This is a genomic window from Castellaniella sp. (assembly GCF_047971665.1).
Lineage (GTDB): Bacteria > Pseudomonadota > Gammaproteobacteria > Burkholderiales > Burkholderiaceae_B > Castellaniella.
Genome location: NZ_JBKEAA010000015.1, coordinates 1 through 104,774, shown reverse-complemented (window position 1 = coordinate 104,774; position 104,774 = coordinate 1). Strand labels below are relative to the sequence as shown.

At 66.6% G+C, this 104,774-nt stretch carries 105 protein-coding genes and 2 pseudogenes; 46 read left to right on the top strand and 61 right to left on the bottom strand.

The window, feature by feature from the left end:
- Positions 1-8 precede the first annotated feature (8 nt).
- The 6 genes from ACK5JE_RS05860 to ACK5JE_RS05835 form a co-directional block, all read right to left on the bottom strand.
- The gene (locus ACK5JE_RS05860; RefSeq protein WP_416800759.1) at positions 9-2,117 is read right to left on the bottom strand and encodes an autotransporter outer membrane beta-barrel domain-containing protein; all 2,109 of its coding nucleotides are present in this window, start codon (positions 2,115-2,117) and stop codon (positions 9-11) included.
- Between the two features lie 143 nt (positions 2,118-2,260).
- Positions 2,261-3,265 carry a UDP-glucose 4-epimerase GalE gene (galE, locus tag ACK5JE_RS05855; RefSeq protein ID WP_416800758.1) on the bottom strand — a complete coding sequence of 335 codons (1,005 nt, stop codon included), beginning with the start codon at positions 3,263-3,265 and terminating at the stop codon, positions 2,261-2,263.
- Positions 3,266-3,356: 91 nt separating this feature from the next.
- On the bottom strand, positions 3,357-4,841 hold the full coding sequence (locus tag ACK5JE_RS05850; RefSeq protein ID WP_416800757.1) for a nucleobase:cation symporter-2 family protein: 1,485 nt from the start codon (positions 4,839-4,841) through the stop codon (positions 3,357-3,359).
- A gap of 318 nt (positions 4,842-5,159) precedes the next feature.
- Complete coding sequence (gene pgi, locus ACK5JE_RS05845; RefSeq protein WP_416800756.1) at positions 5,160-6,737, bottom strand: glucose-6-phosphate isomerase; 1,578 nt, start codon at positions 6,735-6,737, stop codon at positions 5,160-5,162.
- 128 nt (positions 6,738-6,865) lie between these two features.
- On the bottom strand, positions 6,866-8,062 hold the full coding sequence (locus ACK5JE_RS05840) for an acetyl-CoA C-acyltransferase (protein WP_416800755.1): 1,197 nt from the start codon (positions 8,060-8,062) through the stop codon (positions 6,866-6,868).
- 10 nt (positions 8,063-8,072) lie between these two features.
- On the bottom strand, positions 8,073-10,496 hold the full coding sequence (locus ACK5JE_RS05835; protein ID WP_416800754.1) for a 3-hydroxyacyl-CoA dehydrogenase/enoyl-CoA hydratase family protein: 2,424 nt from the start codon (positions 10,494-10,496) through the stop codon (positions 8,073-8,075).
- Between the two features lie 184 nt (positions 10,497-10,680).
- Between ACK5JE_RS05835 and ACK5JE_RS05830 the strand changes: the two genes are divergently transcribed.
- Positions 10,681-11,406: a hypothetical protein gene (locus tag ACK5JE_RS05830; RefSeq protein ID WP_416800753.1), complete on the top strand. Its 726-nt coding sequence runs from the start codon at positions 10,681-10,683 to the stop codon at positions 11,404-11,406.
- Between the two features lie 308 nt (positions 11,407-11,714).
- On the opposite strand, the gene ACK5JE_RS05825 is transcribed toward ACK5JE_RS05830, so the two are convergent.
- The 13 genes and pseudogenes from ACK5JE_RS05825 to ACK5JE_RS05765 all read right to left on the bottom strand — a co-directional run bounded on the left by ACK5JE_RS05825 (position 11,715) and on the right by ACK5JE_RS05765 (position 27,879).
- Entirely contained in the window at positions 11,715-12,059 is a 345-nt protein-coding gene (locus ACK5JE_RS05825) for a type II toxin-antitoxin system PemK/MazF family toxin (protein ID WP_416800752.1), read from the bottom strand.
- Positions 12,056-12,280, bottom strand: coding sequence for an antitoxin MazE family protein (locus ACK5JE_RS05820; RefSeq protein ID WP_343834941.1), 225 nt, complete (start codon positions 12,278-12,280; stop codon positions 12,056-12,058). Before ACK5JE_RS05820 ends, ACK5JE_RS05825 begins: the two co-directional genes overlap by 4 nt.
- Before the next feature lie 169 nt (positions 12,281-12,449).
- Positions 12,450-14,723: a TonB-dependent siderophore receptor gene (locus ACK5JE_RS05815; protein WP_416800751.1), complete on the bottom strand. Its 2,274-nt coding sequence runs from the start codon at positions 14,721-14,723 to the stop codon at positions 12,450-12,452.
- Positions 14,724-14,857: 134 nt separating this feature from the next.
- Positions 14,858-16,546 carry an enterochelin esterase domain-containing protein gene (locus tag ACK5JE_RS05810; protein ID WP_416800750.1) on the bottom strand — a complete coding sequence of 563 codons (1,689 nt, stop codon included), beginning with the start codon at positions 16,544-16,546 and terminating at the stop codon, positions 14,858-14,860.
- Between the two features lie 16 nt (positions 16,547-16,562).
- Positions 16,563-18,701, bottom strand: coding sequence for a TonB-dependent receptor (locus ACK5JE_RS05805; RefSeq protein WP_416800749.1), 2,139 nt, complete (start codon positions 18,699-18,701; stop codon positions 16,563-16,565).
- Between the two features lie 79 nt (positions 18,702-18,780).
- Entirely contained in the window at positions 18,781-19,920 is a 1,140-nt protein-coding gene (locus ACK5JE_RS05800) for a YncE family protein (protein WP_416800748.1), read from the bottom strand.
- 146 nt (positions 19,921-20,066) lie between these two features.
- Positions 20,067-21,694: pseudogene (locus ACK5JE_RS05795) on the bottom strand (ATP-binding cassette domain-containing protein).
- Positions 21,695-22,012: 318 nt separating this feature from the next.
- A pseudogene (locus tag ACK5JE_RS05790) lies at positions 22,013-22,174 on the bottom strand (efflux RND transporter periplasmic adaptor subunit); the annotation flags it as partial.
- A gap of 52 nt (positions 22,175-22,226) precedes the next feature.
- Positions 22,227-22,709, bottom strand: coding sequence for a biotin/lipoyl-binding protein (locus ACK5JE_RS05785; protein ID WP_416800747.1), 483 nt, complete (start codon positions 22,707-22,709; stop codon positions 22,227-22,229).
- 61 nt (positions 22,710-22,770) lie between these two features.
- Entirely contained in the window at positions 22,771-23,925 is a 1,155-nt protein-coding gene (locus ACK5JE_RS05780) for a YncE family protein (protein ID WP_416800746.1), read from the bottom strand.
- A gap of 42 nt (positions 23,926-23,967) precedes the next feature.
- Positions 23,968-26,397 (bottom strand): TonB-dependent siderophore receptor, encoded by a 2,430-nt coding sequence (locus ACK5JE_RS05775; protein WP_416800745.1) that lies wholly within the window; start codon positions 26,395-26,397, stop codon positions 23,968-23,970.
- Positions 26,398-26,503: 106 nt separating this feature from the next.
- Positions 26,504-27,370, bottom strand: coding sequence for a FecR family protein (locus ACK5JE_RS05770; RefSeq protein ID WP_416800744.1), 867 nt, complete (start codon positions 27,368-27,370; stop codon positions 26,504-26,506).
- Positions 27,370-27,879, bottom strand: a complete 510-nt coding sequence (locus ACK5JE_RS05765) for an RNA polymerase sigma factor (RefSeq protein WP_416800743.1) — start codon at positions 27,877-27,879, stop codon at positions 27,370-27,372. Before ACK5JE_RS05765 ends, ACK5JE_RS05770 begins: the two co-directional genes overlap by 1 nt.
- A gap of 221 nt (positions 27,880-28,100) precedes the next feature.
- Here ACK5JE_RS05765 and ACK5JE_RS05760 point away from each other — a divergent pair, with 221 nt between their 5' ends.
- Positions 28,101-28,481, top strand: coding sequence for a DUF3597 domain-containing protein (locus ACK5JE_RS05760; RefSeq protein WP_416800742.1), 381 nt, complete (start codon positions 28,101-28,103; stop codon positions 28,479-28,481).
- Between the two features lie 35 nt (positions 28,482-28,516).
- Positions 28,517-29,098 (top strand): DUF937 domain-containing protein, encoded by a 582-nt coding sequence (locus ACK5JE_RS05755; RefSeq protein WP_416800741.1) that lies wholly within the window; start codon positions 28,517-28,519, stop codon positions 29,096-29,098.
- An 86-nt stretch (positions 29,099-29,184) separates the two neighbouring features.
- On the opposite strand, the gene ACK5JE_RS05750 is transcribed toward ACK5JE_RS05755, so the two are convergent.
- Entirely contained in the window at positions 29,185-30,060 is an 876-nt protein-coding gene (locus tag ACK5JE_RS05750) for an alpha/beta hydrolase (protein WP_416800740.1), read from the bottom strand.
- 102 nt (positions 30,061-30,162) lie between these two features.
- Here ACK5JE_RS05750 and ACK5JE_RS05745 point away from each other — a divergent pair, with 102 nt between their 5' ends.
- The 14 genes from ACK5JE_RS05745 to ACK5JE_RS05680 all read left to right on the top strand — a co-directional run bounded on the left by ACK5JE_RS05745 (position 30,163) and on the right by ACK5JE_RS05680 (position 51,671).
- Positions 30,163-31,218, top strand: coding sequence for a FecCD family ABC transporter permease (locus tag ACK5JE_RS05745; protein WP_416800739.1), 1,056 nt, complete (start codon positions 30,163-30,165; stop codon positions 31,216-31,218).
- Positions 31,219-31,220: 2 nt separating this feature from the next.
- Positions 31,221-32,006: an ABC transporter ATP-binding protein gene (locus tag ACK5JE_RS05740; protein WP_416800738.1), complete on the top strand. Its 786-nt coding sequence runs from the start codon at positions 31,221-31,223 to the stop codon at positions 32,004-32,006.
- 13 nt (positions 32,007-32,019) lie between these two features.
- Positions 32,020-33,312 (top strand): ABC transporter substrate-binding protein, encoded by a 1,293-nt coding sequence (locus ACK5JE_RS05735; RefSeq protein WP_416800737.1) that lies wholly within the window; start codon positions 32,020-32,022, stop codon positions 33,310-33,312.
- Positions 33,309-34,175, top strand: coding sequence for an alpha/beta hydrolase (locus ACK5JE_RS05730; protein ID WP_416800736.1), 867 nt, complete (start codon positions 33,309-33,311; stop codon positions 34,173-34,175). The genes ACK5JE_RS05735 and ACK5JE_RS05730 overlap by 4 nt, the downstream gene beginning before the upstream one ends.
- Complete coding sequence (locus ACK5JE_RS05725) at positions 34,162-34,983, top strand: 4'-phosphopantetheinyl transferase family protein (RefSeq protein WP_416800735.1); 822 nt, start codon at positions 34,162-34,164, stop codon at positions 34,981-34,983. The genes ACK5JE_RS05730 and ACK5JE_RS05725 overlap by 14 nt, the downstream gene beginning before the upstream one ends.
- Before the next feature lie 94 nt (positions 34,984-35,077).
- The gene (locus ACK5JE_RS05720; RefSeq protein WP_416800734.1) at positions 35,078-36,811 is read left to right on the top strand and encodes a (2,3-dihydroxybenzoyl)adenylate synthase; all 1,734 of its coding nucleotides are present in this window, start codon (positions 35,078-35,080) and stop codon (positions 36,809-36,811) included.
- A 120-nt stretch (positions 36,812-36,931) separates the two neighbouring features.
- On the top strand, positions 36,932-37,174 hold the full coding sequence (locus ACK5JE_RS05715; protein ID WP_416800733.1) for a phosphopantetheine-binding protein: 243 nt from the start codon (positions 36,932-36,934) through the stop codon (positions 37,172-37,174).
- On the top strand, positions 37,171-41,184 hold the full coding sequence (locus ACK5JE_RS05710; protein ID WP_416800732.1) for an amino acid adenylation domain-containing protein: 4,014 nt from the start codon (positions 37,171-37,173) through the stop codon (positions 41,182-41,184). Before ACK5JE_RS05715 ends, ACK5JE_RS05710 begins: the two co-directional genes overlap by 4 nt.
- Positions 41,185-41,231: 47 nt before the next feature.
- Positions 41,232-42,353, top strand: coding sequence for a YncE family protein (locus ACK5JE_RS05705; protein WP_416800731.1), 1,122 nt, complete (start codon positions 41,232-41,234; stop codon positions 42,351-42,353).
- 2 nt (positions 42,354-42,355) lie between these two features.
- Positions 42,356-43,594, top strand: a complete 1,239-nt coding sequence (locus tag ACK5JE_RS05700; RefSeq protein ID WP_416800730.1) for an isochorismate synthase — start codon at positions 42,356-42,358, stop codon at positions 43,592-43,594.
- 82 nt (positions 43,595-43,676) lie between these two features.
- Entirely contained in the window at positions 43,677-44,351 is a 675-nt protein-coding gene (locus tag ACK5JE_RS05695) for an isochorismatase family protein (RefSeq protein WP_416800729.1), read from the top strand.
- Positions 44,348-45,196 carry a 2,3-dihydro-2,3-dihydroxybenzoate dehydrogenase gene (dhbA, locus tag ACK5JE_RS05690; RefSeq protein ID WP_416800728.1) on the top strand — a complete coding sequence of 283 codons (849 nt, stop codon included), beginning with the start codon at positions 44,348-44,350 and terminating at the stop codon, positions 45,194-45,196. Before ACK5JE_RS05695 ends, dhbA begins: the two co-directional genes overlap by 4 nt.
- 263 nt (positions 45,197-45,459) lie before the next feature.
- Positions 45,460-50,193 carry a glutamate synthase-related protein gene (locus ACK5JE_RS05685; RefSeq protein WP_416800727.1) on the top strand — a complete coding sequence of 1,578 codons (4,734 nt, stop codon included), beginning with the start codon at positions 45,460-45,462 and terminating at the stop codon, positions 50,191-50,193.
- A 14-nt stretch (positions 50,194-50,207) separates the two neighbouring features.
- The gene (locus ACK5JE_RS05680) at positions 50,208-51,671 is read left to right on the top strand and encodes a glutamate synthase subunit beta (protein ID WP_416800726.1); all 1,464 of its coding nucleotides are present in this window, start codon (positions 50,208-50,210) and stop codon (positions 51,669-51,671) included.
- 105 nt (positions 51,672-51,776) lie between these two features.
- On the opposite strand, the gene ACK5JE_RS05675 is transcribed toward ACK5JE_RS05680, so the two are convergent.
- From ACK5JE_RS05675 to ACK5JE_RS05650, 6 genes are all read right to left on the bottom strand, one after another.
- Positions 51,777-53,036, bottom strand: coding sequence for a TRAP transporter large permease (locus ACK5JE_RS05675; protein ID WP_416800725.1), 1,260 nt, complete (start codon positions 53,034-53,036; stop codon positions 51,777-51,779).
- Positions 53,033-53,545 carry a TRAP transporter small permease gene (locus ACK5JE_RS05670; RefSeq protein WP_416800724.1) on the bottom strand — a complete coding sequence of 171 codons (513 nt, stop codon included), beginning with the start codon at positions 53,543-53,545 and terminating at the stop codon, positions 53,033-53,035. Before ACK5JE_RS05670 ends, ACK5JE_RS05675 begins: the two co-directional genes overlap by 4 nt.
- Positions 53,546-53,628: 83 nt before the next feature.
- A complete protein-coding gene (locus ACK5JE_RS05665; protein ID WP_416800723.1) occupies positions 53,629-54,627 on the bottom strand; it encodes a TRAP transporter substrate-binding protein in 999 nt (332 codons plus the stop codon).
- Between the two features lie 80 nt (positions 54,628-54,707).
- Complete coding sequence (locus tag ACK5JE_RS05660; protein WP_416800722.1) at positions 54,708-55,703, bottom strand: transketolase family protein; 996 nt, start codon at positions 55,701-55,703, stop codon at positions 54,708-54,710.
- Positions 55,700-56,479, bottom strand: coding sequence for a transketolase (locus tag ACK5JE_RS05655; protein ID WP_416800761.1), 780 nt, complete (start codon positions 56,477-56,479; stop codon positions 55,700-55,702). The genes ACK5JE_RS05660 and ACK5JE_RS05655 overlap by 4 nt, the downstream gene beginning before the upstream one ends.
- A 109-nt stretch (positions 56,480-56,588) precedes the next feature.
- Positions 56,589-57,341 (bottom strand): SDR family NAD(P)-dependent oxidoreductase, encoded by a 753-nt coding sequence (locus ACK5JE_RS05650; protein ID WP_416800721.1) that lies wholly within the window; start codon positions 57,339-57,341, stop codon positions 56,589-56,591.
- Positions 57,342-57,462: 121 nt separating this feature from the next.
- Between ACK5JE_RS05650 and ACK5JE_RS05645 the strand changes: the two genes are divergently transcribed.
- From ACK5JE_RS05645 to tatC, 22 genes are all read left to right on the top strand, one after another.
- Positions 57,463-58,350, top strand: a complete 888-nt coding sequence (locus ACK5JE_RS05645; RefSeq protein WP_416800720.1) for a LysR substrate-binding domain-containing protein — start codon at positions 57,463-57,465, stop codon at positions 58,348-58,350.
- A 104-nt stretch (positions 58,351-58,454) separates the two neighbouring features.
- On the top strand, positions 58,455-59,276 hold the full coding sequence (locus ACK5JE_RS05640) for an ABC transporter ATP-binding protein (RefSeq protein ID WP_416800719.1): 822 nt from the start codon (positions 58,455-58,457) through the stop codon (positions 59,274-59,276).
- Positions 59,273-60,061, top strand: a complete 789-nt coding sequence (gene mlaE / locus ACK5JE_RS05635) for a lipid asymmetry maintenance ABC transporter permease subunit MlaE (protein WP_416800718.1) — start codon at positions 59,273-59,275, stop codon at positions 60,059-60,061. The genes ACK5JE_RS05640 and mlaE overlap by 4 nt, the downstream gene beginning before the upstream one ends.
- Before the next feature lie 39 nt (positions 60,062-60,100).
- Positions 60,101-60,622, top strand: a complete 522-nt coding sequence (gene mlaD, locus ACK5JE_RS05630; RefSeq protein ID WP_416800717.1) for an outer membrane lipid asymmetry maintenance protein MlaD — start codon at positions 60,101-60,103, stop codon at positions 60,620-60,622.
- 63 nt (positions 60,623-60,685) lie between these two features.
- Complete coding sequence (locus ACK5JE_RS05625) at positions 60,686-61,522, top strand: VacJ family lipoprotein (protein WP_416800716.1); 837 nt, start codon at positions 60,686-60,688, stop codon at positions 61,520-61,522.
- Positions 61,523-61,600: 78 nt separating this feature from the next.
- Positions 61,601-62,248, top strand: a complete 648-nt coding sequence (locus tag ACK5JE_RS05620; protein ID WP_416800715.1) for an MlaC/ttg2D family ABC transporter substrate-binding protein — start codon at positions 61,601-61,603, stop codon at positions 62,246-62,248.
- Positions 62,249-62,456: 208 nt separating this feature from the next.
- Complete coding sequence (locus ACK5JE_RS05615; RefSeq protein WP_416800714.1) at positions 62,457-63,245, top strand: ABC transporter ATP-binding protein; 789 nt, start codon at positions 62,457-62,459, stop codon at positions 63,243-63,245.
- A 29-nt stretch (positions 63,246-63,274) separates the two neighbouring features.
- Positions 63,275-64,033 (top strand): ABC transporter permease, encoded by a 759-nt coding sequence (locus ACK5JE_RS05610; protein ID WP_416800760.1) that lies wholly within the window; start codon positions 63,275-63,277, stop codon positions 64,031-64,033.
- 4 nt (positions 64,034-64,037) lie between these two features.
- The gene (locus ACK5JE_RS05605) at positions 64,038-64,289 is read left to right on the top strand and encodes a BolA family protein (RefSeq protein WP_416800713.1); all 252 of its coding nucleotides are present in this window, start codon (positions 64,038-64,040) and stop codon (positions 64,287-64,289) included.
- Positions 64,282-65,535 (top strand): UDP-N-acetylglucosamine 1-carboxyvinyltransferase, encoded by a 1,254-nt coding sequence (murA, locus tag ACK5JE_RS05600; RefSeq protein ID WP_416800712.1) that lies wholly within the window; start codon positions 64,282-64,284, stop codon positions 65,533-65,535. The genes ACK5JE_RS05605 and murA overlap by 8 nt, the downstream gene beginning before the upstream one ends.
- 6 nt (positions 65,536-65,541) lie before the next feature.
- A complete protein-coding gene (hisG, locus tag ACK5JE_RS05595; protein ID WP_416800711.1) occupies positions 65,542-66,207 on the top strand; it encodes an ATP phosphoribosyltransferase in 666 nt (221 codons plus the stop codon).
- Positions 66,208-66,239: 32 nt separating this feature from the next.
- Entirely contained in the window at positions 66,240-67,547 is a 1,308-nt protein-coding gene (gene hisD / locus ACK5JE_RS05590) for a histidinol dehydrogenase (RefSeq protein ID WP_416800710.1), read from the top strand.
- A 62-nt stretch (positions 67,548-67,609) separates the two neighbouring features.
- The gene (hisB, locus tag ACK5JE_RS05585; protein WP_416800709.1) at positions 67,610-68,197 is read left to right on the top strand and encodes an imidazoleglycerol-phosphate dehydratase HisB; all 588 of its coding nucleotides are present in this window, start codon (positions 67,610-67,612) and stop codon (positions 68,195-68,197) included.
- A 30-nt stretch (positions 68,198-68,227) separates the two neighbouring features.
- Positions 68,228-68,872, top strand: a complete 645-nt coding sequence (gene hisH, locus ACK5JE_RS05580; protein WP_416800708.1) for an imidazole glycerol phosphate synthase subunit HisH — start codon at positions 68,228-68,230, stop codon at positions 68,870-68,872.
- 49 nt (positions 68,873-68,921) lie between these two features.
- Positions 68,922-69,707: a 1-(5-phosphoribosyl)-5-[(5-phosphoribosylamino)methylideneamino]imidazole-4-carboxamide isomerase gene (gene hisA / locus ACK5JE_RS05575; RefSeq protein ID WP_416800707.1), complete on the top strand. Its 786-nt coding sequence runs from the start codon at positions 68,922-68,924 to the stop codon at positions 69,705-69,707.
- The gene (gene hisF / locus ACK5JE_RS05570; RefSeq protein ID WP_416800706.1) at positions 69,704-70,537 is read left to right on the top strand and encodes an imidazole glycerol phosphate synthase subunit HisF; all 834 of its coding nucleotides are present in this window, start codon (positions 69,704-69,706) and stop codon (positions 70,535-70,537) included. The genes hisA and hisF overlap by 4 nt, the downstream gene beginning before the upstream one ends.
- Positions 70,534-70,983, top strand: a complete 450-nt coding sequence (hisI, locus tag ACK5JE_RS05565) for a phosphoribosyl-AMP cyclohydrolase (RefSeq protein WP_416800705.1) — start codon at positions 70,534-70,536, stop codon at positions 70,981-70,983. Before hisF ends, hisI begins: the two co-directional genes overlap by 4 nt.
- Complete coding sequence (locus tag ACK5JE_RS05560) at positions 70,980-71,324, top strand: phosphoribosyl-ATP diphosphatase (protein ID WP_416800704.1); 345 nt, start codon at positions 70,980-70,982, stop codon at positions 71,322-71,324. Before hisI ends, ACK5JE_RS05560 begins: the two co-directional genes overlap by 4 nt.
- 121 nt (positions 71,325-71,445) lie before the next feature.
- Positions 71,446-71,814, top strand: coding sequence for a histidine triad nucleotide-binding protein (locus ACK5JE_RS05555; RefSeq protein WP_416800703.1), 369 nt, complete (start codon positions 71,446-71,448; stop codon positions 71,812-71,814).
- A gap of 9 nt (positions 71,815-71,823) precedes the next feature.
- Complete coding sequence (tatA, locus tag ACK5JE_RS05550) at positions 71,824-72,057, top strand: Sec-independent protein translocase subunit TatA (RefSeq protein WP_416800702.1); 234 nt, start codon at positions 71,824-71,826, stop codon at positions 72,055-72,057.
- Between the two features lie 27 nt (positions 72,058-72,084).
- Positions 72,085-72,615: a Sec-independent protein translocase protein TatB gene (gene tatB, locus ACK5JE_RS05545; RefSeq protein WP_416800701.1), complete on the top strand. Its 531-nt coding sequence runs from the start codon at positions 72,085-72,087 to the stop codon at positions 72,613-72,615.
- An 8-nt stretch (positions 72,616-72,623) separates the two neighbouring features.
- Positions 72,624-73,433, top strand: coding sequence for a twin-arginine translocase subunit TatC (gene tatC, locus ACK5JE_RS05540; protein WP_416800700.1), 810 nt, complete (start codon positions 72,624-72,626; stop codon positions 73,431-73,433).
- Between the two features lie 15 nt (positions 73,434-73,448).
- Here the strand turns inward: tatC and dsbD are convergent, their stop codons facing one another.
- The 21 genes from dsbD to ACK5JE_RS05435 all read right to left on the bottom strand — a co-directional run bounded on the left by dsbD (position 73,449) and on the right by ACK5JE_RS05435 (position 85,936).
- Positions 73,449-75,650, bottom strand: coding sequence for a protein-disulfide reductase DsbD (dsbD, locus tag ACK5JE_RS05535; protein ID WP_416800699.1), 2,202 nt, complete (start codon positions 75,648-75,650; stop codon positions 73,449-73,451).
- A gap of 23 nt (positions 75,651-75,673) precedes the next feature.
- Positions 75,674-76,090 carry a divalent-cation tolerance protein CutA gene (cutA, locus tag ACK5JE_RS05530; protein ID WP_416800698.1) on the bottom strand — a complete coding sequence of 139 codons (417 nt, stop codon included), beginning with the start codon at positions 76,088-76,090 and terminating at the stop codon, positions 75,674-75,676.
- 109 nt (positions 76,091-76,199) lie between these two features.
- Positions 76,200-76,583, bottom strand: a complete 384-nt coding sequence (rplQ, locus tag ACK5JE_RS05525; RefSeq protein ID WP_416800697.1) for a 50S ribosomal protein L17 — start codon at positions 76,581-76,583, stop codon at positions 76,200-76,202.
- Between the two features lie 150 nt (positions 76,584-76,733).
- Positions 76,734-77,732: a DNA-directed RNA polymerase subunit alpha gene (locus tag ACK5JE_RS05520; protein WP_416800696.1), complete on the bottom strand. Its 999-nt coding sequence runs from the start codon at positions 77,730-77,732 to the stop codon at positions 76,734-76,736.
- Between the two features lie 175 nt (positions 77,733-77,907).
- Positions 77,908-78,531 carry a 30S ribosomal protein S4 gene (rpsD, locus tag ACK5JE_RS05515; RefSeq protein ID WP_416800695.1) on the bottom strand — a complete coding sequence of 208 codons (624 nt, stop codon included), beginning with the start codon at positions 78,529-78,531 and terminating at the stop codon, positions 77,908-77,910.
- 10 nt (positions 78,532-78,541) lie between these two features.
- Positions 78,542-78,940: a 30S ribosomal protein S11 gene (rpsK, locus tag ACK5JE_RS05510; RefSeq protein WP_416800694.1), complete on the bottom strand. Its 399-nt coding sequence runs from the start codon at positions 78,938-78,940 to the stop codon at positions 78,542-78,544.
- 14 nt (positions 78,941-78,954) lie between these two features.
- The gene (gene rpsM, locus ACK5JE_RS05505; protein ID WP_416800693.1) at positions 78,955-79,320 is read right to left on the bottom strand and encodes a 30S ribosomal protein S13; all 366 of its coding nucleotides are present in this window, start codon (positions 79,318-79,320) and stop codon (positions 78,955-78,957) included.
- Between the two features lie 33 nt (positions 79,321-79,353).
- A complete protein-coding gene (gene rpmJ, locus ACK5JE_RS05500) occupies positions 79,354-79,467 on the bottom strand; it encodes a 50S ribosomal protein L36 (RefSeq protein ID WP_003805360.1) in 114 nt (37 codons plus the stop codon).
- Between the two features lie 28 nt (positions 79,468-79,495).
- Positions 79,496-79,714: a translation initiation factor IF-1 gene (gene infA / locus ACK5JE_RS05495; RefSeq protein ID WP_043678924.1), complete on the bottom strand. Its 219-nt coding sequence runs from the start codon at positions 79,712-79,714 to the stop codon at positions 79,496-79,498.
- Positions 79,715-79,719: 5 nt separating this feature from the next.
- Positions 79,720-81,045 (bottom strand): preprotein translocase subunit SecY, encoded by a 1,326-nt coding sequence (secY, locus tag ACK5JE_RS05490; protein ID WP_416800692.1) that lies wholly within the window; start codon positions 81,043-81,045, stop codon positions 79,720-79,722.
- Positions 81,046-81,054: 9 nt separating this feature from the next.
- Complete coding sequence (gene rplO / locus ACK5JE_RS05485; protein WP_416800691.1) at positions 81,055-81,495, bottom strand: 50S ribosomal protein L15; 441 nt, start codon at positions 81,493-81,495, stop codon at positions 81,055-81,057.
- Positions 81,496-81,505: 10 nt separating this feature from the next.
- Entirely contained in the window at positions 81,506-81,691 is a 186-nt protein-coding gene (gene rpmD, locus ACK5JE_RS05480; protein WP_043678932.1) for a 50S ribosomal protein L30, read from the bottom strand.
- A 3-nt stretch (positions 81,692-81,694) separates the two neighbouring features.
- Positions 81,695-82,216: a 30S ribosomal protein S5 gene (gene rpsE, locus ACK5JE_RS05475; protein ID WP_325125219.1), complete on the bottom strand. Its 522-nt coding sequence runs from the start codon at positions 82,214-82,216 to the stop codon at positions 81,695-81,697.
- Positions 82,217-82,225: 9 nt separating this feature from the next.
- Positions 82,226-82,591 (bottom strand): 50S ribosomal protein L18, encoded by a 366-nt coding sequence (rplR, locus tag ACK5JE_RS05470; RefSeq protein ID WP_416800690.1) that lies wholly within the window; start codon positions 82,589-82,591, stop codon positions 82,226-82,228.
- A 21-nt stretch (positions 82,592-82,612) separates the two neighbouring features.
- Entirely contained in the window at positions 82,613-83,146 is a 534-nt protein-coding gene (rplF, locus tag ACK5JE_RS05465; protein ID WP_416800689.1) for a 50S ribosomal protein L6, read from the bottom strand.
- Positions 83,147-83,159: 13 nt separating this feature from the next.
- Positions 83,160-83,555 carry a 30S ribosomal protein S8 gene (gene rpsH / locus ACK5JE_RS05460; protein WP_416800688.1) on the bottom strand — a complete coding sequence of 132 codons (396 nt, stop codon included), beginning with the start codon at positions 83,553-83,555 and terminating at the stop codon, positions 83,160-83,162.
- A gap of 11 nt (positions 83,556-83,566) precedes the next feature.
- Positions 83,567-83,872, bottom strand: coding sequence for a 30S ribosomal protein S14 (gene rpsN / locus ACK5JE_RS05455; protein ID WP_416800687.1), 306 nt, complete (start codon positions 83,870-83,872; stop codon positions 83,567-83,569).
- A gap of 9 nt (positions 83,873-83,881) precedes the next feature.
- Positions 83,882-84,421 (bottom strand): 50S ribosomal protein L5, encoded by a 540-nt coding sequence (gene rplE, locus ACK5JE_RS05450; RefSeq protein ID WP_416800686.1) that lies wholly within the window; start codon positions 84,419-84,421, stop codon positions 83,882-83,884.
- Positions 84,422-84,435: 14 nt separating this feature from the next.
- Complete coding sequence (rplX, locus tag ACK5JE_RS05445) at positions 84,436-84,756, bottom strand: 50S ribosomal protein L24 (protein ID WP_416800685.1); 321 nt, start codon at positions 84,754-84,756, stop codon at positions 84,436-84,438.
- 10 nt (positions 84,757-84,766) lie between these two features.
- On the bottom strand, positions 84,767-85,135 hold the full coding sequence (rplN, locus tag ACK5JE_RS05440) for a 50S ribosomal protein L14 (RefSeq protein ID WP_416800684.1): 369 nt from the start codon (positions 85,133-85,135) through the stop codon (positions 84,767-84,769).
- Between the two features lie 255 nt (positions 85,136-85,390).
- Complete coding sequence (locus ACK5JE_RS05435; protein WP_416800683.1) at positions 85,391-85,936, bottom strand: LapD/MoxY N-terminal periplasmic domain-containing protein; 546 nt, start codon at positions 85,934-85,936, stop codon at positions 85,391-85,393.
- A gap of 177 nt (positions 85,937-86,113) precedes the next feature.
- On the opposite strand from ACK5JE_RS05435, the gene ACK5JE_RS05430 reads away from it, so the two are divergent.
- From ACK5JE_RS05430 to ACK5JE_RS05400, 7 genes are all read left to right on the top strand, one after another.
- Positions 86,114-86,791 (top strand): TetR/AcrR family transcriptional regulator, encoded by a 678-nt coding sequence (locus ACK5JE_RS05430; RefSeq protein ID WP_416800682.1) that lies wholly within the window; start codon positions 86,114-86,116, stop codon positions 86,789-86,791.
- Positions 86,788-89,133 carry an acyl-CoA dehydrogenase gene (locus tag ACK5JE_RS05425; RefSeq protein WP_416800681.1) on the top strand — a complete coding sequence of 782 codons (2,346 nt, stop codon included), beginning with the start codon at positions 86,788-86,790 and terminating at the stop codon, positions 89,131-89,133. The genes ACK5JE_RS05430 and ACK5JE_RS05425 overlap by 4 nt, the downstream gene beginning before the upstream one ends.
- Positions 89,133-90,425, top strand: a complete 1,293-nt coding sequence (locus ACK5JE_RS05420; RefSeq protein ID WP_416800680.1) for an acetyl-CoA C-acetyltransferase — start codon at positions 89,133-89,135, stop codon at positions 90,423-90,425. The genes ACK5JE_RS05425 and ACK5JE_RS05420 overlap by 1 nt, the downstream gene beginning before the upstream one ends.
- 1 nt (position 90,426) lies before the next feature.
- Positions 90,427-92,349: a 3-hydroxyacyl-CoA dehydrogenase NAD-binding domain-containing protein gene (locus tag ACK5JE_RS05415; protein ID WP_416800679.1), complete on the top strand. Its 1,923-nt coding sequence runs from the start codon at positions 90,427-90,429 to the stop codon at positions 92,347-92,349.
- A 147-nt stretch (positions 92,350-92,496) separates the two neighbouring features.
- Positions 92,497-93,828, top strand: a complete 1,332-nt coding sequence (locus ACK5JE_RS05410) for an OmpP1/FadL family transporter (RefSeq protein WP_416800678.1) — start codon at positions 92,497-92,499, stop codon at positions 93,826-93,828.
- Positions 93,829-93,987: 159 nt separating this feature from the next.
- Positions 93,988-94,626, top strand: coding sequence for a chalcone isomerase family protein (locus ACK5JE_RS05405; protein ID WP_416800677.1), 639 nt, complete (start codon positions 93,988-93,990; stop codon positions 94,624-94,626).
- 22 nt (positions 94,627-94,648) lie between these two features.
- Positions 94,649-96,331: an AMP-binding protein gene (locus tag ACK5JE_RS05400; protein WP_416800676.1), complete on the top strand. Its 1,683-nt coding sequence runs from the start codon at positions 94,649-94,651 to the stop codon at positions 96,329-96,331.
- Between the two features lie 43 nt (positions 96,332-96,374).
- On the opposite strand, the gene ggt is transcribed toward ACK5JE_RS05400, so the two are convergent.
- From ggt to ACK5JE_RS05330, 14 genes are all read right to left on the bottom strand, one after another.
- Positions 96,375-98,153, bottom strand: coding sequence for a gamma-glutamyltransferase (gene ggt, locus ACK5JE_RS05395; RefSeq protein ID WP_416800675.1), 1,779 nt, complete (start codon positions 98,151-98,153; stop codon positions 96,375-96,377).
- Positions 98,154-98,240: 87 nt separating this feature from the next.
- On the bottom strand, positions 98,241-98,651 hold the full coding sequence (locus ACK5JE_RS05390; RefSeq protein ID WP_416800674.1) for a ribonucleotide reductase subunit alpha: 411 nt from the start codon (positions 98,649-98,651) through the stop codon (positions 98,241-98,243).
- A gap of 218 nt (positions 98,652-98,869) precedes the next feature.
- Complete coding sequence (rpsQ, locus tag ACK5JE_RS05385) at positions 98,870-99,151, bottom strand: 30S ribosomal protein S17 (RefSeq protein ID WP_416800673.1); 282 nt, start codon at positions 99,149-99,151, stop codon at positions 98,870-98,872.
- Between the two features lies 1 nt (position 99,152).
- The gene (gene rpmC / locus ACK5JE_RS05380) at positions 99,153-99,344 is read right to left on the bottom strand and encodes a 50S ribosomal protein L29 (protein ID WP_343834866.1); all 192 of its coding nucleotides are present in this window, start codon (positions 99,342-99,344) and stop codon (positions 99,153-99,155) included.
- 13 nt (positions 99,345-99,357) lie between these two features.
- Positions 99,358-99,774 carry a 50S ribosomal protein L16 gene (rplP, locus tag ACK5JE_RS05375; RefSeq protein WP_416800672.1) on the bottom strand — a complete coding sequence of 139 codons (417 nt, stop codon included), beginning with the start codon at positions 99,772-99,774 and terminating at the stop codon, positions 99,358-99,360.
- Positions 99,775-99,776: 2 nt separating this feature from the next.
- Positions 99,777-100,568, bottom strand: coding sequence for a 30S ribosomal protein S3 (rpsC, locus tag ACK5JE_RS05370; RefSeq protein ID WP_416800671.1), 792 nt, complete (start codon positions 100,566-100,568; stop codon positions 99,777-99,779).
- Between the two features lie 9 nt (positions 100,569-100,577).
- A complete protein-coding gene (rplV, locus tag ACK5JE_RS05365; RefSeq protein ID WP_043678994.1) occupies positions 100,578-100,907 on the bottom strand; it encodes a 50S ribosomal protein L22 in 330 nt (109 codons plus the stop codon).
- Positions 100,908-100,910: 3 nt separating this feature from the next.
- Positions 100,911-101,186, bottom strand: a complete 276-nt coding sequence (gene rpsS / locus ACK5JE_RS05360; protein ID WP_043678997.1) for a 30S ribosomal protein S19 — start codon at positions 101,184-101,186, stop codon at positions 100,911-100,913.
- 12 nt (positions 101,187-101,198) lie between these two features.
- Positions 101,199-102,026 (bottom strand): 50S ribosomal protein L2, encoded by an 828-nt coding sequence (gene rplB, locus ACK5JE_RS05355; protein ID WP_416800670.1) that lies wholly within the window; start codon positions 102,024-102,026, stop codon positions 101,199-101,201.
- A complete protein-coding gene (gene rplW / locus ACK5JE_RS05350; RefSeq protein ID WP_416800669.1) occupies positions 102,027-102,323 on the bottom strand; it encodes a 50S ribosomal protein L23 in 297 nt (98 codons plus the stop codon).
- Complete coding sequence (gene rplD, locus ACK5JE_RS05345) at positions 102,320-102,943, bottom strand: 50S ribosomal protein L4 (protein WP_416800668.1); 624 nt, start codon at positions 102,941-102,943, stop codon at positions 102,320-102,322. Before rplD ends, rplW begins: the two co-directional genes overlap by 4 nt.
- A 2-nt stretch (positions 102,944-102,945) precedes the next feature.
- On the bottom strand, positions 102,946-103,635 hold the full coding sequence (rplC, locus tag ACK5JE_RS05340) for a 50S ribosomal protein L3 (protein ID WP_416800667.1): 690 nt from the start codon (positions 103,633-103,635) through the stop codon (positions 102,946-102,948).
- A 328-nt stretch (positions 103,636-103,963) separates the two neighbouring features.
- Positions 103,964-104,275, bottom strand: a complete 312-nt coding sequence (gene rpsJ / locus ACK5JE_RS05335; protein WP_132477883.1) for a 30S ribosomal protein S10 — start codon at positions 104,273-104,275, stop codon at positions 103,964-103,966.
- 58 nt (positions 104,276-104,333) lie between these two features.
- Positions 104,334-104,774: EF-Tu/IF-2/RF-3 family GTPase (locus tag ACK5JE_RS05330; RefSeq protein ID WP_416800666.1), on the bottom strand; the 441-nt coding region annotated here is incomplete at its 5' end.

Genomic DNA, 104,774 nt, shown 5'->3' with positions numbered 1-104,774 from the left:
CCTCATCCTCATCTGAACCCCGCCCTCACCCCCAGCCACATCCCGTGCTGCATCTGACCGCCCCCATGCTCACCGGTATAAGCCAACTCGACACGCACGCGGCGGGCAACCGGTGCCGACATCCCCAGATCCAGGCGCAGCACATGACGCGGCAGGGGCAGGCCCTCCACCTCGAAGCGCCGCCCCCGGTCGCCCCGATAGGCCTGCCGGCTCGACAGTGCCGCCCCGCCCCACAGCCGGCGCATTCCCAGGTTCAACGTCATCCGCGCCTCCCCATGCCCGGTGGACCAGAATCGCTGGATCCGGACACCCAGTTGCCCCAGCCAGCGGCGGTCAGTTCGAGCCTCCAGTTCCACGGCGGCCAGCCCGCCCTCCTCATGTAAAGCGAATCGACGCAATCTCAGCCAGACGGCCCGGACATAGGGCGTCAGCCGCCAGGCGCTCAAGGCCACGGGTCTGTCTGGCTGGATCTGCAACCACGCCTGCGACAGACGCGCGACCGGGCGGCTGCGCAACCCGGGTTCAGCCGGGTCGGCCTGACGATCTAGGTCGGCCCGATGCCAGGATTGCGCGGCGCCCAGCGTCATGCGCCAGTTCCCCTGCGCCAGGCTGGCGCCCATCCCGACATGCGAGGACCGGCTCCTGAGCCGGTAGGCGCGGCCGCCCGCCGCCGGACCCGTGGCCTGCGCATCCGCGATCAGGCGGGATGTCTGCACGCCGGCAAAGGCCGCCCATGCGCCCTGCGTCCCGACCGACCGGCTGACGCCGATCTGCAAGCCGCCGGTATCCCGGTCATCTCCCGGCAGTCCCCGGGCACCGGACCGCTCGGTATTGGCCGCCCAGCTCTGCGCCCAGGCCCGGCCGCCTGCGATGTGCGCCAGGGCGGATTCGCGTGGAAAACGGCTGTCGGCCAGCAGCGCACTGCGCCAGGCGGCGTCTGCCGTGTTCAGGCCCCGGGCGTTGTATCTCAAGCCCAGCGTGACGACGGTGGGACCATAGTCCAGCGTGGGATCCAGGTAGCGCAGCGTACTGACGACGCTGGCGTACCTGCCCCCGCCGGGGGCGGAGTCGCCCCCGCGGTCCGCCCCGTATTCCAGGCCGCCATCGGCCTGGACGATGGTCCAGCGACGATCAGGAGTCCAGGCGCCTGACACGGGCTCGACCCGCAGCGCACCGCCCAGGCGCACCGTGCCAAAGGAACGGATCTGGTCGGCTGTCCCATTCGCATCGATCCGGATGCGCGTCCAGGCGTCGGGCAGCAACACCAGGCGCTGGCCGATCAGCAAGGCCCCTGGGCGATCCGCTCCGCCGGGCCACACCTCCCCCGCCACACGGGCCTCGTCGACCTGACCGACACCCGACAAGACCGTGCCGGGCCGGGTCAGGACGGGCCCCCACCACAACCGGTCGACGCGCAACCCACCCTGCGCCAGGGTCAGCGGTTCACGGTCCGGGCTGAAACCGATCCCCGTCAGCCGCAGGGTGCCATCGCCCTCCTTGACGATGGGGACGCCCGCCTGAATATGGCCTGCCAGCGTTGCCTCCTCCGACGGGACGCGCCAGACAGCGGCATGAGACTGACCGGCGACGGGCGGCAGGCCCCAGTGCAAGGGTGGCGCCTGCGCCGTGACAGCGGAACGGACGTGCAGGTTCTGTCCGATATGCACCCCAGGACGCAGCGTCAATCGCGTGCCGGCCGCCATGTCCAGGCTGTTGAAAGACGCGCCCAGCGCCTCGTCGTGCGCCAGGCCCAGACTGCCCCGGGCCAGAATGATCTGGCCCGTCATGGCGCCGCCCCCCGCCAGTTCCAGGTGGCCGTCGCCCAGTTTCCAGAATGGCGAGGGCATCAGGGGATCGTCGGGATGCCCGAGGAGGGGCCCCTGCACCCACAGCGTCCGACCGCGGGCGACCAGGAATCCGCCCGCGCCCTTCAGGTGCAATCCCCGCCCGATGCGCCGGTCGGCCGTGACCTCGATCAATGCGCCGCTCAAAACAAAAGGCGCCGGGGAATCATCCCACGGCGCCTCGTTCGCGGCCTGCGTCAGGCCTGGCGGCGGTAACCCCAGGCAGATCAGAATCAGGATGACGCGGCTACGGATAGTCTTGAAAATAGACATGAAAGTCTCCTGTGACTGTTATATGTCACTGGTTGTGACATTCTGGTTTTACAGGAGACCGTTCATGACAGGGGATCGAAATGCCACGACGTTGGGATGGATCAAGATTTCAGAGGCGGCGGGCATGAAACCCCTGGTCCGGGCTAGACCATGCCCGCGCTGCGCTGATAATTCCAGGTGCTTGAACACATCTCATCCAGCGAGCGTGAGGCGGCCCAGTTCAGATCCTCGCGCGCCTTGGCCGGATTGGCATAACAGGAGGCCACATCACCCGGCCGGCGCGGCTGTATCCGGTAGGGCACCCGACGTCCGGAGGCCTGTTCAAAGGCGCGGACGACATCCAGGACACTGTAGCCACGGCCTGTGCCCAGATTGAAGGCATGCCAGCCGGTATGATCCGCCAGAAAATCCAGGGCGGCGGCGTGGCCTTCGGCCAGATCCACGACACGAATGTAGTCGCGCACACCGGTCCCATCAGGGGTGGGATAGTCATCGCCGAATACGTTCAGTTCGGCCCGCAGGCCGGCAGCGACCTGAGCGACATAAGGCATGAGGTTGTTCGGCACGCCGCGGGGACTTTCGCCGATCAGACCGCTGTCATGCGCCCCGACCGGGTTGAAATAGCGCAGACAGGCCACGCGCCAGGATGGGTCGGAAGCCGCCAGATCGTTCAGGATCTCCTCGATGTGCAGCTTGGTGCGGCCATAGGGATTGGTAGCGCCCGTGCGGTGGCGCTCATCCAGCGGCAGGTATTCAGGCTCACCATAGACGGTGGCGCTGCTGCTGAAGACCAGCGCACGCGCACCGCCAGCCTGCATGGCCTGCAACAGCGACAAGGTCCCCTGGACGTTGTTGGAAAAGTAGTCCAAGGGTTTTTCGACGGACTCGCCCACAGCTTTCAAGCCGGCGAAATGAATCACCGCATCGATGGCATGATCGCGCAAAGTCCGTGTCAGAAGCTCGTCGTCTCTCACATCGCCCGGGACAAAGACGGGCGGCGTCCCCAGGATGCGATCCAGCCGGTCGATCACCGTATCGCTGCTGTTGGACAGGTTGTCGAACAGGACGATGCGATGTCCCTGTTGCGCCAGAACGGTCGCAGTATGGCTGCCGATATAGCCGGTGCCGCCGGTAAGCAGGATGTTCATGCGTGCTTGTGTTTTTGTATGTTCAACGAAGCTGAATGGTACAACCTGCGCCTCCCTTCGAGTGACGGGACGGATGACCGACCGCCCCGCCTCAAGCCTCTGCGTGCCTGGCCGCCTCGACTGCGGCATCGGTGTCATGGGGCGCGCCGTTGAAAAACAGGTTCAGCAGCACGGCCGACAGAGAGGTCAGCAAAATCCCCGACTCGATCAGCGGATGGATGGCCGCCGGCATCCATTGGCGGAAATTCGGCGCGACCACGGGAATCATGCCCATGCCGATGGAAATCGCCACGATCATGGCGTTGTGGCGGTTCTTGACGAAATCCACGCCGCTCAGGATGCGAATGCCGGTGGCGGTGACCATGCCGAACATCACGATGCCGGCGCCGCCCAGAACGACGGTGGGCAGGGATTCGACCAGCGCGGCCAGTTTGGGCAGCAGCCCCAGGATCAGCAGGATCACGCCGCTGGCCACGCAGACGAACCGACTGCGCACCCCGGTGACGGCGACCAGGCCGACGTTCTGGGAAAAACTGGAATACGGAAAAGTATTGAACAGGCCGCCGATCAGGGTGCCCAGGCCGTCGGTGCGCAGGCCTCGCGCCAGTTCTTTTTGAGTGATCTTCTTGCCGGTCATGTCGCCCAGTGCCAGGAACATGCCGGTGGACTCGATCAGGATCACGATCATGACCAGCACCATGGTCAGGATCATCCAGCCGTCGAATTTCGGCATGCCGAAATGGAACGGCAGGACCACATCGACCCAGTCGGCCTTGCCGACTTTCTCGAACGTCATGATGCCCATGGCGGCGGTGAGGACGGCGCCGACCACGATGCCCAGCAGCACGGCGATGTTGGCCAGGAAACCCTTGCAGAACTTGGCGATCACCAGGATCGACAGCAGCACGATGGCGGCAACGCCCACGCCGGTCAGATTGGCGTATCTGGGGTTGGGAACCGTGGGCATGATGGACAGTCCCTTCGGGACGCCCGGCAAGGGCGAGCCCGGCGCGCCCGCGGCGGCCTGGATGTCCTTGAGCCAGCCGACGTAGTTGGGATCGACCAGGGACGGGGCGGTGGGGCCGAAGGGATTGCCGAAAATCCAGTTGATGCCCACGCGCATCAGGGTGATGCCGATGATGGCGATGATGGTGCCGGTCACCACTGGGGGAAAGAACCGCAGCAGCCGGCTGACCCAGGGCGCGATGATCATGGTGATGATGCCGGCCGCGATGATGGTGCCGAACAACAGCTGGGCGCCGGTGTGGCCGGGATTGGACTGGGCGATGTGGATCATCGGCCCGACCGGGGCAAAGCTCACGCCCATGATGACGGGCAGCTTGATCCCGAACCACTGGGTGGCGCCCAGGGACTGGATGATGGTGGCGATGCCGCAGGCAAAGAGGTCGGCCGCGATCAGCAGGGAGACTTCGCTCGAATCCAGGCCCAGCGCCCGGCCGATGATCAGGGGGACGGCCACGGCGCCGGCGTACATCACCAGCACGTGCTGCAACCCGAGGGCTGTCAGCTGGCCCAGCGGCAGAATCTCATCCACGGGAGCGACGGTTTTGCTCATGTCCAGTCTCCAAGAGTCGGGATGCCGCCGTGCCCGGGGATCCCTCATGTCTGAAGTCGAAAGTCCGAAAACGCCTTTCAGGCGGCTTGCGACCACTCTACCGGAGGCGTCTTTGAACCCTCATGCGAAAAGCAAGATAAGGGCATTTCGTTCCCGCATATAACCCCGTGTAAACCCTGTCGCGTTGAAGGGGCATTCATGGTCCGGGCAGAAGGGACAGGGTAAATCCCTATGAGGCAGCCCTCCACCTCCCCGCTTGCAAGCGGCTCGGATCCGGCGGGCACAGGACAGTCCGCAGGGACTGTCCTGTGCCCGGACTCATCCCCGCAAACAATCGATCCAGTGCCGGGTTGAGGCGTCGTGATGATCAGGGGAACGGTCCGCGGCAACCGGCTCCAGTTCACCGATGATGCCGCGCGCCAGGACCTTGCCGTATTCGACGCCCCATTGATCGAAGGGGTCGATGCCCCAGATCACGCCCTGGGTAAAGACGCGGTGCTCGTACAGGGCCAGCAGCGCCCCGAGGGAATAGGCAGACAGGCGCGGCAACGCGATCAGATGATTGGGGCGGCCGCCCGGGTGGACGCGGTGCGGGGCCAGCCAGTCGGCGCGGGTGGCATCCATGCCCTCGGCCAGGCATTCGGCGCGCGCCTCGCCCAGGGTCTTGCCGCGCATCAGGGCCTCGCGCTGGGCCAGGCAGTTGGCCAATAACTGACGATGGTGGGCCGGCCAGCCGTGGTCGGCCTCACGACACAGGATGAAATCCACCGGGGCGCCATCGCTGCCCTGGTGCATCCACTGGAAAAACGTGTGCTGGGCGTCGGTGCCCGGCATGCCCCAGACAGCGGGGCCGGTGGGCACTCCCACGGGCCGGCCGGCAAGGTCCACCGATTTGCCCAGGGACTCCATGTCCAGCTGTTGAATGTAGGGCACCAGATTTGCCAGACGCGCATCGTAAGGGGCAATGTTCAACGACCCCTGGCCCAGCACGCTGCGATTGACGACCCCGGCCAGCGCCATGCGCACCGGGGCATTCTGCGCCAGCGGCGCCTGGGCGAAATGCGCGTCCATGGCCGCGGCGCCCGCGCGCAGGCCCTCGAGCACGTCGACGCCCACGGCCAGCGCGGTGCTCAGGCTGACGGCGGACCAGAGCGAAAACCGCCCGCCGACCCAGTCCCACAACCGGAAAATCTGACTCTCCGGCACACCCCAGGCGCGGGCACGGTCGGGCCGGGCGGTGACGGCCACCAGATGGGCGGCGGGATCGAGCCCCGCGCCGGCCAGCCATTCGCGAGCCCGCGCGCCGTTTTCGAGGGTCTCGACAGTGGTAAAGGATTTGGACACCAGTACGACCAAGGTCTCGCGCGGATCCAGCCCCGCCAGACCGCCCTCGATGGCATGACCGTCGATATTGGCGACGAAACGCACATCGCGCCAGGTGCCGGCGTAGCCGAAAGCGGTCACGGCCAGACGCACGCCCCAGTCCGAACCGCCGATGCCGATGTGAACGACATGACGCCAGTGCCGCCCGGCGTCGGCGCGCCGCACCCAGGCGTCCATGCGCTCACGCTCCGCCTGCACCTCGGCCGAGGGCTTGGGCGCGCGCAACAGCGTGTGCCAGGCGGCGCGGTCCTCGGTGATGTTGACGGCATCGCCTGCCAGCAGGCGCGCGCGCTGCGCCTCGAAATCCCGCGCCCGCAGCAGGGCCAGGCCCGCGTCCATGAGCGCGGGCGAATGACGCTGGCCGCTGGAATCCAGCGCCAGGCCAGGAGCCTCGATCAGGTCCAGCGCATCGGGCCGGGCCCCACAGGTCTGCGCCGCCAGCGCGAAACGCTTCCATTCCGGCAGGGAGGTGAGAGGGGCGGGCGCAGCAGCGGAGTCTGGACGGTCGGACATGGCGGCAAAATCGGGATCAGCGGGTTCGCGCTGATCATTATGTCATGCGACCATGTAAAACGCCCCCACGCTGCGCCTCTTCGGGCTTGCGGCCCCAAAAAGGGGGGTTTTGCCGCCGCCGCTGAAAATCAGCAGCGCTCGAAGATCCCCGCCGCGCCCATGCCGGTACCGACGCACATCGTCACCATGCCGTATTGCAGCTTGTGACGGCGCAGCGCGTGGATGGTCGTGGCGGAACGGATCGCGCCGGTGGCGCCCAGCGGGTGGCCCAGGGCGATGGCGCCGCCCATGGGATTGACGACCTCCTCGTTCAGGCCCAGGTCGCGGATGACGGCCAGGGACTGGGCGGCAAAGGCTTCGTTCAATTCGATCCAGCCCATCCGGTCCAGCGTCAGGCCGGCCTTTTGCAGGGCCAGCGGGATGGCTTCCTTGGGGCCGATGCCCATGATGTCGGGCGGCACGCCGCGCACGGCAAAAGACACGAACCGCGCCAGCGGGGTCAGATTGTGCGCCTTCAGCGCCCGCTCGGACACGACCAGCAGGGCGCCGGCGCCATCGGAGGTCTGCGAGCTGTTGCCGGCGGTGACGCTGCCCTTGGCGGCGAACACGGGACGCAGGCGGGCCAGCGCCTCCAGGCTGGTGTCGGCGCGCGGGCCTTCGTCCAGGGTGACGGTGTGGCGGGTCTCGCGGATGTTGCCCGCCGCCAGATCCGGTTCACGGCGCACAATCTCCACCGGCAGCATCTCGTCGGTGAACTCGCCGGCCTGCCGGGCGGCCAGGGCGCGCTGATGCGAGCGCAAGGCAAAGGCATCCTGGTCCTCGCGGGATACCTTCCAGCGCTGGGCGACCTGCTCGGCCGTGGCGCCCATACCATAGGCGATGCCGATGTTTTCTTCCTTCAGGTAGGCATCCGGACTGAACGAGGTGTTGATCCCCATGGTGGGCACCAGGCTCATCGATTCGGTGCCGCAGGCCAGCAGCACGTCGGCTTCGCCCACGCGGATGCGGTCGGCCGCCATGGCGACGGCGGTCAGGCCGGAGGCGCAGAAACGGTTGACGGTGACGCCGCCGACAGAGTGCGGCATGCCGGCCAGCAGCACGCCGACACGCGCGACGTTCAGGCCCTGCGGGCCTTCAGGGATGGCGCAGCCGACGATGGCGTCCTCGACGGCGGCGGGGTCCAGGCCGGGCGCCTGGGCCATGACGCCCTGGATGGCCTTGGCCAGCAGTTCGTCGGGCCGGGTGTGGGAATACATGCCGCGCGGGGCCTTGCCGATGGGGGTGCGCGTCGCGGCAACGATGTAGGCTTGTTGAAGGGCTGTCATGGAAGTCTCCTCAGTTGCGGACGGGCTTGCCGGTCTGCAGCAGGCCGGCGATGCGCTCTTGTGTCTTGGGATTGGCCAGCAGGCCCAGGAAGGCCTCGCGTTCCAGCCGCAGCATCCAGGCCTCGTCGACCAGGCTGTCCGGATCGACGTCGCCGCCGCAGATGGCGGTGGCGACCTGTTCGGCAATGTGGAAATCGTAGTCCGAGATATAGCCGCCCACGCGCATGTTCACCAGTTGGGCCTTGAGGGTGGCGATGGCATCGCGCCCGGCCACGGGAAAGCGCGCGGCCATCGGTGGGCGCCAGCCCTGTTCGGCCAGGTTGGCGGCCTCGCGCGCCGCCACGTACAGCAGTTCGTGGCGGTTCATGACGATGGGATCGGAATCGCGCAGATAGCCGATCTGGCGAGCCTCGAGCGCGGACTTGGACACGCGGGCCGTGGCCACGGACTGGACGAAGGTCTTGACGGTCGCGAGCAGCGGAGCCTCGGGGGCGGATTGGGCCTGAATCTCGGCGGCGCGGCGGGCGCTGAAGGTGATGCCGCCGGCGCCCGGCACCAGGCCGATGCCGACCTCGACCAGACCGATATAGGTCTCCAGATGGGCAACACGACGGGCGCAATGCACGGACAGTTCGCAACCGCCGCCCAGAGCCAGACCGGCCAGGGCCGCCACCACGGGCACCTGGGCGTAGCGCAGGCGCATGACCATGTCCTGCATTTCCCGCTGGATCGGCTCGACGGCCTTGACGCCGCCGGACATGAAGGCGGGCAGCATGGCTTTCAGGTCCGCGCCGGCCGAGAAAGGCTCGTCCAGCTGGGCGATGACCAGGGCCTTGTAGCCCCGCTCGGCCAGATCCACGGCATGGATCACGCCGCGCACCACATCGGGGCTGAGGGTGTGCATCTTGGTCTTGAACGACACCAGGAGCACGTCCTGGGGATGCGGGGCCGGCAGCGTCCAGCACAGGACGGCGTCGTTTTCATGCACGACGCGCGGCGTCAGCGACGGACCCTCGCCGACCAGGCGCGGGGCGCCGATCTGACGCTGGTAGACGGGCAGCGCGCTGCGCGGCACATAGGCATTCGCGACCGGGCTGTAGGAGCCTTGCGGCGTGTGCACGGCCTGTTTGTCCCAGACAGGGCCGCTGGTAGCCCAGGCGGGCAGCGGGGCATCAGACAGGGTCTTGCCGGCAGCGATGTCGGCCTGGATCCATTCGGCGATCTGCCGCCAGCCGGCGGCCTGCCATATCTCGAAGGGGCCCTGGGCATGACCGAAGCCCCATTTCATGGCCAGATCCAGCTCGCGCGCGCTGTCGGCGATGTCGCCCAGATGCACGGCGCTGTAGTGGAAGGTGTCGCGCAGCACGGCCCAGACGAACCGGGCCTGGGGATGCGCCGAATCGTGCAGCGCCTTCAGGCGCTTGGCGGGATCGCGTTCCTTGAGGATATCCTTGACCTCGTCGGCAGCTTTTTCGCCGGCGGGGACATACTGTCCGGTTGCGGGGTCCAGCCGCAGGATGGCCTTGCCTTCCTTCTTGAAAAATCCGGCCTTGGCCTTCTGGCCCAGCGCGCCTTTCTCGATCAGGGCCGCGACCTCTGGCGGCACGCCGAAATGGACATGGAAGGGGTCGTCGGGCAGCTGGTTTTTCATCGTGTCGATGACGTGCGCCAGCGTGTCCAGGCCGACCACGTCGGCGGTGCGGTAGGTGCCGGACTTGGCGCGGCCCAGGCGGGTGCCGGTCAGATCATCGACCAGTTCATAGGGCAGGCCGAAGGCCTGGGTGTGATGGAAGACCGACAGAATGCCGAACACGCCGATGCGGTTGCCGATGAAGTTGGGCGTGTCCTTGGCGCGCACGACGCCCTTGCCCAGTTGCGACACCAGGAAGGTCTCCAGGTGATCCAGCAGAGCGGGCTCGGTGGCGGCAGTGGGAATGAGTTCGACCAGCGGCATGTAGCGCGGCGGGTTGAAGAAATGCACCCCGCAAAACCGATGACGCAGGGTCTCGGGCAGGGCCTCGGACAGCGAGGTGATGGACAGGCCCGAGGTGTTGCTGGCGATGACGGCATGCGGATTCAAGGCCGGCGCCAGCTTGTGGTAGAGGTCGCGTTTCCAGTCCAGGCGCTCGGCAATCGCCTCGATGACGACATCGCAATCGGCCAGCAGCGCCAGATCCTCGTCGTAGTTGGCCGGCGTGATCAGGTCGGCCAGGGCGTCGATGCCCAGGGGCGCGGGGCTGAGTTTTTTGAGCTGGGCGATGGCGCGCTGGACGATGCCGTTCTTGCCGCCCTGGCCATCTTCCTTGGCCAGATCGAACAGCACGACCGGCACGCCGGCATTGACGCAGTGGGCGGCGATCTGCGCGCCCATGACCCCGGCGCCGCACACCGCCACGCGGCGGATGAACAGAGGGGCGGACTGGCTGGTTTGCATGATATTGTGTCCTCGCTGGTTTTAATGGGCTGTCCGATCGGGAGCGATGCGCTGCAACGCGTCCACCCGGCAGCTACGGGCTTGAGCGATACGTCCAGCGTACTCCCGAGCCGATTTTTTGATTGTCGCTGATTTATGACGAGAATTCAAACAATCGTTTGAATCTTGTCTTGCCCTCTTTCTCATGGCCCGATTGCCCCGCCTCTATGCTCCCCGCATTCCTCAACTGGTCCAGGCGCGCTTCGCGCGGCCGCTGGCGCCCGCCGACGCGCCGGCGCCAGCGGCCGCGCTGAACCGCATCCGCGACTGGCTGGCCCAGGAGATCGGCCGTGCGGCTGCGGGCGGCGTTGGCGCCAGCGCCGTGGCGCTGCATGCCTGGACCGTCCTGCCAGACCGGATCACGCTGCTGGCCACGCCGGACGACGAGGGCGCGTTGTCTCGCCTGATGCAGGCGCTGGGCCGGCGCATGGGATCCGGCCTGATGCGCACGCGGGTCTATGAGGGGCGCTACCGCAATGCGCTGCTGGAGCCGGGGCGATGGGTGCTGCCGGCCATGGTCTGGCTGGAATCGCTGCCGGTCTCGACCGGCCAGGTCGGCACGGCGGCGCAATGGCCGTGGTCATCGGCGGCGGAACATGCGGGGCTGGACGGCGCGGGGCCGGCGGGGCCGCGCCCGGCCCTGACGGACCACCCCGACTACTGGCGCGAAGGCGACACGCCCTTCGCCCGCCAAGCCGCCTGGCGCGAACGCCTGGCCGCCGGCCTGGGCGAATCGCAGCGCCCGCCGATCGAGGCGGCCCTGGCGGGCCAATGGGCGCTGGGGGAAAAGATCTTTCTGGCGCACCTGGGGCGCCTGGCGTCCCGGCGCGTCAGCCCGGCGCCGCGCGGGCGGCCGAGGAAGGCGGGTTAGGGGGCGGGGTGCAGTTATAGCGACGGATTGTCCGATGAGTCGCCCGCCACCAAGCCGCCACACCATGCCTGCGCTTCATGCTCGCGTGTCTCATCCGCTGCCATCGCTCGATAGCCGCTGTCCAAGGAATCCCTCGGGATACGCCGCCTGGAAACACATCGGGAAAATTCCAGTATGTCAGTTGCCGATCGTGCCCGCGCAAAATCCACCTCGACCCATTCCGGATTGTCTGAGTCGATCAGTTCAGGATCTGGCTTTTTCATACTGAGTCACCTTGTGCGAGCCGGTTTTGCTTACCCAGCTCAGGGTCATTTTGCAATTCCAAGAAACACGGCCAGACAACGCTCGACCGTCGCCAGCGCGTCCGTGCTAACGCGACCGATGATGTGTCCTATCTTGCTGCGTTTTACCGTCATGCTTTTGTCGATCATGACCTGCGAGGGCTTTTGGAGGCCATTTTCCGAGCTGGGCTCCAGGGTGACCCGCAGCAGGGGGGCCGCCACCAGCGTGCCTGACACAGGCAGCACGGTGACGCTAGCATGTTCGATGAACTGGTTCGCTTGCAGAACCAGCGCAGGCCTGGGCTTGCCAAAATCACCTTGCATGACCACCGTCACCAGATCGCCGCGCCTGGCCCTGCCCTGCGCCATCATTCCGTCCAGCCGTCCACTTCGGCCAGGGCCTCATCCATGAGAACTTGCAGGTCCGCATCGTCCTGATCCGCCCGGGACACCAACCGGCTCTGCCGGCGGCACTCCTCCTCGAACCCAGGGCGCCGCGTATCCGGCACCCAGATCTGCACCGGTCGCAATCCTGCCATCCGCAACGCAGTGCGATGCTTCTGAACTCTCGCATTCACATGGGCTGTCGCCATCTTCATTCTCCGATCCGGACGTTACATGGAACATGATACAAGCTCGTATCGTTACATGCAACGAATCATGCTGTGGGCGCTTCACCGTCAAGCCCGACGCCCCATAGTAAAAATCCCGCGCCCCCAGGGAAAGGGGGGGCGGGACCGGTTTGTCGCAGCAGCGGATCGATCAGAACGAACTGGTCACTTCCATGAAGAAGGTGCGGCCGGGCTGGTTGTAGGTGTAGGCGCCGGCGCCGTAGATGGCATTGGGCGTTCCAAGATTGACACCGATCGCGTTGCCCCGACGGAAGATGCGCTTGTCGAACACGTTGTCCACGCCCGCCGTCACGCGGAAGTGCTTGTTGACCTTGTATTGCGTGCTCAGGCCGAACAGGGCGTAGGGCGGGATCTTGTCGGTGGCGCTGCCCGTCAGCGGCTGGCCATAGTAGTCGTACTTCGGACCTTCCTGCTCGCCGTAGACGGTGGCTTTGGCGCGCAGCGACCAGGCCGGCGTCACCTGCCAGTCCAGGGTGCTGTTGATCGTGTATTCGGGAATGGTGGACAGGTGTTCGCCGGTCTCCTTGTTCTTGGACTCGATCATGTAGGTGAAGTTGGTCGACCACAGCCAGCCCCGCGCGAAGGGCCAGGTCAGGTTGCCCTCGATGCCTTGGACGACAGCGCGGGGGATATTTTCCCATTGAAAGACACCCGTCGATTTCCCAAGGCTATTCGTGAAGCTGGCAATCGGCGTACGACCTGCCTCGATCTTATCGCGGTAGTCGTTGTGGAAATAGGTCAGGCTGGCGCCCAAGCCATCCGGGCTGCGAAATTCGATGCCCAGCTCCTTGTTAATGCTGGTTTCCGCCTTCAGATCCGAATTGCCCAACAGGAAGCAAGCGGGATCTCCAGATTTCGTATTCCCCCAGCAGCCATTGCCATCGCTATACAGCGCATACCCAGAATTGCTCTGGTACAGATTGGGTGCCTTGTAAGCCCGGGCGATACCCGCCTTGACCGTCCATTGCTCATTGATCATGTAGGCCAGGTTCAGCGCAGGGCTCCAGTTGTTGCCCTGAAGGCTGTGATGGTCGAAGCGCAGGCCGGGCGTCACGGTCCAACGGTCGCCGATATACAGATTGTCTTCGGCGAACACAGAATAAATATTGGCATGCGCCTTGGGGCTGTAGGCAAAAGGCACCGTGGGCATCTTGGCGTTCGGAAGATTGCGAGAGGCCAGATCGGACGAGTAATCCTCCAGGTCCTGACGTACCCATTCCAGGCCGAACGTCCCCATCTGGTCGATGCCGCCCCAGTTCAGGCGACGGCTCAGTTCGGTATGCGCCGTCAGCGTACGCAGGTTGATGTCGCCAAACTCCTGTCCGGCGAACATGCCTTCCGTACCGCCCGCCAACCCTTCCAAAGTCCGGGTATTGCGCGTCTGCTCATACTGTAGATAACTGAGCGTATGGGTATCGGCATTCCAGTCGCCATTGTGTGTAATGGAATAGGCCTGTCGGTAAATTCGGTTGGTTTCCCCACCTAAATTCGCTAACACATAACCGGTCTTATCTCGATTTGTGTTCTGTGTGTCACCGACATAAATGTTGCCCTGGCGACCATAGCTGGCCTCGAAGTCGATGGTGTGGCCGGCGACGGGTTTCCAACTCAACACGCCGCTGATGTCGCGATTCTTGAAGCCCTCGCGACCGGCCGGGAATGTGCCAACATTGCCAATAGGGCCTCGATACGACTCGTGCCCCTCATTGATGTCATACGCATCCCCCTGGAAATTCGCCGCGCTGCCGTTCAGGCGGAAACCCAGGGTATCGGAGATCGGGCCGGCCAGGCTGAAGGTGGTGCGGGCGGTCGAGCCCTCGTCGCTGTGCTCGGGCAGATTGCCGTAGACGGTGACTGAGCCGGTCAGCTTGTCCGCGATCGGCTTGGTGATGATGTTCACCACGCCGCCGGCCGCGCCGTTGCCGTAGCGCGCGGCGGCGGGGCCGCGCAGGACTTCGATGCGCTCGATCTGCTCGGGCGGAACCCAGTTGGTGTCGCCGCGCGTGTCGCGCTCGCCGCGCCAGCCGAAGCGCACCGACCCGCGCGAGGACACGGGCTTGCCGTCGATCAGGATCAGGGTGTTTTCCGGGCTCATGCCGCGGATGTCGATCTGGCGGTTGTTGCCGCGCTGGCCGCTGGACGAATTGCCGGTCAGGTTCACGCCCGGCATGGTGCGGATGATTTCCGACACGTCGGTGGCGGTCGGGGACTTCTGGATGTCCTCGGCCGTGATGGTGGACGCGCCCGGGGTCTGCTTCAGTTCCTGTTCGGCCTTGACGACGACACGGTCGAGCTGGGCGATGCCGTCGGACGATTGCGCGCCGGCGGGAGAAGCGACCAGGCACAGGGCGATGAGCAGGCCGAGGGGCTGCAGGGCGCGGTCCTGAGCCTTGGAGGCGGACATAGGGATTCCTTCGATTGCTGCAATGTGTCAAAAATCAGACCGAAATATAAACGATAAACGTTTCTATTTACAAATTAGAATGTCTGATCCCCGTCGCCATGGCGCAACGGTACACGCAACCAAGGCATGTCGTCTTACCGGGAGGCCCCCTCTTCCGCTCGGCACGCAACCAGACCTCGGGCAGCGCGCGCCGGATTCAACAAAGCCACCAGACCGCAACCCAGCGATCCCTGCCAATGGAAATAATCATGACCGGCTTCATGCTCGACCTGCGTGACGTCGTAGCCTTTATCGCGCAGCACGCCCGCCAGGCGGCGATTCGTTTCCAGGATGCCGGCCGTTCCCGCGCGCGACCGTTCGTACTGCCCCGCATCCAGATAGAAACGCACGTCCCGCTTCGGCGCCGCAGCATACTGCCGCATGACCCAGCCGGACGGCTCTCCGTCCGGCGACCACCAATAGGAGCCCGACAGGCTCAATACATTGCCGAACCGGTGCGGCAGCGCCAACCCCGCCTGGGCGGCGGCCAGACCGCCATAGCTGGATCCGCCGATCACGGTCCGCGGCGCGGGCAGATCCAGGCCGCGTGTTTGCAGCCACGGCATGAATTCCTTGGCCAGGAACCGGGTGAACGCGGCATTGGGCGGCAGTTCCCGCGCCCGCGCTTGCGAACTGGGATTGCCCACCAGGACGACCGCGACCGGCGGAATCAGCCCGTCGGCCAGCAGATTGTCGATGATCGTCGGCACATGGACCTTGGTCAGATACTCGTGCGCATCGAACCAGACCAGCAGTGCGCGAGGCGCCGCGCCGGCTGGCCGGTATATCCAGACATCCCGTTCATTGCCCAACACCTTGCTGGTCAGCCGCTCGTGCAGCAGCACACCACTCTGGACACCCGGCCGCCGCCGAATCCAGGGCTGCGGGGGCGCCTGCGGCAGCTCAAGCACGGAATCCCCCTGGAAAGCGTCCAACGGCGCCGGAGGGAAGGCCGGAAACACCCGAGGATTGAAGGGATCTCTCTGAGCCGTGGCCAGGATGACCCGGCGCTGATCCCGTGGCGTACCCTGGATCCGAGGCACGTCCGGCGCCAGCCGGTAGCTGAGCCGGGCCGTGTCGGCCATCCGGAAGCTGACCCACCAGAGATCGCTTTCTCCCAGGCGATGCAACGCCGCATGATCCCCCGATGGGCCGCCGAACAGACGTACGTTGTCGCGCGCGCCACGCCACAGGAACGTCACCAGGGATTCCGTCGCGGACAAGGGCTCCACCAGCGGCGTCCCCTGCCGGCGGATCCCGCGCCAGAACGGCTCCGTCGAACCGCCCCGGTCCAGATGCCGCATCAGCGCGCGCAGGCGCGGGCTTTCTGGAACCACCGGATCGACGACGGGGACGACGGGCGACGCGGCGGGTGCCAGCACCCGCGTCACCGTCAGCCGGAACGTGCTGGCCGCCCGCGCACGCACCACGAGTCGCACCGGATCGGCGGGCACGACCCACATCCAGTCCCGCCCGCCGCCGCCCGGATTTTCCAGGCGGCGCAGGTGCCGCCCGTCGGCATCCTCCAGGTCCAGCGACGCATCCACGCCGGCGAAGGATCCCTGGACGACATGGCCCACAGGCAGATCGGCCGTGTACTGCAATGCCTGTCCGGCCGCCAGGCGCCCGGACAACGCCCGACCCACATCGGCGGAGGACAGGACCGCATCCGGTCGCTGCATCGGCACCGCCGACGCCGGAGCCGCCGTCAGCACCCAGACCAGCGCGGCGGCGAACACCGCCCTGGCCAGCGCCCACGGCTTCAATACGTCGCGCGGCGTCATGACTCGCAGGCCGCGATCAGAACGCGAAGGTCGCCGACAGGCGCACCGTCCGCTGGGCCGCCGGCATCAGGTAGCCGTCCCCGAACAGGCCGGACCAGTACTTGCGGTCCGTCAGGTTTTCGACATACAGATTGAAAGTCATCGGCGTGCTAGCGATCTTCGTGGCGTATTCGGCGCTCAGGTCATACCGGTGCGAAGACGGCAGACGCAGTGTATTGGCCGAGTCCGCCCATTGCGCACCCGTATAGATCACGCGGCCGCCGACGCTCAGCCCCTGCACGGGAGTCGCCCATTTCAGGCCCAGGTTCGCGGCCCACTCGGGCACACCATAGCTGTCCTTGCCCGTGTCGCGTTGCCGCGCCTGTGTGTAGACCACGCCGCCCAGGATGTCCAGGGTCGGCACCAGTTCCCCGTACATCGTCCATTCCAGCCCCTTCAGGCGCTGCTTGCCGCCTTCGGACATCACTTTCGGCGCGGTCTTGCTGGAGACCAGGGTCGGCCGGTCGATCCGGAAGGCGCTCAGCGTATAGGTGAAACTGCCCAGGCGCTGCTTCAGGCCGATTTCCATCTGCTTGGCCACCAGCGGCTTGAACACCTGTCCTTCATTCTCATAGCCTTGGTTGAGCGGCACCATCTGCCCGGGAGCCAGGCCTTCCATGTAGTTGGCGTACAGAGAGGTATTCTCGCCCCACGGCTTCAGCACCAGACCGGCGGAAGGCGACAGCCGCGACTCGTCATATCGCTGCACGGGCTGGCGCACGCGTTGCTGGCGTGCGCCCAGGATCACCTGGACACGCCCGTCGAGCATCTCCAGCGTATCCGTCACGGCCAGCGAAGTCAGCAGGTTGTTGGTCTTCATTTCCGGGGCGTCCGGCGCCTGCGGGAACACCGGCGCGACCGGATCGTAGATGTTCTGCGCCCAGCCCTCGTTGGCCCGGTTGCTCGTGCCGTCCTTGTAGCTCAGCGCCGACAGCGCCACGTTGACCTTGTGGAGGACGGGGCCGGTGTCGAAGGAGCCACGCAGGCCGATCTCGCCCGACCGGGTGCGGTTGGCCGTATCGACGTTGTAGACGTAGCCCGTGGCGTTCCCGGCCGTGTCGGTCACGATCGTGCGCGTGCCGAACATCAGGCCCTGTCCACGGCTGTTGGCGGCGCCCACGCCGGCATAGGCCTCCAGGCGGTCGGCCAGCCGCACCGAACCGCGCAGCATGAAACCGGAAGTCCGGTAGATGCCCTGGGTGCCCTTGAACATGTTGCTGTCGGCGTCGGGCACGTCCACCAGCTCACCCACGCCCACCGCCGCTCCACGGCGGGTCGCCAGACCGTACATCGCCGGGGAACCATTCTTGATCTTTTCGCGCCCGACATAGGCGTCCAGGGACGCCTCCCAGCCGTCGCCCCGGTAATCCAGCCCCAGAGTGCCCAGTTGCCGACCCTTTTCCTGGTCCGCGACGCCCGTGTCGCCTTGCCCATACACACCGTTGAAACGCAGGCCCAGACGCTTTTCCTCGCCGAAGCGGCGGCCAATGTCCACATGCCCCTGGAAATAGGAATCCGACGACCAGGACGTGGTGAACTCCGTGATCGGCTCGTCCTTGGCCCGCTTGGTGACCAGGTTGATCGTCCCGCCCAGGCTGAGGCCATCGGGCGCCATGCCGTTCAGCAAGGCATTGGGCCCGCGCAGCACCTCGACCCGCTCCAGGAACTCGGTCGGCACGTGCCCAGCCGGCGCCAGGCCGTACAGGCCATTGAGCGCAAGGCTGGAACCCAGAACGTCCAGGCCGCGTATCTGGAAATGCTCCAGCATGTGGCCACTGTTGGTGGTGTAGCGCACCGAGGGGTCGCTTTGCAGCACATCCGCCACCGTCTTGGCCTGCTGCTCCTTGATCAGTTGCTCGGTATAGGCGCTGATGCTCACCGGGGCGTCCAGCACATTGGCATTGCCCAGCGTGCCCAAGCGTGCGCCGGTCGCGGCCTGGCCGCCCGGGGCGACGGGAGGAAGCGATTCCTCATCGCTGTTTCCCTGCACGGTAATGGCCTGCAAGGCGCGCGGCGCCTGGGTCTGCGCGTGCGCACCCGCGCACCAGGCAAGGGACAGCAACACGACGAGATGGCGCGCCTTCAGGCTCGCCGGCATGGTCTGGACAACAGGCATCAACTTACACCCCTCTTGATTTGAAAATTTTTAGTTTGAAAATCTTGAATCTGGCCGCTTTCCCCGCAGGCGCCAGCCATCAATACCGGATCCGGGCGAGGCTCTCCGGAGCGCCCTTGGACGCGCCCTCGCCGTTCTTGACCGTCACGAATACATCCCCCGTCTTCCCGTTCAGCGCAAAGCTGTTGGGGTGGTCGGGCAGGCTGATGGCGTCCAGCTTCTTGTAGTCGGCGGCATCGAAGACCGTTACTTCGCCGGACATGCGGTTGGAGATGTACAGACGCCCGTGCGTATCATCCAGCTTCAGGGCAACCGGCCCGCCGGCGGGGAATTCCGCCACCAGTTTCTTGCTGGCCAGATCGATCACGACCACCCGGCGTCCGGGATGCTTCGACTCGTACCCTGGCATGTCCTTTTTCTGGAAGCCGCGCATTTTCGGGTGGCCCTGGTCCACGGCGATCAGGCGATGGCGCTTGCCGTCGTAGGCCAGGTTCAGGGGCTGTTCGGCGCCGCCCAGGCGAAAGCGGTCGACGATCTTGTCGGCCTGCGTGTCGACGACGAGGGCCTCGCCTTCCATATTGGAGACGTACAGCCGGCTGTCCTTCGCATCCAGGGCAATGCCCGTGGCCGTATAGCCGAATCCGGGAATGGTTTTTTCGACCCGCCCATTCCGGGTATCCACGATGAACAGCGTGCTTTGCCTATTATCGAAGCCCAGCATGTACAGCCGATGATGCGGGGGGTCCAGCATCAGTTCGCGGAAGTGAAATTCGGGCCGCTCACGGCCTTTTTCGTCCTTGACCATTCCGACCAGTTGGAAGGTATTCAGAATTTGCCGCGTGCGGGTGTCCACGACGGTCACGGCGCCCTTGCCCGTGTTGCCGATGTACAAGCGGTCCCCGGCGTCGTCCAGTGCCATGCTGAATGCCTTCATGGGCATCTTGATCGTGCCGATGACGGACAGGCTGGCCGGATCGACGACCAGGACCTGGGTGGGGACCGTTTCATCTGCAAAACTGCCGGCGGACGCGACGAACAGCACCCCCTGCTTTTCGCTATAGGCCAGTTCGTACAAGCCCTGGGCGATAGCGGCCCGGCTGACCGCCGGCGGGCTGGTTTCGGCACCCTTTGCCTGAACATTCTTCAGGGGCGCGCCGCAGCCCGACAGGCTGGCGACGGCCGCCAGGCACAGCGCGACGGATCGAATGAATGCGGTCATGGAACTCTCTTCTCGAACGGATGGCAGGCCGTCCCCCGCCATCCGGGCCATACGGCCCGAACCATCACACGAGAAAGACCTTGTTACGGAAATGGAGCTAAATATTAACATAATAACAATGATTCTCATTATTGTTTCAGTTTTATTTATCCGCCTGACAACGTCGCCACCGGATCGAGCCGGGCCGCCGCGCGCGCCGGCACCAGGCCGGACGCCAGTCCCATGACGACGGCGCAGCCGAAGGCGCCCAGGATGGCGGTCAGCGAGAACACCAGTTCGACGCCCGCCGCCAGCAGGGCCGCGCCGATGCCCAGGCCGAGCGCCACGCCGGCCGCGCCACCGCACAGGGACGCCAGGGCGGCCTCGGTCAGGAACTGGCGCAGGATGTCGCGCCGGCGCGCGCCGACCGCCATGCGGATGCCGATCTCGCGCGTACGTTCGCGCACCGTCATCAGCATGACGTTCATGACACCGATCCCGCCGACCAGCAGGGATACGGCGGCGATCAGGCCCAGCATCAGAGTCAGGGCGTTGCGCGATTCGGCGGCGGCCTGCAGCTTGGCCGCCGCGTTGCCGATGCTGAAGCTCTCGCGCCCATGGCGCGCACGCAGCAGGTCCCGCATGGCCGCTTCGGCCGCGACGGCGTCCTGCGGCGACCGCGCCTCGATGACGGCGTATTCGGGTTCGCCGATGGCGGTGAAAACGCGCGCGCGGCCCGTGACGAAGGGGATGAAGGCCTGGTCGTCGTAGTTTTCCGAGCCCGATTCAGCGCCCTTGGCGCTCATGACGCCGATCACCTCGAAGGGCGTGGCGTCGATCAGGACGAGTTGGCCGATGGGGTCGTCCACGTCGGGCAGCAGCCGCTGCCGCAGGCGGCTGCCCAGGACCACGACGGGCGCCAGTTCGCGGTTTTCGGCGGCGATGTGGAAGCGCCCCAGGGCAACAGGCCAGCGGTGGATGGCCGGCAGGTCGGCGGTGCTGGCGACGACGTAGACGGGCCGCGAATACGCGCCATGGCGCAGCATGGCGGGGTCGCCGATCACCGGCGTGACGCGCGCAATTTCGGGTAGCTCGGCGACCGACGCCAGGTCGTCCAGGGTGACGACGCCGGCCACGATGCCCAGCAGGGTCAGGGCGGTGCGCACGAGATTGAGCGCCATGGCCCGCCAGGCGGCGCGCCAGGCCTCGGCCAGGGCGGAGGCGGCGGGGGCATGATCCGCGTCGTCCCGACCGCGCAGGGGGCCACCGCGCCCGTCGGCTCGTCGGCCAGGATGACGCGCCCGCCGTTGGCCAGGGCCCGCGCGATCGATACGCGCTGCTGCTGACCGCCGGACAATTGGGCCGGCCGGTGCTCCAGCCGCCCGCCCATGCCCAGACGTTCCAGCAGCCCGGCGGCGCGCCGTTCGCGCGCCGCACGGTCTTCTCCCGCGTAGAGGGCCGGCAGCGCGGCGTTTTCCAGCGCGCTGTCGGTCGGAATCAGGTGGTAGCCCTGAAACACGAAACCGAAGGCCTCCCGGCGCAGCCGGGCCCGCTCATCGGCCGACAGGGCCGCGACGTCGCGGCCCTCGAAGCGGTAAGTGCCGTTGTCGGGCCGGTCCAGGCAGCCCAGGATGTGCATCAGCGTGGATTTCCCGGAACCGGAGGCGCCGACGATGGCGACATATTCGCCTTCGCGAATGGACAGCGATACGTCGCTCAGCGCCCGGGTGGCCGGCGCGCCCGCGGCGCCGCCGTAGGACCGGCCGACGCTTTCGAGCCGGATCAGGGCGCTCACAGCACGAAGCGGGGCATGCCGCCGTCCGCCGCGCGATCGCCCAGGATCAGGAGTTCGCCTTCGGTCAGGCCTTCCAGGACTTCGGCCGCGCGGCGGTCGCGCGCGCCGATCCGGACGGTCCGCTGGACCGCGCGGCCGTTTTCCAGGACCCGGACCCGGTAGGTCCGGATTGGGCACGTCGAACAGCACGGTGTAGAACACGGCTTTGGCGCCCACGGCGGGCTGCGTGGCGCCGCCGCCCGCGGCCTCGGCCGGCTCCGGCTGCGGCATGGGCAGCACCTGCCGCACCGTGCCGCGCCACTGCCGCCCCTCCTGGGCCAGGATCGTGAAGACAGCCTCCATACCCACGCGCAGCCGCGAGACGTCGGCCTCCGACACCTGGGTCCACACGGTCATGGCCGACAGGTCGGCGACGCGCAGCAGGTTGGGCGTCTGGTAGGTCGCGTTCAGGGTCTGGCCGGGCCGCGCTTCCAGCAACACGACCGTGCCGGCGATCGGCGCGTAGATCCGGCTGTAGCCCAGCAGCGCCTCGTCACCCTGCAACGAGGCCCGGGTGCGGCGGATGTCGTTCGATGCGCCGCACGGTCGCCTCGGCGACCAGCAGGGCGGCCCGCGCGGCGTCGGCCTGCTGGGCGGGCGTGGCGCCGGCCCGCAGCAGGCGCTGGTGGCGCCCGGCGTCCGCCCGCGCCAGGGCGGCGGCGGCGCGGGCCTCGTCCAGCTGGGCGCGCAAGGCGTCCAGCGAGGCGCGGCCCGCGTCCACGGTCGCCTGCTGCACGGACGCGTCGATCTCCACCAGCAGTTGTCCGGGACTGACCGTGTCGCCCGGCCGGACGTGGATCTTCTGGATCTGCCCGGACACCTGCGCGCCCACGTCCACGTAATGCCGGGGTCGCAATGTGCCCAGCGCACGGACAGTGGCGCGCACCTGGCCGCGTTCGACGCGCGCCACTTCGTACGCGGGCGGCGCCGGCCGGCCCGGACGGTCGTGGCGGCCGCCGCCACGATCAGCAGGCACACGCCGGTGCGCAGGCGCCAGCGGCGTCCCCCGCCGGACGCCGCCACGACCGTCGCGCTGCTCATTCGCGCAGGTCGATGCGCACGACGCCTTCCATGCCGTCGGCCCGGTAGGCGGGGTGCTTGTCGTCGTGCGGTCCCTTGATCGTGGCGAACAGGACTTGGCCATCGGCCGACAGGGCCAGGCTGTTCGGATGGGCCGGCAGGTCGTGGCGGGCCTTCACGGCATAGGTCGTGCCGTCGATCACCGTGATCGCGCCCGTGCCCATGGGATGCGCGCGCGAGGTGCCTCGGTTGCTGACGTAGATCTCGTTCCGGACCGGGTTGTAGCGGACGTCCAGGGCGCTTTCGCCCACGGGCGTGGTCGCCAGGACGCGGCCGGTCGCGGTGTCGAAGACGACCAGGCGGCCGCTGTTAGCATCGGCGCCGAACAGGCGCGCGCCGGTGCCGTCCAGCGCGACGTTCACCAGGAAAGGCTCAGCACCGTCCAGGGCGAAACGGCGCAGGATCTTGCCGCTGTCCGGATCAATGACGGTCACGCCGTAGTCGCCGCCCTGGCCGATGTACAGGCGGTTCGCGGCGGGGTCGTAGGCCGCGCCGGCGGGCCATTTGCGCAGTCCGGACAGCGTGTGCAGGATGACGCCGCGCTTCAGGTCCACGATCCAGACCTTGCCCGCCGTGTCGGGATTGGTGACGAACATGCGGTCGCCCGCCTCGTCCAGCGCGATCTGGCGGACGTGCTCGACACCGCCCTTGGCCTTGACCTGGCCGAGCCGGTAGTTCGCCGCCTTACCGGCCTTCAGGTCGATGGCTTGCACGATGCCGTTCAGGGTGTTGCCGGCATACAGTGTGTCCGTGCGCGCGTCATAGGCCAGGCCATAGGGCTTGCGGTCGGTCTGGATGACGGCCCTGGTTTCCAGGGTGTCCGGGTCCAGGCGGTAGATCGCGCCGCCCTCGTCGGCCTTGAAGCTCTTGCCCGAGGACGCCACGAACACGTCGCCGTCGGCCACCACCAGTTCGTAGAGCCCGGGGGCGAGGTCGCGGCGCAGCACGGCCTGCCGCGCCGGAGCCTGCGCCTGCGCGCCCGGACCGGCCTTGCCCGGCTGCCCGCCGGGGGCGGCGCACGCGGCCAACGCGGCGCACAAGGCGAGCATGCCCAGGCGGGCCGGCGCGCAGCCGGTCGTCAGAAGAGAGGAGCGGATGAATCGAGTCTGCATGATGCGAATTCCTTTCATGATGCGGATGGGCAGCCCGAGGCCTCAGAAACGCATGTCCAGGCCGAGCCGGAACGCGCGCGGCGCGCCGTAGTAGGTCGAGCCCGGATCGGGGTGGTAGTACTTGTCGAACACGTTGTAGACGTTCAGGCGGGCCGAGATGTCGCGGCTGATCTGGTAGCGCGCCATCAGATCCACCACGGCGTAGGCGTCCTGTTCGACGCCCTGGCCGGAACTCTTGGTGTAGGCGCGGCTCTGCCAGCGCACGCCGCCGCCCACCGTCAGGCCGTAGCCGATGCCGGGCCAGCGGTAGCTGGTGAACAGCTTGGCGGTGTTCTGCGGCACTTCCGTCGTCAAGGTCGCGCCCTTGCGGTCCTTCGACAGGGCGCGGGTGAAGCCGGCGGAAACCAGCCAGTTCGGCAGCACTTCGCCGGACGCCTCCAGGTCGATGCCCCGGGTGGTGGCGCCGGAAACGGCCTCGTAGGCCTGGCTGCCGTCCGGCGCCTTGACGTCGGGGATCGCGACGGCGAAGTTGTCCTGCTGCACGCGGAACAGGGCCGCCGACACGTTCAGGCCGCCGTCCAGCAGCTCGCCCTTGGCGCCGACCTCGTAGCTGCGGCCCAGCAGGGGATCCAGGTAGTTGCCGCCGGGATCCTGGTTGTTCTGCGGCTTGAAGATGTCCGTGTAGCTGGCGTAGACGGACCATTCGTCGCTCAGGTCGTAGACGATGCCGGCGTAGGGCGTGAGCTTGTCGGATTCGTGGCGGTCCAGGTGATCCGCCGCGCTGCCGTCGTAGTAGTGCGTATCCTTGATGTTTTCCCAGCTGGTGACGCGGCCGCCGATGATCAGCGACAGCCGGTCGGTGGGCTTGAAGCGCGCGGTGGCGTAGGCGCTGGTCAGGTTCTCGCGGTTGACGGTGTCCCCGAGCGCGGGATTGTCCGGCGCGCCGGGCGTCCGGCCGTCCCAGGTGTAGATATTGTCGATGGCCGACGACCAGCCCGTGAACCACCACAGGTTGTATGGCGAGGTTTCATCGCGCGTGCGGGACACTGTGGTGCCGACCACCAGCTCATGTTCCCGGCCCAGCAGCGTGAAGGGCCCCGTGGCATACACGTCCAGGGAGTTCTGCACCGGCTTGCCTGCCCAGCGGCCCGCCCACAGGTTCACGCCCGAGCCGGTGGCGCGGTCGGGCGCCCCGCCCAGGGCATAGCCCAGCACCTCGTCATAGCGGTAGACGCTGTGCTCCAGCGTGCCCTTGACCTTCCAGCCATTCTCGAAGCGATGTTCCAGCGAGGCGAACCAGGTCTGGTTGTGGCGCCGGGAATAGGCCCAATCGGCGGCGGCGGACTTGGACCGGTCCCAATCCGTGCGCCCGCCGTCCGCATAGAACATCGGCAGACCGCCACGCGAATGGCCGGTGGCGTCCTGATTCTGGAACAGGAACCCCAGGGAGGCCAGGGTATCCGGCCCCAGGTCGGCCTCGACGATGCCATACAGGGTCTTGCTGCGTTCCTGCAGACGCTCCAGGTACGAGCCGTTCTTCTGCCAGGCGGCGACCAGCCGGCCGCGCACGGAGCCGGACTCGTTCAGGGGCGAGGACACGTCCGCCTCGGTCCGGTACAGATCCCAGGAACCGGTCTCGACGCTGGCGCGCGCCTGGAATTCGCGCGTGGGGCGCTTGCGGATCAGGTTGAGGGTCGCGCCGGGCGCGCCCACGCCGCTCATCAGGCCGTTGGCGCCCCGGATCACCTCGACCCGGTCGTAGGGCGCCATGTCGGCGGTCTGAAAGATGCCCTTGTAGTTGCTGTAGACCTGGTTGACCCCGTCGACCTGGTAATTTTCCACCTGGAAGCCGCGCGCGTAGATCGGGCTGGAGTCCGAGCCCCGGTTGCCCGATGTATTCATCACCAGGCCCGGCGTGTTGTCCACCACGTCCGCCAGCGTGGTCAGCCCCTGGTCATCCATGCGCTGGCGCGTGATGACGCTGACCGATTGCGGGGTCTCGCGCACCGACAGGTTCAGGCGCGTGGACGTGTTGCTGGCCTGGGCCGCGTAGGACCCGGTGCCTTCCGTGGTCGGGTCCAGCGCGCCGCGCACGACGACCGGCTGCAGCACCCGCGCGTCGCCGCCGACGTCCTCGCCCCGGCGCACGACCGTGTAGCGGTTCGGCCCGGTCATCCGGGCTTCCAGCCCGGACCCCCGCAGCAGCCGGTCCAGGGCCTGCAGCGCGGAATAGTTCCCCCGCAGGGCCGGCGCCCGGCGGCCTTCGGCCAGCGCGGTCGGAAAAATCACCTGCAGTCCGGTGCGCGCGGCCAGCGCGTTGAGCGTCTGGTCCAGCGGCTGGGCGGGCAGATCCAGCGCGATCACGGCTGTCTGGGCCCAGACAGTGGCCTGGCCGCAGGCCAGGCCACCCGCCGCCAAGGCCACGGACAGCACCGCCGCGGCCCTGCGCCGGGGTCTCCTGAAATTCGCCATCGTCTTCACTCCCTGTGCCAATAACGAGATTGAGAATTGATCAAATCAGGAGCAATGACGATCCGGCGCGACCCGACATGGACATCTCGTTACGAATTTTTACGATTTACCGGGCCGAAACCAGGACGGTGCCGTCCGGACGGCGGTCGATCCGCAGGGGCAGGATGGCGGGCAGGCTGACGATGAGCGCCTCGACGTCCCGGATGCGGTATTCGCCCGACAGGCGCGGCGCGGGCCCGGCGACGGGGCCGCCCGCCCAGCGGACGGGCGCGGCGCGGTAATGGCTCAGCAGCGCCAGCACGTCGGGCAGCGGGGTGCCGTCGAACCGCAGTCGGCCTTCGCGCCAGGCGGTCTCGCGCTCCAGTCCGGCCACGCTGGCGGGCAGCGGACGCAGCGTCCCGAGATCCAGCGACTGTCCGGCGCCCAGCTCGGCCCGTCCGGACGGCCCCGAGACCTCGACCCGCCCCTCCAGCACGGCGACCTGGGCGGCGTCGCCCTCGCGCCGCACGCGAAAGACGGTGCCGATGTCGCGGATGACCGTATCGCCCACGTGCACGCGCAGCGGCCGCCAGTTCGCGGCCACGTCCAGCACGGCCTGGCCGGCGTTCAGACGCAATTCGCGGGATCGCAGGCGCAGCCGCATCGTGAGGGACGAGCGGCTGTCGAGCGCGACCACCGTGCCGTCATGCGCCGTCCAGGCGCGCGGCACCCCCGCCGCCACGACCACGGTGCGTTCCTTCAGCACCGGGTTCCAGGCCCACAATCCCGCGCACAGCGCCACACAAGCGGCCGCCACGCCCTGGCGCCGCCGCAACCGGCGCCGCGCCGTCTGCGCCTTGGCCTCGCGCAGGATCTCCTCGCGCGAGGGCAGACAGGCCCGCAAGGCGTCCTCGAACGGCATGAGGGGGTCGGCGGACGCGGTCTCCGTCCGCGGCGGGCGTTCGGCGGGCCGGGAAGCGCTCGGATCGCTCATCAGGGCACCCACCGTTCGCGGATGCGCCGGACCGCCGCCGCGTAATGCTTGGCGACGGCATTGAGGGACAGGCCCAGTTCGCCGGCGATCGCCGTCTGGGGCATGTCGTACAGGCGGTGCAGGATGAAGACCTGGCGCGCCCGATCGGGCAGGGCGAGGATCACGTCGGCGAGCGCCTCGGTCGCCTGCATCCCGCGCAGGCGGGTAGCGGCGTCCTCCTGGTCCGCCCGGACCGCACTGCCCGCCAGCGTTTCCGCCAGTCGGGCGCGCACGGCATCGCCGCGTCGCCGGTCGATCGCGCGGTTGCGCAGCACGCGGCGCAGGAAGGCCAGCGGCTCGCGCACCCCGGCGGGCTCGGGCCGGTCGAGCAGGTCGGCGCAGACTTCGTGCACCACGTCGCGCGCGAAGTCGTTGTCGCCGAAGCGGCGGCCGACGTATCCGACCAGGTCGTCGTAATGATGGGTCAGGCTGGCGACCAGGCCGCCCGCGCCCGGCTTGGTGGATTCCATGCGGTGCCGGTCTCCGGGTATCCGGGTATCCGGGTATCCGGCAAGGATCAGCCGTATTCCCTTTGATGCGAATGAGAATGAATATTGATTGGGAACTATAGCATCTTGCGGCCGCGCGCCGCACCACCACGTCAAATAATGTCAAATATTTCCCCGCCGCGCGCTGGAGATGGTCAAATTCCTCCTCGACCTTCATTCATCGGAACCTCAAGGAGATCGCCATGGGTCTGTTCAGCACCATTCTCGAAAAACTGGGCTTCGGCGGTGCGCAAGCCGCACCGGTGCCTGACGCGGCGGCCGCTTCGGCTGCCGCCCCCGCTGCCGCCGGCAAGGCGATTTCCGTCGTGGACGTGGTCGGCCAACTGGAACAAAAAGCCGCTGCCAACGCCCAGAAGCTGAACTGGAAAACGTCCATCGTCGATCTGCTCAAGCTGCTCGACATGGACAGCAGCCTGAACGCGCGCAAGGAACTGGCCACGGAACTCGGCTGCCCGGCCGACAAGATGGGCGATTCCGCACAGATGAACATGTGGCTGCACAAGGCCGTACTGGCCCGCCTGGCTGAAAACGGCGGCAACGTCCCGGCCGAACTCCTCAACTAACCAGATGGCCGGCGCGTCCGGCCAGGAGCCCTATCATGCAAATCACGGACCTTCTCGCCCAGGCGGGCGGACTGGAATCCATCGCCCGACAGCTCGGTATCTCCGAAACCCAGGCGGCCAGCGGCGCCGAGGCGCTGCTGCCGGCCGTGATGGGCGGTTTCCAGAAACAGGCGCAGGGCGCTGGCGGGCTCGAAGGCCTGCTGTCCCAGTTCGGCGGCATGGGTCTCGAGGGCGATGCCGGCAATCTGAGCCCGGCCGATGCGGACCGGGGCAATGACGTCCTGGGGCAGATCTTCGGCTCGAAAGACGTCAGCCGCACCGTGGCGCAACACGCGTCCTCGGGCAGCGGGCTGGATCCTTCGCTGCTCAAGCAGATGCTGCCGCTGCTGGCCACGCTGGTCGCGGGATTCATGTCCCGTCAGGGCGGTGGCGCCAGTCAGGCGGCCTCGTCCTCGCCCATGGAAGGTCTGCTGGACGGCCTGCTGGGCGGGCTCGGCGGCCAGAACCAGGGCGGCGGGCAGTCCTCGGGGGGCCTGCTCGGCACCCTGAACACCCTGCTCGACGCCAACGGCGACGGCAACGCGCTGGACGACATCCTGCGCATGGCGCGCAAATAGGCATCGTGCCGCGCGCCGAGGGGGCGCTGCCCTTTTGGATGCCGGCGCATGAGGCCGGCCCGGTGAGCACCGGGCCGGCTTTTTCTTTATCTCCGCCCGTGCCCTGCCGGATCCGTCCCGGCGGCGGGCGTCTCCTCGCCGGAGGCGCCCGCCAGCAACCAGCGCCAACCGGACATCAGGGCCTCGACAGGCGCGCTCTGATGGGTATGTCCGGGCAGCACGGCGCTGTCCAGCCGCAGCCCGGGACATCGGGCCAGCGTGCCGGCCAGTTCATGCATGCCATCGACCATGGCGCGGGCGCGGCGCAGCGCCAGACGCCGAGCCCGCTCCTCGGCGGGGATCGCGCAACCGTACTCCTCGGGCGCCAGACCCTGCTCGTGCGCGCCCACGGTCAGCCGCACCCCCAGGGACGGCATCTGCCGGGCGCACAACCACGCCCGGCGACGACGCAGCAGACGGATGGCGTAATGGTCGCCCCACCAGACGGAAGGACTGGACAACACGTAGCCCTCGAAGGCCCGGGCCCGATGGGTCAGGACGTACAGCGCGAACAGCGCGCCCAGGGAATGACCGCACAGCACCTGATGGCGGGAATCCAGGCGCCAGTCGCGGGCCACCTGCGCGCGCACCCGATCCAGCACGCGCAGCCAGCGGGCCGCGCCGACGCGCAGGCCAGGAGGCGCGGCGCTGGCCGCGCCGCGGGTCTCATCGCTCCTGCCCACGCGGCGGCCAGCGCCCAGTGGCGTATAGTCCCAACGCCGGTCCTCGGGAACCCCCGGCCCCAGGCCCACCAGCAAGCCGGGCAGCCCCCGGGGATCGGCGCGCATCGATTCGAACTGCTTGAGATCCAGCACGTAGGCCACGGGCCAGCCGTGCGCCGGCATGCAGCCGGGCGGCGCAGCGACCCGCACGGTGCAGGTGCGGCCGTCTTCAAGCGGTAGATCGAAGGCAGGCGAAATCATGTTCCACTATACTGACGCAACCGTAAACGTTTCTCATTCTATCTGGATTCCCCCTCTGCTTCGCGCCGGCCGCCTTGCGCGACGGGCCTGTTTTCTTCTCGCATGAATGATTTGCTGACGACTTCCGCTCCGGTCCTGATGGACTACCGGCGCATGCTGCGCCGCCGCTGGCTGCTGGTGGCGCTGCTGTCGGTCGTCATCCTCGCCTCGATCCTGGCGGACTTCATGCTGGGGCCCTCGGGTCTGGGCTGGCCGGACCTGAGCCATGCGCTCTTTCACCCTGACCAGGCCGACCCGACCACCCGCGTCATCGTCTGGGACATCCGCCTGCCCTATGCCCTGATGGCGGTGGCGGTGGGATTGGCCCTGGGCCTGGCGGGCGGGGAAATGCAGACGATCCTGAACAACCCGCTGGCCAGTCCGTTCACCCTGGGGATTTCCTCGGCGGCGGCCTTCGGCGCGTCACTCGCCATCGTGCTGGGCCTGTCGCTGCCGGGCGTGCCGCCATCCTGGACGATCGCCGCCAACGCGTTCGTTTTCGCGCTGATCTCGGCGCTGCTGCTCGATGCGGTGGCCCGCTGGGGTTCGATGAGCACCTCCGGGCTGGTGCTGTTCGGCATCGCGCTGGTGTTCTCTTTCAACGCCGCCGTGTCGCTGGTGCAGTTCGTCGCCAGCGCCGAGGCCCTGCAAGGACTGGTGTTCTGGACCATGGGCAGCCTGGCGCGCTCGTCCTGGCCCAAGGTCGGCATCCTGCTGCTGGCCTTCGCGGTGCTGCTGCCGCTGTCGCTGCGCGACACCTGGAAACTGACCGCGCTGCGCCTGGGCGAAGACCGCGCCGCGAGCTTCGGCATCGATGTACCGCGCCTGCGGCTGACGGCGCTGGTGCGCATCAGCGTGCTGGCCGCGCTGGCGGTGTCGTTCGTCGGCACCATCGGCTTCGTCGGCCTGATCGCGCCGCACATCGCACGCCGCCTGTTCGGCGAGGATCACCGGTTCTATCTGCCGGGCAGCGCCCTGGTGGGCGGGACGATCCTGTCGCTGGCCTCGATCGCCTCGAAAAACATCGTGCCCGGCATCATCGTGCCGGTGGGCATCGTCACGTCGCTGGTCGGAGTGCCGTTCTTCCTGGCGGTGGTGCTGCGCCGGCAGATGAAATGACCATGCTGCAGATCCAGAACCTGTCGGTCGCCTACGGCCGCCGCCCCATCCTCCATGATCTTTCCGCGGGACCGCTGCTGCCCGGCCAGATGGTGTCCCTGCTGGGACCCAACGGCAGTGGCAAATCGACGCTGCTCAAAGCCCTGGCGGGCCTGCTGAAAGTCACCGGCGGCCAGGTGATGCTGGACGGCCAGGACCTGACGCAACTGTCGTTCGAACGCCGCGCGCAGCGCGTGGTCTACCTGCCCCAGTCCCTGCCGGCCGCCGTGCACCTGCGGGTCTTCGAGTCCGTGATGGTGGCCGCGCGCGCTTCGGACCTGGATCCGCACGCCCAGGATGCCAGCCCGCAGCGCATCCTGGAGGTGCTCGGCCGCCTGGGCATCGAGCACCTGGCCATGCACTATCTGGATCAGTTGTCCGGTGGCCAGAAACAACTCGTGGGTCTGGCTCAGGCCCTGATCCGCACTCCGCGCCTGCTGCTGCTCGACGAGCCGCTGTCGGCCCTGGACCTGAACTACCAGTGCCACGTGATGGATCTGCTGGCACAGGAAACCCGCGAGCACGGCCTGACCACGCTGATCGTGCTGCACGATCTGAACATCGCCCTGCAACGCAGCGACGAGGCCCTGCTGATCCGCGACGGCGCGCTGGTCGGTCACGGCCGCCCGGATCAGGTCATCACGGCCGAATCCCTGGCCCGGGTCTACCAGGTCGACGCCCGGGTGGAAACCTGCTCGCGCGGGCTGTCCCACGTCCTGATCGACGGGCTTTGCCCGCCGGCCTCCTGAGATGAATCAGACCATGCCTGCTTTTCTACGTTTTCTGCGCGCCCTGCCGCTGATCTTTCTGCATCGCCCGTCGTTCTGGCGTCTGCGCATCCTGTCGTGGCACGTTCTGTCGCCGCAGGGTCTGACGTTGCATGCTCTATCGCCGCAGGGTCTGACACGGCGCGTTCCGTCGTGGCGATGCCTGCGGGCGCTGCCGCTTAGCCTGGCCTGCCTGGCCGGCGCGGCGAGCGCCGCCCCGATCGAGGTCGCCGACATCCTGGGCCGTCAGATCACGCTGCCGGCTCCCGCGCAACGGATCGTCCTGGCGCAGGCCCGGCATTTCCAGGTGCTGTCTCTGCTGTCACCGGACCCGGCCGCCCTGCTGGCGGGCTGGTCGGACGAATTCCGGACTTCGTTCGCGCCGGATTATCAGGCCGCCCTGAAACGCTTTCCCGCGCTGGCCAAGGTGCCGGTCGTGGGCCGGCACACGCCCGATTCGTTTTCCGTGGAACGCACGCTGGCCCTGCGCCCCGACCTGGTCGTCATGAGCGCCTCGTTCGCCGGGCTCGCTCCCGGTCAGCCCGCCAGCGACTCGCCGCTGATCGGCCGGCTGGAATCGGCCGGCGTGCCGGTGATCGTGATCGATTTCTTCATCCATCCGATGCGAAACACCGTGCCCAGCCTGCGCGCCCTGGGTCACGCCATCGGTCAGGCGGAACGGACCGAGGCGTTCGTCGCCTTTTATCAGCAGCACATGCGCACCATCGCCGCGCGGCTGGCCGATCTGCCGGCGGATCAACGCACGCCGGTCTTTGTGCACGCGCACGCGGGCAGCACCGATTGCTGCAACTCGCCGGGCACGGGCACCTTCAACGACATGATCACCTACGCGGGCGGCCGCAACATCGGCGCCGACGTGCTCAAAAGCGCCACCGGCAAGCTGAATTTCGAATACATCAACGCCCGCGCGCCCACGGTCTATATCGCTACCGGCACCGGCTCGCGCAAAGGCGCCGGCCTGACGATCGGCGCCGGAGTGGACGCAACAGCCGCGCGCGCCAGTCTGACCCGGCTGATCGAGGCCAATCATCTGGACGCGCTGCCGGCCGTGCGCTCGGGCAACAGCCACGGCATCTGGCACGCATTCAACGATTCGCCGCTGCATGTCGTGTTCATCGAGGCGCTGGCGCACTGGATCCACCCGGACCGTTTCGCCGACGTGGACCCCGCCGCCACGCTGCGCGAGATCAACGACCGGTTTCTGGCGGTCCCGCTGGAAGGCACCTATCTGGTGGACCTGAAACCCGACGCCGGGCCGGGCCGATGAGCCTGCGCCAGACCGTGCTGGCCTGCGGCACACCCGCCGCGCGTCGGCTGCGCCTGCGGGTTCCGGACAGCCCGCCGCCCGCCGAAGGCTGGCCGCTGCTGGTCCTGCTCGATGGCGACTGGCTCTGGCCCTTGCCTCTGTCCTCCGGACCCGGCCCGGCCTGCGCCATCCTGCTGCCAGGCCACGACCAGGGGCCGGACAGGGCGCAGGACACCCCCGATTCACTGTCCCGGACGGACGGACGGCAACAGATCCTGGCCCGCCGCACGCTGGATTACACACCGCCCGCCCCGGACGGCAGCGGCTGGCCCGATCCGCGCCGGCCCGAATGGTCATGTGGCGGGGCGGATGCCTTCCTGGACGCACTGCTGGGCCCCATGCTGGACTGGGCCGGCACGCAAACGCGCCTGAACCCGGCCCGCCGCAGTCTGTACGGCCATTCCTACGGCGGCCTGTGCGCGCTCTATGCGCTGATCCGCCATCCAGGCCGGTTCGACCATACGATCTGCGCCAGTCCCTCGCTCTGGTGGCGCGACGGCTGGATAGAGGCCCTGCTCGACGGGCTGCCGGCCGCGCAGCCGCGCGCGCCGGACTCCATCGGCTTGTCTCCCCTCCCGTCGCGACCGGTCCGGCTGACCTTGATGGCAGGCACGCACGAGCGCTGGTACTCCAGCCCGGCCGACCCTGCGCACCCACGTCATCCCGACGACGGCATTCCGACCCTGCCCCGGCTGGAGGCGCTGTGCCAGCGCCTGATGCGCCTCGCCTGGCTGGATTGCGCACTGGAACCACTGGACGGCATTCACCATGGCGATGCGCTGCGGGCGGGCGCGCTGCGGGCGGTGACCCTTGCCGCCGCCTGACACCTACCAGCTGTTTCTATCCCGGGGACTGCCGGACGCTGCCGGGATCGAGCGGCTGCGCCGGGATCTGCCCGAGGCCGAATGGCGCTGGATCACCCGGCTGCAACGCGCCGATGACCGCCGCCGCAGCCTGGTGGGCCGCGCCCTGATCCGCCGCCTGCTGGGCCGCCGCCTGGGACTGGCGCCAACCGCCGTTCCCCTGGGCACGGGGCTGAACGGTAAACCCGTTCTGGTGCGGCACGAAACACGCTACCCGGCGCACTTCAACCTCGCGCACAGCGGCGACCTCATCCTGGCCGGCATCGGCCCCGGCCCGCTGGGCGTGGATGTGGAGCATTGTCCGGATCAGGTGGACACGGCCCTATGGCGACAGATCACCGGCCATCCGTCACCGGACGCGCGCGGCGCCGCCGCCCTGCCCAGCCCTCAGGCCTTCTGCGCCGACTGGGTGCGCCGCGAAGCCGTGCTCAAGGCCTGCGGACTGGGGCTGACCATCGAGCCCGGCACGCTGCGGCTGTCGGCCTCCGGCGCCGCGGGCTGGACCACGGTGGCCGGCCGGCCTGAAGTCGATGGTCTTTGGGTCTGTCTGTTGTGGGCCGATCCGCACGATTGCGCCGCCCTGTGCCTGCCGCGCGCGGCGGCATCTCCGGTGGCCGCCTCTCCTGTGACGTCATCCCCTGTGGCGGCCTCATCCGCCGGGCGTCCCACGACCTGCGACGAGCCGCCCCCGGACATCTGGTCGCTGCGTCAACTGACCCTGGCCGACTGGCTGGACCGGGCGGATCGGGACAGCGGCCCGCCGACCTGACGACAACCTGAAACTCCGTGCTGCCTTCCTGGTTTTTGGGGCATATAATCATTCTCATTATCAGAATGAATGTTCGAATATTGAAGCCCGCACTATGACGACCTCCATTCCGCCGAACGTCGATGCCGCCCGGACGGACGGCCTGATACACGCCGAGCCGCCCCCGCCCATCCAGGTCTGGCCCGAGGCGTTCGCCGCGCGTTACCGGGCGGCCGGCCATTGGCGCAATGAGACCTTCGGCGCCTGGCTGCGCAAACGCGCCACGGCCCACCCGGACCGTCTGGCGGTGGTGGGCGGCGATCAGCGCTGGACCTATGCCGAACTGGACCGCCGCGCCAGCGCGCTGGCGGCCGGATTCCTGAACGCCGGCCTGCGGCCGGGCGACCGCGTGCTGATGCACCTGCCGAACATCCCCGATTTCATTGCCGTGGCGATGGGTCTGTTCCGCGCCGGGCTGATTCCGGTCTATGCCCTGCCCGCCCACCGCATCACCGAAATCGAGCATTTCGCCCAGGGCTCGGGGGCGCGCGCGTATGTGACCGCCGCGCAGGCCGGCTTCGACTACCCGGCGCTGGCACAGAAACTCCAGACCCGTCAGCCCCGTGTCGAACATGTCTGGATCGTCAGCCCCGACCACACCTCATCAACCCGGGACGGACAGGCCCAGCCTCTCCCGTTCCCGCGCCTGGACACGCTTTACGCCACCGACAGCCAGGCGGTTCCGGCCAGTGTCTCGCAGGGCACGGACGTGGCTTTCCTGCAGATTTCCGGCGGCAGCACGGGGCTGTCCAAGCTGATCCCGCGCACACATGACGACTACATCTACACACTGCGCGAATCGGCGCGCATCTGCGGACTGGGGCCGGATGCCGTGTTCCTGGGCGTGCTGCCGATCGCGCACAATTTCCCCATGAGTTCGCCCGGTTTTCTGGGCACGCTGTACGCCGGGGGACGGGTGGTGCTCTGCCCCTCGCCGGACCCGGAATCGGCCTTTGCCCTGATCGAGCGCGAGCGTGTCACGGTCACCAGCCTGGTCCCGCCGCTGCTGCTGCAATGGCTGGGCCGCGCGACGACCGGCACGGCGCACGATCTGGGCAGCCTGCGCGTCATCCAGGTGGGCGGCGCCAAGCTGTCAGCCGAAATCGCCCGCCGCGTGCGGCCGACCCTGGGCGCCACATTGCAACAGGTCTTCGGCATGGCCGAAGGCCTGGTGAACTACACCCGCCTGGACGACCCGGAAGAACGGATCATCCAGACCCAGGGCCGCCCCATCAGCCCGGACGACGAGATCCTGATCCTCGACGACGAGGGCCGGCCGGTCGAACCGGGCCAGGCGGGCCACCTGCTGACGCGCGGCCCCTACACGATCCGCGCCTACCATGACAACCCGCCGGCCAACGCGCGCGCCTTCACCGAGGACGGCTTCTACCGGACCGGCGATGTGGTGCGCATGACCCCGGAGGGCTACCTGGAAGTCCAGGGCCGCGCGGGCGACCACATCAACCGCGCCGGCGAAAAGATTTCCGCCGAGGAGATCGAAGACCACCTGCTGTCGCACCCACAGGTCTTCGACGCCGCCGTGGTCTCCGTGCCGGACGACTATCTGGGCGAACGCAGCTGCGCCTTCATCATTCCCAAGGGCGAGCGGCCTCGACCCGCGGACCTGAAGCGCTGGATCCGCGCGCGCGGCATCGCCGACTTCAAGGTGCCCGATCAGATCGTGTTCGTGGAAGCCTTCGCCGCCACCGCCGCCCTGAAGATCAGCCGCAAGGCCCTGCGCGCCCAATTGCGCGCCCAGCTGTTGGCGCAGGAGCACGCCGCGCCGTGAACCAGTCCGCCCCTCCCGCGCCCCGGCGCGCGCTGACCGCGCACCGACCCGCACTTGCTTCGCGCCGACCCGTTTTTTGATCGTGCCGATCTGTCCTTTCTTCGAGATGACCTCCCCGACATGACCGCTCTGAGCCTCGAATCCATGCGCGCCGACATCGCGCGCATCCTGCACGAATCGCCCGCCGACATCCAGGACGACGACAACCTGATGGACCTGGGCCTCGATTCCATGCGCCTCATGAAACTCGCCTCTCAATGGCGCGAGGCCGGCGCATCGCTGGAATTCGCCGATCTGGCCGCCCATGCCACGCTGGCGCACTGGTGGACAATCGTGGCCGGCAGCCAGACCCGCGACGCATGATGAACCCCTGGCGGCCATTGACCGAGGCGCAAGAGGGCCTCTGGTACGCCCAGCGCCTGGACCCGGCCAATCCGATCTTCAATCCGGCGCATTGCACCACCCTGCGCAGCCCGCTGGATGTGCCGCGTTTCGAACAGGCCGTGAATCAGGCGCTGGCCGAAGCCGAATCGCTGTCCCTGCATTTCGAGGACCGCCCCGACGGCCCCGCGCAACGCATCGACCCGGCCCGCGCGCCACGCCTGGAGATCCGCGATCTGCGCACGCTGTCCGAGACACAGGCGCACGCGCAGGCGAACCGCTGGATCCAGGACGACCTGCACCGCCCCGTGGACCCCGCGCGCGACCCGCTGTCGCGTCAGGTCCTGTTCCTGTGCGGGCCGGCCCTGGCCTTGTGGTACCAGCGCGTCCACCACCTGGCGGCCGACGGCTACGGCATGGCCCTGATCGAAGGCCGCGCCATCCGCCTGTACCGGGCGTTGGGCGAGCCGGTCGCCGACCGGGAGCCGCCCTTGGCGCCGCTGATGCCGGTCCTGGATGAAGACCTCACCTGGCGCAACGACCCGAAACGCGCTCAGGCCCGTGAATTCTGGCTGTCGCACTGCGCGGATCATGTGCCGGCCGCCAGTCTGAACGCCGAATCGGCCCTCAGCGCCCATGGCTGCCGGCGTCTCGAATTCGACGCGCCCGCCGCGCTGATCGAGGCGCTGCGGGCCACGGAAGGTGCCTGCGAAGTCGGCTGGCCCGACATTCTCACCGCTCTGGGCGCCGCCTATGTGGCGCGCCATCTGGGGCCGTCCGCCTGTGTGACCGGTGTGCCCGCCATGGGCCGCCTGGGCAGTCGCAGCGCGCGGGCCGTGGCGACCGTGATGAATGTGCTGCCCTGGGTCTGGACACCGGACGAGGAGACCCCGCTGGCCGAAACCCTGCGGGACGCAGCCCGTTCGCTGCGGGCCCTGCGGCGTCACAGCCGCTACCGGGCCGAACACCTGCGCCGCGACCTCGCACTGCCGGGCGGCCTGCCCCGCCTGCACGGCCCGATCCTGAACATCCTGCCCTTCGACGCGCCCTACGCGGCGGCGGGCCTGGACGCCGCCCAGGCCGTGCTGTGCACGGGGCCAGTCGAAGACCTGACCTTCAGCTTCCGGGCGGCGCCCGATGGCGGCGGCCTGCGCATCGAAATCGAAGCGCATCCCGACCTGTACCCACAGGACCGGGTCCGGGCGCACCTGCAACGCCTGACCGCCTTCCTGATGTCCGCCCTGGCCGCGCCCCGGCTGGCCGACGTGCCCACGCTGACGGCGGATGAACACGAACGCTGGGCGCTGACGCCGAACCACACCGACCACTCCGTTCCCGCCGGCACGCTCTGGTCACGCATCCAGGCGCAATTGCGCGCCGCCCCCGCCCGCGCGGGCCTGGAGGACGACACCGGCACCTGGACCTATGCCGACATCGACGCCTGGACGGCGCGCGCGGCGCAGCGCCTGCGCGCCCTGGGCTGCGGCCCCGGCGTCCTGGCGGCCGTGGCGCTGCCGCGCTCGGCCCGGCGCGTGCTGTGCCTGCTGGCGATCCTGCGCAGCGGCGCGGCCTACCTGCCCCTGGACCCGCGCCAGCCGGCGGCGCGGCTGCGCGGCATCCTGTGCGATGCCCGCGCCCGGGTCCTGATCGGCCCTGAGTCATTGTGCGCGGGACTGGACACCCGGCCGCTGACGGTCGACGCCCTGGCCGCCGAAATGCTGAAAACCGGGAATCCGGCCGTCCGGACCCCGAGCGCCGAGCCTATGGCAACGAATGCCCCGGCAGCGGACGCGCCAAGCGCGGAACCGCACGAGACCGGCCCACGAGACCTGCGGGAGACGGACCCCGCCTATGTGATCTACACCTCGGGCTCGACCGGCGCGCCCAAGGGCGTCATCGTGTCTCACGCGGCCATCGTCAACCGCCTGGAATGGATGCGCGCACATTACGCCATCGGTCCCCGGGACCGCATCCTGCAAAAGACACCGGCCACCTTCGACGTCTCGGTCTGGGAACTGTTCCTGCCGTTCCTGAGCGGTGCCTGTCTGGTGGTCGCGCCGCCCGACGCGCACCGTGACCCGGCCTGGCTGTGCCGCCTGGTGCGCGAACAACACATCACCGTGATGCATTTCGTGCCGTCCATGCTGGCCGCCGTGCTGGACGAACCCGCCGCCCGGGGGCTGGACACCCGGCTGGTGTTCTGCAGCGGCGAGGCCCTGCCCGCGGCCTTGCGCGACCGGTTCCACCACACGATCCAGGCGGAACTGCATAATCTCTACGGACCGACCGAAGCCGCCGTGGACGTGTCGTACTGGCCGGCCGACGCCCACGATGACAGCCAGCCCGTGCCCATCGGATGGCCGGTCTGGAACACCCGGCTGCACATCCTGGATACGCGACTGCGCCCCGTCCCGCCCGGCACGCCCGGCCACCTGCATCTGGGCGGTCGCCAGCTGGCGACCGGCTACCTGGGCCGGGCTGACCTGACCGCCGAGCGCTTCATCCCGGCGCCCGCGGGGCTGCCGGACGAGCGCCTGTATGCCACCGGCGATCTGGCCATGCGGCGCGATGACGGCGCCGTGATCTACCTGGGCCGCCTGGACCACCAGGTCAAGCTGCGCGGTCAGCGCATCGAACTGGGCGAGATCGAGGCCGTGCTGGCCACGCACCCGGATGTCGCCCAGGTGGCCGTCCTGGCCCGCGAGGATCGCCCCGGCCAGACATTGCTGGCGGCTTACGTGGTGACCGTGCCCGGCCGTCCCTTCGAGGACGGGCGGCTGGCCGCCCATGCGGCCGCGCAACTGCCGGACTACATGGTGCCGAGCGCCTGGCTGCCGCTGCCGGCGCTGCCGGTGACGGTCAACGGCAAGCTCGACCGCAAGGCGCTGCCCGCGCCGCATCTCGCGGAGCGGGACACGGCACGACCGGTGCGCGGCAAGGCCGAACACCAGGTCGCCGAGGCTTTCCGCGCCGTGCTGGGCCTATCGGAACTGCCGGGCGCGGATGACGATTTCTTTGCCCTGGGCGGACATTCGCTGCTGGCGGCCCGCCTCGCCCTGGCGCTGCGCGACACGCACGATCTGACCCTGGGCACGGTCTTCCAGTACCCCACGGTTGCGCGTCTGGCAGCCCACCTGGAGGACGGGACCGGACGCGCGACCGGCGCCGGACAGGCCGGCTTTGGCCCCGTCGTCACCTTGCGCGAAGCGCCAGGCCGCCCGGCGCTGTTCTGCATCCACCCGGCCGGCGGCCTGTCCTGGTGCTACGGCACCCTGGCCCGCGCGCTGCCCACCGCGCGCACGGTCCACGGCCTGCAGGCGCGCGCCCTGGCCCTGAACGGCCAGCCGCCGGCCGATACGCTGGCGGCTCTGGCGCAGGCATATGCAGATCAGGTGCTGTCGCTGCAGACCGAAGGCCCCTACCACCTGGCCGGCTGGTCCGTGGGCGGCATCCTGGCGCAGGCGGTCGCCGCCGAACTCCAGTCGCGCGGTCTGCCCGTGGGAGTCGTCGCGCTGCTGGACGCCTACCCCTGCGAGGCGTGGCGCCACCGTCAGGAACCCACCGACGACGACCTGTACAGGGCGCTGCTGCACATCGCCGGCGCCGATCCGCAAGCGCTGTCCGCAGACCGGCTGAACCGGCGCGGCGTCATCAAATTCCTGCGCGCCCAGGGTCATCCGCTGGGAGAACTGTCCGACGCGCGCCTGGACGCGGTCTTTGAAACCGTGGGCCACACCAACCGCCTGGTGCGCGGCCACCGGCACCGGCCCTACACCGGCACGGCGCTGCATTTCCAGGCCGCCCTGGACGCCGCCGCCACCGGCCTGGATCCTGATCTGTGGCAGCCGCATGTCGGCAGCCTGATCCGACGGACCGTGGCCAGCACCCACGCCGGCCTGCCAGGTGCCGCTGCGACCGCGCATATCGCGCCCTTCCTGGACGCCTGCCTGAGGACCGCCGACCACGGCATCACGATGGACACGCCCTCCTGAATCTCTTTGTTCCTTTGATGTTTCATACGACTGCACGAGGCAACCACATGCACACTTCCTCCACCCCGCATCCGACAGGGCATCGCAGCGCCCGCATCCTGCTGGCCGGCATGGCCCTGGCTCTGGCGGCTGGCTGCACCACGACCCGGCAGGCTACCCAGACACCGGCTGCGCCGCAGCCGACGTCGCCGGCCTGGTCTTTCGTGGCGCAAACCGCTGAAATGCCCGCCGGCGTCTACCAGAGCGTCTACAGCCCCCGCACGCAGCAGCTGTACGCGGCGGCGGCGGTCGGTCGCCCGCCCGTGAAGACCTCCAGCCTGTTCGTCATCGACCCCGCCAGCCTGCACATCGTCAACGCCATCACGCCAGCCGCGCAAGCCAGCCGGACCGACGGGCAGGTACAGGCCGTCTATGGCCTGACCGTGGACGAGACCCGCGGCCAGATCTGGGCCACGAACACCCGCAGCGGCTCGGTCGCCGTCTACCGGCAATCGGACCTGTCCCTGGTCAAGCAGTTCCCCGACGAGGTGACGCCCCACGCACGCGATGTCGTGATCGACACGGCGCATCGCCGGGCCTACGTCTCCTCGCCCGCCTCGAACCTGATCCATGTGTTCGACAGCGTCACGCTGCAACAACTGCCGGACATCGCGCTGACCGGGGCCGGCGACGCGCCCAAGCCCATGAGCCTGGCGCTGGACGCCGATCACCAGCGCCTGTATACCGTCAGCCTGAACACCTCGGAAGTCTTTGCCGTCGACACGGCCTCGGGCCGTCAGGTCGCCCGCTACACGGTCCCCGGCGCCCAGGGCGGCGCGGGCATCGCCGTGGATGACAAGGCGCAGCAGATCTATGTGACAGCCCAGAAATCCGGTGACCTGACCGTGCTGGATGCCCGCAACGGCGAGGCGCTGCGCCGGATCGCGACCGGGGCGGGCGCCCTGAATGTCGCCTTCGATCCGATGCATCGCCTGGCATACGTCGCCAATCGCGGCGCGGGCAGTGTCACCGTCGTCGATGACCAGGGCGAGATCCAGGCTCAGGTGAACACCGGGTCCGCCCCCAACCATATCGCACTGGATCCGCAGGGCACCGCCTGGGTGATGGTGAAAAAGAGCCGGAACGACCCGCGCCGCGACCGTCTGGTGCGCATCGAGCCCCGTCGCTGATCATGGACCTGCCCGCTCGCCCTCTCCCGGCTGCGGACGCTGGCGTTCTGGCCGGCTTCCGGCCCGGCGACAGTCTGTTCACCGCCCGGGGACAAGGCCTGCACGGCCAGGGCTGCCTGCTGCAAGCCGCCGCGCGCGAGAATGTGGCGGCCTGCGCCGCCGACCTGCTCGTCGAGGCGGCCGCCCGGTACGCCGAAACGGCAGCCACCACGCGGGATGAGACCCGCGAGGCCCGCACGACCGATCCCGCCGGCGCCACCTGCGCGCCCGACGCCCGGCCCCTGCTGCTGGGCCTGCTGCCCTACGACCCGGCCGGGCCGGCGCCGGCCCTGTTGCGCGTGCCCCGGACCCTGCGCCGTCTCACGGCGCCGTCGGGTCTGTCCGCGCCGCGCGGTTGCGCCATCCTCCGGCGCCGGGAACAACCCGATCAGGCCGGCTACGAACGCGGTGTCTGCGCGGCGCTCGAACAACTGGGCCTGAACACCGGCCTGCGCAAACTGGTGCTGGCCCGGACCCTGGAACTGGAACTGGAACGGCCGCTGAACCTGCCCGAGGTGCTGGCGCGGCTGTGGCAGGCCAGCCCGCACGGCCACACCTATGCGCTGCCCGTGTCCGACACCGGCGAGATCTATTTTCTGGGGGCCAGCCCGGAACTGCTGGTGCGCCGGGAAGGCCGCCGGGTCCAGGTTCACCCGCTGGCGGGCACCGCCGCGCGCCACGCCGATGCCGCCGAGGACGCCCGCATCGCCCGGGCGCTGCTGGACTCGCCCAAGGACCGGCTGGAACATGCAGTCGTGATCGAGGCCATCGAGGCCGCGCTGCGGCCGCTGTGCCGCAGGCTCGACATCCCGGCGCAACCGGGCCTGACATCGACGGCCCGGCTCTGGCACCTGGGCACCCGGATCGAGGGGGAACTGGCCGATCCCGCGATCAGCGCCCTGGACCTGGCCATCGCGCTGCATCCCACACCCGCCGTCTGCGGTCTGCCCACGGCCGACGCCCGGCGCGCCATCGCGGCGCTCGAACCGTTCGAGCGCGGATATTTCGCCGGGGCGGCAGGCTGGTGCGACGCCAGCGGCGACGGCGCCTGGGCCGTCGCGATCCGCTGCGCGCACGCCCACGGCTCCCGGCTGACGCTGTCGGCGGGCGCCGGCATCGTGCCCGGATCGGTTCCCTCGCTCGAATACCAGGAAACCGGCAACAAACTGCGGACCGTGCTGGACGCGCTGGGGCTCGTTTGAACCGTTCCCGGCGCGTTTCCTCCCCACGGCCTCTGACGCATGGCCCGGCGCCCTCGATCCATTCTTCCCGGAGTCCCGTCTCATGAGCATTCCTTCCCTGGCGGCCTATGCCATGCCCCGCCAACCCGTGAGCAACCGCGTGGGCTGGCGCCCGGACGCGCGCCGCGCCGCTTTGCTGATCCACGACATGCAGGACTATTTCCTGGGCAAATACGATGTGACGCAAGCCCCGATCCCGGACCTGATCGCCGCCATCGACCGCCTGCGCAAGCGCTGCCGCGACCAGGGCATCCCCGTGTTCTACACGGCGCAGCCGCCCGTGCAGCCCGAGGCCGACCGGGCGCTGCTGAACGATTTCTGGGGACCGGGCCTGACCGCGCCGGCGCACCAGGCCGGCGCGCGCATCGTTCCGGCGCTGAGCCCGCATCCCGACGACACCGTGCTGACCAAATGGCGCTACAGCGCCTTTCAGCGCTCCGACTTGCGGGAACGGCTGCACGCGCTGGGCCGCGATCAGCTCATCATCACGGGCGTCTATGCCCACATCGGCTGCCTGGCCACCGCGCTGGAGGCCTTCATGCAGGACATCCAGCCCTTTCTGGCGATCGATGCCTGCGCGGACTTCAGCCCGCAGGATCATCACATGGCCATCACGCATGTCGCGCAACGCTGCGGGGTCAGCCTGACGGTCGACGAAATTCTCACCGCCCTGGCCTCGAACGCCGCCGCCACCTTCTCCCGGGAGACTCACGCATGAACACCCCGTCCGATCCAGGCCGCCTCGGCGCAGCCGCGCACCCCCTTGCCGATTTTCAGGACCGCCACCTGCTTGTCACCGGCGCGGCCAGCGGGATCGGCGCGGCCGTTGCCCGTCAATTGATCGCCCGCGGCGCCCGCGTGTCGGCCGTCGATCTCGACGAGGCCGGTCTGGGACGCCTGCACACACACGCCGCGCAGGACGCACCGGGTCACGCCAGTCGGTCCGCCCGCCTGTGGACCGCCCCTCTGGATGTGCGCGATGCCGGACGGGTCGATCAGGTCATTGCTCAGGCCGAGGCGGCCCAGGGCCCGCTGCACGGCCTGGCCAGTGTCGCCGGCGTGCTGGAAATGGGAGAGGTCGCCGAGCTGACCGACGCGCAATGGCAGCGCTGTTTCGACATCAACGCCACCGGAGTCTTTCATGTCTGCCGCGCCGTCGCCCGGCGCCTGCGCGAGCGCCGCGAAGGCGCGATCGTGACCGTGAGCTCGAACGCCGCCACCACGCCGCGCGCGGGCATGGCGGCCTATGCCGCCTCCAAGGCAGCCGCGACCCAATTCAGCCGCTGCCTGGGCCTGGAGCTGGCCCCGCACGGCATCCGCGTCAACATCGTCTCGCCCGGTTCCACCGATACCGCCATGCAGCAGGCCATGTGGGCGCTGGGCAGTTCGCGCGAAGCCGTGATCGCCGGCGATCCGGGCCGCTGGCGCCTGGGCATTCCCCTGGCGAAGATCGCCCGGCCCGATGAAATCGCCGCTGCCGTCCTGTTTCTGCTCTCGGACCAGGCCAGCCACATCACCCTGCACGATCTGCGGGTCGATGGCGGCGCGACGCTGGATCGCTGACTCGACGGCGCCACCACACTCCAGGGCGGGGCCTTCATTTGTTCGCCCTGGAGATCACCTTCTATACTTAAAGCAATCGCATCATGGCATTGTTTTTCTTTCATTGACTTTGATCCGTCCCTATATTTTATATCAAGATATATGGATAATAATAAATAGGGACGGATCATCTGAAAACCTATTGTCAGTAAGGACTTGGGGCGGTAACGTCCACCTTCTGCCGCTCGTTGCGGCCTCCGTATTCCGCTTTGCGAGTCCCGAACATGACCCAACCCGTCTCCTGTCCCCCCGGCCTGCCGACCGCCCAGGGTCTTTACCGTCCCGAACAAGAACACGACGCCTGCGGGGTCGGTTTCGTCGCCCACATCAAGGGCAACAAGAGCCATTCCGTCATTCAACAGGCCCTGAAGATCCTGGAAAACCTCGATCATCGGGGCGCGGTCGGCGCCGATGAACTGATGGGCGACGGGGCGGGCATCCTCATCCAGATCCCCGACCAGCTCTACCGCGAGGAAATGGCCGCCCTGGGCGTCACCCTGCCGCAGCCCGACGACTACGGCGTGGCCATGGTGTTCCTGCCCAAGGAAACCGCCTCACGACTGGCCTGTGAGCGCGAACTCGAGCGCGCCGTGCGCGATGAGGGTCAGGTCGTGCTCGGCTGGCGTGACGTCCCCGTGGATCGCGACATGCGCATGTCGCCCACCGTGCGCGCCTGCGAGCCGGTCATCCGCCAGCTTTTCATCGGCCGCGGCCCCGACATCATGGTGCCCGACGCGCTGGAGCGCAAACTCTACGTCATCCGCAAGACCGCCAGCCACGCCATCCAGCGCATGCAGCTCGCGCACGGGCAGGAATATTTCGTGCCCTCGATTTCGGTGCGCACCGTCGTCTACAAGGGCCTGCTGCTGGCCAACCAGGTGGGCGTGTACTACCGGGATCTGGCCGACACCCGCGCCATCTCGGCCCTGGCGCTGGTGCACCAGCGCTTTTCCACCAATACCTTCCCGGCCTGGCCGCTGGCGCACCCCTACCGCATGATCGCCCACAATGGCGAGATCAATACCGTCAAGGGCAACTTCAACTGGCTGCGCGCCCGCGAAGGCGCGATGAGCTCGGCCGTACTGGGCGAAGACCTGGGCAAGCTCTACCCCATCGTCTACGAGGGCCAGTCCGACACCGCCACCTTCGACAACTGTCTGGAACTGTTGGTCATGTCGGGCTATTCGCTGGCCCACGCCATGATGATCATGATCCCGGAGGCCTGGGAGCAGCACGCCGACATGGACGAGTCGCGGCGCGCCTTCTACGAATATCACGCCGCCATGATGGAACCCTGGGACGGCCCCGCCGCCGTGGCCTTCACCGACGGTCACCAGATCGGCGCCACGCTGGACCGCAATGGCCTGCGTCCGGCGCGCTATCTGATCACCGACGACAACATGGTGGTCCTGGCGTCAGAGGCCGGCACGCTGCCGATCCCCGAGCACCGCATCGTCAAGAAATGGCGCCTGCAACCCGGGCGCATGCTGCTGATCGACCTGCAGCAGGGCCGCATTATCGAAGACGAGGAGATCAAGTCCCAGCTCGCCAACGCGCACCCCTATCCGCAATGGATCGAACGCCTGCGCCTCAAGCTCGACGACCTGCCCGCCCTGAAAGCCGATGACCCGCCCGCGCCGTCCGCCAGCCTGCTGGACCGCCAGCAGGCATTCGGCTGGACCCAGGAGGACCTCAAGTTCATTCTGGAGCCCATGGCAAAGAACGGCGAGGAAGCCATCGGCTCGATGGGCAACGACGCACCGCTGACCGTGCTGTCGGACCGGCCCAAGCCCTTCTACAACTATTTCCGCCAGATGTTCGCCCAGGTGACCAATCCGCCGATCGACCCGATCCGCGAACAGATGGTCATGTCGCTGGTGTCGTTCATCGGCCCCAAGCCCAACCTGCTGGACATCAACAACGTCAATCCGCCGCTGCGCCTGGAAATCAGCCAGCCGGTGCTGGATCAGGCCGCCATGGCGCAATTGCGGCACATCAGCCGCCAGACCGGCGACAAGTTCCGCTGCTGCGAACTGGACATCGTCTACCCGGTGGCCTGGGGCCGCGAGGGGATCGAGGCCTGCCTGGCCTCGCTGTGCGCGACCGCGGCCGATGCAGTGCTCAGCGGCCACAACATCCTGCTGATCAGCGACCGCCGCGTGGACGCCGAGCATGTCGCGATCCCCGCGCTGCTGGCCACGTCGGCCATCCACCAGCATCTGATCCGCGCCGGACTGCGCACACGCACCGGCCTGATCGTGGAAACCGGCTCAGCGCGCGAGACGCACCATTTCGCGCTGCTGGGCGGATACGGCGCCGAGGCCGTGCACCCCTGGCTGGCCCTGGAAACGCTCGCCGCGGGGATCGGCCCCCATGCCGAGCCCGGCGCGCCGGCGGCGCTCACCAACCCGGCCAAGGCCACGGAAAACTACATCAAGGCGATCGGCAAGGGCCTGAAAAAGGTCATGTCCAAGATGGGCATCTCGACCTACATGTCCTATACCGGCGCGCAGATCTTCGAGGCCGTGGGCCTGCACGACAGCCTGGTCAAGAAATACTTCACCGGCACACCCAGCAACATCGCGGGCATCGATATCTTCCAGGTGGCCGAAGAGGCCCTGCGCACCCACCAGGCGGCCTTCAGCGCGGACCCGGTGCTGGCCGATGCGCTGGACGCGGGCGGCGACTATGCTTTCCGCATCCGCGGCGAACAGCACCTCTGGACGCCGGATTCGATCGCCAAGCTGCAACATGCCACGCGCGCCAACAACTATTCGACCTTCAAGGAATACGCCCAGCTCATCAACGACCAGTCGCGCCGTCACATGACGCTGCGCGGCCTGTTCGAATTCCGCGTCGATCCGGCCCAGGCCATCCCCTTGTCGGAGGTCGAGCCCGCCAAGGAAATCGTCAAGCGATTCGCCACCGGCGCCATGTCGCTGGGCTCGATTTCCACCGAGGCGCACGCGACGCTGGCCGTCGCCATGAACCGCATCGGCGGCAAGTCCAATACCGGCGAAGGCGGCGAGGATGCGCTGCGCTACCGCGCCGAGATGCGTGCGGGCAAGCCGACGGTGCGCAAGGGCGACAGCCTGGCTTCCGTGCTGGGCGCGGAGCGTATCGCCGCCAATGTGCCGCTGGCCGCCGGGGATTCGCTGCGCTCGCGCATCAAGCAGGTGGCCTCGGGGCGCTTTGGCGTCACCGCCGAATACCTGTGCAGCGCCGATCAGATCCAGATCAAGATGGCCCAGGGCGCCAAGCCCGGCGAGGGCGGACAACTGCCGGGCCACAAGGTCACGGACTATATCGCGCAACTGCGTTATTCGGTGCCGGGCGTGGGTCTGATTTCCCCGCCGCCGCACCATGACATCTACTCCATCGAGGATCTGGCGCAACTGATCCACGACCTGAAGAACGTCAACGAACGCGCCTCGATCTCGGTCAAACTGGTGGCCGAGGTGGGGGTGGGCACGGTGGCCACCGGGGTGGCCAAGGCCAAGGCCGACCATGTGGTCATCGCCGGGCACGACGGCGGGACGGGGGCCTCGCCCGTGTCCTCGATCAAGCATGCCGGCATCCCCTGGGAACTGGGGCTGGCCGAGACGCAGCAGACGCTGGTGCTCAACCGCCTGCGCAACCGCATCCGCGTGCAGGCCGACGGCCAGATGAAGACCGGACGCGACGTGGCCATCGCCGCCATGCTGGGCGCCGACGAGGTCGGTTTCGCCACGGCGCCGCTGATCGTCGAAGGCTGCATCATGATGCGCAAGTGCCACCTGAACACCTGCCCGACGGGGGTCGCCACCCAGGACCCCGAGCTGCGCAAGAAATTCAACGGCAAGCCCGAATACGTCGTCAATTACTTCTTCTTCGTCGCCGAAGAGGTACGCGAGATCATGGCGCAGCTCGGCATCCGCACATTCGACGAGCTGATCGGCCGTTCGGACCTGCTCGACATGCGCAAAGGCATCGATCACTGGAAGGCGCAGGGGCTGGACTTCGGTCGCATCTTCCATCAGGTGCCCACCGAGGATCCGGTGCATCACACGGAAGGCCAGGACCACGGCCTGGCGCACGCGCTGGATCATCAACTGATCGAACGCAGCAAGTCGGCGCTGGAGCGCGGCGACAAGGTGTCCTTCATCACCCCGGTGCGCAACCGCAACCGCACCATCGGCGCCATGCTGTCGGGAGCGGTGGCCCTGCGCTACGGCCACGAGGGCCTGCCCGACGACACCATCCACATCCAGTGCAACGGCTCGGCGGGACAGAGCTTTGGCGCTTTCCTGGCGCATGGCGTGACCATGGATCTGGTCGGCGAGGCCAACGACTACGTCGGCAAGGGTCTGTCGGGTGGCCGCCTGGTGCTGCGCTCCCCCAATGATTTCCGCGGTTTCGGCCCGGATCACATCATCGCCGGCAATACGGTGCTGTACGGTGCCACCGACGGCGAGGCCTATTTCAACGGCGTGGCCGGCGAACGTTTTGCGGTGCGTAATTCGGGCGCCATCGCCGTGGTCGAAGGCACGGGCGATCATGGCTGCGAATACATGACGGGCGGAACCGTGGTGGTGCTGGGCGAGACAGGCCGCAATTTCGCGGCCGGCATGTCCGGCGGCATCGCCTATGTCTGGGACCCGAAAAAGGTCTTCGCGCAACGCTGCAACACGGGCATGGTGCGCCTGGATCCGCTGGAGACCGACGAGACCCAGCGACAGGCCGATGAACCGCAGTTCTGGCACAGCCAGGACCGGCACAGCCCGCGCGAGACCGACGAGATGATCCTGCGCCGGCTGGTGGAAAACCATTTCCGCTCCACCGGCAGCTTCCGCGCCCGGGAAATCCTGGATGACTGGAATCAGGCGCGCCGCGCCTTCATCAAGGTCACTCCGATCGAATATCGCCGCGCCCTGGGTGAACTGTGGCAGGCCGCCCAGACCCAGGCCCAGGCCGCCTGAAGGAACATCGCATCATGGGAAAAATCACTGGTTTCATGGAATTCTCCCGGGTCGCGCCGACCTATGAGGCTTCGGAATCCCGCCTGCGTCACTGGAAAGAGTTCGTCTCGCCGCTGACCGACGAAGAGGCCCGCGTCCAGGGCGCGCGCTGCATGGACTGCGGGGTGCCGTTCTGCACCCACGGCTGCCCGGTCAACAACATCATCCCGGACTGGAACGACCTGGTCTATCGCCAGGACTGGAAGCGGGCGCTCGACGTGCTGCTGTCGACCAACAACTTTCCGGAGTTCACCGGCCGCATCTGCCCCGCCCCCTGCGAGGCCGCCTGTACGCTGAACCTGAACGACGTCGCGGTCGGCATCAAATCGATCGAGCACACGATCATCGAGCGCGGCTGGCAGGAAGGCTGGGTGGTGCCGCAGCCGCCCGCGCGCAAGACGGGCAAGCGGGTCGCCGTGGTCGGCTCGGGGCCGGCCGGCCTGGCCAGCGCCCAGCAACTGGCGCGCGCGGGACACAGCGTGACCGTCTACGAAAAGAACAACCGCATCGGCGGACTGCTGCGCTACGGAATCCCGGACTTCAAGCTGGAAAAATCCCACATCGACCGGCGTCTGGCGCAGATGGAGGCCGAAGGCGTGGAATTCCTGCCCTCGACCTACGTGGGTCTGGCGGAGCATGCGGAGGACGGGCTGACCGTCGTGACTCCCGACGAACTGCTGGCGCAATACGATGCCGTGGTGCTGTCGGGCGGTTCCGAACAGCCGCGCGATCTGCCGGTGCCGGGCCGCGAGCTGCGCGGGGTGCATTTCGCCATGGATTTTCTGCGCCAGCAGAACAAGCTCAACCGTGGTGACCGCATCGCCAAGCCGATCAGCGCCAAAGGCAAGCATGTGGTGGTGATCGGCGGCGGCGACACGGGATCGGACTGCGTGGGGACGAGCAACCGCCAGGGGGCGGCGTCGGTGACACAGTTCGAGCTGATGTTCCGCCCGCCGGAGGAAGAAGACAAGCTGCTGACCTGGCCCTACTGGCCGATCCGTCTGCGGACGTCATCCTCGCACGAGGAAGGCTGCCAGCGGGACTGGGCGGTGGGCACGCAGGCCTTCGAGGGCAAGGGCGGCAAGGTCGAAAAGCTGGTCGCCACGCGCCTGGAATGGCTCAAGGACAAGGCCACGGGCCAGATGAAAATGCGCGAGGTCAAGGACTCGAAGTTCGAGATCCAGGCCGATCTGGTGCTGCTGGCGATGGGCTTCGTGTCGCCGGTGCGCTCGGTGCTGGATGCCTTCGGGGTCGAAGTCGACGGACGCGGCAACGTGCGGGCGAACACGGACGATTACTGCAGCTCCAGGGCCAAGGTCTTTGCCGCGGGCGACATGCGGCGCGGGCAATCGCTGGTGGTCTGGGCGATCCGCGAGGGACGCCAATGCGCGCGCTCGGTGGACGAGTATCTGATGGGGTCGACGGTCCTGCCGCGCTGAACCGGGCGGCATTCATCCGACTCGCCGGATCGGCACGACAAGGGCCGGGGCGGGCTTTGGCCCGCTCCGGCCCTTGTCGTGCGTCCCGATGCGCGTGTCCACTGCCTAACGCAACGTCAAGAACGGGAGATAGCTGAACAGCGCCAGAATCAGCAACGTGGCCCCGTAGAACGGGATCAATTCCCGCGTCGCCTGGATGATCGACACCCGTGCAATGGTGCTGGATATGAACAAGGTCGTCCCGACCGGCGGGGTGAACAGCCCGATGCTCAGATTGAGCACCATCATCAGGCCCAGCTGCAAGGTATCGAGGCCGATGGTCTGCGCCAGCGGCACAAAGATCGGGCCCAGCAGCAGGATGGCTGCGGGCAGGTCAATGAACATGCCGACCACGAGCATGATGCCGTTCATCGCCAGGATGATGAGCCATGGCTCCTTCAGCGTCGCCACGCACCAGGCGGCAAAGCTTTGCGGAATCTGAGCATAGGTGGCCAGCCACCCGACTGCGGACGATCCCATGATCACCAGCATCACCACCCCGGTGGAGACCCCGGCGCTGATGATCGCCGAGCGAAAGCGCGCCAGCGTCATGTCACGATAGACGAATACCCCCATGGCCAGCGCGTACAGCGTCGCCAGGACCGAGACCTCCGTCGGGGTAGCCACACCGAAACGCAGCAGCACCAGGATCATGATCGGCAGGATCAGGGCCGGCAAGGCCTTCCTGAAAAGCACCCGGAACCTGGGCCAATCGAACGCCGTGGGGCGATAGGGAAAATCGCGCATCCGGGCGGACAGATTGCAGACGACCACAAAGACGGCCACGATCATGAGGCCCGGCAGCACGCCGGCAAAAAACAGCGCGCTGATCGACTCCCCCGAGACCAGGGAATACAGAATCAATGGAATCGAAGGAGGGATCAACACCGCGATCATGGCCGAGGCCGCATTGTTGGCCGCCGTGAAACCGGCCGGATAGCCTTCCTTTTTCTGCCACGGGATCAACATCGATCCCAACGCGGTCGCATCGGCCACGGCCGAGCCCGAGACCCCGCCGAATACCGCCGAGCCGACCACCGAAACCGACCCCAGACCGCCACGATAGCGCTGTACCAGCGTCGTGGCGAAGTCGATCAGATTCTGCCCCAGCTCGCCGCTCATCATCAGGCTTCCGGCCAGGATGAAGAAGGGCAGCGCCAACATCGGAAAGGACTGTGTGGGCGCAAACATCTGCTGGGCGATGACCAGGAGCGGCGGAAAATCGGAGGCGGCCACCGCCACACCGGAGGCGATCATCAGGACATGGCCCACCGGCACGGCCAGGAACAACAGGCAGAAAAACGTCACGCTGAGTATGAGCATCATGTCGCACTCTCCTCGGGGTTGGGCTGTGGAAGCGCATCCTTGCCGTCAAGCATGACCCGCAGCAGAATGGTGAGGCTGCTCAATACCGTCCCGGCCGCGGCGAACATCAGGGCGTAGTAGCCCCAGCTTCCGGCGATACCCAGCAGCGGGCTGCGCTCGACCGAGACGATGTCGGCCACCTGCCAGGCCACGGTGAACAGTACGCCATAGGCCAGCGCGACCAGCACCTGGATGACGATCGCCAGCAGGCGACCGCCCAGCTCACCCATGAACTTGTAGGCGAAATCGACGGCGATATGGCTGCCACGCTGCGTGGCAAGCACGATCCCGGCGGCAATCATCCAGGGAAACAGCTGGGCCGGAACCTCACTGATCCATTCGATGCCTCCTTGTTCGAGGGCATATCGCACGATCACATTGGCACCCAGCAACACCAGCAGTACCACCGTCGTCGCCATCACCAGGAATTCGCAAACCCGGGCGATCACGGCATCGAGCACGGTCGTCATGCGCCACACCCATGAACACGTGGCACCCGCCTCCCGGGAAGGCGGCTCGGAATCAAGAATCCGGGATTTCATGGCGGCCCCCATCATCCAGCTGCCGCCAGGATCTTTTTGACGAAATCGCCAAAGGGCTTGGCTTGCCAGGCGACTTTCACCGACTCCGTCGCCTGCTGGAAAGCCTGTCGGTTCACGGTATTGACCTTCAGGCTCTGGTCCGCCTTGAACTGCGCCAGATATTTTTTGTCAGCATCTCCCATCAGGCTGCGTTGCAGGTCTCCTGCTTCCCTGGCAGCTGCCATGACGGCCTGCATCTCCGCTTCCTTGAGCCGCCCCTGGGCCATGCGCGACATCAGGAAAGGCGTGCTTTCCCATTTGTGCGCCGAAAGACTGATATAGGGCGTGACTTCGTAGATTTTTGAGCTGGCAATGTTGGCCAGCGGATTCTCCTGTCCGTCCACGACCCCTTGCTGCAAGGCGATATAGAGTTCGCTGAAAGCGATCTGCTCGGTTGCCGCCCCCAGCGCCTTGAAAATATCGATCGTCATGGAATCGGCGGGCGTACGGATCTTCAGGCCCGACAAGTCGCCTGGCGCCTGGATCGGCCGCTTGCTGTTGCTGATGTGGCGGACCCCGTTATCCCACCAGTCCAGCAGCACCAGGCCCTTGTTTTTCATGCGGCCGGCCAGATTGGCGCCGATCTCGGTCTGCAGCACCTTATAGGCATGATCCGCATCCTGGAACAGAAAAGGCAGTCCCAATGCATTGATCTCAGGGACGATCCCGCCTGTGGCGCCCTGACTGTTGATGGTGAAATCGAGCACACCCGTGCGCAGGCTGGTCAGCATGGCGACGTCGTTGCCCAGCTGCTCCGAGCCGGCGACATTGATCTGTACACTGCCGCCGGTTTTCTGCGTCACGAGTTCGGCGAACTTGTCGGCGCCCACGGCGCGCGGGTTGCCGGGGGCAGCCCCATGGCCCAGGGTGAGTTTGGTGGCGGCACGAGCCTGTCCGATCCAGAGGGGCGCTGCGGCAATCGTGGCCAGGCCACCCAGGGTATGGACGAATGTGCGACGAGTCATCTTCATGGTTGTCTCCTTTATGAATATCGAAACCAAGGTACTGCGCGTACAGCGGCGCTTCCTCCGCGCGCCGCCCGGCATCCGGGCTAGAGCCAGGACTGAATGGACTGGACGAATGCCTGAGTGGAAATACCGTAACGATCGTGCAGCGTCGGCAGCGCCCCGGCATCCAGGAACCGGTCGGGCAGCGCAACCTGACGGAATTGCGGCGACAGGCGGGAACGGACGAGCAGGCTGGCCACCGATTCGCCCAGGCCGCCGATCACGGCATGGTTTTCGGCCACGACGACCAGCCGGTCGCTGCGGCGCACCTCATGCAGGATGGCTGCCTCATCCAGCGGCTTGATCGTGGGCACATGCAGCACCGCGACATCCACGCTGCCCTGCAGTTTCTGTGCGGTCTCCAGCGCCCGCATGGTCATGAGTCCGCTGGAGATCACCAGCACATCCCGGCCATCGCGCAACAGCTTCGCCTTGCCCAGCTCGAACCGGTAGTCGTACTCGTCGAGCACTACCGGCACATTGCCGCGCAGCAGGCGCATATACACGGGTCCGCGATGCGCCGCGATCTCGGGCACGGCCTGCTCGATGTCAAGCGCATCGCAGGGATCCACCACCGTCATGCCAGGGATGGCGCGCATCAGCGCGAGATCCTCGGTCGCCTGGTGACTGGGGCCGTAGCCGGTCGTCAGACCCGGCAGAGCGCAGCAAAGCTTCACGTTCAGGTGTTCCTCGGCCACGATCTGATGGATGAAGTCATAGGCGCGCCGGGTGGCGAAGACCGCGTAGGACGTGACGAACGGCAACAGGCCTTCCTTGGCCATGCCGCCCGCCGCCGCCACCAGCAGTTGCTCGGCCATGCCCATCTGGAAGAACCGCTTCGGATGCGCGGCGGCAAAGATGTGCAAGTCCGTATATTTGGACAGATCGGCGGTCAGCCCCACGAGGTCGGGGCGCTGCTCAGCCAGGGCATTCAGCGCATGACCAAAGGGGGCCGGTCGTGTTGTCTGCCCTTCCGCTGCGATCGAGGCGATCATGGCCGAGGTCTTCAGGCGGACCGGAGGGGTGGCGGTCTGGCTCATGCGTGGTCTCCCTGGTATTGCGCATCGAGAACCTCGATGGCCTGCTGCCATTCGTGTTCATCGACCCGGATGAAATGATTTTTTTCGCGTGCTTCGAGGAACGGAACACCACGGCCCATCCGCGTGCGCAACAGGATGACGCGCGGTTGATCGTCCGCGTGCTGGCGCGCGGCGTTGAAGGCCTCGTAGACAGCCGCCAGGTCATTGCCGTCGACTTCCTGCACGTGCCAGCCAAAGGCCCGCCACTTGTCGCCCAGGGGCTCGAAACCCAATACGCCAGACGAAGGGCCATCGGCCTGCTGATTGTTGACGTCGACCAGGTTGATCAGGTTGCCCAGACCATGGTGCGCAGCCGACAGGGCGGCCTCCCAGACAGCCCCTTCATCGAGCTCACCGTCCGACATCGAGACGTACACGAAGGCGGGATTGCTCTTCTGGCGCAGGGCCAGCGCCATCCCGACACCGATCGCCAGACCATGACCAAGCGATCCCCCCGAAATCTCCATTCCCGGGGTATAGCTGGCCATGCCGGACATGGGCAGACGGCTGTCGTCGGAACCATAGGTTTCGAGTTCTTTCTCGGGCAGGATGCCCGCAAGGATCAGCGCCGCATAAAACGCGATGGCATAGTGTCCATGGGACAGCAGAAAACGATCGCGCCCCTCCCATTCCGGATCATCCGGACGATAGGCCAGCGCATGCCCGTAGGCCACGGCCAGCATGTCGGCAATGCCCAGCGCCTGGGCGATATAGCCCTGCCCCTGGACTTCGCCCATGCGCAGGGCATAGCGGCGGATCCGATAGGCATCCTCGCTCAGTTTTGCCAGAATCTGGGCCCGTGTGCGCACGGGCACCTCCTTGAGGTTCTGCATGTTCATGACTCCCTCATCCATGGATCAACATGCCGCCGTTGACATCGATGACGGCGCCCGTCACATAGGAGGACAGATCCGACGCCAGGAACAGATACGCCTTGGCCACGTCTTTCGCCTCGCCCAGCCGATTCAGGGGAATCCCCTTGAGAATCTCGGCCCGCATGTCGTCGGTCAGCTTGCCGCCTGTGATGTCGGTCTGGATCAGACCCGGCGTGACGCAATTGACGCGGATATTGTCGGGCCCCAGTTCACGCGCCATCGCCTTGGCCAGCCCGAGCACCCCGGCCTTGGCGGCGGAATAGTGCGGGCCACCGAAGATACCCCCGCCCCGCTGGGCAGAGACCGAAGACATGCAGGCGATAGACCCGGCACGACGGCGGCGCATCCCCGGAATCACCGCCTGGCTCAGGTTCAGCACGCCACGCAGGTTGACATCCATGATGCGATCCCAGCTGCCTGCATCAATTTCCATGATCTTGACGGGCTGGGTGATCCCGGCATTGTTGATGAGCACGTCCACGGCGCCGAATTCGGACGTGACGGTATGCACAGCCTTCTGACAGTCCTCACGGCTGACCACATTGCAGTCCAGACCCAGGTGCCCTTTTCCGAGCGAGTCGGCCGCCGCCCGGGCCGCATCACGGTCCAGGTCGAGAATGGCGACGCGCGCGCCCTGCTGCGCAAACAATTGCGCCGTGGCATAGCCGATTCCGCGCAAGCCAGCGGCCCCGGAAATGACGACGGACTTATCTTTCAATAGCATGTTCGGTCTCCTGATCCAGTTCTGAAATGCTGGATTCCATGGTAGGTGGCCGGTCCTACCCCGACAAACGATAAGTCTGCAATAATTGATGAATTGATTTCACCTGTTCGATGAGGTGAGCATGTTCCAGGCTGTTCCTCTTTCCTTGCTGCGCGCCTTTGAAGCGGCGGCCAGAACCGGATCATTTCGCAATGCTGCCAATGAATTAGCGCTTTCACCCAGCGCAATCAGTCATGCGATCCGCAAACTTGAGGCAGGCATGGGCATTCGACTTTTTGTGCGAAGCACAAGAGAAATTCACCTGACTCCGGAGGGTGGATATCTGTATCGGCACGTGAATCGCGCCTTCGACGATTTACGTTACGGCATCGAAACCGTCGCGGCGCGCGGCCCCACCGTCCTGCGACTGCATTCAGCACCGAGCTTCGCCGCGCAATGGCTGGCGCCACGCCTGTCTAAATTCCTCGCCGCTTACCCCATGATCGATCTGCGCATGGCGGCAAGCACCGACTACGTGCGCTTCGGCACGGATGAATTCGATATCGATATCACCTACGGCAAACCCCGCTCCGAAGGCGCCATTTCCATCCCGCTGGGAGAGGAACTGCTGACCCCACTGTGCAGTCCGGAGATGGCCGCCCGCATCCGGCATCCCGCGGACCTGGCTCAGGTGCCTTTGATCCAGAGCGAATACAAGCAGTTCCGCTGGCCCTCATGGTTCGAGCTCAACGGAATGCCCATCATCACCCCGCAAGGGGCCCGCTTCGACCGCAGTTTTCTCGCCATCGCGGCAGCGGCCGATGGCCTGGGCGTCGCACTGGAGTCCACCCGCCTCGCGGAACGCGAGATCCTGAATGGCCGGCTGGTGCGCCCGCTCGCGGGGCAGGAGCGCGAGATTCACTACACAGGCCACCACCTGGCCTACGCCAGCAGCGGCCAGCAACGGCATACCATCGGCATCTTCCGCGACTGGCTGCTCGCCGAACTGGGCCTGGCCCAGCAGGCCTGAACCCGACCGACCTCAGAGAGGGCTGCTCAGAGAGGGCAAATAAGCAACACAAGGGGCTCACGGGTACAATCCCCCTCACAGAACAGGTGAATGCCCCTGCCCCGATGAACAATTCCTCTTCCGATCCTCTCGTCGTCTTCGACGGCGTCTCGCTCGGCTACGGCGAATTCACCGTGCTGCGCGACGTCAACCTGCGGGTCATGCCGGGACAGGTCGTGGCCATGATGGGCGGCTCGGGCTCGGGCAAAACGACGCTGCTGCGGGCGGTCACCGCCCAGCTGCCGCCCCAGGGCGGGCGGATCCGCGTGTTCGGCCAGGACATGGCCGGCCTGCGCGGCGAGCCGCTGCGCGCCGTGCGCCAGCGCATGGGCGTGCTGTTCCAGGGCGGCGCGCTGTTCACCGACCTGAACGTCTTTGAGAACGTGGCCTTCCCGCTGCGCGAACATACCCGCATGTCCGAGCAACAGATCCTGGAACGGGTGCTGGACAAACTCCAGGCCGTGGGCCTGCGGCACGCCGCGCACCTGGGGATTTCGGAGATCTCCGGTGGCATGGCGCGGCGCGTGGCCCTGGCCCGGGCCATCGTGCTGGAGCCCGAACTCATCCTCTACGACGAGCCGTTTGCCGGACTGGACCCGATCTCCCTGGGCATCACGGCCCAGCTGATCCGCACGCTGACCGATCAACTGGGCTGCGCATCGATCCTGATCACGCACGACGTGGCGGAATCCTTTGCCATCGTGGACCAGGTCTACCTGATCGGCCAGGGCCGGCTGATGGCCCAGGGCACCCCGGCGGAACTGTCGGCCTCGCAGGACGAATACCTGCAGCAGTTCCTGCAGGGCCGGCCCGACGGGCCGATCGGCTTTCACTATCCCCTGACGTCGGCCTTCGAGCGCTGGCTGGCCGCCCGGAAAGCCGCATGAACGGACTCGCCCGCCGCATCGCCGCCCTGGGGCACGGTTTCGTGTCCATGATCACCGGCCTGGGCGCCTTCGCCCGCCTGTTCGGCGCCCTCCTGGCCCGCAGCGGCGTGCTGCTGCGCCGCCCGCGCCTGACGGCCCAGCAAGTTCATTTCATCGGCAACCACTCCTTGCTGATCATCGGGGTTTCGGGCCTGTTCGTGGGCTTCGTGCTGGGCCTGCAGGGCTACTACACCCTGAACCGCTATGGCTCCGAAGAAGCCCTCGGCCTGCTGGTGGCCCTGACGCTGACGCGCGAACTCGGACCGGTGGTGACGGCGCTGCTGTTTGCCGGACGGGCGGGTACATCGCTGACGGCGGAAATCGGCCTGATGAAGGCCGGCGAACAGATTTCGGCCATGGAAGTCATGGCCGTGGACCCGATCCGTCGCGTCCTGGCGCCGCGATTCTGGGGCGGCGTCATCGCCATGCCGATCCTCGCCGTGGTGTTTTCCATGGTCGGCATCCTGGGCGGCTGGTTCGTGGGCGTGGTGCTGATCGGCATCGACCCGGGCGCCTTCTGGTCGCAGATGCAAAGCGGCGTGGACGTCATCGACGACGTGCTCAACGGCGTCATCAAGAGCCTGGTCTTCGGCGTCGTCGTGACCCTGATCGCCCTCTACCAGGGCTGGACGGCGCGCGCCACGCCCGAGGGGGTCTCGCGCGCCACCACCCGCACCGTGGTCAGCGGCGCACTGGCGGTGCTGGGACTGGATTTCCTGCTGACGGCGCTGATGTTCGCGCACTGACCCCGACTGTTCGCCAACCGAAACCTGCGGAACGAATTCATGACACGCGAAAAAACCGATTTCTGGGTAGGCCTGTTCATCCTGCTGGGCCTGCTCGCCCTGGTGTTCCTGGCGTTGCGCGCCGGCAACATGAGCTCCTTTTCTTTCGCATCCACCTATCAGGTACATGCATACTTCGAGAACGTCGGCGGACTGAAGGTCCGCGCCCCGGTCAAAAGCAGTGGCGTGGTGGTCGGACGGGTCGCCGCCATCGGCTTCGACAACCAGCGATTCCAGGCCACAGTCACACTGGACATCCAGGAAACCTACGCCTTTCCCAAGGATTCCTCGGTCTCGATCCTGACCTCGGGCCTGCTGGGCGAGCAGTACGTCGGCCTGACCCCGGGCGGCGACGACAAGAACCTGGCCGATGGCGGCACGATCGAATTCACGCAATCCGCCGTGGTGCTGGAGGATCTGATCAGCAAATTCCTCTACAGTTCGGCCGAAAAAGAAGGCACGAAGCAGAACGCGCAAGGCGCCAGCACGCAGGGACCAGCCGCTGACCGCCCTTTACAATAAGCAAACTTGAAAGCTTTCGATCCTGCTTTATGCCGCATTGATACCGACTGCAAGAGATACCACATGATCCTCTCCGTCCCGCCAACGGCCACACCGCGTTCCCAACACCGCTGGACACGTCCCGGACTGATGTTGGCGACCGCCACCCTGCTGGCCGGTTGCGCGCAGGTTCCGCATCCCTCGCCCAACGATCCCTGGGAATCCTATAACCGCAGCATGTACAAGTTCAACGATGCGGTGGATCGCGCGGTGCTCAAGCCCATCGCCACGGGCTACGAGACCATCACCCCGAGCCCGATCCGGACCTGCATCAGCAACATCTTCGGCAACCTGGGCGACGTCTGGTCGGGCATCAACAGCCTGCTGCAGGGGCGCGGCCGCGATTTCGTGGATTCCTTCGGCCGGGTGCTGTTCAACAGCACGGCGGGCCTGGGCGGCTGCATCGACTTCGCCTCGATGCACGGGGCGCGCAAAATCCCCAATGATTTCGGCATGACGTTGGGGGTGTGGGGGTTGAACGCCGGCCCGTATGTGGTGCTGCCTTTCATGGGCCCCAGCACCGTGCGCGACACCGTGGCCACCGGCGCCACCTTCTTCATCCCCGGCACCCCGACCACCGCGGTCTTCGCCATCGACAATGTGCCGGCCCGCAACTCCCTGTTGGGCCTGTATTTCGTGGATCAGCGCGCCAGCCTCCTGGAGGCCGATCGTCTGGTGGACAAGATCGCGCTCGACAAATACAGCTTCATCCGCGACGCGTACCTGCAACGCCGCAAGGCCATGCTGGACAGTCGCCAGCAGCGCGCGCGCGCCACGACCACCGACGACCTGGATAAGGTGGCGGCACCGGCCGATCAGAACCTGCCGGTCTACGATGATCCGGAAGCCACACCCAAATGAACCCGCACGCCCTGGGCCGCATCCGGCCCGGGCGTCGGCCCGCCCCGCCACGAGGGCGGGTGTCACACGGAGATGACGATGAGTTTTCCTGCATTCCTGCTCTTCCTGCGCCGGACGATCAGTCCGTGCCTGCTGGGCGCGGCCCTGGCGCTGTCCGCCCCCTCCGCCGGCGCCGCCGAGCGGCCGGTCGACCCCAGGGCCATCCCGAACGACTTCCTCGAGGCCGTGGCCAACAACATGCTCGATGCGGTCAAGGCCGACCCTCAGGCGCTGCAGGGCGATGCCGGCCATATCGCCGCGCTGGTGCGCCGCTACGCGCTGCCGTACATCGACATGAACAAGACCACGCGCCTGGCAGCGGGACGCTACTGGCGTCAGGCCTCGGCCGCCCAGCAGGACGCGCTGGTCAAGGCGTTCACGGGCACCCTGATCCGCACCTACAGCGGCGCGTTCACGCGGGTGACGTCAGGCACACAGATCACCCTGCAGCCCTTCCGGGGCGATCCCAAGGCCGATGACGCCGTGGTGCGTTCGACGATCTCGCAGCAGAACGGCCCGGCGATCGGTGTCGACTACCGGCTGACACAGTCGGACAACGGCTGGAAGGTCTACGACCTGAACGTCGAGGGCATCTGGCTGATCCAGAACTACCGCAACCAGTTCGCCTCCGAAATCAATCGCAGCGGAATCGACGGGCTGATCTCGGCCCTGAACGCGAAAAACTGACCGGTTTCAGGCCTGCCGCACGGGTACTGAATACGGCCCTCTCCGCGCAGGCGTCAAGGACCGTGCAAAGGGCCACGCCGCCCGTGGCGGCGGTTCCGGCCCGTCCGGACAGGCCGGGCCCGCTGCGCGTCGCGCCGGGCGGCGGCAAGCACCTGCTTCGACCGCTTATAATGGCAGATGGCGCCCATTTCAGGGCGCATCACCCGCCATGCCCGCTCTCGACCTGCAACACGTCTCCAAAATCTACGCGCCGCACCAGCGAACCTGGCGCGAGCGCCTCAGCGGCCGTCCCGCCTCCGCGGGCTTCCAGGCCCTGCGCGATGTCAGCCTGACCGTCGAACATGGTGAATTCTTCGGACTGCTGGGTCCCAACGGAGCAGGCAAGACCTCGCTGATCTCCATCCTGGCCGGCCTGTCCCATGCCACCCGCGGCAGCGCCCAGGTCTGTGGCCACGACGTGGTCAACGACTTTCGCCGGGCGCGCCAGTCGCTGGGCGTGGTGCCCCAGGAAATCGTCTACGATCCCTTCTTCACGGTGCGCGAGACCCTGCGGTTGCAATCCGGCTATTTCGGCCTGCGCGACAACGACGACTGGATCGACGAGATTCTGGACAACCTGGGGCTGCTGGACAAGGCCGAGACCAACATGCGCGAGCTCTCGGGCGGGATGAAACGCCGGGTGCTGGTGGCGCAGGCCCTGGTGCATCGTCCGCCCGTGATCATCCTGGACGAGCCGACCGCCGGGGTGGACGTGAACCTGCGCCGCACACTGTGGGATTTCATCACGCGCCTGAACCAGGCCGGCCACACGATCCTGCTGACCACCCACTACCTGGAAGAAGCCGAATCCCTGTGCAAGCGCGTCGCGATGCTCAAATCCGGACAGATCGTGGCGCTGGACACCACACAGGCGCTGATGTCGCGCGTCGGCGGCACCGACCTCGAGGATGCCTTCGTGCGCATCATGGACGATTCCGCGCTGGAGGCCGAGCTGTGATCCGCCCCGTCTCCCAGGCCCGCCCCGAGATGGGCTCGGGCTTTCCGACCCTGCTGAACAAGGAACTGATGCGCTTCTGGAAGGTCGGCCTGCAGACCATCGCCGCTCCGGTGGTGACGGCGCTGCTTTATCTGCTGATCTTTTCCCACGTGCTGGAAGACCGTGTGCGGGTGTATGGCACGATTTCCTACACCGCCTTCCTCATCCCCGGACTGATGATGATGAGCATGCTGCAAAACAGCTTCGCCAATCCATCCTCGTCCCTGATCCAGAGCCGGATCACCGGCAATCTGATCTTCGTGCTGCTGCCGCCGTTCTCGCACCGCCAGATCTTCTCCGCCTACATCCTGGCGGCAGTGGCCCGCGGGCTGGCCGTGGGCGTCTGTGTCTGGCTGGTGGCGCTGTTCTTCGTGCGCCTGCCGGTCAGCGCCCCGCTGTGGATGCTGACGTTCGCGGTGCTGTCGTGCTGGATCCTCGCTGTCCTGGGCCTGATCGCCGGCCTGTGGTCCGAGAAATTCGACCAGCTGGCCGCCTTCCAGAATTTCCTGATCATGCCCGCGACCTTCCTGTCGGGCGTGTTCTACTCGATCCACAGTCTGCCGCCGTTCTGGCAGGAGGTCTCGCGCTGGAACCCGGTGTTCTACATGATCGACGGCTTCCGCTACGGATTCTTCGCGGCATCCGATATCTCTCCCTGGCGCGGCCTGACCATCGTCCTGGCCGTCGCCGTGGCCCTGAGCCTGTTCGCCCTGCGTCTGCTGGGGCGCGGCTACAAACTACGGAGCTGACCCTATGCCCCCCACCCCCGATCACGTCCGTCAATACATCGCCGACAATCTGCCCTGCGACCACCTCGAGGTCTACGGTGACGGCGCCCACTTCGAGGCCCTGATCGTCAGCCCCGTCTTCGAGGGCAAACGCACGCTGGCCCGTCATCAGGCGGTCTACCAGGCGCTGGGCGAGCGCATGCGCGCCGAGATCCACGCCCTGTCGATGCGCACCCTGACGCCGGTGGAATACGAGGCCGCCAAGAGCAATGGATAAACTGCTGATCCAGGGCGGCCGGCCGCTGCACGGCGAAATCTCCATCTCGGGGGCCAAGAACGCCGCCCTGCCCATCCTCTGCGCCTCGCTGTTGAGCGCCGAACCGCTGGAACTGGACAATGTCCCCGACCTGCGCGACATCGGCACCACCCTGACCCTGCTCGAACGCATGGGCGTGCGCACGCAGCGCGGCGACGGACCTCGCGTCACCCTGCAGGCCGATCAGGTCGCCAGCCAGGAGGCTCCCTACGAACTGGTCAAGACCATGCGGGCATCCATCCTGGTGCTGGGGCCGCTGGTGGCGCGCTTCGGCCGCGCCCGGGTCAGCCTGCCAGGCGGCTGCGCCATCGGCCAGCGGCCGGTGGACCAGCACATCAAGGGCCTGGCCGCCATGGGCGCGCGCATCCACATCGACCATGGCTTCGTCGTGGCCGAGGCCGACCGCCTGCGCGGCGCCAGCATCCTCACGGACATGGTCACCGTGACCGGTACGGAAAACCTGCTGATGGCCGCCACCCTGGCCGAAGGCCGCACCGTCCTGGAAAACGCCGCCTGCGAACCGGAAATCGTCGATCTGGCCAAGGTCCTGATCGCCATGGGCGCGCACATCGAAGGCCACGGCACCGACCGTATCGTCATCGAAGGCGTGGATCGCCTGCACAGCGCCACCCACCGGATCGGGCCCGACCGCATCGAGGCCGGCACGTTCCTGTGCGCCGTGGCGGCCACGGGCGGCGACATCACCCTGCGCGATGCGGCCCCCGACACGCTGGGCGCGGTGCTGGACAAGCTGCGCGATGCCGGGCTGGACATCACCACCGGGCCGGACTGGATCCGCGCCCGCATGACGGGCCGACCCCGGGCGACGGGCTTTCGCACCAGCGAATATCCGGGGTTCCCGACCGACATGCAGGCCCAGCTGATGGCCTTGAACACCCTGGCCGAAGGCACCGCCGTCATCACCGAGAACATCTTCGAGAACCGCTACATGCACGTGCAGGAACTGCACCGCATGGGCGCGGACATCGAGATCGACGGCCACACCGCCGTGGTCCAGGGCGTCGAGCAGTTGCTGGGCGCCACCGTCATGGCCACCGATCTGCGCGCCTCGGCCAGTCTGGTGATCGCCGGTCTGGCGGCCAGCGGCCAGACCACGGTCGAACGCATCTACCATCTGGACCGCGGCTATGAGCACATGGAGCACAAGCTCCGGACGCTGGGCGCGGACATCCAACGCATCCAATGAAGCGACATGGCTGACTCTCTCCTGACCCTGGCGCTGTCCAAAGGCCGCATCTTCGAAGAAACCCTGCCGCTGCTGGCGGCCGCCGGCGTGGGCGTCCCGGAAAATCCGGAGTCTTCGCGCAAGCTGATCCTGCCCACGGACTCGGACGCGCTGCGCATCATCATCGTGCGCGCCTCGGACGTGCCCACCTATGTCCAGTACGGCGCGGCCGATTTCGGCATCGCCGGCAAGGACGTCCTGCACGAGCACATGGCGCAGCATCCCGGCGGGCTGTACCAGCCCATCGACCTGAACATCGCCCGCTGCCGCCTGTGCGTGGCCGCCCCCGAGGGGTTCGACTATCAGGCCGCCGTGCGCCAGGGTTCGCGCCTGCGCATCGCCACCAAATACGTGCGCGCCGCGCGTGAGCATTTCGCCGCCAAGGGCGTGCATGTGGACATCATCAAGCTCTACGGTTCGATGGAGCTGGCCCCGCTGGTGGGCCTGGCCGACGCCATCGTCGATCTGGTGTCCTCGGGCGGCACCCTGCGCGCCAACCGGCTGGTCGAGGTCGAAGAAATCCGCCCGATCTCCTCGCGCCTGATCGTCAACCAGGCCAGCCTCAAGATGAAAGGTGGACAATTGCAACCGTTCCTGGACGCCTTCGCCCGCGCATCGATGGCAATCGCCTGAGCGCCGACTCCTTTTCCGACCCGGTTTTCATCATGCCCCTGATTCACCGTCTGGATGCCCGCTCCGCTGATTTCGACGCCACCCTGACCCGGCTGCTGGCCTACGATGCCTCGCAGGACGAGGCCATCGAGACCGCCGTGCGCGACATCCTGCACGACGTCCAGACGCGCGGCGACGCGGCCATCCTGGACTACACCGCGCGCTTCGACCGGGTCCGCGCCGACCGGCTCGAGGCCCTGGAGATTCCCCGCGCCGACTGGCTGAAGGCCCTGGACGGGCTGCCCGCGGATCAGCGCGAGGCCCTGGAAGCTGCGGCGGACCGCGTGCGCCGCTATCACGAGCACCAGCGCGCCGAGACCTGGACCTACACCGAGCCCGACGGCACGATGCTGGGCCAGCAGGTGACCGCGCTGGACCGCGTCGGCCTGTACGTGCCGGGCGGCAAGGCCGCCTACCCCTCGTCGGTGCTGATGAACGCCATCCCGGCCAAGGTCGCCGGCGTGCCCGAACTGATCATGGTCACCCCCACGCCGGACGGCACACGCAACCCCATGGTGCTCGCCGCCGCCGCCCTGGGCGGGGCGGACCGCGTGTTCGCCATCGGTGGCGCCCAGGCTGTGGGCGGCCTGGCCTACGGCACGGCGACGCTGCCGGCAGTGGACAAGATCGTCGGCCCGGGCAATGCCTACGTCGCAGCGGCCAAGCGCCGCGTCTTCGGCACTGTGGGCATCGACATGATCGCCGGCCCGTCCGAAATCCTGATCGTGGCCGACGGCAGCACCCCGGCCGAGTGGCTGGCCATCGACCTGTTCTCCCAGGCCGAGCACGACGAGCTCGCCCAGGCCATCCTGCTGTGCCCGGACGGCGACTATCTGGATACTGTCCAGGCCGCCATCGAACGCCTGCTGCCCACGCAGCCGCGCACCGACATCCTGCGCGTCAGCCTGGCCAACCGGGGCGCCCTGATCCGCACCGACAGCCTGGAGCAGGCCTGTGACATCGTCAACCGAATCGCCCCCGAACACCTGGAAATCTCCGCTCGCGACCCGCAATCCCTGCTGCCCCTGATCCGCCATGCCGGCGCGATTTTCCTCGGAGCCTACAGCTCCGAATCCCTGGGCGATTACTGCGCCGGGCCCAATCATGTGCTGCCCACCGCGCGCACGGCGCGCTTTTCCTCGCCGCTAGGCGTGTATGATTTCCAGAAACGCAGCAGCCTGATCCAGGTCTCGCGCGCCGGCGCCCAGACGCTGGGCCGCATCGCCACCGCCCTGGCCACGGGCGAAGGCCTGCACGCCCATGCGGCCAGCGCCGCGCTGCGGCTGGACAAGCAGCCCTGAATCCGCCCGCCCGGCCCTCACGGAACCGGGCGAATCCACCCCGACCGAACCGCTCACCGCCCATGCGCACCGCCACCATCGAACGCAATACCCAGGAAACCCGCATCCGCGTCAGCCTGAACCTGGATGGCACCGGAACCCGCAGCCTGAACACCGGCGTGCCCTTCCTGGACCACATGCTGGACCAGATCGCCCGCCACGGCCTGTTCGATCTGGACGTCCATTGCGACGGCGACACCCATATCGACGACCATCACAGCGTGGAAGACGTCGGCATCACCCTGGGGCAGGCATTCGCCGCCGCCGCAGGCGACAAGGCCGGCCTGCGCCGCTACGGCCACGCCTACGTGCCGCTGGACGAATCCCTCTCGCGCGCAGTGGTGGATCTGTCGGGACGCCCCGGCCTGTTCTATCACGTGGCCTACACCCGGGCGCGCATCGGCGGCTTCGACGTCGACCTGGCCCGCGAATTCTTCCAGGGCTTCGTCAACCACGCGCAGGCGACCGTGCACATCGACAACCTGCGCGGGGACAATGCCCATCATCAGTGCGAGACCATCTTCAAGGCCTTCGGCCGGGCGCTGCGCATGGCCACCGAAATCGATCCGCGCGCCGGGGGAGCCATCCCCTCGACCAAGGGATCGCTCTGACCCCATGGATCACTTCAGGATTTCCACATCGTGACCCGCATCGCCATCGTCGACTACGGCATGGGCAACTTTCATTCCGTTGCCCGCGCCCTGCAGGCCGCCGCCCCCGACCATGACATCCGCATCGCCCGCCGCGCCGACGAGATCAGCGCCGCCGACCGCATCGTGTTCCCGGGTCAGGGCGCCATGCCCGACTGCATGCGCACGCTGGACACCTCCGGACTGCGCGAGGCCGTGCTGCGGGCCGCGCGCGAAAAACCGCTGCTGGGCGTATGCGTGGGCGAACAGATGCTGTTCGAAGGCAGCGACGAGGGCGACACTCCCGGCCTGGGGCTGTTCGCCGGCCGCGTGCGCCGGTTCCAGGGGCCGGCGTTCGACCGCGCGACCGACGACGGCGCGCGGCTCAAAGTCCCCCACATGGGCTGGAACCCGGTCACGCAGACCCGCGCCCATCCCCTGTGGGACGGCATCGCCCAGGACACGCCGTTCTATTTCGTTCACAGCTATTACGCCGAGCCCGCCGACCCCGCGCTGACGTCCGGCGTGAGCCGCCACGGCCTGCCGTTCTGCTGCGCGATTGCGGCCGGCAATATTTTTGCCGTACAGTTTCATCCAGAGAAGAGCGCAGCCCCGGGGCTGCGGATGTACCGCAACTTCACTCGCTGGCAGCCCTGACACCATCCGGCTCCCGGCGCCGCATCCTTTCCGTACCGACACAACGACCATGCTGCTCATCCCCGCCATCGACCTCAAAGACGGGCATTGTGTGCGCCTGCGCCAGGGTGACCTGGACAAGGCCACCGTGTTTTCCGAAGACCCCGCCGCCATGGCCGCTCAATGGGCCGCCCAGGGCGCGCGCCGCCTGCATCTGGTGGATCTGAACGGCGCCGTGGCCGGCAAGCCCCGCAATCACGCAGCCATCCAGGCCATCGTGGATGCCGTCGACGACACCATGCCCGTCCAGATCGGCGGCGGCATCCGCGATCTGGACACGGTCGAATACTACCTGGACAGCGGCATCTCCTACGTCATCATCGGCACTGCCGCCGTCAGGGACCCCGGCTTTCTCAGCGATGCCTGTTCAGCCTTCCCCGGACACATCATCGTCGGCCTGGATGCCCGCGACGGCAAGGTCGCCACCGATGGCTGGTCCAAGCTGACCCGCCACGATGTGCTGGACCTGGCCCGCAAATTCGAGGACTACGGCTGCGAATCCATCATCTATACCGACATCGGCCGCGACGGCATGCTCTCGGGCGTCAACATCGAGGCCACCGTACGGCTGGCCCAGCACGTCCGCATCCCCGTCATCGCCTCGGGCGGCGTCGCCTCGCTGGATGACATCCGCGCGCTGTGCGATGTGGCTCACGAGGGCGTGGACGGCGCCATTCTGGGCCGCAGCCTGTACGAGGGCACGCTGGATTTCACCGCCGCCCAGCAGCTCGCCGACTCGCTGACCGCCTCTCCCGCCGAAAACAGGGGCGAAGACGGCCAGGACGCCGACGCATGACCGGAACCGGATCCCTGCCCGATCAGGGCCTGTCGTCCCTGTGCCGCCGCATCATCCCCTGCCTGGACGTCAATGCCGGCCGGGTGGTCAAGGGCGTGAATTTCGTCAATCTGACCGATGCCGGCGATCCGGTGGAGATCGCCCGCCGCTACGACGAGCAGGGCGCCGACGAAATCACCTTCCTGGACATCACGGCCACGTCCGACGACCGCGACCTGATCCTGCCCATCATCGAATCGGTGGCGCGCCAGGTCTTCATCCCCCTGACGGTCGGCGGCGGCGTGCGCCAGGTCGCCGACGTCCAGCGCCTGCTGGATGCCGGCGCCGACAAGGTCTCGATCAACAGCGCGGCGGTTGCCCGTCCGGAACTGGTGGCCGAGGCGGCCCGCCATCACGGCTCGCAATGCATCGTCGTGGCGCTCGACGCGCGCCGCGTCTCGGCCGACCACGAGGCCCCGCGCTGGGAGATCTTCACCCACGGCGGACGCCACGCCACCGGGCAGGACGCCGTGCAATGGGCGCGCCGCATGGCCGACCTGGGCGCCGGCGAACTGCTGCTGACCAGCATGGACCGCGACGGCACCAAATCCGGCTTCGACCTGGAACTGACGCGCGCGGTGTCGGATGCCGTGCCGGTGCCGGTGATCGCCTCGGGCGGCGTCGGCACCCTGCAGCACCTGGCCGATGGCGTCACGCTGGGCCACGCCAGCGCCGTGCTGGCCGCCAGCATCTTCCATTTCGGCCAGCACACGCTGGCCGAGGCCAAGGACTATCTGGCCGCGCAGGGCATTCCGGTGCGGCCTTCCCTCCCGACCCCGGCACCGGCATGACGACACCCGATCCATCCACGCCCCCCACGCCGGACGACTGGCTGGCCGCCTTGCGATTCGACGATCAGGGCCTGATTCCCGCCATCGCCCAGGACGCCGACAGCGGCACCGTGCTGATGATGGCCTGGATGAACGCCGAGGCCGTGCGCGAGACCGTGCGCACCGGCCGCGCCGTGTACTACTCGCGATCGCGGGCCCGTCTGTGGCGAAAGGGCGAGGAATCCGGTCACGTCCAGCAGGTTCACGACATCCGCCTGGACTGCGACGGCGACGTCCTGCTGCTGAAAATCACCCAGGTCGGCGGCATCGCCTGCCACACCGGGCGCGAACGCTGCTTTTTCCGCGGCCTGGACCTGAGCGGCGCCCTGCCGGCCTGGACCGCCCAGGACCCGGTACTGAAAGACCCCGCATCCATCTACGGCCAGCCTTCAGATTCCGCCCCATGACGACCTCCTCCACCGCCGATACCCTGGCCAGACTGGCCGACACCCTGGCCACGCGCCGGCCCGACCGGGGCGGCGACCCGCAGACGTCCTACACCGCCAAGCTGCTGTCGCGCGGGCCGGACGCCTTCCTGAAAAAGATCGGCGAGGAGGCCACCGAACTGGTCATGGCCGCCAAGGACGGCGCGCGCGAGCGCATCGTCGCCGAAACGGCCGATCTGTGGTTTCATTGCCTGGTCGCTCTGACACACTTCGACCTGCGTCCCGAGGATGTGCTGGCCGAGCTGGCCCGCCGCGAGGGATTGTCCGGGCTGGAGGAAAAGGCGGCCCGTCCCCGGGACTGAATGTCAGGACATACCCGCAAACGCACCGTCCTTCCCGCCCGGATCAAACCCGACCCTTTCAAAATGTGGCAACATACGTGATTGATCGGGCCGATCTCCGGCCCTGCCTTGTAAATCCCCCATGAGCCACGATTGTCTGTTCTGTAAAATCGCCCGGCACGAAATCCCTGCCCGCATTGTCCACGAAGACGACGAATTTCTCGCATTCCACGACATCAATCCGGCGGCGCCCGTGCATCTGCTGTTGATCCCGAAACATCATGTGGCGTCCCTGGCCGACATCGGCGCGGCCGATGGCGACTGGCTGGCCCGCATGCTGCGTCTGGCGCCTGCGCTCGCCTTTGCCAACGGCTGCAATCCCATGCCGGCCGGGGGCTTCCGCCTGGTGGCCAACACCGGCGCCGAGGGCGGCCAGGAAATCGATCATCTGCATTTCCACATCATGGGGGGCGAGCGCCCCTGGTCAAACCGCGCGGCACCCGCCGCCTAAGGAGTTCTTATGGGTAGTTTCAGCATCTGGCACTGGTTGATCGTTCTGGTCATCGTGGCCCTGATCTTCGGCACAAAAAAACTGCGCAACATCGGTGAAGACCTCGGCGGCGCCGTCAAGGGCTTCAAAAAAGGCATGAAAGACGCGCAGGATGACACCGCTGCCGCCAAGCCGGCCGTCACCCAGAAGACCCAGGATCCCGACACCGTGGACGTCCAGGCCCGAGAGAAGACCGACGTCTGATCCCGACCTCCGCCTACCGGATCCATCATGTTTGATGTCAGCTTCAGCGAGCTGATGCTGATCGGCGTGATCGCGCTGATCGTCATCGGTCCCGAACGTCTGCCCAAGGTTGCCCGCACGGTCGGGCATCTGCTCGGCCGCGCGCAGCGTTATGTCAACGAGGTCAAATCCGATATCCAGAAGGAAATGGACCTGAAGGAAATCGGTGACATCAAGCACCAGATGGAAGACGCCGCCCGTTCGGTGCAGTCCTCCATGACCTCGTCAGTGGACGAGCTGAAATCCGCCGTCACGGAGCCGGCCCAGACGTTGAAGGACACCCTCGACCAGGCACGCCAGACGCTGGACCCGCTGCCCGCCGCCTCGGATGGCCCGGCCGCCGATCCGGCCTCGGCCCCCGAGGCTTTCGCATCCGGAGCCACGGCCCAGGGCAGCGCCGCGCCGCGTCAGGCAGCGCCGGACACACCGGCCGCCGACACGCCCACGATCAAGTCACCCGCCCCCGAACCCGCGCCCGCCGCACGGCCCGCGCCGGTTTCCACCGATTCCAGCCACTGAAGCACGGCATGACAGACGCTTCCGACGACTCGACCCAGGACACGTTCATCTCTCACCTGATCGAACTGCGCACGCGCCTGCTGCGGGCCGTGGTGGCCGTGCTGGGGATTTTCGTGGTGCTGTTCATCTATCCGGGCCCGTCGATGATCTACGACGTCCTGGCCCAGCCCATGCTGGCGACCCTGCCCCAGGGCACGCGCATGATCGCCACCGGGGTGATCACGCCTTTCATGGTGCCGGTCAAGGTCACCCTGCTGGCGTCCTTCGTGCTGGCCCTGCCGGTGGTCCTGTACCAGGCCTGGGCCTTCGTCGCCCCCGGCCTGTATCGCCACGAACAGCGCCTGGCGCTGCCCCTGATCGTCTCCAGCACCCTGCTGTTCCTGCTGGGGATGGCGTTCTGCTATTTCGTGGTCTTTCACACGGTCTTCAACTTCATCGCCCATTTCGCGCCGCAGTCGATCACGCCGGCGCCCGACATCGAGGCCTACGTCAATTTCGTGCTGACCATGTTCATCGCATTCGGCGTGACTTTCGAGGTCCCGATCGCGGTCATCCTGCTGGTCAAGACGGGCATCGTCACGGTCAAAAAACTGCGCGAGATCCGCGGCTATGTGATCGTCGGCGCCTTCGTCCTCGCGGCCATCGTGACGCCGCCCGACGTCCTCAGCCAGGTGCTGCTGGCCGCGCCGCTGTGCCTGCTGTACGAAATCGGCATTCTGGCCGGCGCCGCCCTGGAAAAACGCCGCCCGGCCCCCGAGGACGAGGCGGACGCGGCCCGCGAGGTCAGTCACGCGGACGAATCCGCCGACGAGCCCTGACAGGCGCCCGGCGCCCTAGGGCTGCGGGCCGCCCGCCAGCACCCGGTCCTGAATCCGGCGAAAGGGCTCGGCCTTCATGAACCCCACCACCCGGGCATCGGCAATGGCCTGCCCGCGCGCATCAAAGAACAGGATGCCCGGCGGCCCGAACAGGTCGAACCGGGCCAGCAAGGCGCGATCCTCGTCCGTCATGCGGGTCACGTCCGCCTGCAGCAGCAGCATGCGGCCCATGCGCTCGGATACGGCCGGGTCACTGAAGGTGAATTTCTCCATCTCCAGGCACGATACGCACCAGTCGGCATAGAAATCCAGCATCACGGGCCGATCGGCGACCGCCAGTCGCGCATCCAGGTCCGCACCGGATTGCACCCGGGTAAAACGGGCCCGGATGGTGGCAGGATCCGTGACGGCCACCGCACCACCCGCCCCGACCGCGCCGACCGCGCCGACGGTAAACGGCGCCAACGGGCGCAACATGTCGTGGCCACCCGCCAGCAGCCCGGCACCTTGCGCCAGGCCCCACAGCGCCAGCATCAGCGCCAGGGCACGTGTCAGCAGCCGCAGCGGCCCGGCCTCACCCCCGCCCTGGGCGGCGGCCGACCAGGTCAGCAGCGCGGCCCACAGCGCCAGCAGGGACCATCCGGTGACATACAGTCCGCCCGCCAGCAGCGGCCGCGCCATCCACCAGGCGGTCGCCAACAGCAGCAGGCCGAATCCGGCCTTGAGCGGTGTCATCCATGCCCCGGCGCACGGCAGCAGCACGCCCGCGCCGGCGCCCACGGCCAGCAACAGCAGGCCCTCGCCCCAGGCCAGGGCAAACAGCGCGGCGCCGCCCACCACCACATCGCCGGTCTGCGAGATGAACAGCAGCACCCCGGCCAGCGGCGCGGCCACGCACGGCCCGACGATCAGGGCGGACAACAGTCCCATCACGAACACCCCGCCGGCGCGACCGCCCGGCAGGCGCTGCAGGCGCGCCTGCATGGCCGACTGCACGTCCACCGGAATCTGCAGGGTAAAGACATCCAGCATCGCCAGGGCGAGCAGCGCCAGCAGCACAGCGAACGTGCCCAGCACCCAGGGAGACTGCAACCAGGCGGACAGGCCCGCGCCCAGGAGTCCGGCCGCCACGCCCAGGACGGTATACACCAGGGACATGCCCAGCACATAGATCGCCGCCAGCCCCAGGCCGCGCGCCCGGCTGACGGCACCGCCCCCGGAGATCACGGCCAGCAGGATGGGCACCATGGGCAGTACGCAGGGGGTCAGGGACAGCAGCGCGCCCAGCGCCAGGCTGAGCGCCAGAATCTGCCACAGCGGCGCCTGGTTCAGCCAGGCGGCCATGCCGATATCGTCGAGATTCAGCCAGGATGCGCTGTCCTGCCCCACCGGCACGCCGGTCGGAGACACTGACGGAGCGGGCGCGATCGAAGAAGCCGATGCCGCGCCCGGCGCAGCAGTCGCGCCGCCATTCCGGGCGGTCAGAAAACCGGCCACACCGCCTGCGGTCTGCGCGCCAGAAGCCTGCGCCCCGGCGGCCGGGTCACTCGAGATCTGGCTTGCCGCCGCCGGGATGGGCACCTCGTCGCGCGGCGGGAGCACCCGGTCGCGCACCTGATCGCCGACGGCCCGGTAGCCCTCGCCCTGCGCCTGCAAGACGAGCGTTTGCGTCATGGGCGGGTAACACAGGCCTTTGTCGGCGCAACCCTGCCCGGTCACGGTCACCTGCAACGGCCCCTGCGCGCCGGCCTTCAGGGCCGCCCGCAGCGTCACGCTGTCATGAAAGACCTCCATGTCCTTTTCGAACGTGGGGTCGTATTTGATCTGTCCGCGCGGCAGCCGCAACGCATCGGCCCAGACAGGCGCGCGGGTTTCGATCTCGGGCGGGGTGAGCTCGGAGCGCCGGAACAACAGCAACCGGCCCCGGGCATCCTCGATCCGCACCTCGAAGCGCTCCTGGTACATGTAATACCCGGACGCGATCTGCCAATGCATGTCCAGGGTCAGCGGATCGGTCATGGCCACCGATTCGACAAAGGCGTCCTTGGGATCCAGAAAATCCCCCTCGGCCCGGACCGCGGCCGGCGCAGCCAGCGCCAACAACGTCAACAGCGCGGCACCCAGGACAGCGACCATGCGACGCCACGAGCGAGGCATGCGCATGGAGGAAAACAGGCCCGGCTTCAACCACGAACGAGGGTCCAGCTTCGACAGCATGAATGACTTCCTTGAATGCGACCTCAGAGGCCTCGGGGGGATGCGCCAGGGCGTCGCCGTGGCGCGCCCCGGGTGGCCTGGGCCACCCAGTCCAGGTAGGCCCGGCTGCCCGCAGGCACCCCCAGCACCACGAACTCGGGAATTTCGTAGGGATGCAATTCGCACAACCGCATGTGCAGCAACGGCAAGGCATCGGCCGTGGTCTTGAAGGTCAGTTGGACCTCGTCGGCGCCTTCGAGTTCCCCTTGCCACAAAAACATGGACACCAGAGGCGGCCCGACCTGGGCGCAGGCCACCAGGGATTCCTCGACCAGCATGTGTGCGATCCGCTTGGCCAGGAGCATGTCGGGCGCGGTGCTGAGCACGACCACGGTGTCGGTCGGCGCGCCGGCCTGGCGCACGACCGGCGAGTCGGCGCCGCCAGGGATCGGATCTTTCATGGTTTCTGAGCGCGATGGGTACGGTTCATTGTACCCATGTCCCAATGCAAAGCGGGTCCGCAAGGACCCGCTTCGTTGCTGTGCCACCCGCCAGGCGGCATGCGCTGGCTTATTCGCCGGCCGGGGCCTCGGCTTCCGGACGGTCGACCAGTTCCATGTAGGCCATGGGGGCGTTGTCGCCCTGACGGAAGCCCATCTTCAGCACGCGGGTGTAGCCGCCGTTGCGGGAGGCGAAGCGCGGGCCGATGTCGTTGAACAGCTTGGTGACAGCGTCGCGATCACGCAGGCGGGCAAAAGCCAGGCGGCGGTTGGCCAGTGTGGGATTCTTGCCCAGAGTGATCAGGGGCTCGACCACGCGACGCAGTTCCTTGGCTTTGGGCAAGGTGGTCTTGATGGCTTCATGGGTCAGCAGGGACACCGCCATGTTGCGGAACATGGCCAGACGGTGGCTGCTGGTGCGGTTCAGTTTGCGAAGGCCGTGACGATGGCGCATTTCGGTTTCCTTTTGAATCTAGATAACCCGGATCTTCTATCGAACGAGTCGCGGCCCGGGTAGGGTTGATCCAGGCCGCCGAAGCGGCCGGGACGGGATGTCGGCCCGCGCATGGCCGCCGAAGCGGCCAGGCGCGCGCCGGTACTGCGATCAGGGGCGCTCGAGGCCGACGGGCGGCCAGTTTTCGAGTTTCATGCCCAGGGTCAGGCCACGTGCGGCCAGGACCTCCTTGATCTCGTTGAGCGACTTGCGGCCCAGGTTCGGGGTCTTGAGCAGCTCGTTCTCGGTGCGCTGGATCAGATCACCGATGTAGTAGATGTTTTCGGCCTTGAGGCAGTTGGCCGAACGCACCGTCAGTTCCAGATCGTCGACCGGGCGCAGCAGCACCGGATCGATCGGCGCCGACTGGCCGCCCACCGGCAGGCTGGTGGTCAGTTGGCCGGAGTCCTTGTCGGCCAGCGACACGAACACGGAGATCTGATCCATCAGGATACGGGCCGACTGACGCACGGCTTCCTCGGGGCTGATGACCCCGTTGGTCTGCACGTCCAGCACCAGCTTGTCCAGGTCGGTGCGCTGTTCGACACGCGCATTTTCCACGGCGTAGCTGACGCGGCGCACAGGGCTGAAGGAAGCGTCCAGCACGATCTGGCCGATGGTGGCCGAACGATCATCGATCAGGGCGCGCACGTTGCCCGGCACGTAACCGCGGCCCTGCTCGACCTTGACCTGCATTTCCAGGCGGCCATTGTCCGTCAGGGTGGCGATCACGTGATCCGGATTGATGATCTCGACGTCATGCGGCAGTTCGATGTCGCGGGCACGGACTTCGCCGGGGCCCTGCTTGTTCAGTTGCAGCGTGACTTCGTCACGGTTGTGGAGCTTGAACACCACACCCTTGAGGTTCAGGAGAATGTCGACCACGTCCTCACGCACGCCGGTGATCGTGGAGTATTCGTGCACGACTCCGCTGATCTGGACTTCGGTGGGCGCAAAGCCCGCCATGGAGGACAGCAGGATGCGGCGCAGCGCATTGCCCAATGTGTGGCCATAGCCGCGCTCGAAAGGCTCCATCACGACCTTGGCGTGATGCGTGCCCAGAGCTTCGACGGAAATGGTGCGGGGCTTGAGAAAACCTTGTGCAGACATGGAGATTCCTTTTCAATACCCTCGGCTCGTTACACCGATAAGGCTGACGGAAAACAAGAAGGAAGGGACATGCGCCCCTTCCCGGAAAACCGCCGGAAATGCCGACCCGCTGGCCGGTTCCGGCAACCGCCGTCCCGGAGGGCGACAGGCGGCGCATGCCGCCCACCGTGGGGGATCAGCGGGAATACAGTTCCACGATCATGGATTCGTTGACGTCGTGAGCGACATCCTGGCGGTCCGGAGCCTGCTTGAACACGCCCGACAGCTTGGCGGCGTCGACCTCGACCCATTGGGGCAGACCGTTGCCGGTGGCCAGCTCCAGGGATTCCTTGATGCGGATCTGGTTCTTTGCCTTTTCGCGCACGGTAATCACATCACCGGCCTTGACAAGCATCGAGGCGATGTCGGCGGTATGGCCGTTCAGCTCGATGGCGCGGTGGTTCACCAGCTGACGCGCTTCGGCGCGCGTGGAGCCGAAGCCCATGCGGTAGACGACGTTGTCCAGGCGCGATTCCAGCAGCTGGATCAGCGTCTCGCCGGTGTTGCCGCGACGGCGATCGGCTTCGACGAAGTACTTGTGGAATTGCTTTTCGAGCACGCCGTACATGCGCTTGAGCTTTTGCTTTTCACGCAGCTGCAGGCCGAAATCCGACGTGCGCGAACCCGAGATGCGGCCATGCTGGCCGGGCTTGGATTCGAGCTTGCACTTGGAGTCCAGCGAGCGGCGGGCGCTCTTCAGGAACAGATCGGTGCCTTCGCGACGCGAAAGCTTGCATTTGGGTCCAGTGTAACGAGCCAAGATGTTCCCCTTAGATACGACGACGCTTGGGCGGACGGCAGCCGTTGTGCGGCACCGGCGTGATGTCCGAGATGCTGGAGATCTTGATCCCCAGGGCATTCAGGGCACGCACGGAGGATTCGCGGCCGGGGCCGGGGCCCTTGATGCGGACTTCCAGCGTCTTGATGCCGTATTCCTGGGCCACGCGCCCGGCGGATTCGGCAGCCACCTGAGCGGCGAACGGCGTCGACTTGCGCGAACCCTTGAACCCGGCGCCGCCGGACGTGGCCCACGACAGGGCATTGCCCTGACGGTCGGTGATGGTGATGATGGTGTTGTTGAAGGACGCGTGGACGTGAGCGATACCGTCCGAAACGTTCTTCTTGATTTTCTTGCGGACGCGAGAGGCGCCGCTCTGAGCTTTCGCCATGTTCTTTCCTCAGGTTATTTCTTCAGGGACGCTGCGGCGCGACGCGGGCCCTTGCGGGTGCGTGCGTTGGTGCGGGTGCGCTGGCCGCGCACGGGCAGGCCACGCTTGTGACGCATGCCACGATACGTGCCCAGATCGATCAGGCGCTTGATCGACAGCTGCACTTCGCGGCGCAGGTCGCCTTCGATCATGTAGCCGTTGATCTGTTCGCGGATCTTTTCCAGTTCCTCGTCGGTCAGATCCTTGATCTTCTTCGAGTATTCAATGCCGGTCGCTTCGCAAATCTTGCGGGCGCGGGTGCGGCCGATACCGAAGATGGCCGTCAGACCGATCTCGGCGTGTTGGTGCGGCGGAATATTGATGCCAGCAATACGGGCCATGACTGTTCCTCGTGAAATCCGTTATGCCCGGCCTTAGCCTTGGCGTTGCTTGTGACGCGGGTCGGTGCAGATGACGCGCACCACGCCGTGACGTTTGATGATTTTGCAGTTGCGGCAGATCCGCTTTACCGATGCCATTACCTTCATGGTGATCTCCTGGTTTTTGACCGGCCGCCTATTTGGAGCGGAAAACTATCCTGGCGCGCGACAGATCATAGGGCGTGAGCTCCACTGTGACCTTGTCGCCCGGAAGGATCCGGATGTAATGCATACGCATCTTGCCCGAAATATGGCCCAACACCATGTGGCCATTTTCCAGCTTGACGCGGAACGTTGCGTTGGGGAGGTTTTCGATGACCTCCCCTTGCATCTGAATGACGTCGTCCTTGGACATGTTGTTCAGCGCATGGGCAGACCCGCGCCACCCTTGAAGTTCGCCTTCCGAAGCAGCGAGTCATACTGTTGAGACATCATGTACGCCTGGGCCTGCGCCATGAAATCCATGGCGACGACGACGATGATCAGCAGGGACGTGCCGCCGAAATAGAAGGGCACGTTCCAGCGCATCTGCATCAACTCGGGCAGCAGGCAAACCAGGGTGACGTAGATCGCGCCTGCCAGCGTCAGCCGCATGAGGATCTTGTCGATGTAGCGGGCCGTCTGCTCGCCGGGACGGATCCCGGGCACGAAGGCGCTGCTCTTTTTCAGGTTGTCCGCTGTCTCGCGGCTGTTGAACACCAACGCCGTGTAGAAGAAGCAGAAGAAAATGATCAGGGCGGAATACAGCGTCACGTACAGCGGCTGACGCGGCGACAGGGCCGCCGCCAGATCGCCCAGCCAGCGCATGTTCGGGTTGCTGGAGAACCAGCTGGTGACCGTCGCAGGCAGCAGGATGATCGAGGAGGCGAAGATCGGCGGAATCACGCCGGACATGTTCAGCTTGAGCGGCAGGTGCGAAGACTGGCCGCCGTAGAGCTTGTTGCCCACCTGGCGCTTGGCGTAGTTCACCGTGATGCGACGCTGGCCGCGCTCGACGAAGACCACGAAATAGGTCACCGCCACCACCAGCGCCAGAATGAACAGCGCCGACAGGATGGACATGGAGTCCGTGCGCACCAGATCCAGCATGCCGCCCAGCGCGCCGGGCAGACCAGCGACGATCCCGGCGAAGATCAGCAGCGAGATGCCATTGCCCAGACCGCGTTCGGTGATCTGCTCGCCCAGCCACATGACGAACATGCTGCCGGTGACCAGCGTCACGATCGTGGTGAAGCGGAACAGCAGGCCGGGGTCGATGACCAGACCAGGCTGCGATTCCAGCGCCACCGCGATGCCGACCGCCTGGAACGTCGCCAGGAATACGGTGCCGTAGCGGGTGTACTGGGTGATCTTGCGCTGTCCGGCCTGGCCTTCTTTCTTGATGGCCTCCAGGGAGGGCACCACGACGGCCAGCAACTGCATGATGATCGCTGCCGAGATGTACGGCATGATCCCCAGCGCGAGCACGGAGAAACGCTGCAGCGCGCCGCCCGAGAACATGTTGAACAGCCCCAGGATACCGCCCTGGTTCTGCTGGAACAGGTCGGCCAGCGCATCCGGATTGATGCCGGGCACGGGAATATGGGTTCCCAGCCGGTAAACGATCAGGGCGAGCACGAGAAACAGGACACGGCGCTTGAGATCGCCGTATCCCGCACTGGGCTTATTTGCCTGAGCTTTGGCCACTGCCGCCCCTTACGCCAGCGAACCGCCGGCCGCTTCGATCGCGGCGCGAGCGCCGGCCGTCGCATTGATGCCGCGCAGCGTGACCTTGCGGGACAGTTCGCCAGTCTTGATGACCTTGACGGTGCGGACCAGTTCGCCCACCAGACCGGCGGCCTTCAGGACCTGCAGGTCGATGTCTTCGACCGGCAGCGCCTGGAGATCCGACAGACGGATTTCGGCGAACAGATGGCGGCCCAACGGCGTGAAACCGCGCTTGGGCAGACGGCGTTGCAGCGGCATCTGGCCGCCTTCGAAACCGACTTTGTGGAAACCACCCGCGCGGGACTTCTGGCCCTTGTGGCCGCGACCGGCGGTCTTGCCCAGGCCGGAACCAATACCCCGGCCGACGCGACGACGGGGACGCTTGGCGCCTTCGGCGGGAGCGAGCGTGTTCAGTTGAGTGACAGACATCTGAATTCCTTTAGGCTTCCGAGACGGTGACCAGATAATCCACCTTGCGGATCATCCCACGCACCTCGGGGGTATCGACCAGGACCCGGCTGCTGTTGACCTTGCCCAGACCCAGGCCGCGCACCGTGGCGCGGTGGGACTTGTGCGTGCCGATGACGGAGCGCACGAGCGTGACTTTGATTTGCTTCTGTGCCATGTCTTACCCCAGGATTTCCTCGACGGTCTTGCCGCGCTTGGCCGCGATTTCAGCAGGCGTAGAGCAGGCGCGCAGGCCGTTGAGGGTCGCTCGGACCATGTTGTACGGGTTGCTCGAACCGAGGCTCTTGGCCACGACGTTGCGCACGCCCATCACTTCGAAGATCGCGCGCATCGGGCCGCCGGCGATCACGCCGGTCCCTTCGGCGGCGGGCGAGATCAGCACCGTCGAGGCGCCGTGCTTGCCGACCACGGTGTGGTGCAGCGTGCCGTTTTTCAGGGCCACCTTGAGCAGGCCGCGACGGGCCTGTTCCATGGCCTTCTGGACGGCGACGGGCACTTCGCGGGCCTTGCCCTTGCCCATGCCGATCCGGCCGTCGCCGTCGCCGACCACGGTCAGCGCAGCGAAGCTCATCGTGCGGCCGCCCTTGACGACCTTGCTGACGCGGTTGACCGCGATCATTTTTTCACGCATGCCATCGTCGCGTTCCTGCTCCGGGGCGTGCTTGCCTTGTGCTTTAGCCATGTGATTCCCTTAGAACTTCAAGCCGGCTTCACGCGCGGCTTCGGCCAGCGCCTTGACGCGGCCATGGTAACGGAAGCCCGAACGGTCGAAAGCGACGAGTTCGATGCCGGCAGCCTTGGCCTTCTCGGCCACGCGCTTGCCGACCAGGCTGGCGGCGGCGGCATTGCCTCCGTTGACCTGCTGGCTGGCGAGTTCCTTGCGGACTTCGGGCTCGAGCGTCGAAACGCTGACGAGCACACGATCGCCTTCCGGCGAAATGATGTTGGCGTAGATGTGCAGATTCGTGCGATGCACCGCCAGGCGATGCACACGCAGTTCGTGAATCTTGCGGCGGGTGGCCGCGGCACGACGCAAACGGGAAGTTTTCTTGTCCATGATTCGTCCTTGCCTGCGCGCTTATTTCTTCTTGGTCTCTTTCAGGATCACGCGTTCGTCCGCATAGCGCACGCCCTTGCCCTTGTAGGGCTCGGGTTCGCGATAGGCGCGGATTTCGGCGGCGACCTGACCGACGACCTGCTTGTTGGTGCCCTTGACCACGACTTCGGTCTGCGAGGGGCACTCGATCTTGATCCCGTCGGGGATGTCGTGCAGGATGTCGTGCGAGTAGCCAAGCTGCAGCTTCAGCGCCTTGCCCTGGACCTGGGCGCGGAAACCCACGCCGACCAGAGTCAGGCGGCGCTCGAAGCCGGTGCTGACGCCCGTGACCATGTTGTTCACCAGGGCGCGCACGGTTCCCGACATGGCGCTGGCCTGACGGGAGTCATTGGCGACGGCAAAGGTGAGCTGGCCATCTTCCTGGGAAACCCGGACGTTGCCGTCCAGGGACTGGGTCAGGGTGCCCAGCGGGCCCTTGACGACGATCTGCCCGGCGCTGACAGTGGCTTCGACGCCTTTCGGCAGCGTGACGGGGTATTTTGCAATACGTGACATCGTTGAAACCTCCTTATGCCACGTAGCAGAGCACTTCGCCGCCGACACCGTTGGCGCGGGCCTTGCGGTCCGTCATGACGCCACGGGGAGTCGACACGATCGCCACGCCCAGGCCGTTCATGACCTGAGGGATCGTGGTGCTGCTCTTGTAGATGCGCAGGCCGGGACGCGAGACGCGGTCGATGCGCTCGATCACCGGACGGCCGGCATAGTATTTCAGGGTGATTTCCAGCTCGGGCTTGGCTTGTTCGCCGCCGATACGGAAATCCTCGATGTAGCCTTCGTCCTTCAGCACAGCGGCAATGGCCGCCTTCAGCTTGGAGGAGGGCATGGAAACCGACATCTTGTTGACCATTTGCGCATTGCGCACACGGGTCAGCATATCGGCGATGGGATCGCTCATGCTCATGTGTGATTCTCCTACCAGCTTGCCTTGGTCATGCCGGGCACTTCGCCGCGCATGGCCATTTCACGCAGTTTGTGACGCGTCAGTCCGAACTTGCTGAACACGCCGCGGGGGCGGCCCGTCACCAGGCAGCGCTTGCGCTGGCGAGTCGGGTTGGCGTTGCGCGGCAGCTGTTGCAGTGCCAGGCGAGCCTGATAGCGTTCTTCGTCGGTTTTCGACTGGTCGGCGATGATCGCCTTCAGCGCGGCGCGCTTGGCGGCGAACTTCTCGGCCAGCTTGGCGCGCTTGATGTCGCGATTGATGAGGGAAAGTTTTGCCACGTCAGCCCCTTAGTTGCGGAAGGGGAAGCTGAACGCGCTCAACAGCGCCTTGGCTTCCTCGTCGGTCTTTGCGGTGGTGGTGATGCTGATGTTCATCCCGCGCACGGCATCGATCTTGTCGTACTCGATTTCCGGGAAGATGATCTGTTCTTTCACACCGATGTTGTAGTTGCCACGGCCGTCGAACGCACGACCCGATACGCCACGGAAGTCACGCACGCGAGGCAGCGCGACCGAGATCAGGCGGTCCAGGAATTCGTACATGCGCTGGCCGCGCAACGTGACCATGCAGCCGATCGGGTAGTCCTCGCGGATCTTGAAACCGGCGATGGCCTTGCGGGTCTTGGTGATCACGGGCTTCTGGCCGGCGATCTTGGTCATGTCGCCCACGGCGTTCTCGATGACCTTTTTGTCAGCGACCGCCTCGGACACACCCATGTTCAGGGTGATCTTGGAGATGCGGGGCACCTCCATGACCGACTTGTAGCCGAATTTCGCCTGCAGGTCGGCAGCGACCTTGGAGCGGTAGAAATCTTGTAAACGAGCCATTTTGTGCGCGCCCCTTATACCTTCGCGCCAACGACAGCGCCGTTGGAGCGGAAAATGCGAACCTTGGCGCCGTCCACGACCTTGACGCCGACACGGTCGCCCTTGCCGGTTTCGGGGTTGTAGATCGCCACGTTCGAGATGTGGACAGGCAGGGTCTTGTCGACGATACCGCCCTGGGTCCCCTGCATGGGGTTGCCACGGGCGTGCTTTTTCACGACGTTGATGCCTTCGACCAGCACGTGCTCGTCGTCGACACGGGCCACCACGGTGCCGCGGCGGCTGCGGTCGCGACCGGCCAGCACGATGACTTCGTCGCCTTTGCGAATGTTTTGCATGATCTGCTCCTTACAGCACTTCGGGCGCCAGGGACACGATCTTCATGAACTTTTCGGTGCGCAGTTCGCGCGTGACCGGTCCGAAGATGCGCGTGCCGATGGGCTCGAGCTTGGCGTTGAGCAACACGGCGGCATTGCCGCCGAAGCGGATCAGCGAGCCGTCCTTGCGGCGGACGCCCTTGGCGGTACGCACCACCACGGCGTTGTAGATTTCGCCCTTTTTGACGCGGCCGCGGGGGGCCGCTTCCTTGACGGACACCTTGATGATGTCGCCAATGGCGGCATAACGGCGCTTGGAGCCGCCCAACACCTTGATGCACATCACGGCGCGTGCACCCGTATTGTCGGCCACGTCCAGCGTGGTCTGCATTTGGATCATGATTTTTCCTGTTCCAACTTAACAACGAAGCCCAGGGCATGAATCCCCGGCCACGCAGCCAGTTTTGGTCCCGTCAGGCCTGCTTGGCTCACTGTTTGGGTTCGCCAAGTACGCCCTGGGTTGAAATTCGAGAACTTCCTTTGCCCGGCGCGGACTCCCATGCATCCGACAGACCCATGCCAACCCGCACCCATATAGGGCAAGATCGCCATTATAGGATGCCCAAGCCGGCATGGCAAGCCCTTTTCGAGAAATTTAATCGTGGGGCGACGCGGCGGTGGACAGCGCACGCCGCACCCGGGCCCCCAGGGCGACGATAAACAGAATCCAGAAGGCCGCCAGCCCCAGCGCCAGCCAGGTCCATTGCATGACATGCGACCAGAGTGCATCGCGCGCGGGCTCCAGGCCCAGCGTCAGCCGCAGCGTGCCCACGCCGGCCACCTGCCTGACGGCCTGATGCGGCTGGATATCGGCCAGCGCCCCGAACCAGCCGGGCGCATCACCCACGGACCGCGCGGGCCGACGGGCCTGGAAGTCCGGCGCGGAGGCCTCGTCGGGTTTCAGCGCCAGTTCGGCGAAACGCCCCTGCTGGAAAGCCGCATCCAGCACGCGCCGGCGCGCTGCGGCATCGGGCTGGGCGCTGATCAGCAAGGCCAGCGTGGCAGCGGCATTCTCGCTGTCCGTCTGCAACTGCGCATCGAGCCGGCGCTCCATCAGGCTGACGCCCACCGCCAGCATGCCCACGAGGATACAGGCGATGACCAGGGACGAAATCACCAGCAGCTGTCGCACGGAAGCCATTGCACACCTTTGTCGCCATGGGAACAAACCCCTGAAAGTGTATCCTGACCCGCACGTTTCCCAAAAACCTCCCTGATCGCCGGCCTGTCTCCTGCCCGGCCCAGTCTAGGGACTAACACCGATACCCATTCCACAACGGATTGCGTATCTTTTTAAAACAAACGTTTGAATCAATCCATGGCCACTTTACGCTCGATTCTTACCCGCGATGCCATCCTCGACGCCGCCGAACGCCTGTTCGCCGAGTATGGTCACGACAACACGTCCATGCGCCAGATCACTCAGGCCGCGCAGGTGAACCTGTCCGCCGTGAATTATCACTTCGGCTCGAAAGACGCCCTGGTCCAGGCCGTGTTCCAGCGCCGCCTGGACGCGCTCAACGACGAGCGCCTGAGCATTCTGGACGACCTCGAGGCCAAAGCCGGCGGGCAGCCGCTCAAGCCCTCCGCCATCGTCGAGGCCTATTTCGGTCCGCTGGTGCGTCATGCCTGCAGCGCCGGCGCCGAGCGGCGCGCCTTCATGCCGCTGCAAACCAGCACCATGTCCGACCCGAACGGCGCCATCAGCGCCCTGTTCGCCGCTGAGCGCTCGGCCGTCGCGCACCGGTTCACCCGCGCGCTGCTGACCGCGCTGCCCTGTGTGCCGGAGGCCGAGATCGTCTGGCGCTTTCACTTCATGCTGGGCGCCACCGCCTACGCCATCATGGGCGCCGAAAGCTCCAGCCGGGTCCTGAACCTGCCCGGCGGCAACGACATCGATGCCCAGACTCTGCTTGCCCGTCTGATGGCCTTTCTATTGGGCGGTCTGCGCGCCCCGCTGACGGCCGGCGCCTCTCTCCCGGGAGCCCATCCATGACATTCCTGCTGATCCTGCTCATTCTGGTGCTGGCGGCTGCCGCCTTCGTGCTCTCCAACCGCGACCTGCGCTTCAAGCACCTCAGCCGCCCCCTGTACCAGACCTTTCGCCGCATCCTGCCGCGCATGTCCGATACCGAACGCGAGGCCCTGGAGGCTGGCACTGTCTGGTGGGAGGGCGAGCTCTTCCGCGGCCGGCCCAGCGCCCGCGCCCTGCACGCCATCCCGGCGCCACGCCTGACCGAGGACGAACAGGCTTTCCTGGACAATGAAGTCGAAACCGTATGCGCGATGGTGAACGACTGGCAGGTCACCCGGCAGGATATGGACATTCCGCCAGCCGCCTGGGAATACATCAAGACGCACCGATTCTTCGGCATGATCATTCCCAAGGAATACGGCGGACTGGGCTTTTCGGCGCTGGCGCACTCGGCCGTGGTCACCAAGCTGTCCTCCCGCTGCTCGGCGCTGTCGGTCACCGTCATGGTGCCCAATTCCCTGGGACCGGCCGAACTGCTGCTGCACTACGGCACCGATGAGCAAAAAAACCACTATCTGCCGCGCCTGGCCAACGGCGAGGACATCCCGGCCTTCGCCCTGACCAGCCCCTGGGCCGGTTCGGACGCCGCCGCCATCCCCGATCATGGCATCGTGTGCAAGGGCGAATGGCAGGGCCGCGAGGTGCTGGGCATGCGCGTCACCTGGGACAAGCGCTACATCACGCTGGGCCCCGTGTGCACCCTCCTGGGGCTGGCCTTCCACCTGTACGATCCCGACGGCCTGCTGGGCGACGCCCCCGACCTGGGCATCACCTGCGCCCTGGTGCCGGCTGATCATCCCGGCGTGGAAACCGGCCGCCGCCACTTCCCGCTGGACTCCATGTTCATGAACGGCCCCACGCGCGGCCAGGACGTGTTCATGCCACTGGAATTCATCATCGGCGGGCCGGCCATGGCCGGTCATGGCTGGCGCATGCTGATGGAATGCCTGGCGGCGGGGCGCTCGATCTCACTGCCCTCGTCCTACACCGGCATGGCCAAGCTCACCGCGCGCGCCGTGGGCGCCTATACCGTGGTGCGCGACCAGTTCCGCACGCCCATCCACAAATTCGAGGGCATCGCCGAGGCTCTGGCCCGCATCGGCGGCCACACCTACCTGATGGAGGCGGCCCGCCGCATGACGGCAGGCGCGGTGGACCTGGGCGAAAAACCTGCTGTGGTTTCGGCCATCGTCAAATACCATGTGACCGAGCGCGGCCGCATCGTCGTCAACGAGGGCATGGACATCATCGGCGGCAAGGGCATCTGCCTGGGCCCGCAGAATTTCCTCGGCCGCGCCTATCAACAGATCCCGGTCGGGATCACGGTCGAAGGCGCCAACATCCTGACGCGCAGCCTGATCATCTTCGGCCAGGGCGCGATCCGCTGCCATCCCTATGTGCTCGACGAAATGCGCGCCGCCCAGGCCACGGATGCCGAACAGGGGCTGCTGGACTTTGACCGCGCCTTCTGGGGGCATGCGCGCCACACCACACGCAACGCGCTGCGGGCCGTCGGCCACGGCTTCACCCAGGCGCTGCTGGCCCGTCCCGATACCCCCGTCGCCCCCGAAATGGCCCGCTACTACCGGCAGTTGACGCGCTGTTCGGCCGCGTTCGCCACCCTGGCCGACGTCTCCATGCTGACCCTGGGCGGCTCACTGAAACGACGCGAATCCATCTCCGCCCGCCTGGGCGACATCCTGTCGCAGCTGTACCTGATCTCCGCCACCCTCAAGCGCTACCAGGACGAAGACTGCCAGGCCGCCGACGCGCCCCTGGCGCACTGGGCGATCCAGGACGGATTCTGCCGCGCGCAGGAGGCTTTCACAGGCGTGCTGGCCAATTTCCCCAACCGCCCCCTGGCCTGGGCGCTGCGTGTGCTGCTGTTCCCCTGGGGCCGGCCATTCTCCGCGCCGTCCGACAAGCTCACCATGGCCGTGGCCGACGCGATCAGCCAGCCCGGCGGCGCGCGGGACCGCCTGACGCAAGGCACCTACGTTCCGCAGGATCCAGCCGAGCCCGTCGGCGCCATCGAGGCCGCCTTCGCCGCCGTGCTGGACACGCAAGCCATCGAGGCCCGCATGCGCGAGTTCGAAAAGGCCGGCCGGGTGCCCGCCGCCGACCCTCGCGCCAATGTCCGCGACATGGCCGAGGCGGTCCATGCGGCCGGCGGCCTGTCGGACGATGAACTGGATCGCATCCGCGCACGCAATGCCCTGCGCGACCGCGTGATCGGGGTGGACGATTTCGCACCCGACTTCCAGGGCCCGTCCAGCACCGAACCGGCAGAGGTCCACGCCTGATGGCCTTCGAACCCGTCTACCTGATCGACGGCGCGCGCAGCCCTTTTCTCAAGGCACGCAATGCGCCCGGCCCGTTCTCCGCGTCCGACCTGGCCGTGCAGACGGGGCGCGAACTGCTGCTGCGCCAGCCTTTCGCGCCGACGGATCTGGACGAAGTCGTGATCGGCTGCGCGGCGCCCTCGGCCGACGAAACCAACATCGGCCGGGTGATCGCCCTGCGCCTGGGCTGCGGCGACGCGGTGCCCGGCTGGACCGTGATGCGCAACTGCGCCTCCGGCATGCAGGCGCTGGATTCCGCCGCCATGGGGCTGCAGACCGGCCGCCACGACCTGGTGCTGGCCGGCGGCGTGGATGCGCTGTCGCGCGCCCCGCTGCTGCTGTCCGACGCGCTGGTCCACTGGCTGGCCCGATGGAACCAGGCCCGCACCCTGGGGCAGCGTCTGCCACTGCTCAAAGACCTGCGCCCCTCCTGGCTCAAGCCCGTGATCGGCCTGCTCAAGGGCCTCAGCGATCCGGTGATCGGTCTGTCCATGGGGCAGACCGCCGAGAACCTGGTCCACGACTACGGCCTGACGCGCGCCCAGCTCGATGAATACGCGGCGCAAAGCCATGCCCGCGCGCTGGCGGCGCGCGCCCGGGGGGCTTTCGACGAAATCGTGCCCCTGGTCGACGCCAAGGGGACGCTGTACACCGAGGACGACGGCGTCCGCGCGGATTCCACCCCGGAAAAGCTCGCCCGGCTCAAACCGGTTTTCGACCAGCCCTACGGCAACATCACGGCCGGCAACAGCTCCCAGGTCACCGACGGCGCCGCCCTCCTGCTGCTGGCCTCGGCACGCGCCGTCCGCGAACGCGGGCTGCGACCCATCGCCCGCATCATCGACGCCCAGTGGGCCGCCCTGGATCCCGCGCTCATGGGTCTGGGTCCCGTTTACGCCGCATCGGCGATCCTGGCGCGCCACGACCTGGGCTTGAATGATCTGGACTTATGGGAGATCAATGAGGCCTTCGCCGCCCAGGTGTTAGGCTGTCTTGCCGCCTGGCGCGATGCCTCATGGTGCCAGACGCACCTGGGACGCGACGCCCTCGGCACGCTGGACATGGACCGGTTGAATGTGGATGGCGGCGCCATCGCGCAAGGTCATCCGGTGGGCGCCTCGGGCACGCGTATCGTGCTGCATCTGGTGCGCGCCCTGCAGGCGCGCGGGCTGCGCCGAGGCATGGCCGCCATCTGCATCGGCGGCGGCCAGGGGGGCGCCATGCTGATCGAACGCTGCGGACAGGAGGCCTGACATGACCTTCGAATCTCTGAACCTGCGCCATTTCCGCTGCACGATGGACCCCCAGGGCATTGCCTGGCTGACCATCGACTGCGCTGACAGCGCCGTCAACCGGCTGTCGGGCGAGGTGCTGGCAGAGCTGAACCACGCCCTGGATCATTTCCAGTCCGCCCCGCCCGCCGCCATGGTGATCCGCTCGGGCAAGGCGAGCGGCTTCATTGCGGGCGCCGACATCGACGAATTCTCCCATCTGAACGACAGCGCCACAGCGCGCGCCTTCGTCGAGCGCGGCTGGGCGGTCCTCAGCCGCCTGGCGGCAGTTTCCTGGCCGACCCTGGCCCTGATCCAGGGCCACTGCATGGGCGGCGGGCTGGAACTGGCCCTGGCCTGCCGCTACCGCATCGTCGTCGACCAGCCCGACACGCGCCTGTCGCTACCCGAGGTCATGCTGGGCATCTTTCCCGGCTGGGGCGGCATGCTGCGTCTGCCGCAGCGCACGGGCGCCCCGCAGGCGCTGGACATGCTGTTGACGGGCCGCGCCCTGAGCGCTCGCCGCGCCGCGGCGAGCGGCCTGGCCGATCTGTGTGTGCCACAGCGCCTGGCGCAACAGTCCGCAGCGCGGCATGTCGTGTCGAACCAACCGGTGCGCGGCCCGCGAGGCAAGGACGCCTGGCTCAGCGCCCCATTCCTGCGGCCGCTGCTGCTGCGGCAGGCCCGCCGCACACTGGAAAAACGTGATCCGCAAGGACATTACCCAGCTCCGCGCGCCATCCTGGAGATCTGGGCGCACCACGCCGGCAACGCGCTGGCCGCCCCCCAACTGATCGACACCCTCGTCAGATCCGATACAGCCCGCAACCTGCTGCATGTATTCCACATGCAGGAACGCCTCAAGGCCTTCGGCAAGACCAAAGGCCAGACAGCCACGTCGCACATCCACGTGGTGGGCGCGGGCGTGATGGGCGGCGACATCGCCGCCTGGTGCGCGCTCAAGGGCCTGACCGTCACGCTCCAGGACACCGACCGCGCGCGGATCGCCCAGGCCATCGGCCGGGCCCAGGCGCTGTATGCCCGCAAGACCTCCAGCACCCGCGAGGCGCGTCTGACCGCCGACCGCCTGATCCCCGATCCGGACGGCCGGGGCATCGCCCGCGCCGATCTGGTCATCGAGGCCATCAGCGAAAACCTCGAAGCCAAACGCGGCCTGTACGCCGCCCTCGAACCGCAGCTGAAAGACGACGCCGTGCTGGCCACCAATACCTCCAGCCTGTCGCTGCAGGATCTGGGGCGGGATCTGGCGCGCCCGCAACGGCTGGTGGGCATCCATTTCTTCAACCCCGTGGCCAGCATGCCCCTGGTCGAGGTCGTGGCCACCGAGAGTACCGACCCGCGCACCCAGGCGATTGCCTGCGCTTTCGTCGGCCAAATCGGCAAGCTGCCCCTGCCCGTACGAAGCGTCCCCGGTTTTCTGGTCAATGCCGTACTGGCGCCCTACATGCTCGAAGCCATGCGCTGCGTGGACGAGGGCCTGAGCCCCGAGACCATCGACGCCGCGATGAAAGCCTTCGGCATGCCCATGGGCCCCCTCGAACTCATCGATACCGTGGGCCTGGACATCGCCCGCGACGCCGGCGCGCAACTGACCGGCCAGGCCGCCCCGCCCTTCTGCCTGACGCGCCATCTTGACCGCAACGAACTGGGCCGCAAGTCGGGCCAGGGCTTCTACCGCTGGCACGACGGCAGGCCCGTCCGCGCCAAGGCGGGCAAGGCGCCCGCCGGGCTGGCGCACCGTCTGCTGCAACCTTTGCGCGACGCCACCCGCCGCCAACTGGAATCCGGTGTCGTCGCCGATCCAGAACTCGCCAATGCCGGCGTGATCTTCGGAACGGGCTACGCGCCCTACACAGGGGGGCCGATGCCATCGACAGACCTTTGAATCCACACTGACGCCGACGGATTCCGGCAGCCAGCCCACACCTTGAAGACGCGACACGAACCCTGCCGCGCAGGAGAGGTTTTGCCTGAACAAGCGTTTTGCCTGAACAAGAAAACAACTTTCATCCATCAATCCCGAGGAGACACGATGAAAATGCACGACACGCTCAAATCCTTGCCAGCCCTGATCCTGGGGCTGGGTGCCACGGGCCTCGCACACGGCGCGGGTTTCCAGCTCATGGAACAGAGCGCCAGCGGCCTGGGCAGCGCCTATGCCGGCTCGGCGGCCATCGCCGAAGACGCCTCCACCGTCTTTTACAACCCGGCCGGCATGACCATGCTGCCGGGTATGAACGCCAGCGCGGGCGTCGTGGCGATCAAGCCCGGTTTTGAGTTCTCTGACGGCGGCACAACAGGCCCCAGCCATTTCGCGGGCAGACCCGTGAATGCCGGCAATGTGCCGACCCATGGCGGCGATGGCGGGGACGCGGGCTCCTGGGCCGCCGTACCCAATGGCTATTTCACCTGGCAGGTGAACCCGCGCATCTGGCTGGGTCTGGGCGTGGGCGCGCCTTTCGGCCTGATGACCGAATACGACGAAGGCTGGGCCGGCCGCTATCACTCGGAAAGATTCTCCATCGAGAGCATCAACGTCAACCCGTCCATCGCCTTCAAGGCCTCCGACACCCTGTCCTTTGGCTTCGGCGTGAACTACATGCACCTGAGCGCGGACTACCGCAAGGCGCAGTACGCCTACCTGGCGCCCCTGCCCGGCTTCTCCGGCGACCTGGAGGCCCGCGTCAAGGCCAAGGGCGACGGCTGGGGCTGGAACATCGGCATGATGTGGCAGGCCACGCCCGATACGCGCTTCGGCCTGTCCTACCGCTCCAGGGTCAAGATCGACGCCGACGGCACCACCCGGATCAGCAACCGGTCACTCAGCGCCATGGCTGCGGGCAGGCTCCCGATCATCGGCCCTCACGCCGCCGAAACCACGGTCAAACTGCCCGACACCGCCGTCCTCAGCGTGGTGCACAAGCTCAACGACCGCTGGACCCTGCTGGGTGATGTGTCCTGGACAGGCTGGAGCAGCATCCCCGAACTGAAGATCGAGAACACCGGCGTCCCGGACGCCGAACTGGACCTGCGATTCAAGGATGCCTGGCGCGTCGCCCTGGGCGCGCACTACAAGTACAGCGACAGCTGGACCTTCAAGGGTGGCGTGGCCTGGGACCAGTCGCCGGTGCGCGACAACGCCTACCGTCCGGCGTCCCTGCCGGACAATGATCGCTACTGGCTGTCGCTGGGCGCGCAGTACAACTTCAACAAGCACGCCAGGATCGACATCGGCTACACCCATCTGTTCATGAAGAGCACCTCGGTGAACAATGCCTCCGATCCCAAGGGCGCGGGTGTGCTCAAGGGCGATTACGACAGCAGCGCGGATCTGATCGGCGTGCAGCTCTCGTACCGGTTCTGAGGGAGGCGGGCGCACGCCATGCGCAGGAGCCCTCAGCCTGCACCCGGCCTTCCGCCCGACGGTCGGCCGGGTGGAACAGGCCATGCGCCCTGGCCCTCTGACCGTCCACACCCCTCTCAAACAACCCAGGCCGCGCCCCGGCGCGGCGGGAGACGCATCATGTCCCTTGCGAACACCCTCCCTCGCGCCACACGACCGGGCCTGGCCCTGCTGCGCGGCGGATTCACCGCCCTGATCCTGGCCGCAACCGTCCTGTGCGTCCCCCCCGCCGCGCAAGCCCGGACCGTGGCGGATGTCGACGTCCCCGAACAACAATCGATCGCCGGACAGGATCTGCGGCTCAACGGCGCGGGGCTGCGCCAACGTTTTGTCTTTCGTGTCTACGTCGCGGCCCTGTACCGGCCGCAGCCGACCACGGACGCCGGAAAAATCCTGAACAGCCCCGAACCGCAATTGCTGCGCCTGACCCTGTTGCGCGACATCAGCAGCAAGACACTGACCGACGCGTTGAACGACGGCCTGGAAGCCAACTGCACCGAGGCCGAACTGCGGGACATGGCCGATGCCATCACCCGCTTCGAGGCGCTCATGCAAGCCGGTGGCGAAGGCGCCTCGAGCGACCGGGTGGACCTGGTTTTCAATCAGGGAGCAGTCTCGGTATCATTCAAAGGCAAGGCCCTGGGAACCATCAAGAACCCGCTTTTCGCCACCGCGCTCCTGAAAGTCTGGCTGGGCGCACACCCGGCCCAGGAATCCCTGAAATCGGCCCTGCTGGGCCAGGAATCCCAAAGCAACTGATCTGACATCAAGGAACCGCATCATGGAACGCATCTGGCTGCAACATTACCCCGAGGGCGTACCGGCAGACATCACCGACCAGGCGTCGGCCTACGAGTCGCTGGCCCATCTGTTCGAGGAAAGCTGCGCGCGCCATGCCGGCAACACGGCCTATATCAGCATGGGCACGTCCATGACATACGCGCAGACGCTGGACAAGGCGCGGGCCTTCGCGGCCTGGCTGCAAAAACAGGGGGTGGCCAAAGGCGACCGCGTCGCGCTGATGATGCCCAACCTGCTGCAATACCCGATCTGCCTGTTCGGCACGCTGATGGCGGGCGCCGCCGTGGTCAATACCAACCCGCTCTATACAGCGCACGAACTGAACCACCAGCTGAGCGATTCCGGCGCAACCACGGTGGTGGTCGCGGAAAACTTCGCCCACACCCTGCAACAGGCCATGGAGGGCACCCAGGTGCAGCGCGTGGTGGTGACCTCGCTGGGAGAGCAGCTGGGCTTTCCCATGGGCCTGATCACCGATCTGGTGGTCCGCCACATCAAGAAACTGGTCCCCGCCTGGCGCATCCCCGGCGCCCTGCGCCTGCGCGACGTGCTGACCGAGGGTGCCGGCCTGTCCTACCATCGCCCCGAACTGACCCATGCCGATCTGGCGGCGCTGCAATACACCGGCGGCACCACAGGGGTGGCCAAAGGCGCCATGCTGAGCCACGGCAATCTGGTGGCCAACGTCTGCCAGGCCTACGCCTGGGTCCAGCCTTACTGCCAGGGCGACCGCGAGTGCATTGTGACGGCGCTGCCGCTCTATCACATCTTCGCCCTGACGGCGAATTGCCTGACCTTCATGCGGCTGGGGGCCAGCAACCTGCTGATCGTCAATCCGCGCGACATCCCCGGTTTCGTCAAGGAACTGGGCAAGGCCCGATTCACCGCCCTGACGGGGGTGAACACCCTGTTCAACGCATTGCTGAACAACCAGGACTTCAACAAGCTGGATTTCAGCCGCCTGAACCTCACCCTGGGCGGCGGCATGGCCGTCCAGGAGGCCATCTCACAGCGCTGGCTCAAGACCACCGGCAAGCCCATCGCCCAGGCGTACGGGCTGACGGAGACCTCGCCGGCCGTGACCATCAATCCGCTCGACAAGGTCGATTTCAACGGCTCGATCGGACTGCCCGTGCCTTCCACGGATGTCGCCGTACGCAATGACAACCGCGCCATGGCAATCGGCGAATCGGGCGAGATCTGCGTCAAGGGCCCGCAGGTCACGTCCGGCTACTGGAACCGCCCCGAAGAGACCGCCAAGGTCTTCGACGCGGAGGGCTGGCTGCTGACCGGCGATATCGGCTACATGGACGACAAGGGCTATGTATTCCTGCTGGATCGCAAAAAGGACATGATCCTGGTGTCGGGTTTCAACGTCTATCCGAACGAGGTCGAGGCCGCCGCCATCGAACACCCCGGTATCCTGGAGGCCGCCGCCATCGGCGTGCCCAACGGGTCCGCGGGCGAAGTCGTCAAGCTTTACGTGATCCGCAAGGATCCGAACCTGACCGAGGCCGACGTGATCGCCCACTGCCGCACGCTGCTGACGGGCTACAAGGTGCCGAAATTCGTCGAATTCCGCACGGACCTGCCGCGCAGCAACGTGGGCAAGATCCTGCGCAAGGCGCTGCGCGACGAGGAAACAAAGACCGCCGCTGGCTAGGACAACTCCGCCGGCCGCCTGATCGACGTCCGCGCACGGCTCCTCAATACCCCAGCGCGGCGCCATCCGGGTCGCGCGGGTCCGACGCCCCGTACAGCACTCCATCGCGAATCAGGATGGTCTGCGTGCGCCCCATGGCCGGTTTCAGGGCGATCCGGTGCCCATACCCGCGCAGCAGCGCCAGCGTGTCCGGACTGAGGCCCTTTTCCACCCGCAGTTCATCAGGCTGCCACTGGTGATGAAAACGCGGCTGGGCAGCCGCCTCGGCCGGATTCATGCCGAAATCGATGGCATCGACCACCGTTTCCAGCACCGTGGTGATGATGCGCGCCCCGCCCGGGCTGCCGGTCACCAGCCAGGGCCGGCCCTCGCGCAGCACGATCGTGGGCGTCATGGACGACAGCGGCCGCTTGCGCGGCTCGATGGCGTTGGCCTCTCCACCGGTCAGTCCATAGACATTGGCCACTCCCGGCTTGGCCGAGAAATCATCCATTTCGTTGTTCAGCAGGATGCCGGTGCCATCGGCCACGATGCCGCTGCCGAAATTCGTGTTCAGCGTATAGGTGACCGCCACCGCGTTGCCCGCCGCGTCCGCCACGGAAAAATGCGTGGTCTGATCGCTTTCGTAGGACTGTGGGCGACCCGGCAGGATGTCGACTGCGGGTCGCGCGCGATCGGATTCGATCCCTGCCGCCAGCTGTCGGGCATAGGCCTTGGAGATCAGGCCGGCCACCGGCACCTTCACAAAATCGGTGTCTCCCAGGTATTTCGAGCGATCGGCATAGGCCAGTTTCATGGCCTCGGCCATGTGATGGATCGTCTGCGCGCTGCCTGCCCCCCACTCGGCGACAGGCCAGGATTCCATCATGTTCAGGATCTGCGTCAGGTGAACGCCTCCGGAACTGGGCGGCGGCATGGTCACGATGCGGTAGCCGCGATACGTGCCGACGATGGGGGGGCGCTCGACTGTCCGGTAACTCGCCAGAGCCTGCGTGGTGATCAAGCCGCCATGACGCACCATCTCGGCAGCGATCAGCGTGCCGATCGGGCCCCGATAAAACGCATCCGCCCCTTGGCGTGCGATCAGGCGCAGGGAATGGGCCAGATCGTGCTGAACCAGCAGCTCGCCCGCCTGCAAGGGACGGCCGTCACGCCAGAAGATCGCACGCGTCGCCGGCCATCGGCCCATGGGATCGGCATTCCTCGCCAGAGTCCGCGCCAGCGTCTGACTGACCGGATAGCCTTGTTCGGCCAGACGGATGGCGGGCGCCATGACCTGGGACAGCGGCAGCGAGCCCCAGCGCTTCAGTGCATGCGTCAGACCGGCCACGGTCCCGGGCACCCCCACCGCCTGATGCGTGTACAAGGAACGGCCATCCACGACCTGGCCTTGCGCGTCAAGATACATGTCGCGCCTGGCCTGCAGGGGCGCCATTTCGCGGAAATCGAGCGCATAGTCCCGGTCGCTGCGTGCCTCGTGCACCATCATGAATCCGCCGCCGCCCAGATTGCCCGCATTGGGCAGGGTCACCGCCAGGGTGAAACCGACCGCGACCGCGGCATCGACCGCATTGCCCCCGGCCTGCAGCATTTCCAGCCCGGCGCGGCTGGCCAGCGCCTGTTCGGAGACCACCATGCCCCGGCGCGCAGCGACCGGATGGAAAACATCCAGCCCGGCATCATAGGCGGCCGCCGCGGCCTGAGTCGCAGGCGCCTGCGTCACGCCTCTCGGCACGGGCGTGTCGGTACCCGACGGGGCGGCGCATGCGGTCAACAGCCCGAACAGGCCCAGGCTGATCCAGCGCATCGGAAACGATTTCATGGGCGTTCTCCGGCACCGTATCCGGACATCACCGCGTCCAGGGCGTCAGGGCTGGCTCGACGCCGCCGAGGCTCAGGGCGGGATGCGTCAGGCGGCGCCAAACATGATCGGCTCGCCATCCCGGTCGAAAGCCAGCAGCGAGCCGATCGTGCCGTACTTGACCATCTGCGTCATGCGTTGAAATGCCTGGTCCACGTCCTTGTTGTCTGGCAGATAGGCCGACTGGTCGGCCATGGCGCCCACAAAGACCACCTGCCAGTCCTGACCCGTATGACGGGATTCCTCGACCAGCGTCTCGAAGGCCTGCAGTTCGCCCGGCGTCTTGTCCACGCACAGGATGGGGGTGAGCTCTCCCCCCTCGCCCCGGGCATGGCTGGCCTTTTGCTCGGGCGTCGCATCATCGGGCACCGAGCTGGCGGCAAAGACGAACAACAGGCGCTGGGGTTCGGGCTGCAACCGCGCGGCCTGCAGCAGATCATCGAAACAGGTAATGTCCATGACAAAGATTCTGACCAAAACCCTATCCTACAGGATTCCGGCGGGTTGCTGCAGGCGCAGAAACGAACAGACCCTGCGCAAGGCAGGGTCTGGGGGTGCGCGGTCAGGACCGCGCAGGATCAAGGAAGACGCGCAGAACGGCTTGCAGGCCGCCTGGATTCGTCAGACGCCGAATCGTCCGTCGGGACGCCCCGGCGCTGCGCACCTGCGGCGCAACATCAGATGACGCGCACGGCCTCGATCAAACGCACCACCGTCCAGGATTTGGACTTGGAGATGGGGCGGCCTTCAACGATTTCGACTGTGTCGCCTTCGTTGTACTGGTTGGCTTCGTCATGCGCCTTGTATTTCGCGGTGCGGTTGACGAACTTGCCCAGCACAGGATGCTTGACGCGGGTCTGGACACTGACGACGACGGACTTGTCCATCTTGTTGCTGACGACCTTGCCGACCAGCGTGCGCTGACGCTTGACGGTGTCTTTCTGGGTTTCGGTGGTCATGTTACTTTCCTGCGTTCTCAGTCATGATGGTGCGGATGCGCGCGATGTCGCGACGCACCTTGCCCAACTGGCTGGTGTTGGAAAGCTGCTGTGTGGCACGCTGCATGCGCAGGTTGAAATGTGCCTTCAGCAGGCTCTCGAGCTCGGCCTGGAGCCCGGCGGCGTCCTTGGCGCGCAGTTCACTGGCTTTCATATCCTGATCTCTCCTAGGCGCCCACGCGGCGCGACACGAAGGTCGTGCTGATGGGCAGCTTGGCTGCGGCCAGGCGGAAAGCTTCGCGGGCGAGTTCTTCGCTCACGCCTTCCATTTCGTACAGCACCTTGCCGGGTTGAATTTCCGCGACCCAGTATTCCGGGTTGCCCTTGCCATTACCCATCCGGACTTCGGCGGGCTTCTGCGAGATGGGCTTGTCCGGGAAAATCCGGATCCAGATACGGCCGCCGCGCTTGATGTGGCGGTTGATGGCACGACGGGCGGCTTCGATCTGGCGCGCGGTTAGACGGCCACGACCGGTGGCCTTCAGACCGAACTCGCCAAAGGAAACCAGCGCGCCGCGCGTGGCCAGACCGGTGTTGCGGCCTTTTTGTTCCTTGCGGTACTTCCTGCGAGAGGGTGACAGCATGTTTATTCTCCTTCAGGCGCCGGGGCCGCCGAAGCGGCATCACGGCGCGGACCGCGGCCACGGCCGCGGTTGTCGCCGGGACGGCCGGGACGATCACCGCGCGGGGCGCGGCGCGGACGACGCTCCTCATCACGCGGGGCGGCGGTTTCGGGGGGCATTTCGCCGTTGGGCAGCATGTCGCCCTTATAGACCCAGACCTTGATCCCGATGATCCCGTAGGTCGTTTGAGCTTCCGAGAAGCCGTAGTCGATGTTGGCGCGCAGCGTGTGCAGAGGCACACGACCTTCGCGGTACCACTCGGTACGGGCGATCTCGATGCCGTTCAGACGGCCCGAGGACATGATCTTGATGCCCTGGGCGCCCAGACGCATGGCGTTCTGCATGGCGCGTTTCATGGCGCGGCGGAACATGATGCGCTTTTCGAGCTGCTGAGCGATCGAGTCGGCAATCAACTGCGCATCGGTTTCCGGCCGGCGGATTTCCTCGATGTTGACGTGCACGGGCACGCCCATCAGGCGCTGCAGATCGGCCTTCAGCGTCTCGATGTCCTCGCCGCGACGGCCGATCACCACGCCCGGACGGGCCGAGTACACGGTGATGCGGGCGTTCTTGGCGGGGCGCTCGATGACGACGCGTCCGACGGAAGCCGTTTTCAGTTTCTTCTTCAGGTATTCGCGCACGCGGATGTCCTCGGCGAGCATGGCGCCGTAGGTCTTGTCGTTCGCATACCAGCGAGAAGTCCAGTTGTGGTTGACCGCGAGGCGGAACCCAATCGGGTGAATTTTCTGTCCCATTGCGACTCCTTACGCCCCGACCTTGACCACGATGTGGCAGGTCTGCTTTTCGATGCGGTTGCCGCGGCCCTTGGCGCGCGCGGAGAACCGCTTCATCGATTGAGCCTTGTCGACGTAGATCGTGGTGACCTTCAGTTCGTCGATATCGGCGCCATCATTGTGTTCGGCATTGGCGATGGCCGATTCCAGCGCCTTTTTCAGGATGCCGGCGGCCTTCTTGGGGCTGAACGTGAGGATGTTGAGGGCGTGCGCCACGGATTTTCCACGGATCAGATCCGCCACCAGGCGGGTCTTCTGCGCGGAAATATGGACGCCGCGGATGACTGCGGTAGTTTCCATGGCTTACCTCTTGGCCTTCTTGTCCGCCGCGTGCCCCTTGAAGGTGCGCGTCAGGGCGAATTCGCCGAGCTTGTGGCCGACCATGTTCTCGTTGATGTAGACGGGAACGTGCTGGTGGCCGTTGTGCACGGCAATCGTCAGCCCGATGAACTCGGGCAGAATGGTGGAACGGCGCGACCAGGTCTTGATCGGCTTCTTTTCTTTGCCCCCGACGGCAGCATCGACCTTTTTGATCAGATGCGCATCGACGAACGGGCCTTTCTTGATCGAACGTGACATAGTGTTCGCCCCTTATTTGCGCTTGCGGCGCGAGACAATCATATTGTCCGTCCGCTTGTTACGACGGGTCCGATAGCCCTTGGTGGGAGTGCCCCACGGGCTGACGGGTTCGCGGCCTTCGCCGGTGCGGCCTTCGCCGCCGCCGTGCGGGTGATCCACCGGATTCATGGCAACGCCACGGACCGTCGGACGCACACCACGCCAGCGGACTGCGCCGGCCTTGCCGATCTGGCGCAGGCTGTGGTCGCCGTTGCCGACTTCACCGATGGTGGCACGGCAGTCGATATGGACGCGGCGGACTTCGCCGGAACGCAGGCGAACCTGAGCGTAGACACCTTCGCGGGCCAGCAGCACGGCGGACGAACCCGCCGAACGAGCCATCTGGGCGCCCTTGCCCGGCTGCAATTCGATGCAGTGGATGGTGGAGCCGACCGGGATGGAGCGGATGGGCAGCGTGTTGCCGGCGCGGATCGGCGCATCGGTCCCTGACATCACAGTTGCGCCGACTTCCAGACCGCGCGGAGCGATGATGTAGCGACGTTCGCCATCGGCGTAGCACAGCAGCGCGATGTGTGCCGTGCGGTTGGGGTCATATTCGAGACGCTCGACCTTGGCGGCGATCCCGTCCTTGTTGCGACGGAAATCGACGACCCGGTAATGCTGCTTGTGACCACCGCCACGATGGCGCACAGTGATGTGGCCATTGTTGTTGCGGCCCGAATGGCGCGATTGCGGTTCGAGCAGGGGAGCATAGCCCGGACCCTTGTGCAGTTCGGGATGCACGACCTTGATCATGCCCCGGCGACCGGCGGATGTGGGTTTGACTTTGACCAGCGGCATTTAGTTCACCTCCGTAAAGTCGATTTCCTGCCCGGCCTTGAGCGAGACATAGGCCTTGCGTTCATTGCGGCGACGGCCCATGAAACGGCCGAAGCGCTTTTCCTTGCCCTTGCGGTTGGCAACCTGCACGGAGTCGACTTCGACCTTGAACAGCAGTTCAACGGCGGCCTTGATCTCCGGCTTGGTGGCGTCGGCGACGACGCGGAAAGCGACCTGGTTGTTCTTTTCGGCGATCATCGTGGACTTTTCAGTCACGACGGGCGCCAGAATGACTTGCATCAGACGTTCGGCATTCATCCCAGCAACTCCTCGAGTTGGGCGATCGCCGGCTTGGTGATCAGCACTTTCTTGTAGTGGACCAGGGACAGCGGATCGGCGTAGCGCGTTTCGATGACCGCCACATGGGGCAGATTGCGCGTCGCGAGATAGACGTTTTCGTCCAGGGCATCGGTGATGATCAGGACGGGTTCGGCAATGCCCAGATCCTTGAGCTTGGCCGCGGCCAGCTTGGTCTTCGGGGCTTCAAGCGTGAAGTTCTCGACCACGGCCAGACGGTCTTCGCGGACCAGCTGCGAGAAAATGGCGCGCAGACCGGCGCGGTACATTTTCTTGTTGACCTTGTGGCTGAAGTTTTCTTCAGGCGAATTCGGGAAAGCACGGCCACCCCCACGCCAGATCGGCGAGGAAGTCATCCCCGAACGGGCGCGACCGGTGCCTTTCTGGCGCCAGGGCTTTTTGGTGGAGTGCTTGACCGTCTCGCGGTTTTTCTGGGCACGGTTGCCCATGCGGGCGTTGGCCTGGTAGGCCACGACGATCTGGTGGACCAGCGCTTCGTTGAAGTCGCGGCCGAAGATCTCGTCGGCGGCAGCCATGGTGGCCGAGGATTGGCCCTGATCATTCAGGAGCTTGAGTTCCATGATTAGGCTCCTTTCTTGGGCGTCGCCTTGACGGCGGGACGCACGACGATGTCGGCGTTCTTGTGACCGGGGACGGCACCCTTGACCAGCAGCAGGCCGCGCTCGGCGTCCACGCGCACGACGTCCAGATTCTGGACGGTGCGGGTGACATCACCCAGGTGACCGGACATTTTCTTGCCGGGGAAGATGCGGCCCGGATCCTGGGCCTGACCGATGGAACCCGGCACGCGGTGCGAACGCGAGTTGCCGTGCGAGGCGCGCTGGGAACCGAAGTTGTGGCGCTTGATCGTACCCGCGAAACCCTTGCCGATGGTGGTGCCGGTGACGTCGACCTGCTGGCCGACCTCGAACACGGACTCCACGGCAACCACGGCGCCGGCCGTGAATTCGGTGGCGCGGGCGGGATCCAGACGGAATTCCTTGAGAATGGAACCGGCTTCGATGCCGGCTTTGGCGTAGTGGCCGGCCTGGGCCTTGGCCACGCGGGAGGCGCGGCGCTCGCCATAGGCCAGCTGAACCGCTGCATAGCCGTCGATTTCAGGCGTCTTGACCTGGGCGACGCGGTTGTTGGACACGTCCAGCACCGTGACCGGGATGGATTCGCCTTCCTCGGTAAAGATGCGGGTCATGCCAACCTTGCGCCCCACGAGCCCGAGGCGCCAGGCCGCGGGCGTAGGTGTCGAATTCGACATTGTTTTCTCCGGGGGGGTGTTTCCCCACAGTTTTCGATCCCGACTACGATTGGCCGGGGCTGTGCTCTTCGCCACACGGGGGCATGGATCGACCCATTACCCCAAAATGCACGACGAAGCCATTGATTCTAACACGGAAACCTACCCAACACCATACTTGCGCCAGAATTCTGCGCGAACGCCGTGAGCATGCCCCTGCCGCTGGCCGCCCTGGTTTCCGGCAATTCCACGCCAGGCGCTGTTGCAAATGACCGGACAAAGAAAAAGCGCCCTGCCTGAAAGACAGAGCGCTTGGTCCGGACGGGCCGCATGGCGCAGCCCGGCGGCATTACTGCAGAGCGATCTCGACGTCCACACCGGCCGGCAGATCCAGACGCATCAGCGCGTCCACGGTCTTGTCGGTGGGATCGACGATGTCCATCAGACGCTGGTGCGTGCGCATCTCGAACTGGTCGCGTGAGGTCTTGTTGACGTGCGGCGAACGCAGCACATCGTAGCGACGGATGCGCGTGGGCAGTGGCACGGGACCACGAACCACGGCGCCGGTGCGCTTGGCCGTATCAACGATCTCGGCGGCGGACTGGTCGATCAGCTTGTAGTCGAACGCCTTCAGGCGGATGCGGATTTTCTGGTTTTTCATGGGAATTCCTACTAAAGAACGAAAGAGGCGGGGGAGCAGTCCCCCGCCGATCCATCAATTACTTGATGATTTTGGCGACGACGCCGGCACCCACGGTACGGCCACCTTCGCGGATGGCGAAACGCAGGCCTTCTTCCATGGCGATCGGCGCAATCAGCGTCACCGTCATCGACACGTTGTCGCCCGGCAGCACCATCTCCTTGTCGGCCGGCAGCTCGATCGTCCCGGTCACGTCCGTCGTACGGAAATAGAACTGCGGACGATAGCCCTTGAAGAACGGCGTGTGACGACCCCCCTCTTCCTTGGACAGAATGTACACCTCGGCCGTGAAGTTCGTGTGCGGGTGGATCGAACCGGGCTTGGCCAGCACCTGGCCGCGCTCGACTTCCTCGCGCTTGGTGCCTCGCAGCAAAATACCCACGTTGTCACCCGCCTGGCCCTGATCCAGCAGCTTGCGGAACATTTCCACACCCGTGCACGTCGTCTTGACCGTATCGTG

Bases quoted from the DNA above. Each gene is read 5' to 3' on its own strand.
- hisB (WP_416800709.1), top strand. From the start codon at position 67,610: ATGCGCACCGCCACCATCGAACGCAATACCCAGGAAACCCGCATCCGC.
- ACK5JE_RS05835 (WP_416800754.1), bottom strand. From the start codon at position 10,496: ATGCAAACCAGCCAGTCCGCCCCTCTGTTCATCCGCCGCGTGGCGGTG.
- ACK5JE_RS05715 (WP_416800733.1), top strand. From the start codon at position 36,932: ATGACCGCTCTGAGCCTCGAATCCATGCGCGCCGACATCGCGCGCATC.
- ACK5JE_RS05830 (WP_416800753.1), top strand. From the start codon at position 10,681: ATGGCCCGATTGCCCCGCCTCTATGCTCCCCGCATTCCTCAACTGGTC.
- rplQ (WP_416800697.1), bottom strand. From the start codon at position 76,583: ATGCGCCATCGTCACGGCCTTCGCAAACTGAACCGCACCAGCAGCCAC.
- ACK5JE_RS05660 (WP_416800722.1), bottom strand. From the start codon at position 55,703: ATGAGCCAGACCGCCACCCCTCCGGTCCGCCTGAAGACCTCGGCCATG.
- mlaD (WP_416800717.1), top strand. From the start codon at position 60,101: ATGACACGCGAAAAAACCGATTTCTGGGTAGGCCTGTTCATCCTGCTG.
- ACK5JE_RS05435 (WP_416800683.1), bottom strand. From the start codon at position 85,936: ATGGCTTCCGTGCGACAGCTGCTGGTGATTTCGTCCCTGGTCATCGCC.
- ACK5JE_RS05670 (WP_416800724.1), bottom strand. From the start codon at position 53,545: ATGACGACCGTGCTCGATGCCGTGATCGCCCGGGTTTGCGAATTCCTG.
- rpmD (WP_043678932.1), bottom strand. From the start codon at position 81,691: ATGGCACAGAAGCAAATCAAAGTCACGCTCGTGCGCTCCGTCATCGGC.
- ACK5JE_RS05860 (WP_416800759.1), bottom strand. From the start codon at position 2,117: ATGTCTATTTTCAAGACTATCCGTAGCCGCGTCATCCTGATTCTGATC.
- ACK5JE_RS05720 (WP_416800734.1), top strand. From the start codon at position 35,078: ATGACGACCTCCATTCCGCCGAACGTCGATGCCGCCCGGACGGACGGC.
- ACK5JE_RS05805 (WP_416800749.1), bottom strand. From the start codon at position 18,701: ATGCCTGTTGTCCAGACCATGCCGGCGAGCCTGAAGGCGCGCCATCTC.
- ACK5JE_RS05765 (WP_416800743.1), bottom strand. From the start codon at position 27,879: ATGGAATCCACCAAGCCGGGCGCGGGCGGCCTGGTCGCCAGCCTGACC.
- ACK5JE_RS05605 (WP_416800713.1), top strand. From the start codon at position 64,038: ATGCCCCCCACCCCCGATCACGTCCGTCAATACATCGCCGACAATCTG.
- rpsE (WP_325125219.1), bottom strand. From the start codon at position 82,216: ATGGCTAAAGCACAAGGCAAGCACGCCCCGGAGCAGGAACGCGACGAT.
- pgi (WP_416800756.1), bottom strand. From the start codon at position 6,737: ATGTCCGACCGTCCAGACTCCGCTGCTGCGCCCGCCCCTCTCACCTCC.
- rpmC (WP_343834866.1), bottom strand. From the start codon at position 99,344: ATGAAAGCCAGTGAACTGCGCGCCAAGGACGCCGCCGGGCTCCAGGCC.
- rpsJ (WP_132477883.1), bottom strand. From the start codon at position 104,275: ATGAAAAACCAGAAAATCCGCATCCGCCTGAAGGCGTTCGACTACAAG.
- ACK5JE_RS05695 (WP_416800729.1), top strand. From the start codon at position 43,677: ATGAGCATTCCTTCCCTGGCGGCCTATGCCATGCCCCGCCAACCCGTG.
- ACK5JE_RS05645 (WP_416800720.1), top strand. From the start codon at position 57,463: ATGTTCCAGGCTGTTCCTCTTTCCTTGCTGCGCGCCTTTGAAGCGGCG.
- ACK5JE_RS05665 (WP_416800723.1), bottom strand. From the start codon at position 54,627: ATGAAGATGACTCGTCGCACATTCGTCCATACCCTGGGTGGCCTGGCC.
- ACK5JE_RS05680 (WP_416800726.1), top strand. From the start codon at position 50,208: ATGGGAAAAATCACTGGTTTCATGGAATTCTCCCGGGTCGCGCCGACC.
- rpsM (WP_416800693.1), bottom strand. From the start codon at position 79,320: ATGGCCCGTATTGCTGGCATCAATATTCCGCCGCACCAACACGCCGAG.
- ACK5JE_RS05840 (WP_416800755.1), bottom strand. From the start codon at position 8,062: ATGACAGCCCTTCAACAAGCCTACATCGTTGCCGCGACGCGCACCCCC.
- ACK5JE_RS05730 (WP_416800736.1), top strand. From the start codon at position 33,309: ATGAGCCTGCGCCAGACCGTGCTGGCCTGCGGCACACCCGCCGCGCGT.
- ACK5JE_RS05425 (WP_416800681.1), top strand. From the start codon at position 86,788: ATGACATTCCTGCTGATCCTGCTCATTCTGGTGCTGGCGGCTGCCGCC.
- rplC (WP_416800667.1), bottom strand. From the start codon at position 103,635: ATGTCGAATTCGACACCTACGCCCGCGGCCTGGCGCCTCGGGCTCGTG.
- rplN (WP_416800684.1), bottom strand. From the start codon at position 85,135: ATGATCCAAATGCAGACCACGCTGGACGTGGCCGACAATACGGGTGCA.
- ACK5JE_RS05815 (WP_416800751.1), bottom strand. From the start codon at position 14,723: ATGTCCGCCTCCAAGGCTCAGGACCGCGCCCTGCAGCCCCTCGGCCTG.
- ACK5JE_RS05820 (WP_343834941.1), bottom strand. From the start codon at position 12,280: ATGGCGACAGCCCATGTGAATGCGAGAGTTCAGAAGCATCGCACTGCG.
- rpsK (WP_416800694.1), bottom strand. From the start codon at position 78,940: ATGGCGAAAGCTCAGAGCGGCGCCTCTCGCGTCCGCAAGAAAATCAAG.
- ACK5JE_RS05745 (WP_416800739.1), top strand. From the start codon at position 30,163: ATGAATGATTTGCTGACGACTTCCGCTCCGGTCCTGATGGACTACCGG.
- rplD (WP_416800668.1), bottom strand. From the start codon at position 102,943: ATGGAACTCAAGCTCCTGAATGATCAGGGCCAATCCTCGGCCACCATG.
- ACK5JE_RS05650 (WP_416800721.1), bottom strand. From the start codon at position 57,341: ATGCTATTGAAAGATAAGTCCGTCGTCATTTCCGGGGCCGCTGGCTTG.
- rplB (WP_416800670.1), bottom strand. From the start codon at position 102,026: ATGCCGCTGGTCAAAGTCAAACCCACATCCGCCGGTCGCCGGGGCATG.
- ACK5JE_RS05615 (WP_416800714.1), top strand. From the start codon at position 62,457: ATGCCCGCTCTCGACCTGCAACACGTCTCCAAAATCTACGCGCCGCAC.
- ACK5JE_RS05710 (WP_416800732.1), top strand. From the start codon at position 37,171: ATGATGAACCCCTGGCGGCCATTGACCGAGGCGCAAGAGGGCCTCTGG.
- ACK5JE_RS05780 (WP_416800746.1), bottom strand. From the start codon at position 23,925: ATGCAGACTCGATTCATCCGCTCCTCTCTTCTGACGACCGGCTGCGCG.
- ACK5JE_RS05800 (WP_416800748.1), bottom strand. From the start codon at position 19,920: ATGACCGCATTCATTCGATCCGTCGCGCTGTGCCTGGCGGCCGTCGCC.
- ACK5JE_RS05410 (WP_416800678.1), top strand. From the start codon at position 92,497: ATGAAAATGCACGACACGCTCAAATCCTTGCCAGCCCTGATCCTGGGG.
- hisI (WP_416800705.1), top strand. From the start codon at position 70,534: ATGACGACACCCGATCCATCCACGCCCCCCACGCCGGACGACTGGCTG.
- tatB (WP_416800701.1), top strand. From the start codon at position 72,085: ATGTTTGATGTCAGCTTCAGCGAGCTGATGCTGATCGGCGTGATCGCG.
- rplX (WP_416800685.1), bottom strand. From the start codon at position 84,756: ATGCAAAACATTCGCAAAGGCGACGAAGTCATCGTGCTGGCCGGTCGC.
- rplV (WP_043678994.1), bottom strand. From the start codon at position 100,907: ATGGAAACTACCGCAGTCATCCGCGGCGTCCATATTTCCGCGCAGAAG.
- hisA (WP_416800707.1), top strand. From the start codon at position 68,922: ATGCTGCTCATCCCCGCCATCGACCTCAAAGACGGGCATTGTGTGCGC.
- hisF (WP_416800706.1), top strand. From the start codon at position 69,704: ATGACCGGAACCGGATCCCTGCCCGATCAGGGCCTGTCGTCCCTGTGC.
- hisD (WP_416800710.1), top strand. From the start codon at position 66,240: ATGCCCCTGATTCACCGTCTGGATGCCCGCTCCGCTGATTTCGACGCC.
- ACK5JE_RS05850 (WP_416800757.1), bottom strand. From the start codon at position 4,841: ATGAGCAAAACCGTCGCTCCCGTGGATGAGATTCTGCCGCTGGGCCAG.
- ACK5JE_RS05750 (WP_416800740.1), bottom strand. From the start codon at position 30,060: ATGATTTCGCCTGCCTTCGATCTACCGCTTGAAGACGGCCGCACCTGC.
- infA (WP_043678924.1), bottom strand. From the start codon at position 79,714: ATGTCCAAGGACGACGTCATTCAGATGCAAGGGGAGGTCATCGAAAAC.
- ACK5JE_RS05740 (WP_416800738.1), top strand. From the start codon at position 31,221: ATGCTGCAGATCCAGAACCTGTCGGTCGCCTACGGCCGCCGCCCCATC.
- ACK5JE_RS05675 (WP_416800725.1), bottom strand. From the start codon at position 53,036: ATGATGCTCATACTCAGCGTGACGTTTTTCTGCCTGTTGTTCCTGGCC.
- rplP (WP_416800672.1), bottom strand. From the start codon at position 99,774: ATGCTGTCACCCTCTCGCAGGAAGTACCGCAAGGAACAAAAAGGCCGC.
- rplE (WP_416800686.1), bottom strand. From the start codon at position 84,421: ATGGCTCGTTTACAAGATTTCTACCGCTCCAAGGTCGCTGCCGACCTG.
- ACK5JE_RS05755 (WP_416800741.1), top strand. From the start codon at position 28,517: ATGCAAATCACGGACCTTCTCGCCCAGGCGGGCGGACTGGAATCCATC.
- ACK5JE_RS05775 (WP_416800745.1), bottom strand. From the start codon at position 26,397: ATGGCGAATTTCAGGAGACCCCGGCGCAGGGCCGCGGCGGTGCTGTCC.
- rpsS (WP_043678997.1), bottom strand. From the start codon at position 101,186: ATGTCACGTTCGATCAAGAAAGGCCCGTTCGTCGATGCGCATCTGATC.
- murA (WP_416800712.1), top strand. From the start codon at position 64,282: ATGGATAAACTGCTGATCCAGGGCGGCCGGCCGCTGCACGGCGAAATC.
- ACK5JE_RS05405 (WP_416800677.1), top strand. From the start codon at position 93,988: ATGTCCCTTGCGAACACCCTCCCTCGCGCCACACGACCGGGCCTGGCC.
- tatC (WP_416800700.1), top strand. From the start codon at position 72,624: ATGACAGACGCTTCCGACGACTCGACCCAGGACACGTTCATCTCTCAC.
- ACK5JE_RS05560 (WP_416800704.1), top strand. From the start codon at position 70,980: ATGACGACCTCCTCCACCGCCGATACCCTGGCCAGACTGGCCGACACC.
- ACK5JE_RS05520 (WP_416800696.1), bottom strand. From the start codon at position 77,732: ATGTCTGCACAAGGTTTTCTCAAGCCCCGCACCATTTCCGTCGAAGCT.
- ACK5JE_RS05430 (WP_416800682.1), top strand. From the start codon at position 86,114: ATGGCCACTTTACGCTCGATTCTTACCCGCGATGCCATCCTCGACGCC.
- ACK5JE_RS05620 (WP_416800715.1), top strand. From the start codon at position 61,601: ATGAGTTTTCCTGCATTCCTGCTCTTCCTGCGCCGGACGATCAGTCCG.
- rplW (WP_416800669.1), bottom strand. From the start codon at position 102,323: ATGAATGCCGAACGTCTGATGCAAGTCATTCTGGCGCCCGTCGTGACT.
- ACK5JE_RS05760 (WP_416800742.1), top strand. From the start codon at position 28,101: ATGGGTCTGTTCAGCACCATTCTCGAAAAACTGGGCTTCGGCGGTGCG.
- ACK5JE_RS05555 (WP_416800703.1), top strand. From the start codon at position 71,446: ATGAGCCACGATTGTCTGTTCTGTAAAATCGCCCGGCACGAAATCCCT.
- dsbD (WP_416800699.1), bottom strand. From the start codon at position 75,650: ATGCTGTCGAAGCTGGACCCTCGTTCGTGGTTGAAGCCGGGCCTGTTT.
- hisG (WP_416800711.1), top strand. From the start codon at position 65,542: ATGGCTGACTCTCTCCTGACCCTGGCGCTGTCCAAAGGCCGCATCTTC.
- ACK5JE_RS05770 (WP_416800744.1), bottom strand. From the start codon at position 27,370: ATGAGCGATCCGAGCGCTTCCCGGCCCGCCGAACGCCCGCCGCGGACG.
- ACK5JE_RS05810 (WP_416800750.1), bottom strand. From the start codon at position 16,546: ATGACGCCGCGCGACGTATTGAAGCCGTGGGCGCTGGCCAGGGCGGTG.
- ACK5JE_RS05625 (WP_416800716.1), top strand. From the start codon at position 60,686: ATGATCCTCTCCGTCCCGCCAACGGCCACACCGCGTTCCCAACACCGC.
- rplF (WP_416800689.1), bottom strand. From the start codon at position 83,146: ATGTCACGTATTGCAAAATACCCCGTCACGCTGCCGAAAGGCGTCGAA.
- ACK5JE_RS05655 (WP_416800761.1), bottom strand. From the start codon at position 56,479: ATGGGCGAAGTCCAGGGGCAGGGCTATATCGCCCAGGCGCTGGGCATT.
- mlaE (WP_416800718.1), top strand. From the start codon at position 59,273: ATGAACGGACTCGCCCGCCGCATCGCCGCCCTGGGGCACGGTTTCGTG.
- tatA (WP_416800702.1), top strand. From the start codon at position 71,824: ATGGGTAGTTTCAGCATCTGGCACTGGTTGATCGTTCTGGTCATCGTG.
- cutA (WP_416800698.1), bottom strand. From the start codon at position 76,090: ATGAAAGATCCGATCCCTGGCGGCGCCGACTCGCCGGTCGTGCGCCAG.
- ACK5JE_RS05640 (WP_416800719.1), top strand. From the start codon at position 58,455: ATGAACAATTCCTCTTCCGATCCTCTCGTCGTCTTCGACGGCGTCTCG.
- ACK5JE_RS05390 (WP_416800674.1), bottom strand. From the start codon at position 98,651: ATGGACATTACCTGTTTCGATGATCTGCTGCAGGCCGCGCGGTTGCAG.
- rpmJ (WP_003805360.1), bottom strand. From the start codon at position 79,467: ATGAAGGTAATGGCATCGGTAAAGCGGATCTGCCGCAACTGCAAAATC.
- ACK5JE_RS05735 (WP_416800737.1), top strand. From the start codon at position 32,020: ATGCCTGCTTTTCTACGTTTTCTGCGCGCCCTGCCGCTGATCTTTCTG.
- rplR (WP_416800690.1), bottom strand. From the start codon at position 82,591: ATGGACAAGAAAACTTCCCGTTTGCGTCGTGCCGCGGCCACCCGCCGC.
- ACK5JE_RS05420 (WP_416800680.1), top strand. From the start codon at position 89,133: ATGGCCTTCGAACCCGTCTACCTGATCGACGGCGCGCGCAGCCCTTTT.
- ACK5JE_RS05415 (WP_416800679.1), top strand. From the start codon at position 90,427: ATGACCTTCGAATCTCTGAACCTGCGCCATTTCCGCTGCACGATGGAC.
- ACK5JE_RS05610 (WP_416800760.1), top strand. From the start codon at position 63,275: ATGGGCTCGGGCTTTCCGACCCTGCTGAACAAGGAACTGATGCGCTTC.
- rpsQ (WP_416800673.1), bottom strand. From the start codon at position 99,151: ATGACCACCGAAACCCAGAAAGACACCGTCAAGCGTCAGCGCACGCTG.
- dhbA (WP_416800728.1), top strand. From the start codon at position 44,348: ATGAACACCCCGTCCGATCCAGGCCGCCTCGGCGCAGCCGCGCACCCC.
- galE (WP_416800758.1), bottom strand. From the start codon at position 3,265: ATGAACATCCTGCTTACCGGCGGCACCGGCTATATCGGCAGCCATACT.
- rplO (WP_416800691.1), bottom strand. From the start codon at position 81,495: ATGTCTGTCACTCAACTGAACACGCTCGCTCCCGCCGAAGGCGCCAAG.
- ACK5JE_RS05700 (WP_416800730.1), top strand. From the start codon at position 42,356: ATGGACCTGCCCGCTCGCCCTCTCCCGGCTGCGGACGCTGGCGTTCTG.
- rpsH (WP_416800688.1), bottom strand. From the start codon at position 83,555: ATGAGCATGAGCGATCCCATCGCCGATATGCTGACCCGTGTGCGCAAT.
- ggt (WP_416800675.1), bottom strand. From the start codon at position 98,153: ATGAAATCGTTTCCGATGCGCTGGATCAGCCTGGGCCTGTTCGGGCTG.
- ACK5JE_RS05705 (WP_416800731.1), top strand. From the start codon at position 41,232: ATGCACACTTCCTCCACCCCGCATCCGACAGGGCATCGCAGCGCCCGC.
- ACK5JE_RS05825 (WP_416800752.1), bottom strand. From the start codon at position 12,059: ATGATGGCGCAGGGCAGGGCCAGGCGCGGCGATCTGGTGACGGTGGTC.
- ACK5JE_RS05685 (WP_416800727.1), top strand. From the start codon at position 45,460: ATGACCCAACCCGTCTCCTGTCCCCCCGGCCTGCCGACCGCCCAGGGT.
- rpsC (WP_416800671.1), bottom strand. From the start codon at position 100,568: ATGGGACAGAAAATTCACCCGATTGGGTTCCGCCTCGCGGTCAACCAC.
- ACK5JE_RS05400 (WP_416800676.1), top strand. From the start codon at position 94,649: ATGGAACGCATCTGGCTGCAACATTACCCCGAGGGCGTACCGGCAGAC.